General features: G+C 64.3%; 129 protein-coding genes, 5 tRNA genes and 3 pseudogenes (1 of these 137 running past the window's edge). 87 read left to right on the forward strand and 50 right to left on the reverse strand.

The genetic code is table 11. The features are described 5' to 3' along the window. The 28 genes and pseudogenes from tuf to rplQ form a co-directional block, all read left to right on the forward strand. A pseudogene (gene tuf / locus GC146_RS00005) lies at nt 1-140 on the forward strand (elongation factor Tu); the annotation flags it as partial. Nucleotides 141-268: 128 nt separating this feature from the next. Beyond that, entirely contained in the window at nt 269-583 is a 315-nt protein-coding gene (rpsJ, locus tag GC146_RS00010; protein WP_291832499.1) for a 30S ribosomal protein S10, read from the forward strand. Between the two features lie 17 nt (nt 584-600). Further along, nucleotides 601-1455, forward strand: coding sequence for a 50S ribosomal protein L3 (gene rplC / locus GC146_RS00015; RefSeq protein ID WP_291832502.1), 855 nt, complete (start codon nt 601-603; stop codon nt 1453-1455). Then, entirely contained in the window at nt 1445-2062 is a 618-nt protein-coding gene (gene rplD, locus GC146_RS00020) for a 50S ribosomal protein L4 (RefSeq protein ID WP_291832505.1), read from the forward strand. The genes rplC and rplD overlap by 11 nt, the downstream gene beginning before the upstream one ends. After that, on the forward strand, nt 2059-2355 hold the full coding sequence (locus tag GC146_RS00025; RefSeq protein ID WP_291832509.1) for a 50S ribosomal protein L23: 297 nt from the start codon (nt 2059-2061) through the stop codon (nt 2353-2355). The genes rplD and GC146_RS00025 overlap by 4 nt, the downstream gene beginning before the upstream one ends. A 137-nt stretch (nt 2356-2492) precedes the next feature. Further along, nucleotides 2493-3332, forward strand: coding sequence for a 50S ribosomal protein L2 (gene rplB, locus GC146_RS00030; protein WP_291832510.1), 840 nt, complete (start codon nt 2493-2495; stop codon nt 3330-3332). A gap of 3 nt (nt 3333-3335) precedes the next feature. Then, nucleotides 3336-3614 carry a 30S ribosomal protein S19 gene (gene rpsS / locus GC146_RS00035; RefSeq protein ID WP_291832513.1) on the forward strand — a complete coding sequence of 93 codons (279 nt, stop codon included), beginning with the start codon at nt 3336-3338 and terminating at the stop codon, nt 3612-3614. 3 nt (nt 3615-3617) lie between these two features. Beyond that, the gene (gene rplV / locus GC146_RS00040; protein ID WP_291832516.1) at nt 3618-4010 is read left to right on the forward strand and encodes a 50S ribosomal protein L22; all 393 of its coding nucleotides are present in this window, start codon (nt 3618-3620) and stop codon (nt 4008-4010) included. Continuing rightward, nucleotides 4010-4732, forward strand: a complete 723-nt coding sequence (gene rpsC / locus GC146_RS00045) for a 30S ribosomal protein S3 (protein ID WP_291832519.1) — start codon at nt 4010-4012, stop codon at nt 4730-4732. The genes rplV and rpsC overlap by 1 nt, the downstream gene beginning before the upstream one ends. 12 nt (nt 4733-4744) lie before the next feature. After that, nucleotides 4745-5158, forward strand: coding sequence for a 50S ribosomal protein L16 (gene rplP / locus GC146_RS00050; protein WP_291832522.1), 414 nt, complete (start codon nt 4745-4747; stop codon nt 5156-5158). Between the two features lie 266 nt (nt 5159-5424). Next, nucleotides 5425-5643, forward strand: coding sequence for a 50S ribosomal protein L29 (gene rpmC, locus GC146_RS00055; protein ID WP_291832525.1), 219 nt, complete (start codon nt 5425-5427; stop codon nt 5641-5643). Between the two features lie 3 nt (nt 5644-5646). Next, nucleotides 5647-5877 carry a 30S ribosomal protein S17 gene (gene rpsQ, locus GC146_RS00060; RefSeq protein ID WP_291832528.1) on the forward strand — a complete coding sequence of 77 codons (231 nt, stop codon included), beginning with the start codon at nt 5647-5649 and terminating at the stop codon, nt 5875-5877. 63 nt (nt 5878-5940) lie between these two features. After that, complete coding sequence (rplN, locus tag GC146_RS00065) at nt 5941-6309, forward strand: 50S ribosomal protein L14 (RefSeq protein WP_258290915.1); 369 nt, start codon at nt 5941-5943, stop codon at nt 6307-6309. Next, nucleotides 6309-6614 (forward strand): 50S ribosomal protein L24, encoded by a 306-nt coding sequence (gene rplX, locus GC146_RS00070; protein ID WP_291832533.1) that lies wholly within the window; start codon nt 6309-6311, stop codon nt 6612-6614. Before rplN ends, rplX begins: the two co-directional genes overlap by 1 nt. Next, entirely contained in the window at nt 6614-7177 is a 564-nt protein-coding gene (rplE, locus tag GC146_RS00075) for a 50S ribosomal protein L5 (RefSeq protein WP_291832536.1), read from the forward strand. The genes rplX and rplE overlap by 1 nt, the downstream gene beginning before the upstream one ends. 22 nt (nt 7178-7199) lie before the next feature. Further along, a complete protein-coding gene (gene rpsN / locus GC146_RS00080) occupies nt 7200-7505 on the forward strand; it encodes a 30S ribosomal protein S14 (protein ID WP_291832538.1) in 306 nt (101 codons plus the stop codon). Nucleotides 7506-7517: 12 nt separating this feature from the next. Continuing rightward, a complete protein-coding gene (gene rpsH / locus GC146_RS00085) occupies nt 7518-7910 on the forward strand; it encodes a 30S ribosomal protein S8 (protein WP_291832543.1) in 393 nt (130 codons plus the stop codon). 12 nt (nt 7911-7922) lie between these two features. Further along, nucleotides 7923-8456: a 50S ribosomal protein L6 gene (gene rplF / locus GC146_RS00090; protein ID WP_291832546.1), complete on the forward strand. Its 534-nt coding sequence runs from the start codon at nt 7923-7925 to the stop codon at nt 8454-8456. Nucleotides 8457-8467: 11 nt separating this feature from the next. Next, nucleotides 8468-8827 carry a 50S ribosomal protein L18 gene (rplR, locus tag GC146_RS00095; RefSeq protein WP_291832549.1) on the forward strand — a complete coding sequence of 120 codons (360 nt, stop codon included), beginning with the start codon at nt 8468-8470 and terminating at the stop codon, nt 8825-8827. 131 nt (nt 8828-8958) lie between these two features. Beyond that, the gene (rpsE, locus tag GC146_RS00100; RefSeq protein WP_291832552.1) at nt 8959-9540 is read left to right on the forward strand and encodes a 30S ribosomal protein S5; all 582 of its coding nucleotides are present in this window, start codon (nt 8959-8961) and stop codon (nt 9538-9540) included. Between the two features lie 11 nt (nt 9541-9551). Beyond that, on the forward strand, nt 9552-9743 hold the full coding sequence (gene rpmD / locus GC146_RS00105; protein WP_291832555.1) for a 50S ribosomal protein L30: 192 nt from the start codon (nt 9552-9554) through the stop codon (nt 9741-9743). A gap of 103 nt (nt 9744-9846) precedes the next feature. Beyond that, the gene (rplO, locus tag GC146_RS00110) at nt 9847-10323 is read left to right on the forward strand and encodes a 50S ribosomal protein L15 (RefSeq protein WP_291832558.1); all 477 of its coding nucleotides are present in this window, start codon (nt 9847-9849) and stop codon (nt 10321-10323) included. A 106-nt stretch (nt 10324-10429) separates the two neighbouring features. Next, complete coding sequence (gene secY, locus GC146_RS00115) at nt 10430-11797, forward strand: preprotein translocase subunit SecY (RefSeq protein ID WP_291832561.1); 1368 nt, start codon at nt 10430-10432, stop codon at nt 11795-11797. Beyond that, the gene (locus GC146_RS00120) at nt 11794-12444 is read left to right on the forward strand and encodes an adenylate kinase (RefSeq protein WP_291832564.1); all 651 of its coding nucleotides are present in this window, start codon (nt 11794-11796) and stop codon (nt 12442-12444) included. The genes secY and GC146_RS00120 overlap by 4 nt, the downstream gene beginning before the upstream one ends. 205 nt (nt 12445-12649) lie before the next feature. Beyond that, on the forward strand, nt 12650-13018 hold the full coding sequence (gene rpsM, locus GC146_RS00125; protein ID WP_291832567.1) for a 30S ribosomal protein S13: 369 nt from the start codon (nt 12650-12652) through the stop codon (nt 13016-13018). A 15-nt stretch (nt 13019-13033) separates the two neighbouring features. After that, nucleotides 13034-13426: a 30S ribosomal protein S11 gene (gene rpsK / locus GC146_RS00130; RefSeq protein ID WP_291832569.1), complete on the forward strand. Its 393-nt coding sequence runs from the start codon at nt 13034-13036 to the stop codon at nt 13424-13426. Between the two features lie 112 nt (nt 13427-13538). Then, a complete protein-coding gene (locus tag GC146_RS00135) occupies nt 13539-14555 on the forward strand; it encodes a DNA-directed RNA polymerase subunit alpha (RefSeq protein ID WP_291832572.1) in 1017 nt (338 codons plus the stop codon). 113 nt (nt 14556-14668) lie between these two features. Beyond that, nucleotides 14669-15094, forward strand: a complete 426-nt coding sequence (gene rplQ, locus GC146_RS00140) for a 50S ribosomal protein L17 (protein ID WP_291832574.1) — start codon at nt 14669-14671, stop codon at nt 15092-15094. A 95-nt stretch (nt 15095-15189) separates the two neighbouring features. On the opposite strand, the gene GC146_RS00145 is transcribed toward rplQ, so the two are convergent. Further along, entirely contained in the window at nt 15190-15378 is a 189-nt protein-coding gene (locus GC146_RS00145; RefSeq protein WP_291832577.1) for a hypothetical protein, read from the reverse strand. Between the two features lie 78 nt (nt 15379-15456). Here GC146_RS00145 and GC146_RS00150 point away from each other — a divergent pair, with 78 nt between their 5' ends. From GC146_RS00150 to GC146_RS00195, 10 genes are all read left to right on the forward strand, one after another. Next, nucleotides 15457-16068, forward strand: a complete 612-nt coding sequence (locus GC146_RS00150) for an autoinducer binding domain-containing protein (RefSeq protein WP_291832580.1) — start codon at nt 15457-15459, stop codon at nt 16066-16068. Between the two features lie 59 nt (nt 16069-16127). Continuing rightward, on the forward strand, nt 16128-16718 hold the full coding sequence (locus tag GC146_RS00155; protein ID WP_291832582.1) for an acyl-homoserine-lactone synthase: 591 nt from the start codon (nt 16128-16130) through the stop codon (nt 16716-16718). A gap of 43 nt (nt 16719-16761) precedes the next feature. After that, nucleotides 16762-18090 carry a replication-associated recombination protein A gene (locus GC146_RS00160; protein ID WP_291832584.1) on the forward strand — a complete coding sequence of 443 codons (1329 nt, stop codon included), beginning with the start codon at nt 16762-16764 and terminating at the stop codon, nt 18088-18090. Nucleotides 18091-18121: 31 nt separating this feature from the next. Then, complete coding sequence (gene crcB, locus GC146_RS00165) at nt 18122-18502, forward strand: fluoride efflux transporter CrcB (RefSeq protein ID WP_291832586.1); 381 nt, start codon at nt 18122-18124, stop codon at nt 18500-18502. Next, nucleotides 18499-19551 carry an RluA family pseudouridine synthase gene (locus GC146_RS00170; RefSeq protein ID WP_291832589.1) on the forward strand — a complete coding sequence of 351 codons (1053 nt, stop codon included), beginning with the start codon at nt 18499-18501 and terminating at the stop codon, nt 19549-19551. The genes crcB and GC146_RS00170 overlap by 4 nt, the downstream gene beginning before the upstream one ends. A gap of 4 nt (nt 19552-19555) precedes the next feature. Next, nucleotides 19556-20266, forward strand: a complete 711-nt coding sequence (locus tag GC146_RS00175) for an ATP12 family protein (RefSeq protein ID WP_291832591.1) — start codon at nt 19556-19558, stop codon at nt 20264-20266. Between the two features lie 224 nt (nt 20267-20490). After that, nucleotides 20491-21510: an amino acid ABC transporter substrate-binding protein gene (locus GC146_RS00180; protein WP_291832593.1), complete on the forward strand. Its 1020-nt coding sequence runs from the start codon at nt 20491-20493 to the stop codon at nt 21508-21510. Nucleotides 21511-21653: 143 nt separating this feature from the next. Further along, on the forward strand, nt 21654-22868 hold the full coding sequence (locus GC146_RS00185; RefSeq protein ID WP_291832596.1) for an ABC transporter permease subunit: 1215 nt from the start codon (nt 21654-21656) through the stop codon (nt 22866-22868). Nucleotide 22869: 1 nt separating this feature from the next. Further along, nucleotides 22870-24186 carry an amino acid ABC transporter permease gene (locus GC146_RS00190; RefSeq protein ID WP_291832598.1) on the forward strand — a complete coding sequence of 439 codons (1317 nt, stop codon included), beginning with the start codon at nt 22870-22872 and terminating at the stop codon, nt 24184-24186. An 11-nt stretch (nt 24187-24197) separates the two neighbouring features. After that, the gene (locus GC146_RS00195; RefSeq protein ID WP_291832601.1) at nt 24198-24989 is read left to right on the forward strand and encodes an amino acid ABC transporter ATP-binding protein; all 792 of its coding nucleotides are present in this window, start codon (nt 24198-24200) and stop codon (nt 24987-24989) included. A gap of 93 nt (nt 24990-25082) precedes the next feature. Here the strand turns inward: GC146_RS00195 and GC146_RS00200 are convergent, their stop codons facing one another. The 7 genes from GC146_RS00200 to ttcA form a co-directional block, all read right to left on the reverse strand. Continuing rightward, nucleotides 25083-25592 carry a histidine phosphatase family protein gene (locus GC146_RS00200; RefSeq protein WP_291832603.1) on the reverse strand — a complete coding sequence of 170 codons (510 nt, stop codon included), beginning with the start codon at nt 25590-25592 and terminating at the stop codon, nt 25083-25085. After that, complete coding sequence (locus GC146_RS00205; RefSeq protein WP_291833393.1) at nt 25589-26173, reverse strand: ferredoxin; 585 nt, start codon at nt 26171-26173, stop codon at nt 25589-25591. Before GC146_RS00205 ends, GC146_RS00200 begins: the two co-directional genes overlap by 4 nt. 50 nt (nt 26174-26223) lie before the next feature. Further along, complete coding sequence (argB, locus tag GC146_RS00210; protein WP_291832604.1) at nt 26224-27102, reverse strand: acetylglutamate kinase; 879 nt, start codon at nt 27100-27102, stop codon at nt 26224-26226. Nucleotides 27103-27137: 35 nt separating this feature from the next. Next, nucleotides 27138-27788 carry a ribosome biogenesis GTP-binding protein YihA/YsxC gene (yihA, locus tag GC146_RS00215; protein WP_291832607.1) on the reverse strand — a complete coding sequence of 217 codons (651 nt, stop codon included), beginning with the start codon at nt 27786-27788 and terminating at the stop codon, nt 27138-27140. Next, nucleotides 27785-28546 (reverse strand): MOSC domain-containing protein, encoded by a 762-nt coding sequence (locus GC146_RS00220; protein ID WP_291832610.1) that lies wholly within the window; start codon nt 28544-28546, stop codon nt 27785-27787. The genes yihA and GC146_RS00220 overlap by 4 nt, the downstream gene beginning before the upstream one ends. After that, nucleotides 28543-30459: a membrane protein insertase YidC gene (yidC, locus tag GC146_RS00225; RefSeq protein ID WP_291832613.1), complete on the reverse strand. Its 1917-nt coding sequence runs from the start codon at nt 30457-30459 to the stop codon at nt 28543-28545. The genes GC146_RS00220 and yidC overlap by 4 nt, the downstream gene beginning before the upstream one ends. Before the next feature lie 104 nt (nt 30460-30563). After that, nucleotides 30564-31442, reverse strand: a complete 879-nt coding sequence (ttcA, locus tag GC146_RS00230) for a tRNA 2-thiocytidine(32) synthetase TtcA (protein ID WP_291832616.1) — start codon at nt 31440-31442, stop codon at nt 30564-30566. Between the two features lie 239 nt (nt 31443-31681). Between ttcA and GC146_RS00235 the strand changes: the two genes are divergently transcribed. Beyond that, complete coding sequence (locus tag GC146_RS00235; RefSeq protein ID WP_291832618.1) at nt 31682-32221, forward strand: DUF3833 domain-containing protein; 540 nt, start codon at nt 31682-31684, stop codon at nt 32219-32221. A gap of 97 nt (nt 32222-32318) precedes the next feature. After that, nucleotides 32319-33332, forward strand: a complete 1014-nt coding sequence (locus GC146_RS00240; RefSeq protein WP_291832621.1) for an aldo/keto reductase — start codon at nt 32319-32321, stop codon at nt 33330-33332. 17 nt (nt 33333-33349) lie between these two features. Here the strand turns inward: GC146_RS00240 and yidD are convergent, their stop codons facing one another. The 3 genes from yidD to rpmH form a co-directional block, all read right to left on the reverse strand. Continuing rightward, nucleotides 33350-33571 carry a membrane protein insertion efficiency factor YidD gene (yidD, locus tag GC146_RS00245; protein WP_291832624.1) on the reverse strand — a complete coding sequence of 74 codons (222 nt, stop codon included), beginning with the start codon at nt 33569-33571 and terminating at the stop codon, nt 33350-33352. After that, a complete protein-coding gene (rnpA, locus tag GC146_RS00250) occupies nt 33568-33897 on the reverse strand; it encodes a ribonuclease P protein component (RefSeq protein WP_291833396.1) in 330 nt (109 codons plus the stop codon). The genes yidD and rnpA overlap by 4 nt, the downstream gene beginning before the upstream one ends. 76 nt (nt 33898-33973) lie before the next feature. Then, the gene (rpmH, locus tag GC146_RS00255; RefSeq protein ID WP_291832627.1) at nt 33974-34108 is read right to left on the reverse strand and encodes a 50S ribosomal protein L34; all 135 of its coding nucleotides are present in this window, start codon (nt 34106-34108) and stop codon (nt 33974-33976) included. Nucleotides 34109-34380: 272 nt separating this feature from the next. On the opposite strand from rpmH, the gene GC146_RS00260 reads away from it, so the two are divergent. The 4 genes from GC146_RS00260 to GC146_RS00275 all read left to right on the forward strand — a co-directional run bounded on the left by GC146_RS00260 (nt 34381) and on the right by GC146_RS00275 (nt 38899). Then, complete coding sequence (locus GC146_RS00260; protein ID WP_291833399.1) at nt 34381-35103, forward strand: VTT domain-containing protein; 723 nt, start codon at nt 34381-34383, stop codon at nt 35101-35103. Nucleotides 35104-35106: 3 nt separating this feature from the next. After that, a complete protein-coding gene (locus tag GC146_RS00265; RefSeq protein ID WP_291832630.1) occupies nt 35107-36519 on the forward strand; it encodes an FAD-dependent oxidoreductase in 1413 nt (470 codons plus the stop codon). Between the two features lie 23 nt (nt 36520-36542). After that, nucleotides 36543-38003 carry a HAMP domain-containing sensor histidine kinase gene (locus GC146_RS00270; RefSeq protein ID WP_291832632.1) on the forward strand — a complete coding sequence of 487 codons (1461 nt, stop codon included), beginning with the start codon at nt 36543-36545 and terminating at the stop codon, nt 38001-38003. 164 nt (nt 38004-38167) lie between these two features. Then, complete coding sequence (locus tag GC146_RS00275; RefSeq protein ID WP_291832635.1) at nt 38168-38899, forward strand: hypothetical protein; 732 nt, start codon at nt 38168-38170, stop codon at nt 38897-38899. A gap of 77 nt (nt 38900-38976) precedes the next feature. Here the strand turns inward: GC146_RS00275 and GC146_RS00280 are convergent, their stop codons facing one another. Further along, a complete protein-coding gene (locus GC146_RS00280) occupies nt 38977-39360 on the reverse strand; it encodes a cytochrome c (protein ID WP_291832637.1) in 384 nt (127 codons plus the stop codon). A 382-nt stretch (nt 39361-39742) separates the two neighbouring features. Between GC146_RS00280 and GC146_RS00285 the strand changes: the two genes are divergently transcribed. Next, a tRNA-Arg gene (locus GC146_RS00285) sits at nt 39743-39819 on the forward strand. Between the two features lie 187 nt (nt 39820-40006). Here GC146_RS00285 and gcvA read toward each other — a convergent pair. Continuing rightward, the gene (gcvA, locus tag GC146_RS00290; RefSeq protein WP_291832640.1) at nt 40007-40915 is read right to left on the reverse strand and encodes a transcriptional regulator GcvA; all 909 of its coding nucleotides are present in this window, start codon (nt 40913-40915) and stop codon (nt 40007-40009) included. 133 nt (nt 40916-41048) lie between these two features. Between gcvA and GC146_RS00295 the strand changes: the two genes are divergently transcribed. The 12 genes from GC146_RS00295 (at nt 41049) to GC146_RS00350 (ending at nt 55307) form a co-directional block, all read left to right on the forward strand. Continuing rightward, nucleotides 41049-42224, forward strand: coding sequence for a hypothetical protein (locus GC146_RS00295; protein WP_291832643.1), 1176 nt, complete (start codon nt 41049-41051; stop codon nt 42222-42224). 13 nt (nt 42225-42237) lie between these two features. After that, nucleotides 42238-43320, forward strand: coding sequence for a 2-dehydropantoate 2-reductase N-terminal domain-containing protein (locus GC146_RS00300; RefSeq protein ID WP_291832646.1), 1083 nt, complete (start codon nt 42238-42240; stop codon nt 43318-43320). After that, nucleotides 43317-44426 (forward strand): Gfo/Idh/MocA family oxidoreductase, encoded by a 1110-nt coding sequence (locus tag GC146_RS00305; protein WP_291832649.1) that lies wholly within the window; start codon nt 43317-43319, stop codon nt 44424-44426. Before GC146_RS00300 ends, GC146_RS00305 begins: the two co-directional genes overlap by 4 nt. Beyond that, the gene (locus tag GC146_RS00310; protein WP_291832652.1) at nt 44423-46009 is read left to right on the forward strand and encodes a DUF885 family protein; all 1587 of its coding nucleotides are present in this window, start codon (nt 44423-44425) and stop codon (nt 46007-46009) included. The genes GC146_RS00305 and GC146_RS00310 overlap by 4 nt, the downstream gene beginning before the upstream one ends. After that, nucleotides 46006-47010 (forward strand): ABC transporter ATP-binding protein, encoded by a 1005-nt coding sequence (locus GC146_RS00315; RefSeq protein ID WP_291832655.1) that lies wholly within the window; start codon nt 46006-46008, stop codon nt 47008-47010. The genes GC146_RS00310 and GC146_RS00315 overlap by 4 nt, the downstream gene beginning before the upstream one ends. Further along, a complete protein-coding gene (locus GC146_RS00320; RefSeq protein WP_291832657.1) occupies nt 47007-47993 on the forward strand; it encodes an oligopeptide/dipeptide ABC transporter ATP-binding protein in 987 nt (328 codons plus the stop codon). The genes GC146_RS00315 and GC146_RS00320 overlap by 4 nt, the downstream gene beginning before the upstream one ends. Nucleotides 47994-48084: 91 nt before the next feature. Further along, the gene (locus GC146_RS00325; protein ID WP_291832660.1) at nt 48085-49011 is read left to right on the forward strand and encodes a glyoxylate/hydroxypyruvate reductase A; all 927 of its coding nucleotides are present in this window, start codon (nt 48085-48087) and stop codon (nt 49009-49011) included. Nucleotides 49012-49054: 43 nt separating this feature from the next. Beyond that, a complete protein-coding gene (locus tag GC146_RS00330; protein ID WP_291832663.1) occupies nt 49055-50668 on the forward strand; it encodes a peptide ABC transporter substrate-binding protein in 1614 nt (537 codons plus the stop codon). A gap of 87 nt (nt 50669-50755) precedes the next feature. Then, complete coding sequence (locus GC146_RS00335) at nt 50756-51709, forward strand: ABC transporter permease (RefSeq protein ID WP_291832665.1); 954 nt, start codon at nt 50756-50758, stop codon at nt 51707-51709. Next, complete coding sequence (locus GC146_RS00340) at nt 51702-52580, forward strand: ABC transporter permease (RefSeq protein WP_291832668.1); 879 nt, start codon at nt 51702-51704, stop codon at nt 52578-52580. Before GC146_RS00335 ends, GC146_RS00340 begins: the two co-directional genes overlap by 8 nt. A 20-nt stretch (nt 52581-52600) precedes the next feature. Further along, nucleotides 52601-53821 carry an aminotransferase class I/II-fold pyridoxal phosphate-dependent enzyme gene (locus GC146_RS00345; protein WP_291832671.1) on the forward strand — a complete coding sequence of 407 codons (1221 nt, stop codon included), beginning with the start codon at nt 52601-52603 and terminating at the stop codon, nt 53819-53821. A 265-nt stretch (nt 53822-54086) separates the two neighbouring features. Then, nucleotides 54087-55307, forward strand: a complete 1221-nt coding sequence (locus GC146_RS00350; RefSeq protein ID WP_291832674.1) for an NAD(P)/FAD-dependent oxidoreductase — start codon at nt 54087-54089, stop codon at nt 55305-55307. Between the two features lie 155 nt (nt 55308-55462). Here the strand turns inward: GC146_RS00350 and GC146_RS00355 are convergent, their stop codons facing one another. Next, nucleotides 55463-55903, reverse strand: coding sequence for a hypothetical protein (locus tag GC146_RS00355; RefSeq protein WP_291832677.1), 441 nt, complete (start codon nt 55901-55903; stop codon nt 55463-55465). A gap of 316 nt (nt 55904-56219) precedes the next feature. Between GC146_RS00355 and GC146_RS00360 the strand changes: the two genes are divergently transcribed. The 4 genes from GC146_RS00360 to GC146_RS00375 all read left to right on the forward strand — a co-directional run bounded on the left by GC146_RS00360 (nt 56220) and on the right by GC146_RS00375 (nt 61273). Further along, entirely contained in the window at nt 56220-56849 is a 630-nt protein-coding gene (locus tag GC146_RS00360) for a hypothetical protein (protein WP_291832680.1), read from the forward strand. Then, complete coding sequence (locus GC146_RS00365; protein ID WP_291832683.1) at nt 56846-58300, forward strand: O-antigen ligase family protein; 1455 nt, start codon at nt 56846-56848, stop codon at nt 58298-58300. Before GC146_RS00360 ends, GC146_RS00365 begins: the two co-directional genes overlap by 4 nt. Continuing rightward, on the forward strand, nt 58300-59070 hold the full coding sequence (locus tag GC146_RS00370) for a metallophosphoesterase (protein WP_291832686.1): 771 nt from the start codon (nt 58300-58302) through the stop codon (nt 59068-59070). The genes GC146_RS00365 and GC146_RS00370 overlap by 1 nt, the downstream gene beginning before the upstream one ends. Nucleotides 59071-59149: 79 nt before the next feature. Beyond that, nucleotides 59150-61273, forward strand: a complete 2124-nt coding sequence (locus GC146_RS00375; protein ID WP_291832689.1) for a Wzz/FepE/Etk N-terminal domain-containing protein — start codon at nt 59150-59152, stop codon at nt 61271-61273. Between the two features lie 24 nt (nt 61274-61297). Here the strand turns inward: GC146_RS00375 and GC146_RS00380 are convergent, their stop codons facing one another. The 9 genes from GC146_RS00380 to GC146_RS00420 all read right to left on the reverse strand — a co-directional run bounded on the left by GC146_RS00380 (nt 61298) and on the right by GC146_RS00420 (nt 68765). Further along, nucleotides 61298-61987, reverse strand: coding sequence for a sugar transferase (locus tag GC146_RS00380; protein ID WP_291832692.1), 690 nt, complete (start codon nt 61985-61987; stop codon nt 61298-61300). A gap of 367 nt (nt 61988-62354) precedes the next feature. Then, a complete protein-coding gene (gene rfbA / locus GC146_RS00385; RefSeq protein WP_291832695.1) occupies nt 62355-63227 on the reverse strand; it encodes a glucose-1-phosphate thymidylyltransferase RfbA in 873 nt (290 codons plus the stop codon). Next, the gene (gene rfbD / locus GC146_RS00390) at nt 63224-64078 is read right to left on the reverse strand and encodes a dTDP-4-dehydrorhamnose reductase (protein ID WP_291832697.1); all 855 of its coding nucleotides are present in this window, start codon (nt 64076-64078) and stop codon (nt 63224-63226) included. The genes rfbA and rfbD overlap by 4 nt, the downstream gene beginning before the upstream one ends. Then, entirely contained in the window at nt 64075-65115 is a 1041-nt protein-coding gene (rfbB, locus tag GC146_RS00395; protein WP_291832699.1) for a dTDP-glucose 4,6-dehydratase, read from the reverse strand. Before rfbB ends, rfbD begins: the two co-directional genes overlap by 4 nt. Next, nucleotides 65112-65669 carry a dTDP-4-dehydrorhamnose 3,5-epimerase gene (gene rfbC / locus GC146_RS00400; protein WP_291832701.1) on the reverse strand — a complete coding sequence of 186 codons (558 nt, stop codon included), beginning with the start codon at nt 65667-65669 and terminating at the stop codon, nt 65112-65114. Before rfbC ends, rfbB begins: the two co-directional genes overlap by 4 nt. 120 nt (nt 65670-65789) lie before the next feature. Next, complete coding sequence (locus GC146_RS00405) at nt 65790-66200, reverse strand: cytochrome C (protein WP_291832703.1); 411 nt, start codon at nt 66198-66200, stop codon at nt 65790-65792. 110 nt (nt 66201-66310) lie between these two features. Next, nucleotides 66311-67429 (reverse strand): ABC transporter permease, encoded by a 1119-nt coding sequence (locus tag GC146_RS00410; RefSeq protein ID WP_291832705.1) that lies wholly within the window; start codon nt 67427-67429, stop codon nt 66311-66313. Then, on the reverse strand, nt 67426-68133 hold the full coding sequence (locus GC146_RS00415; RefSeq protein ID WP_291832708.1) for an ABC transporter ATP-binding protein: 708 nt from the start codon (nt 68131-68133) through the stop codon (nt 67426-67428). Before GC146_RS00415 ends, GC146_RS00410 begins: the two co-directional genes overlap by 4 nt. Further along, the gene (locus GC146_RS00420; RefSeq protein ID WP_291832711.1) at nt 68130-68765 is read right to left on the reverse strand and encodes an ABC transporter substrate-binding protein; all 636 of its coding nucleotides are present in this window, start codon (nt 68763-68765) and stop codon (nt 68130-68132) included. The genes GC146_RS00415 and GC146_RS00420 overlap by 4 nt, the downstream gene beginning before the upstream one ends. Nucleotides 68766-68886: 121 nt before the next feature. Here GC146_RS00420 and GC146_RS00425 point away from each other — a divergent pair, with 121 nt between their 5' ends. Then, nucleotides 68887-69561, forward strand: a complete 675-nt coding sequence (locus GC146_RS00425) for a ceramidase domain-containing protein (protein WP_291832714.1) — start codon at nt 68887-68889, stop codon at nt 69559-69561. A gap of 173 nt (nt 69562-69734) precedes the next feature. Here the strand turns inward: GC146_RS00425 and GC146_RS00430 are convergent. Beyond that, nucleotides 69735-69809 (reverse strand) — tRNA-Thr (locus tag GC146_RS00430). Nucleotides 69810-69895: 86 nt separating this feature from the next. Between GC146_RS00430 and GC146_RS00435 the strand changes: the two genes are divergently transcribed. The 11 genes from GC146_RS00435 (at nt 69896) to yacG (ending at nt 76901) form a co-directional block, all read left to right on the forward strand. Then, entirely contained in the window at nt 69896-70072 is a 177-nt protein-coding gene (locus GC146_RS00435) for a hypothetical protein (protein WP_291832715.1), read from the forward strand. Nucleotides 70073-70078: 6 nt separating this feature from the next. After that, entirely contained in the window at nt 70079-71347 is a 1269-nt protein-coding gene (murA, locus tag GC146_RS00440; RefSeq protein WP_291832717.1) for a UDP-N-acetylglucosamine 1-carboxyvinyltransferase, read from the forward strand. Continuing rightward, a complete protein-coding gene (locus GC146_RS00445) occupies nt 71344-71829 on the forward strand; it encodes a DUF2948 family protein (protein ID WP_291832719.1) in 486 nt (161 codons plus the stop codon). Before murA ends, GC146_RS00445 begins: the two co-directional genes overlap by 4 nt. Further along, entirely contained in the window at nt 71826-72320 is a 495-nt protein-coding gene (locus GC146_RS00450; protein ID WP_291832721.1) for an N-acetyltransferase, read from the forward strand. Before GC146_RS00445 ends, GC146_RS00450 begins: the two co-directional genes overlap by 4 nt. A 117-nt stretch (nt 72321-72437) precedes the next feature. Further along, nucleotides 72438-73742, forward strand: a complete 1305-nt coding sequence (gene hisD / locus GC146_RS00455) for a histidinol dehydrogenase (protein ID WP_291832724.1) — start codon at nt 72438-72440, stop codon at nt 73740-73742. A 77-nt stretch (nt 73743-73819) separates the two neighbouring features. Continuing rightward, entirely contained in the window at nt 73820-74299 is a 480-nt protein-coding gene (locus tag GC146_RS00460) for a UPF0262 family protein (protein WP_291832726.1), read from the forward strand. 4 nt (nt 74300-74303) lie between these two features. Further along, nucleotides 74304-74792 carry a low molecular weight phosphatase family protein gene (locus GC146_RS00465; protein ID WP_291832727.1) on the forward strand — a complete coding sequence of 163 codons (489 nt, stop codon included), beginning with the start codon at nt 74304-74306 and terminating at the stop codon, nt 74790-74792. A gap of 92 nt (nt 74793-74884) precedes the next feature. Then, nucleotides 74885-75103 carry a translation initiation factor IF-1 gene (gene infA / locus GC146_RS00470; RefSeq protein ID WP_007205486.1) on the forward strand — a complete coding sequence of 73 codons (219 nt, stop codon included), beginning with the start codon at nt 74885-74887 and terminating at the stop codon, nt 75101-75103. 18 nt (nt 75104-75121) lie between these two features. Continuing rightward, entirely contained in the window at nt 75122-75703 is a 582-nt protein-coding gene (locus GC146_RS00475; RefSeq protein ID WP_291832843.1) for a Maf family protein, read from the forward strand. Next, a complete protein-coding gene (locus GC146_RS00480) occupies nt 75700-76725 on the forward strand; it encodes a ribonuclease E/G (protein WP_291832845.1) in 1026 nt (341 codons plus the stop codon). The genes GC146_RS00475 and GC146_RS00480 overlap by 4 nt, the downstream gene beginning before the upstream one ends. Further along, nucleotides 76725-76901 (forward strand): DNA gyrase inhibitor YacG, encoded by a 177-nt coding sequence (yacG, locus tag GC146_RS00485; RefSeq protein WP_291832847.1) that lies wholly within the window; start codon nt 76725-76727, stop codon nt 76899-76901. The genes GC146_RS00480 and yacG overlap by 1 nt, the downstream gene beginning before the upstream one ends. A gap of 93 nt (nt 76902-76994) precedes the next feature. Here yacG and GC146_RS00490 read toward each other — a convergent pair whose 3' ends face one another. Together GC146_RS00490 and GC146_RS00495 are read right to left on the reverse strand one after the other, a co-directional pair. Next, the gene (locus tag GC146_RS00490; RefSeq protein WP_291832850.1) at nt 76995-77648 is read right to left on the reverse strand and encodes a hypothetical protein; all 654 of its coding nucleotides are present in this window, start codon (nt 77646-77648) and stop codon (nt 76995-76997) included. 101 nt (nt 77649-77749) lie between these two features. Beyond that, nucleotides 77750-78670: a CehA/McbA family metallohydrolase gene (locus GC146_RS00495; protein WP_291832853.1), complete on the reverse strand. Its 921-nt coding sequence runs from the start codon at nt 78668-78670 to the stop codon at nt 77750-77752. Between the two features lie 180 nt (nt 78671-78850). Here GC146_RS00495 and GC146_RS00500 point away from each other — a divergent pair. The 4 genes from GC146_RS00500 to GC146_RS00515 all read left to right on the forward strand — a co-directional run bounded on the left by GC146_RS00500 (nt 78851) and on the right by GC146_RS00515 (nt 82539). Then, nucleotides 78851-78925 (forward strand) — tRNA-Phe (locus tag GC146_RS00500). Between the two features lie 303 nt (nt 78926-79228). Further along, nucleotides 79229-80653: a DNA (cytosine-5-)-methyltransferase gene (dcm, locus tag GC146_RS00505; RefSeq protein WP_291832855.1), complete on the forward strand. Its 1425-nt coding sequence runs from the start codon at nt 79229-79231 to the stop codon at nt 80651-80653. A gap of 118 nt (nt 80654-80771) precedes the next feature. Further along, nucleotides 80772-81869 (forward strand): MvaI/BcnI family restriction endonuclease, encoded by a 1098-nt coding sequence (locus tag GC146_RS00510; protein WP_291832858.1) that lies wholly within the window; start codon nt 80772-80774, stop codon nt 81867-81869. Continuing rightward, nucleotides 81862-82539 (forward strand): hypothetical protein, encoded by a 678-nt coding sequence (locus GC146_RS00515; RefSeq protein WP_291832861.1) that lies wholly within the window; start codon nt 81862-81864, stop codon nt 82537-82539. The genes GC146_RS00510 and GC146_RS00515 overlap by 8 nt, the downstream gene beginning before the upstream one ends. Nucleotides 82540-82809: 270 nt before the next feature. Here the strand turns inward: GC146_RS00515 and GC146_RS00520 are convergent. Further along, nucleotides 82810-83062, reverse strand: a pseudogene (locus tag GC146_RS00520) (hypothetical protein); the annotation flags it as partial. Between the two features lie 757 nt (nt 83063-83819). Then, nucleotides 83820-84281: a DUF5681 domain-containing protein gene (locus GC146_RS00525; RefSeq protein ID WP_291832863.1), complete on the reverse strand. Its 462-nt coding sequence runs from the start codon at nt 84279-84281 to the stop codon at nt 83820-83822. Nucleotides 84282-84474: 193 nt separating this feature from the next. Here GC146_RS00525 and GC146_RS00530 point away from each other — a divergent pair. Beyond that, nucleotides 84475-85031, forward strand: a pseudogene (locus tag GC146_RS00530) (transposase); the annotation flags it as partial. 42 nt (nt 85032-85073) lie between these two features. After that, nucleotides 85074-85310, forward strand: a complete 237-nt coding sequence (locus GC146_RS17705; protein WP_363240875.1) for a recombinase family protein — start codon at nt 85074-85076, stop codon at nt 85308-85310. A gap of 37 nt (nt 85311-85347) precedes the next feature. Here GC146_RS17705 and GC146_RS00540 read toward each other — a convergent pair. From GC146_RS00540 to GC146_RS00575, 8 genes are all read right to left on the reverse strand, one after another. Continuing rightward, a tRNA-Ile gene (locus GC146_RS00540) sits at nt 85348-85430 on the reverse strand. A 72-nt stretch (nt 85431-85502) separates the two neighbouring features. Beyond that, a tRNA-OTHER gene (locus GC146_RS00545) sits at nt 85503-85611 on the reverse strand. 6 nt (nt 85612-85617) lie between these two features. After that, nucleotides 85618-85821 carry a hypothetical protein gene (locus GC146_RS00550; RefSeq protein ID WP_291832865.1) on the reverse strand — a complete coding sequence of 68 codons (204 nt, stop codon included), beginning with the start codon at nt 85819-85821 and terminating at the stop codon, nt 85618-85620. A gap of 744 nt (nt 85822-86565) precedes the next feature. Beyond that, the gene (locus tag GC146_RS00555) at nt 86566-86967 is read right to left on the reverse strand and encodes an HTH domain-containing protein (RefSeq protein ID WP_291832866.1); all 402 of its coding nucleotides are present in this window, start codon (nt 86965-86967) and stop codon (nt 86566-86568) included. 93 nt (nt 86968-87060) lie between these two features. After that, on the reverse strand, nt 87061-87519 hold the full coding sequence (locus GC146_RS00560; protein WP_291833427.1) for a hypothetical protein: 459 nt from the start codon (nt 87517-87519) through the stop codon (nt 87061-87063). Beyond that, on the reverse strand, nt 87461-87670 hold the full coding sequence (locus tag GC146_RS00565) for an AlpA family phage regulatory protein (protein WP_291832868.1): 210 nt from the start codon (nt 87668-87670) through the stop codon (nt 87461-87463). The genes GC146_RS00560 and GC146_RS00565 overlap by 59 nt, the downstream gene beginning before the upstream one ends. Nucleotides 87671-87712: 42 nt before the next feature. Beyond that, nucleotides 87713-88363, reverse strand: a complete 651-nt coding sequence (locus GC146_RS00570; RefSeq protein WP_291832870.1) for a hypothetical protein — start codon at nt 88361-88363, stop codon at nt 87713-87715. Beyond that, on the reverse strand, nt 88360-89619 hold the full coding sequence (locus GC146_RS00575; RefSeq protein ID WP_363240819.1) for an integrase arm-type DNA-binding domain-containing protein: 1260 nt from the start codon (nt 89617-89619) through the stop codon (nt 88360-88362). Before GC146_RS00575 ends, GC146_RS00570 begins: the two co-directional genes overlap by 4 nt. Before the next feature lie 606 nt (nt 89620-90225). On the opposite strand from GC146_RS00575, the gene GC146_RS00580 reads away from it, so the two are divergent. Further along, complete coding sequence (locus tag GC146_RS00580; RefSeq protein WP_291832876.1) at nt 90226-91179, forward strand: helix-turn-helix transcriptional regulator; 954 nt, start codon at nt 90226-90228, stop codon at nt 91177-91179. Nucleotides 91180-91226: 47 nt separating this feature from the next. Here the strand turns inward: GC146_RS00580 and GC146_RS00585 are convergent, their stop codons facing one another. The 13 genes from GC146_RS00585 to GC146_RS00645 form a co-directional block, all read right to left on the reverse strand. Further along, entirely contained in the window at nt 91227-91868 is a 642-nt protein-coding gene (locus GC146_RS00585; RefSeq protein WP_291832879.1) for a hypothetical protein, read from the reverse strand. Further along, a complete protein-coding gene (locus tag GC146_RS00590; protein WP_291832881.1) occupies nt 91869-92195 on the reverse strand; it encodes a hypothetical protein in 327 nt (108 codons plus the stop codon). Nucleotides 92196-92350: 155 nt separating this feature from the next. Continuing rightward, nucleotides 92351-93418 carry a 3-carboxy-cis,cis-muconate cycloisomerase gene (locus tag GC146_RS00595; RefSeq protein ID WP_291832884.1) on the reverse strand — a complete coding sequence of 356 codons (1068 nt, stop codon included), beginning with the start codon at nt 93416-93418 and terminating at the stop codon, nt 92351-92353. After that, nucleotides 93415-94194: a 3-oxoadipate enol-lactonase gene (gene pcaD / locus GC146_RS00600; RefSeq protein WP_291832887.1), complete on the reverse strand. Its 780-nt coding sequence runs from the start codon at nt 94192-94194 to the stop codon at nt 93415-93417. Before pcaD ends, GC146_RS00595 begins: the two co-directional genes overlap by 4 nt. Continuing rightward, a complete protein-coding gene (locus GC146_RS00605; RefSeq protein WP_291832890.1) occupies nt 94194-95030 on the reverse strand; it encodes a 3-keto-5-aminohexanoate cleavage protein in 837 nt (278 codons plus the stop codon). The genes pcaD and GC146_RS00605 overlap by 1 nt, the downstream gene beginning before the upstream one ends. A gap of 58 nt (nt 95031-95088) precedes the next feature. Next, on the reverse strand, nt 95089-95709 hold the full coding sequence (gene pcaG, locus GC146_RS00610) for a protocatechuate 3,4-dioxygenase subunit alpha (RefSeq protein WP_291832893.1): 621 nt from the start codon (nt 95707-95709) through the stop codon (nt 95089-95091). 1 nt (nt 95710) lies between these two features. Beyond that, nucleotides 95711-96439 carry a protocatechuate 3,4-dioxygenase subunit beta gene (pcaH, locus tag GC146_RS00615; protein ID WP_291832897.1) on the reverse strand — a complete coding sequence of 243 codons (729 nt, stop codon included), beginning with the start codon at nt 96437-96439 and terminating at the stop codon, nt 95711-95713. Nucleotides 96440-96469: 30 nt separating this feature from the next. Beyond that, entirely contained in the window at nt 96470-96847 is a 378-nt protein-coding gene (gene pcaC / locus GC146_RS00620; RefSeq protein ID WP_291832900.1) for a 4-carboxymuconolactone decarboxylase, read from the reverse strand. A gap of 31 nt (nt 96848-96878) precedes the next feature. Further along, a complete protein-coding gene (locus GC146_RS00625; protein ID WP_291832902.1) occupies nt 96879-97997 on the reverse strand; it encodes a 4-oxalomesaconate tautomerase in 1119 nt (372 codons plus the stop codon). Further along, on the reverse strand, nt 97990-98661 hold the full coding sequence (locus GC146_RS00630) for a 4-carboxy-4-hydroxy-2-oxoadipate aldolase/oxaloacetate decarboxylase (RefSeq protein ID WP_291832905.1): 672 nt from the start codon (nt 98659-98661) through the stop codon (nt 97990-97992). Before GC146_RS00630 ends, GC146_RS00625 begins: the two co-directional genes overlap by 8 nt. A 3-nt stretch (nt 98662-98664) precedes the next feature. Next, entirely contained in the window at nt 98665-99474 is an 810-nt protein-coding gene (locus GC146_RS00635) for an alpha/beta hydrolase (protein WP_291832908.1), read from the reverse strand. 3 nt (nt 99475-99477) lie between these two features. Next, a complete protein-coding gene (locus tag GC146_RS00640) occupies nt 99478-100443 on the reverse strand; it encodes a VOC family protein (protein ID WP_291832910.1) in 966 nt (321 codons plus the stop codon). Nucleotides 100444-100464: 21 nt separating this feature from the next. Further along, nucleotides 100465-101199, reverse strand: coding sequence for a PIG-L deacetylase family protein (locus GC146_RS00645; RefSeq protein ID WP_291832912.1), 735 nt, complete (start codon nt 101197-101199; stop codon nt 100465-100467). 166 nt (nt 101200-101365) lie between these two features. On the opposite strand from GC146_RS00645, the gene GC146_RS00650 reads away from it, so the two are divergent. Then, nucleotides 101366-102244: a DUF1932 domain-containing protein gene (locus tag GC146_RS00650; RefSeq protein ID WP_291832914.1), complete on the forward strand. Its 879-nt coding sequence runs from the start codon at nt 101366-101368 to the stop codon at nt 102242-102244. Further along, nucleotides 102241-103413: a LysR family transcriptional regulator gene (locus tag GC146_RS00655; protein ID WP_291832917.1), complete on the forward strand. Its 1173-nt coding sequence runs from the start codon at nt 102241-102243 to the stop codon at nt 103411-103413. Before GC146_RS00650 ends, GC146_RS00655 begins: the two co-directional genes overlap by 4 nt. On the opposite strand, the gene GC146_RS00660 is transcribed toward GC146_RS00655, so the two are convergent. Further along, nucleotides 103410-104156, reverse strand: coding sequence for a sulfite exporter TauE/SafE family protein (locus GC146_RS00660; RefSeq protein WP_291832919.1), 747 nt, complete (start codon nt 104154-104156; stop codon nt 103410-103412). The genes GC146_RS00655 and GC146_RS00660 overlap by 4 nt on opposite strands. A 226-nt stretch (nt 104157-104382) precedes the next feature. Here GC146_RS00660 and GC146_RS00665 point away from each other — a divergent pair, with 226 nt between their 5' ends. From GC146_RS00665 to GC146_RS00685, 5 genes are all read left to right on the forward strand, one after another. Continuing rightward, nucleotides 104383-105117 carry a GntR family transcriptional regulator gene (locus GC146_RS00665; RefSeq protein ID WP_291832922.1) on the forward strand — a complete coding sequence of 245 codons (735 nt, stop codon included), beginning with the start codon at nt 104383-104385 and terminating at the stop codon, nt 105115-105117. Nucleotides 105118-105147: 30 nt separating this feature from the next. Further along, the gene (locus GC146_RS00670) at nt 105148-106554 is read left to right on the forward strand and encodes an aminomethyl transferase family protein (RefSeq protein WP_291832925.1); all 1407 of its coding nucleotides are present in this window, start codon (nt 105148-105150) and stop codon (nt 106552-106554) included. A 116-nt stretch (nt 106555-106670) separates the two neighbouring features. After that, nucleotides 106671-107648, forward strand: a complete 978-nt coding sequence (locus GC146_RS00675) for a TRAP transporter substrate-binding protein (RefSeq protein WP_291832928.1) — start codon at nt 106671-106673, stop codon at nt 107646-107648. Between the two features lie 66 nt (nt 107649-107714). Continuing rightward, entirely contained in the window at nt 107715-108158 is a 444-nt protein-coding gene (locus GC146_RS00680) for a TRAP transporter small permease (protein WP_291832931.1), read from the forward strand. Continuing rightward, nucleotides 108155-108407: the start of a TRAP transporter large permease gene (locus GC146_RS00685; RefSeq protein WP_291832934.1), read on the forward strand. The gene runs 1052 nt beyond the window's last position; the window shows 253 of its 1305 coding nt (coding positions 1-253); the start codon lies at nt 108155-108157; its stop codon lies beyond the right edge, outside the window. The genes GC146_RS00680 and GC146_RS00685 overlap by 4 nt, the downstream gene beginning before the upstream one ends.

Genomic DNA, 108407 nt, shown 5'->3' on the forward strand with positions numbered 1-108407 from the left:
AGATGGTGATGCCGGGCGACAACCTGAAGTTCAACGTCGAGCTGATCGCCCCGATCGCGATGGAAGACGGCCTGCGCTTCGCCATCCGTGAAGGCGGCCGTACCGTCGGCGCCGGCGTCGTCTCGAAAATCATCGAGTGATCGCGGACTGACTTTTGACCGGGGCGCGCCCAGATGCGTGCCCCGGTCTTTGAATGCGGGTTCGACGTGGGGCGGCAATTCCGCCGTTCCACCTCTCAATCCAGAGCCGACAAGAAGAGGCCAAGACCATGGCAGGCCATAGCCAAAACATTCGCATCCGCCTGAAGGCGTTCGACTATCGCGTGCTGGATGCCAGCACCGCCGAGATCGTGTCCACCGCCAAGCGGACCGGTGCCTCGGTGCGCGGGCCGATCCCGCTGCCCAACAAGATCGAGAAGTTCACCGTTCTGCGGGGACCGCACATCGACAAGAAATCCCGCGACCAGTTCGAGATCCGCACCCACAAGCGGCTGCTCGATATCGTCGACCCGACGCCGCAGACCGTGGACGCGCTGATGAAGCTCGACCTGGCCGCTGGTGTCGACGTCGAGATCAAGGTCTGAGAGGGGGCTTGAGAGACATGCTACGCTCTGGAATCATTGCAAAGAAAGTCGGCATGACCCGGCTTTTCATGGAAGACGGCAAGCAGGTGCCGGTGACCGTTCTGCAGCTGGACAAGCTGCAGGTCGTCGCACAGCGCACCCCGGAAAAGGACGGCTACAGTGCCGTTCAGCTGGGCGCCGGCACCGCCAAGGTCAAGCGGGTGAGCGCGCCGATGCGCGGCCACTTCGCCAAGGCCCAGGTTGAGCCCAAGCGCAAGATCGCCGAATTCCGCGTCGCCCCGGAAAACATGATTGCCGTCGGTGAAGAGATCACCGCCAATCACTACTTCGCCGGGCAATTCGTCGACGTGTCGGGCACCTCAATCGGTAAGGGTTTTGCCGGTGTCATGAAGCGGCACAACTTTGGCGGTCTGCGGGCCAGCCACGGTGTGTCGGTCAGCCACCGCAGCCACGGTTCGGTCGGCCAGTGCCAGGATCCGGGCCGGATCTTCAAGGGCAAGAAGATGGCCGGGCACATGGGCTCGGCCCGCGTGACGACCCAGAACCTGCAAGTCGTGCGCACCGACGCCGAGCGCGGGCTGATCATGGTCAAGGGCGCGGTCCCGGGCTCCAAGGGTGGCTGGGTCACTGTCAAGGATGCGGTGAAAAAGCCGGCCTCCGACAGCGTGATCTACCCGGCCGGTCTGAAGTCGCTCGACGAAGAAGCCAAGCGTCTGGCCGCCGAGGCCGCCGCCGCTGCCGCTGCTGAAGAAGCCGCCGCCGCGAAGGCTGCCGCCGAGGCCGAAGAAGCCGCGATGGCCGCCGCCGAAGCGGCCGCCAGTGAAACCCCGGCCGAAGACGCCGCTGATGGAGGCGAAAACAATGAAGGCTGATGCAATCAAGCTGGACGGCGCAGCCGCCGGCAGTGTCGAGCTGAACGACGAGATCTTCGGTCTGGAGCCGCGTGCGGACATCCTGCACCGCGTCGTGCGTTGGCAGCGTGCGGCCGCCCAGCAGGGCACGCACAAGACCAAAGGCCGCTCCGAGGTCAGCTATTCGACCAAGAAGATCTATCGCCAGAAGGGCACCGGTGGTGCGCGTCACGGCGACAAGGGCGCGCCGATCTTCCGGCACGGCGGCACCTACAAGGGCCCGACGCCGCGCAGCCACGCCCATGACCTGACCAAGAAGTTCCGCAAGCTGGGCCTGCGCCATGCGCTGTCGGCCAAGCGCGCGGCGGGCGAACTGGTGGTTCTGGACGCGGCCACGGTGGCCGAGGCCAAGACCAGCATGCTGGCCAAGCAGGTGGGTGCGCTGGGCTGGAAGCGGGCGCTGATCATCGACGCGGCCGTGAACGATGACTTCGCGCGCGCGGCCCGCAACATCGCCAACCTGGACGTGCTGCCCTCGATGGGCGCCAACGTCTACGACATCCTGCGGTCGGACACGCTTGTCCTGACCAAGGCCGGTGTCGAAGCCCTGGAGGCCCGTTTGAAATGAGCGCGAAACCCGAACATTACGACGTGATCCGCAAGCCGGTCATCACCGAGAAGGCAACCATGGCCTCCGAGGCCAACGCGGTGGTCTTCGAAGTGGCGATGGCCGCCTCCAAGCCGCAGATCAAGGAAGCGGTCGAAGCGCTTTTCGGCGTCAAGGTGAAGGCGGTCAACACCACCATCACCAAGGGCAAGGTCAAGCGGTTCCGCGGATCGCTCGGCACCCGGAACGACGTCAAGAAAGCCTACGTCACCCTCGTCGAGGGGAACACGATTGACGTCTCGACCGGTCTCTAATATCTGACCGCATCCGCACGGCCCCGGATTCGATCCGGGGCCGCGCATTTTCGCCGGGGACCTAGCCGCAAATGGGCGGGGCCCTTTACCAAATAGACGGGGCCAACCCCCCGCAAAGCAAACGGAAGACACAAAGCATGGCACTCAAGTCGTACAAGCCGACGACGCCGGGCCAGCGCGGGCTGGTGCTGATCGACCGTTCGGAGCTTTGGAAAGGTCGCCCCGTCAAGGCCCTCACCGAGGGTCTGACCAAGAACGGCGGCCGGAACAATACCGGGCGGATCACGATGCGACGCAAGGGCGGGGGCGCCAAGCGCCTGTACCGCATCGTCGACTTCAAGCGCACCAAGTTCGACATGCCCGCCGTTGTGGGCCGCATCGAATATGACCCGAACCGGACCGCGTTCATCGCCCTGATCCAGTATGAAGACGGCGAACAGGCCTATATCCTGGCGCCGCAGCGCCTCGCCGTTGGTGACAAGGTTGTCGCCGGTGCGAAGGTCGACATCAAGCCGGGCAACGCGATGCCCTTCTCGGGCATGCCGATCGGCACGATCGTCCACAATGTCGAGCTGAAGCCCGGCAAGGGTGGCCAGATTGCCCGCGCCGCCGGAACCTACGCCCAGTTCGTTGGCCGCGATGGCGGCTACGCGCAGATCCGCCTGTCTTCGGGCGAGCTGCGGATGGTGCGGCAGGAATGCATGGCGACGGTTGGCGCGGTCTCGAACCCCGACAACTCGAACCAGAACATCGGCAAGGCCGGTCGCAACCGCCATTACGGCATCCGCCCCTCCGTCCGCGGTGTGGCCATGAACCCCATCGACCACCCGCATGGTGGTGGTGAAGGCCGGACTTCGGGTGGTCGTCACCCGGTCACGCCTTGGGGCAAGGGCACCAAGGGCAACAAGACCCGCAACCGGAACAAGGCGTCCAGCAAGCTGATCGTCCGCTCGCGCAACGCCAAGAAAGGGCGCTAACACATGGCACGCTCCGTATGGAAAGGCCCCTTTGTCGACGCCTACGTCCTGAAAAAGGCCGAGAAGGCGCGCGAAGGCACCCGCAACGAGGTGATCAAGATCTGGTCGCGTCGTTCTACCATCCTGCCGCAATTTGTCGGACTGACCTTCGGCGTCTACAACGGCAAAAAGCATATCCCCGTCAACGTCACGGAAGACATGATCGGTCAGAAGTTCGGTGAGTACTCGCCGACCCGGACCTATTACGGTCACGCTGCGGACAAGAAAGCGAAGAAGAAGTAAGCCATGAGCAAGGACAAGAATCCCCGCCGCGTGGCTGACAACGAAGCGATGGCCAAGACCCGCATGCTTCGCACCAGCCCGCAGAAACTCAACCTCGTCGCCGCCATGATCCGCGGCAAGAAGGTGGACAAGGCGCTTGCCGATCTCACCTTCTCGAAGAAGCGGATCGCGGGCGACGTCAAGAAATGCCTGCAATCGGCCATTGCCAACGCCGAGAACAACCACAGCCTCGACGTGGATGAACTCATCGTGGCCGAAGCCTATGTGGGCAAGAACCTGGTGCTCAAGCGCGGACGTCCGCGTGCGCGTGGCCGGTTCGGCAAGATCCTGAAGCCGTTTTCGGAACTGACCATCAAGGTGCGCCAGGTCGAAGCGCAAGCTGGGGAGCAAGCGTAATGGGTAACAAAGTCAATCCCGTGGGCATGCGCCTGCAGGTCAACCGGACCTGGGACAGCCGTTGGTTTGCCGATACCAAGGACTACGGCAACCTGCTGCTTGAAGACCTCAAGATGAAGGACTTCATCCGCAAGGAGGCCAAGCAGGCCGGCGTGAGCCACGTCATCATCGAGCGTCCGCACAAGAAGTGCCGCGTCACGATCCATGCGGCCCGCCCCGGTGTCATCATCGGCAAGAAGGGCGCAGACATCGAGACGCTGCGCCGCAAGCTGGCCAACCTGACCAAGTCGGAACTGCACCTCAACATCGTCGAGGTCCGCAAGCCCGAACTGGACGCCGCGCTGGTGGGTGAGAGCATTGCCCAGCAACTGGAGCGCCGGGTCAGCTTCCGCCGCGCAATGAAGCGTGCGGTGCAGAACGCCATGCGGATGGGTGCCCTGGGCATCCGGGTGAACGTGTCGGGCCGCCTCGGCGGCGCCGAGATCGCCCGGACCGAGTGGTACCGCGAAGGCCGTGTGCCGCTGCACACCCTGCGTGCCGACATCGACTATGCGCTGTCCGAAGCGATGACGCCCTATGGGATCATCGGGATCAAGGTCTGGATTTTCCGGGGCGAGATCATGGAGCACGACCCGCAGGCGCGTGATCGCCGGCAGGCCGAACTGCAGGAAGGCGCCATTCCGCGTGGCGCTGGCGGCGGTCGCCGCGACCGCGACCGGTAAGGAGTAGAGAAGATGCTGCAACCAAAGCGCACGAAATTCCGCAAGCTCCACAAGGGCCGGATTCATGGCGAAGCCAAGGGCGGGTCTGACCTGAACTTCGGCACCTTCGGCCTGAAGGCAACCCAGCCCGAGCGGGTTACCGCTCGGCAGATCGAGGCCGCACGGCGCGCGCTGACGCGTCACATGAAGCGTCAGGGCCGCGTCTGGATCCGGATCTTCCCGGATGTGCCGGTCACCTCCAAGCCCACCGAAGTGCGGATGGGTAAGGGTAAGGGTTCGGTCGATTACTGGGCCGCCCGCGTGAAGCCCGGCCGGATCATGTTCGAGATCGACGGCGTGTCCGAGGACATCGCCCGCGAGGCGCTGCGCCTGGCCGCGATGAAGCTGCCGATCAAGACCCGCACCGTGGTCCGCGAAGACTGGTAAGCGGTCCCGCCGCAGAGTGACTTAGGTAAACCCCCGTCCGAAAAGGCGGGGGTTTGCGTTTTTCCGCTGCCATGCCGCCTGAAAACCGGCCGATCCCGGCCGAATTGTGCGATGGTTGGGAAATATGGATAGTTTTCCCGCCGGGGGCTTGCGCCATGACGTCATCCCGTCTATGAGCCAGCCTTCATCTGAACTCCACCGGAATCAGGGTGACCCGAACGCGTTTTCCGCAGGGGCCCTCCGGTGATGTCGAAAGGAAAAAGGCGATGGACGCCGCTGAACTTCGTAACAAGACCCCCGACCAGCTGCGGGAAGATCTTGTGGCGCTGAAGAAAGAGCAGTTCAACCTGCGCTTTCAACAGGCCACGGGCCAGCTTGAGAACTCCGCCCGCATGCGTGTGGTGCGTCGCGACGCAGCCCGCGTGCTGACCGTGCTGAACCAGAAAGCGGCCGCCGCCGCCAAATCGACCGAAGCGGAGGCCTGATCCATGCCGAAACGCATCCTTCAGGGCACCGTGGTGTCCAACCAGAACGCCCAGACCGTGACCGTGTCGGTCGAGCGTCGCTTCAAGCACCCGCTGCTGCACAAGACCGTGCGCAAGACCAAGAAATACCGCGCGCATGACGAAACCAACGCCTTCAACATCGGCGATGTCGTTCGCATTCAGGAATGCGCGCCGAAGTCGAAAACCAAACGCTGGGAGGTTATCGCCTCTTAAGCGGTAACAGTCCGGTTCCATCGAAACCCTGGGGTCGTTACCCCAAAGGTCGGGAGAAACCACATGATCCAGATGCAGACCAATCTGGATGTCGCTGACAACTCCGGCGCACGCCGGGTGCAGTGCATCAAGGTTCTCGGCGGTTCGCACCGCCGTTACGCGTCGGTCGGCGACATCATCGTAGTCTCGGTGAAAGAAGCCATTCCGCGCGGTCGCGTGAAGAAGGGCGATGTCCGCAAGGCCGTCGTCGTGCGCACCGCCAAGGAAGTCCGCCGTGAAGATGGCACCGCGATCCGCTTTGATCGCAACGCTGCCGTCATCATCAACAACAACATGGAGCCGATCGGCACCCGTATCTTCGGGCCGGTGGTGCGCGAACTGCGCGCCAAGAACTTCATGAAGATCATCTCGCTGGCGCCGGAGGTGCTCTGATGGCTGCGAAACTGAAAAAGGGCGACAACGTCGTCGTGCTGGCCGGCAAGGACAAGGGCCTCAAGGGGCAGATCCAGTCGGTTGATCCCAAGGCGAACAAGGCCGTGGTGGAAGGCGTGAACATGGCCGTCCGCCACATGAAGCAGACCCAGACCCAGCAGGGCGGCCGCACGCCGAAGGCGATGCCGATCGACCTGTCGAACCTGGCTCTCGTCGATGCCAACGGCAAGGCCACCCGCGTCGGCTTTCGCATGGACGGCGACACCAAGGTGCGCTTCGCCAAGACCACAGGGGATGCAATCTGATGCTTGATACTGCAACCTATACCCCCCGGCTGAAGGCGCATTACGCCGCTGCCGTTCGCGCCGCTCTGAAAGAAGAGTTCGGCTACAAGAACGACATGCAGATCCCGCGTCTGGACAAGATCGTCCTGAACATCGGCTGCGGAGCCGAGGCCGTGCGTGACAGCAAGAAGGCCAAGTCGGCGCAGGAAGACCTGAGCACGATCGCCGGCCAGAAGGCCGTTGTCACCAAGGCCAAGAAATCGATCGCCGGTTTCCGCGTTCGCGAGGAAATGCCGCTGGGCGCCAAGGTGACGCTGCGCGGCGACCGGATGTATGAATTCCTTGACCGCCTGATCACCGTGGCCCTGCCGCGCGTCCGCGACTTCCGCGGCGTTTCCGGCAAGTCGTTCGACGGTCGTGGCAACTACGCCACCGGCATCAAGGAACACATCGTTTTCCCCGAGATCAACTTCGACAAGGTCGATGAAGTCTGGGGGATGGACATCGTCATCTGCACCACCGCGAAGACCGACGCGGAAGCGAAGGCGCTGTTGAAGCATTTCAACATGCCGTTCAACAGCTGAAGCAGCGGTAGGAGAGAGAATTATGGCTAAGAAATCCATGATCGAACGCGAGAAGAAGCGCGAACGCTTGGTCAATACCTACGCCGCCAAGCGCGCCGCGCTGAAGGCGATCATTGCAGACCAGTCCAAGCCGGTCGAAGAGCGCTTCAAGGCGAGCCTGAAACTGGCTCAACTGCCGCGCAACTCGTCGGCGACGCGGCTTCACAACCGCTGCCAACTCACCGGGCGTCCCCACGCCTATTACCGGAAACTGAAGGTCAGCCGGATCATGCTGCGCGAGCTTGGCTCGAACGGCGAGATCCCCGGCATGGTCAAGTCGAGCTGGTAAGGAGGGCGTACAATGAACGATCCGATCGGTGATATGCTGACCCGTATCCGCAACAGCCAGATGCGCGGCAAGGCCATGGTGGAAACGCCGGCGTCCAAGCTGCGGGCCTGGGTGCTCGATGTGCTGGCCGACGAAGGCTACATCCGCGGCTACCAGAAGATCGATGGCAAGGACGGCCACCCCGCCCTGCGCATCGAGCTGAAATATTTCGAAGGCACCCCTGTCATTCGCGAAATCAAACGGGTCTCCAAACCCGGCCGTCGCGTCTACATGGGCGTCAAGGACATCCCCTCGGTCCGTCAGGGCCTGGGTGTGTCGATTGTCTCCACGCCCAAGGGCGTGATGTCGGATGCACATGCACGCGCGGCCAATGTTGGCGGCGAAGTGCTTTGCACCATCTTCTAAGGAGGCCCGGCAATGTCTCGTATTGGTAAGAAGCCGGTGCCGATGCCGAAAGGTGTCAGCGCCTCCGTGTCCGGTCAGACGGTCGAGGTGAAGGGGCCCAAGGGCACCCGCAGCTTCACCGGCACCGACGACGTGACCATCACGATCGAGGAAGACGCGATCAAGGTGACCCCTCGTGGCACCTCCAAGCGCGCCCGCCAGCAGTGGGGCATGTCCCGCTCGATGATCGAGAATTTAGTGACCGGCGTGACCACCGGCTTCAAGAAAGAGCTGGAGATCAACGGCGTGGGTTACCGCGCGCAGATGCAGGGCAATGTCCTGAAGCTGGCGCTGGGTTACAGCCACGACGTGGACTTCGAAGTGCCTGCCGGCGTGACCGTGACCGCGCCGAAACTGACCGAAATCGTTGTGGAAGGGATCGACCAGCAGCTTGTTGGCCAGGTCGCCGCGAACATCCGCGAATGGCGTGGTCCCGAGCCCTACAAGGGCAAAGGGATCAAGTACAAGGGCGAGTTCATCTTCCGCAAGGAAGGCAAGAAGAAGTAAGGATCGCGAAAATGGCAACCAGCAAAAGAAGCCTGTTTCTGAAGCGCCGCCAGCGCGTTCGGAGCAAATTGCGGGCAGTGAATGCCGGGCGCATGCGCCTGTCGATCCACCGCTCGTCCAAGAACATCAGTGCCCAGCTGATCGACGATGTGAGCGGCGTGACGCTTGCCTCGGCGTCGAGTCTGGAAAAAGACCTCGGCGTTGTCGGCAAGAACAACATCGACGCGGCCCGGATCGTGGGTACGGCGATTGCCGAGCGCGCGAAGAAGGCCGGCGTGGACGCCGCCTATTTCGACCGTGGCGGTTTCCTGTTCCATGGCAAGGTCAAGGCGCTTGCCGACGCCGCGCGTGAAGCGGGCCTGAATATCTGACGGCGAGGGCGGTTCGCCGCCCTTCGCAAGACACCTGCAGGGCGCAATCGCGTCCTCGATGATCGGGGCCCCTGACGGGCACTTCGATTGGACCACATGGCGCAAGCCACCGATAAAGGGATGCCAGCTAGATGGCCGAACAGAGAGATAACAACCGCGGTCGTCGTCCGCGCGAGGATGCCACGCCGGAATTCGCCGACCGCCTGGTCGCGATCAACCGCGTGTCCAAGACCGTCAAGGGCGGCAAGCGCTTCGGCTTTGCCGCGCTCGTCGTCGTGGGCGACCAGAAGGGCCGCGTCGGCTTTGGCAAGGGCAAGGCCAAGGAAGTGCCGGAAGCCATCCGCAAGGCCACCGAGCAGGCGCGCCGCAGCATGATCCGCGTCGCGTTGCGCGAAGGCCGCACGCTGCACCATGACATGGAAGGTCGCCACGGCGCCGGCCGCGTCGTGATGCGCGCCGCCGTCGAGGGTACCGGCATCATCGCCGGTGGTCCGATGCGCGCGGTGTTCGAGATGCTCGGCGTCAAGGACGTTGTGTCCAAGTCGATCGGCTCGTCCAACCCCTACAACATGATCCGCGCCACCATCGACGGCCTGCAGAAGGAATCGAGCCCCCGTTCGGTCGCGCAGCGTCGCGGCAAGAAGGTGGCCGACATCCTGCGCAAGGGCGACGAGGCCCCCGCGACCGAGACCGCCGAAGCGGCTGAAGCCTGAGGAGACCTGACATGGCCAAGAAGACCATCGTCGTAAAGCAGATCGGCTCGCCGATCCGCCGCCCCGCTGTCCAGCGCGCCACCCTGGTGGGCCTGGGCCTGAACAAGATGCACCGCACCCGCGAGCTTGAGGATACGCCCTCGGTCCGCGGCATGGTCAACTCGATTCCGCACCTCGTCGAGATCATCGAAGAGCGCGGCTGAGCCGCAGCGCGGGGCCCGTTGCACGGCCCCGCATTTTCACGTTTGAACGCCGTGTGCCTCGGTCCCGTCGCTGGGCGAGGTCTTCCGGCAAAGGAGAAGCGACATGAAACTGAATGAACTTCACGACAACCCCGGCGCCACCAAACGCGCCAAGCGTGTTGCCCGCGGCCCCGGTTCGGGCAAGGGCAAGACCGCTGGCCGTGGTATCAAGGGCCAAAAATCCCGCTCGGGCGTGGCGCTGAACGCCTATGAGGGCGGCCAGATGCCGCTTTACCAGCGTCTGCCGAAGCGCGGCTTTACCAAGCCGAACCGCAAGGCCTTTGCCGTTGTGAACCTCGGCCTGATCCAGAAGTTCATCGACGAGGGCAAGCTGGACGCCAAGGCCGAGATCACCGAAGACGCGCTGCTGGCCTCGGGCCTGATCCGGCGCAAGCTGGACGGCGTGCGTGTTCTGGCCAAAGGCGAGTTCAAGGCCAAGGCCAAGTTGACCGTTACCGGCGCCTCGAAAGGGGCGATCGCGGCGGTCGAGCAGGCCGGTGGCAGCCTTGCAGTGACCGCCCAATCCGGTGATGCGGCGTAATTGCGGGTTGTGAGCGGCCGCCGCGCCGCTTACATCAGAGCCGAGTTTTCCTGACGCCGCCGACCGGGAAGCCGGGTGGCGGCGTTTTTGATGAAAAGAGATACATATGGCATCTGCAGCTGAACAAATGGCCGCCAACCTGAGCTGGGGCGCGCTGGGCAAGGCTACCGAGCTTCGCCAGCGGATCCTGTTCACGATCGGCCTTCTGATGGTCTACCGTCTGGGGACGTTCATTCCGGTGCCGGGCATCGACACGGCCGCACTGAAGAACTTCATGGACAGCGCGCAGAACGGGATCGGCGGCATTCTGTCGATGTTCACCGGCGGCGCGCTGAAGCGGATGGGCATCTTCGCCCTCGGCATCATGCCCTACATCTCGGCTTCGATCATCGTGCAGCTTCTGGGCTCGATGTACGAGCCGTGGAAAGCGCTGAAGAAGGAAGGCGAGCAGGGCCGCAAGAAGCTGAACCAGTACACCCGCTATGGCACGGTGCTGCTGGCCATGTTCCAAGCCTACGGGCTGGCGGTCAGCCTTCAGGCGGGCAACCTTGTTACCGCGCCGGGGCCGGAATTTATCGTTTCGACGATCATCACCATCGTCGGCGGCACGATGTTCCTGATGTGGCTGGGCGAGCAGATTACCAGCCGCGGCATTGGCAACGGCATTTCGCTGATCATCTTCGTGGGCATCGTGGCCGAGATCCCGGCGGCGATGGCGCAGTTTCTTGAGCAGGGCCGGGTCGGCACCGTCAGCCCGGCGGTTATCCTGCTGGTGATCGCGATGATCGTCGCGGTGCTGGGCTTCGTCGTGTTCATGGAGCGCAGCCTGCGCAAGATCCACATCCAGTATCCGCGCCGTCAGGTGGGGATGAAGGTGTATGACGGCGGCTCCAGCCATCTGCCGATCAAGGTGAACCCGGCGGGCGTGATCCCGGCGATCTTCGCCTCGGCGCTGCTGTTGCTGCCGACCACGATCAGCACGTTCTCGGGCGGCAAGACCGGCCCGATCATGTCGACGATTCTGGCCTATTTCGGGCCGGGCCAGCCGCTGTACCTCGCCTTCTTTACGGCGATGATCGTGTTCTTCACCTTTTACTACACCAAGGAAGTTGCCTTCAAAACCGACGAGGTGGCCGACAACCTGAAGAACCAGAACGGCTTTGTCCCGGGCATCCGCCCCGGCAAGCGCACCGCGGAATACCTCGATTACGTGGTCAACCGCCTGCTGGTGCTGGGGTCGGGCTACCTAGCCATCGTCTGCCTGTTCCCCGAGATGCTGCGGCACGAGTTCGCCATTCCGTTCTACTTCGGCGGCACCTCGATCCTGATCATCGTGTCGGTTGGGATGGATACCATCCAGCAGATCCAGTCGCACATGCTGGCGCACCAGTATGAGGGCCTGATCGAGAAATCGCAGCTGCGCGGCAAACGCAGCGGTACTGCCAAGCCGCGGAAGGGACCGGCGCGTCGATGAATATCATTCTTCTGGGACCTCCGGGCGCCGGCAAGGGCACGCAGGCACAGCGCCTTGTGCGCGAGCGTGACATGATGCAGCTGTCGACCGGCGACATGCTGCGCGAGGCGCGCACCAGCGGCACCGAAATGGGCAAGGTCGTGGCTGATGTCATGGACAAGGGCCATCTTGTCACCGACGAGATCGTGATCGGCCTGATCAAGGAAAAGCTGGAGAGTGGCGGCCATCCCGGCGGCTTCATCTTCGACGGTTTCCCGCGCACGCTGGCGCAGGCCGACGCGCTGGGCCAGCTGCTGCAGGACGAGGGCCAAAGTTTGGACCACGTGATCGAGATGCAGGTCGATGATGACGCGCTGGTGGCGCGGATCACCGGCCGGTCCACCTGTGCCAATTGCGGCGAGGTGTTTCACGACGTGACCAAGCCGGTGCCCGAGGATGGCAAATGCCCCAATTGCGGCGGCACCAGCTTCAAGCGTCGGGCCGACGATACCGAAGAGGCGCTCAAGACCCGGCTTCTGGCCTATTACAAGCAGACCAGCCCGCTGATCGGCTACTATTATGCCAAGGGCAAGCTGAGCGTGGTGGACGGTCTGGCCAGCATGGACGACGTCAGTGCTGCAATTGCGAAGGTGCTTGGCGGAGCCTGATCCGGCCCGCCGGCAAACGGGGCTTGACTGCCATTGGCGTTGGGCATAACCAGCCCCATCCCGCAAGGGAATCAGTGCGTTTGCCGGGTCGCGCCCGGTCTGCGCGGACCACCTGACAGACCGCGGCCCGTGGGTGACCCCCTCGGGCCTCAGTTGTGAAAAAAGGTTCCGGGATGACGGAACCGCAACGAAAGGAAGACCCGACGTGGCACGTATTGCCGGCGTAAACATCCCGACTGCAAAGCGGGTTCCCATCGCCCTGACCTACATCACCGGAATTGGCCCCGCGATCGCCCACCAGATCTGCGAAGCGACCAAAATTGACGAATCGCGCCGGGTCAACGACCTGTCGGACGCCGAAGTGCTCGCCATCCGCGAATACATCGACGCCAACCTGACGGTTGAAGGCGACCTGCGCCGCGAGACGCAAATGAACATCAAGCGGCTGATGGATCTTGGCTGCTACCGTGGCCTGCGCCACCGCCGCAACCTGCCGGTTCGTGGCCAGCGCACCCATACTAACGCCCGCACCCGCAAAGGCCCCGCAAAGGCCATTGCCGGCAAGAAGAAATAAGGGAGGGCATCAGATATGGCTCGTGATACCCGCCGTGGTGGCAAGAAGAAGGTCTCCAAGAACATCGCCGCTGGCGTTGCTCATGTGAACTCGTCCTTCAACAACACCAAGATCCTGATTTCCGACGTTCAGGGCAATGCGATTGCCTGGTCGTCGGCCGGTACGATGGGCTTCAAGGGGTCGCGCAAGTCGACGCCTTACGCCGCCCAGATGGCCGCCGAGGATTGCGCTAAGAAGGCGCAGGAACATGGCGTCAAGACGCTGGAAGTCGAAGTGCAGGGGCCCGGTTCGGGCCGTGAATCGGCGCTGCGTGCGCTTGCCGCTGCCGGCTTCAACGTCACCTCGATCCGCGACGTGACGCCGATGGCCCACAACGGCTGCCGCCCGCCCAAGCGCCGGCGCGTCTGATCCGCTGAAGACATTACCGGGGCCGTGCCAGATCGCGCGGCCCCATTCGTCGTTTTGAAACCTCGGGCGTCTGCCGCTTGATCATGACCGGCAGACAGGAATGGAGGGACACATGATCCACAAGAACTGGGCAGAGCTGATCAAGCCGACGCAGCTTGAAGTGCGGCCGGGCGCCGATCCGGCGCGCGAGGCGACGCTTGTCGCCGAACCGCTGGAGCGCGGCTTTGGTCTGACGCTCGGCAACGCGCTGCGCCGCGTGCTGATGTCGTCGCTGCAGGGCGCCGCGATTACCGCTGTGCAAATCGACAACGTGCTGCACGAATTCTCGTCGGTCGCCGGTGTCCGCGAGGACGTGACCGACATCGTCCTGAACCTCAAGGGCGTCGACATCCGCATGGAAGTCGAAGGGCCGAAGCGTCTGACCGTTCAGGCCAAGGGCCCGGGCGTCGTCACCGCCGCTGACATCTCGGAGAGCGCCGGGATCGAGGTTCTGAACAAAGACCACGTGATCTGCCACCTCGACGAGGGTGCCAGCCTGTACATGGAACTGACGGTGAATACCGGCAAGGGCTATGTCTCGGCCGACAAGAACAAGCCCGAGGATGCGCCGATCGGGATGATCGCGATCGACGCCATCTATTCGCCGATCAAGAAGGTCAGCTACGAAGTGCAGCCCACCCGCGAGGGGCAGGTGCTGGACTATGACAAGCTGACGATGAAGATCATCACCGACGGCTCGCTGACCCCGGACGACGCGGTGGCCTATGCCGCCCGCATCATCCAGGACCAGCTGTCGATCTTCGTCAACTTCGACGAGCCGGAAAGCGCGTCGAGCATGGGCGAGGATGACGGGCTGGAGTTCAACCCGCTGCTTCTCAAGAAGGTGGACGAGCTGGAACTGTCGGTGCGCTCGGCCAACTGCCTGAAGAACGACAACATCGTTTACATCGGCGACCTGATCCAGAAGACCGAAGCCGAGATGCTGCGCACGCCGAACTTTGGCCGCAAGTCGCTTAACGAGATCAAGGAAGTGCTCTCGGGCATGGGCCTGCACCTCGGCATGGATGTCGAGGACTGGCCGCCGGAGAACATCGAGGATCTGGCCAAGAAGTTCGAAGACCAGTTCTGATATTTCGGGCGGGCCGGTGGCCCGCCTGACGACCCCGGGCAATCCCGCCCCAATAACGCGGACGACACGCATCGGACCGCTGCACAAAGCATAAAGACGATAGGAGACTTAAAATGCGTCATGGTCGGGGCTACCGCCTGCTGAACCGCACCCACGAACACCGCAAGGCGCTGTTCGCCAACCTCGCCGGCTCTCTCATCGAGCACGAGCAGATCAAGACCACGCTGCCGAAGGCGAAAGAACTCAAGCGCGTCATCGACAAGCTGATCACGCTGGGCAAGCGCGGCGACCTGCACGCCCGCCGTCAAGCCGATGCCCGGCTGAAGCAGGACATCCACGTTGCCAAGCTGTTCGACGTGCTGGGGCCGCGCTACAAGGACCGCAACGGCGGTTATGTGCGCGTGCTGAAGGCCGGCTTCCGCTATGGCGACATGGCGCCGATGGCGATCGTCGAACTGGTCGACCGTGACCCCTCGGCCAAGGGTGCCGCCGACAAGGCACGCATGGCCGATGAAGAAGCGATGGCCGACGAAGACTGAGACGGCCAACCTTTGCCGCCTTTGGTGGCACCACGCAGATCAAGGCCCCGTCCCGCGGCGGGGCCTTTTTCATGTCCGGGCTCTGCCGGACTTCTCTAGTGACGGAGCTTTGGTCGCAAAGACTCTGTCGTGCCGTCGTCGCGCGCCGCGTCGCGTTTCTTGTCCTGTTGCCGGGCAGTGGGTGCCTCGCGCCGGTCCTGCCCGATGAAGTCGAGCAGCTGGGCACGTGACGTAGCGTCAAGCTCCTCCAGCCGCCGGACGACATCCAAATCATTGTTTTGCATGGAGTAATACCTTGTTAACCAGCTTCATGCTCTACACTCTAAAGTTGACTCGATTCGAATCAACTTGTCCAAAAAGACATGTCCCTGAGGGCTGGTATAGATCTGCACACGACACGGCTGGCGAGGTTGGCGCCGGGAGGGTTTTTCTTTGCCCTGCACATCCGCTTTGCGCTGCCGCTGTTGCACCATCAGACCTACCCCCAGGGATGGACCGATCGCTATACAGAGGAGGCCTATGCGCTGCGCGATCCGATCATTGCCTGGGGGTTCAGTCGGGTCGGTGCAGCAAGGTGGAGCGAAATCGACATACCGGACCCGTTCGATATCCTCGGGCAGGCCCGCGAATTCGGGATGATCTATGGCTTTGCCGTTTCCTGCGGCCCGATGAAATCACGCACCATCGCCTCTGCGGCGAGGGATGATCGTGAGTTCACCGACGAGGAGATTGCCGAGTTCGCCCGGCTGATCGAAACGCTGCACAACATAACAGAACCCCCAAAATCCTTGACTGACGCCCAAATCGAAGCCCTGCGGTGCATAGCCGAGGGGGATCGTCACGCAGCTGCCGCGGCACGATTAAATATTTCGGAAAGCGCCCTCAAGGCCCGTCTTGCCTCGGCCCGGTCCAGCCTGCTCGCCCGGACCACGGCCGAAGCCATTCAGCGGGCGAGGGATTACAGACTGCTCTGACCATCCTCAAGGTCAGCTCCGGCAGGGGTACGTAACCCTCACCTTTGCTGGAGAAGAAAATGCAAAGCACCACTCTGTCCTTCGCGAACATGCACAACCATGGCGAGCTTTTCGCGAACATCCTTCGCGCCCGGCGCGAAAGCTTCATCATCCGCAACCGCTGGGACCTGCCCGAGACGATGGGCATGGAATACGACCAGTATGACACGCCCGCGTCCCGCTGGCTGGCCGTCCATGACGAGACGGGGCGGGTTTTGGCCGGGGTACGGCTGACGCCCACCACCGCGCGCTGCGGGATCTATACCTACATGATCCGCGACGCGCAGCGCGGTCTGCTCGAATCGATCCCGGCCGACCTGCTGACGGGTGAAGCACCGGTGGACGAGGGCACATGGGAGGTGACCCGCGGCTTTGTCAGCCACGACATTCCGGCCCATGTCCGCCATCGGGTGCGGATGCGGCTGGTGATGCAGATGTTGCGCACCTCGCGCGAGGAGGGGATCCGTCGGATGCTTGCGCTTTTGCCGTCGAACTGGAACCGCTGGGCCGCGCGCTGCAGCCTCGACATGGCGGCGGCTGGCCGCAACATGAACATGGGTGGCATCGACTACCAGGCAGTCTGGATCGATTTCTCCACGCAGCTGCACTAGCGGGCCGCTTTCAAACGGTCATGGCCCGGCCTAATGTCGGTCCATGGCCGATCTTTTCGACACGCCCGCCACGCCCGACCAGACCGGCAGCGCCCCGCGCCCGCTGGCCGACAGGCTGCGTCCGCGCGACCTGTCGGAAGTGATAGGGCAGGACGAGGTGCTTGGCCCCGAAGGGCCGCTGGGAGCAATGCTTGCGGCGGGTGCGCTGTCGTCGCTGGTGCTGTGGGGGCCACCGGGGGTCGGCAAGACCACCATCGCGCGCCTGCTGGCCGCGAAGACGGACCTGCATTTCGAGCAGATCAGCGCAATTTTCACCGGGGTGCCGGAACTGCGCAAGGTGTTCGAGGCGGCCCGTCTGCGGCGGCGCAACGGCAAGGGCACGCTGCTGTTCGTGGACGAGGTTCACCGCTTCAACAAGGCGCAGCAGGACGGCTTTCTGCCGCATATGGAGGATGGCACGATCCTGTTGGTCGGCGCCACGACCGAGAACCCGTCGTTCGAACTGAATGCGGCCTTGCTCAGCCGTGCGCAGGTCATCGTGCTGAGGCGGCTCGACCTTGCTCAACTGGAACGTCTGGCCCAGCGGGCCGAAAAGGAGCTGGGCCGCCCCCTGCCGCTGGACGGCCCCGCGCGCGAGGCGCTGCTGGAAATGGCCGATGGCGACGGGCGGGCGCTGTTGAATCTTGTCGAACAGGTCATGGCGTGGACTCCGCCGGGCAAACTGGGGCTTGAGGCTTTGCGGACCCGGCTGATGAAGCGGGCCGCCAATTACGACAAGTCGGGCGACGGGCATTACAACCTGATCTCGGCGCTGCACAAATCCGTTCGTGGGTCGGACCCGGACGCGGCGCTTTACTGGCTGGCGCGGATGTTGGCAGGCGGCGAGGATCCGCGGTTTCTGGCCCGCCGCATCACCCGGATGGCTGTCGAGGATATCGGGCTGGCCGATCCGCAGGCGCAGGCGCTGTGCCTGCAGGCATGGCAGACCTACGAGCGCCTTGGCAGCCCCGAGGGGGAACTGGCGCTGGCGCAGGCGGTGGTTTACCTCGCCCTCGCGCCGAAATCGAACGCGGTGACAGTGGCCTTCGGTGCCGCGTCGGAGGCCGCGCGCAAGACCGGCTCCGAACCGCCGCCAAAACACATCCTGAACGCGCCCACCAAGCTAATGAAAGAGCAGGGCTATGGCGCGGGGTATGCCTATGACCACGATCAGGACGATGCCTTTTCGGGGCAGGACTATTTCCCCGAGGGCATGAAGCGCGGCCTTTACTACGTGCCGGTCGACCGCGGGTTCGAGCGCGAGTTGAAAAAGCGCGTCGAATACTTCGCGGGGCTCCGGGCCAAACGGCAGGGCAACCGGGGCCGCGATTGACAAGCCGGGCGCTTCGCGCGAAGGGACGGGCATGATCAACACACTTCTTTCCGTTGCGCTGGGCGGCGCGTTGGGCGCCTCGGCGCGCTACTTGTCCGGTGTCGCCATCATGCGCGGCCTTGGCAGCCATGTCTTTCCGCTGGGCGTGATCGCGGTGAACATCTTCGGCTCGTTCCTGATGGGCGCGCTGGTGATCTTCATCGGGCAAAAGGGCCTTGGCCATTACAATGCCTTCCTCGCCACCGGCGTGCTGGGCGGGTTCACCACGTTTTCGTCCTTCTCGCTGGAAAGCTGGCGCCTGTTCGAAACCGGCCGTGCTGACCTTGCCGCGCTTTACGTCCTGTTGTCGGTCGGGCTCTCGCTGCTGGGCCTCGTGCTGGGCGTCACCCTGATGCGGGCGCTTCTGACGTGAGTGGCGTTCAGACTCGTATCGTCGGGCCCGACGAGGGCGACCAGCGGATCGACCGCTACCTGCGTCGGCTTTTTCCGCACCTCACGCAGGGGCGCATCGAAAAGATGTGCCGCACCGGTGAATTGCGGTTGGATGGCGGGCGGGTGAAGTCCGCGACCCGCGTCGAAGTGGGCCAGAAGGTGCGCGTACCGCCGTTGCCGACCGAGGCAGAGGCCGCCGCCGCCCGCGCGCTGGCGCAGTCCGAGGTCAGCGCTGCGGATGCCGAGATGATCCGCGCCTGCGTGATCTACAAGGACGACCATATCATTGCCATCAACAAGCCCGCGGGACTGGCGACGCAAGGTGGCACCGGCATGACCAAGCATGTCGACGGGCTGGCCGAGGCGTTGCGTTTCGGCTTCGACGAAAAGCCGCGGCTGGTACACCGGCTGGACAAGGATACCTCGGGTGTTCTTCTGCTGGCCCGCACCCGGACAATGGCGGCCGCGCTGACCGAAAACCTGCGCCACCGCGATGCGCGCAAAATCTACTGGGCGGCCGTTGCCGGCGTGCCCTTTCCGCGCGCCGGCACCATCAAGTACGGCCTGATCAAGGCGCCCGGCCATGGCAAGGGCGGCGAGAACGAGAAGATGCGCTGCATTCATCCGGCCGAGGTCGACAAGACCCCCGGCGCCAAGCGCGCGGTCACGGATTACGCGGTACTGACCAATATTGGCCAGCGCGCAGCCTGGGTTGCGCTGGTGCCGGTGACCGGCCGCACCCACCAGCTGCGCGCCCACATGGCCGAGATTGGCCATCCGATTATCGGCGACGGCAAGTATGGTGGGTCCGAGCAGGAAAACATGGGCGATGGCTGGGGCGCGGGCATGGGCGGCGAGATCAGCCGCAAGATGCATCTGCACGCCCGCCTGATGATCCTTGAACACCCGGTGACGAAAAAGCAGCTGCTGATCACCGCAGATCTGCCGCCGCACATGCAGGCGACGTGGGATTATGTTGGCTGGGACGTGACCCATGCGCCGATCGATCCCTTCAACATGCCGGACTAACGCGATGTCGGGCTGGGCAAGGCGGCGGGTCTGGACGGCGGCAAAGGTACTGCCTGCGCCGGGTGGCTGGACCGTGCATCTGGATGACAAACCGGTCATGACGCCCGCGCGTGCGCCCCTTGTCGTGCCGACCCCGGCGATGGCAGAGGCGATCGCGGCTGAATGGCAGGCGCAGGACAAGGTTGTCGATCCGCGAACGATGCCGGTGACGCGCATGGCCAATTCGGCGCTCGACAAGGTTGCGCCCAGCCATGCGGCGGTGGTCGCTCATCTGGCCGCTTATGGCGAGACGGACCTTTTGTGCTACCGCGCCGAGACGCCGGCGGAACTGGCCGCGCGGCAGGCCGAGGCGTGGGATCCGCTGCTGGATTGGGCGGCAGAGGCGCTGGGCGCGCGTCTGCGGGTTGGCGTGGGCGTGCTGCCGGTGATGCAGGACCGCGCTGCGCTGGACAGGCTTTCCGCCCGTGTGGCTGCGCATGACACTTTCGCCCTGACCGGTTTGCACGATCTGGTGGCGCTTTCAGGCTCGTTGGTTCTGGGGCTTGCCGTGGCCGAGGCGCGACTTGAGGCCGACGCCGCATGGGTGCTTTCGCGTCTGGACGAGGACTGGCAGATTGCCCAATGGGGCGAGGACGACGAGGCCACGGCGTCAGCCCAGGCCCGGCGCGACGGCTTTGTCACCGCCGCCAGATTTCTGCAGTGGGCGCGCAAATAGGCATGTCGGGCCGAAAGCCCGGTGAAGCGCGCGAAAATGCATCAATTCGCCTTATGAAATTGATCAAAAGGTGTGCTGCGGACCTTGACCTCTGAGCCAGAATCCGCCCACCATGACGCCATTGAGAGAAAATCTCTCAAAGCTTCGTGATCGTTCCAAGGGCATGCCTGCAGGGACCAAGCACAATAACGCCCTGCGAGGGCGAAACACAGCAAGAGGTTAATATGAAGAAATCCCTTTTTTTTGGCGCGCTGACCGTAGCGACGCTGATCGGTGCAGCGGCGCATGCCAGCACCCTTGACGACGTCAAGGCCAGGGGCAAGCTGAACTGTGGCGTGACTACGGGCCTTGTAGGCTTTGCCGCCCCGGACGCAAATGGCGTCTGGCAGGGCTTTGACGTTGCCGTCTGCCGTGCCGTTGCCGCCGCGATCTTTGGCGACCCGATGGCCGTGAACTTTGTCCCCACAACCGGTGCCACCCGCTTTACCGCGCTGGCCTCGGGCGAGGTGGACCTGCTTTCGCGCGTCACCACCTGGACCTTTACCCGTGACACCGACCTGAAGTTCGATTTTGCCGCCGTGGCCTACTACGATGGTCAGGGCTTCATGGTGCCGAAATCGCTGGGCGTGACCTCGGCGAAAGATCTGGACGGTGCGACCATCTGTATCCAGACCGGTACCACGACCGAGTTGAACCTGGCCGACTACTTCCGTGCCAACAACATGTCCTACGAGCCGGTTCCGATCGAGACCAATGCCGAAGGTCAGCAGCAATTCCTGGCCGGTGCCTGCGACGTCTACACGACCGACGCCTCGGGCCTTGCCGCGACGCGTGCTGCCTTCGAACATCCGGGCGACTACATCATCCTGCCCGAGATCATCTCGAAAGAGCCGCTGGGGCCGGTGGTTCGCCACGGCGACAACGACTGGGGTGACCTGGTTCGCTGGACCTTCTACGCCCTCGTGGCGGCCGAAGAATACGGCATCACCTCGGCCAATGTCGACGAGATGGCCGCTGCACCGACCCAGAACCCCGAGATCAACCGTATCCTTGGCACCGAGGGCGACCTTGGCGCGATGATCGGCCTCGACAAGGACTGGGCCGTCAAGGCGATCAAGGCCGGCGGCAACTACGGCGAGATCTTCGAGAAGAACATTGGCGAGAATACGCCGGTGGGTCTGGCTCGTGGCCTGAACGCCCAGTGGAAACAGGGCGGTCTGCAGTACGCGATGCCGTTCCGTTGATCTGACACACGACACGGGGCGCATTGGCAAAGGCCGCTGCGCCCCGGCATTTTCTGCCTGCATGACATCATTCCACACCCGACGCGCCGATGCCTTGACGGCAAGCGCGGACGGCAGGGGGATTCACCGGGAGACATGATCGCATGACGTCGACGACCGAGGCGCCGAAGCCGGCCTTTCGCCTGAGCCAACTGATCTACGACTCTCGCTATCGGTCGATCACCATTCAGGTCGTGGCGATGATTCTGTTCTTCGCGGGCTTTGCCTGGTTGATCGAGAATACCGTCAGCAACCTGCGCGCGCTGGGCAAGGATTTCGACTTTGGCTTCCTTTGGAACCGGTCGGGCTATGACATCAACCAGCACCTGATTCCTTACACCAACAACTCCACCCATGCCCGCGCGGCGCTGGTGGGCATCCTCAATACACTGCTTGTGTCCTTCATCGGCTGTCTGACCGCCACGGTGATCGGGGTGCTGGCCGGGGTGTTGCGCCTGTCGAAGAACTGGCTGGTGAGCCGCCTGATGGCTGTCTATGTCGAGGGCTTCCGCAACGTGCCGCTGCTGCTGTGGATCGTTCTGATCTTCGCGATCATGACAGAGGCCACCCCGCAGCCGCGCGATTTCCGCGAGGGCGGCAGCGCCGCGATGCTGCTGTGGCATTCGGTGGCGATCAGCAACCGCGGCGTGTTCATTCCCGCCCCGATCTGGGGCGCCGGATCGGGTATCCTTGTCGGCATCTTCGTCCTGTCGCTGGTGGCCGCATGGTATTACCGCCGTTATGCGCGCAAGCTGCTGTTCGATACCGGGCGGCTCTTGCCGATGGTCTGGCCCGCGATCCTGATCGCGATCGTGCCGACGGTGCTGTTCTACTTCATCCTTGGTCGGCCGGTGACGCTGGACTACCCCACGCTGGGCGGTTTCAACTTCAAGGGTGGCCTGCAGATACGAAACTCGTTGATCGCGCTGTGGGTGGCGTTGTCGGTTTACACCGGGGCCTTCATCGCGGAAATCGTGCGCTCGGGCATTCTGGCGGTTTCGAAAGGGCAAAGCGAGGCCGCGTTCGCGCTTGGCCTGCGGCCGAACCGGACGATGAGCCTTGTGATCCTGCCACAGGCGATGCGCGTCATCATTCCGCCGCTGATCTCGCAATTCCTGAACCTGACGAAAAACTCGTCGCTGGCGATCGCCGTGGGTTACATGGATGTGCGCGCCACGCTGGGCGGCATCACCATCAACCAGACCGGGCGCGAGCTGGAGGGGATGCTGTTGCTGGGCCTGTTCTACCTTGTGCTCAGCCTGCTGATCTCGGGCGTGATGAACATCTACAACAACCGCATCAAGCTGAAGGAGCGCTGAGATGGCCGAAGCAGCCTCGCACACCACCAGCTATGTCCGCGACAAGATGCTGCCGCAGGCCGAACCGCCGACCCTGCAGAAGGGGGCGATCAAATGGATGCGGGACAACCTGTTCTCCGGCTGGCTGAACTCGATCCTTACGATCGTGTCGATCTACGTCATCTGGGCCGTGGTAAGCGATCTTTTCCCATGGTTCGCCAATTCGATCTGGCGTGCCGATTCGTTGACGCAATGCCGCGAGATCCGTAACGCCACGGTCGGGGCTGATGCCCCCGCGGCCTGTTTTGCGGTGATCGTCGACCGCTGGCAGCAGCTTCTGTTCGGTTTTTATCCGCGCGAATTCTACTGGCGCCCGATCTTGTCGCTGGTCGTGATGCTGACGGCGCTGATGCCGGTGCTGTTTCCACGCCTTCCGCGGGCGGCGCTGCTTTGGTCGGTTTCTGCGCCGTTTGTCATCTTCTTCCTGCTCTGGGGCGGTTCGGTCTGGTTTCCGCTGGCCGCCGCGCTGGGCTTTGTCATCGGCGCTGTCGCGTGGCGGTTGGTCAGCGCGGCCTCGGGCGCGTTGCTGGGCGTGCTGGCCGCGATCATCTTGCCGATTATCTACTGGCTCTATTTCGCGGCTCCGTTGGCCGACGGGCTGGCAGGTTCCGTGCCGCTGGGGCTGGAGGCCGTGCCCTCCAAGCAGTTTGGCGGGTTCATGCTGTCGGTCGTGATTGGCATCTCGGGGATCGTGCTGTCGTTGCCGCTGGGCATTCTGCTGGCGCTGGGCCGCCAATCGCCACTTTTCATCATCAACAAGCTGTCGGTTGGCTTCATCGAGATCATCCGCGGTGTGCCGTTGATCGTGTGGCTGTTCACTGCCTCGCTGCTGTTGAACTACTTCCTGCCGCCCGGCACCAACTTTGACCTGATGCTGCGGGTGATCATCATGGTCACGCTCTTTGCCTCGGCCTATATCGCCGAGGTCGTGCGCGGCGGTCTGGCCGCGCTGCCCAAGGGCCAGTACGAGGCCGCCGACGCGCTGGGCCTCGACTACTGGAAATCGATGCGGCTGATCATCCTGCCGCAAGCCCTGAAGATCGCGATCCCGGGCATCGTCAACACCTTCATCGGCCTTTTCAAGGACACCACGCTGGTCGTGTTCATCGGCCTGCTGGACCCGATCGGCCTGACCAACGCGATCCGCGCCTCGACCGACTGGAACGGCATCTACTGGGAACTGTTCCTGTTCATTGCGCTGATGTTCTTTGTCTTCTGCTTCTCCATGGGCCGTTACTCGCTCTACCTCGAAAAGAAGCTCCGCCGTGAGCATCGCTAAGGAGACATGTGATGTCTGATACCGCCACTGACCGTGCCGTCAACCGCAGCCAAATGATGGTGAGCGACGAGGTCGCCATCCAGATCACGAACATGAACAAGTGGTACGGCACGTTTCACGTACTGCGCGACATCAACCTGACCGTCTATCGCGGCGAGCGGATCGTGATCTGCGGGCCGTCGGGTTCGGGCAAATCGACGCTGATCCGCTGCATCAACCGGCTGGAGGAGCATCAGGCGGGCCAGATTATCGTCGATGGGACGGAACTGTCGTCGGACCTCAAGAATATCGACAAGATCCGGTCCGAGGTGGGCATGTGCTTTCAGCACTTCAACCTCTTTCCACACCTGACGATCCTTGAGAACTGCACGCTGGCGCCGATCTGGGTGCGCAAGACGCCCAAGAAGGAAGCCGAGGAAACCGCGATGCATTTCCTCGAAAAGGTGAAGATCCCCGAGCAGGCGAACAAGTATCCGGGCCAGTTGTCGGGCGGCCAGCAGCAGCGGGTGGCGATCGCCCGCAGCCTGTGCATGAAGCCGCGGATCATGCTCTTTGACGAGCCGACCTCGGCGCTCGACCCCGAGATGATCAAAGAAGTTCTCGACACCATGATCGAGCTGGCCGAGGAGGGGATGACGATGCTCTGCGTCACCCACGAAATGGGCTTTGCCCAGGCGGTGGCGAACCGGGTGATCTTCATGGACCAGGGCCAGATCGTCGAGCAGAACGAACCCCGGGAATTCTTCAACAACCCGCAGTCGGACCGCACCAAGCTGTTCCTCAGCCAGATCCTGGGGCACTGACGCCTGCGCGGCCCCGGCGCGGGGCCGCGGCCTCCGGCGGGAGTATTTGTGGCAAGATGAAGCGGGCCGTCCGGGTGGGCGGCCCTTTCCTCTTCAATCCTCGGCCGCATTCAGGTCGTGCGGGGTGACGAAGGCAACGCATGTCCCGGTGGTGATGTCGGCCCATGATGGAACGGCAAAGTCGATCACCGTGGTCGCAGCGGTCGGGTAGTCATCGAACCGCTCGTGTCGAGGTGGCGTTGTGACGAGGCCGGCCGCAAGCAGGCCGATCCCGGGGTTATGACCCACCAGCATCAGGCAGGGTGCCGTTTCGCGACGGATGATCTCGCGCAGCTGGCTGGGGCTGGCGTGGTAAAGCGCGGCACGGGCGCTGATGACAGGCTGGCGCGGCAGGCCGGGCAGGATCAGCGACAGCGTCTGCTGGGTGCGCACGGCGCTGGAGCAGAGGACCAGATCGGGCAGGTAGCGCTGCACGGCCAGCCAGTGGCCAATGGCGGTGGCGGCAGCCCGGCCGCGCGGGGCCAGCGGGCGAGCATGGTCCTCTTGTCCGGGCGTGGCCCAGCTAGATTTCGCGTGGCGGGTCAGGATCAGGCGCAGCGTCATGACGGGTGGAAGGCGCGCATGTGGAAGGCCGATTGCGCGGGGTCACGGCGGCCCGCGCCCACCGGGCAGGCGCGGCGCGCGGCACAGCCTTGGGTCATGCAGGTGTCGCCGGCAGGCGTAGCGAGAAAGCCGTGGCAGGCGGCCACGTCATAGCCCGCATCGAAGGCCCCAACAGGGCAGGCGGTGCGGCAAGGCGCGGCGCAAGTAGGGCAGGGTGAAGGCAGTGGCGGCGGCAAGTCAATGTCCCGCGGCAGCGCGATGGCACCGCGGTATGAAACGAAAAGCCCGGCCTCGACATGCACCAAAAGGCCGATGGGCGAGGCATGCGCCCGGCCCGAGGCCAGCGCCCAGCTGTAAAACGGATGCCAGGGCGGGCCGCCGAAAGGGAAAAGCGCGGTGCCGCCATGGGCCTGAGCCAGCGCGCCGATGACGCGCATCGACCAGCGGTCGAGCGGGTTAGGCGCACCATCGGCCGCCTCGGGGCTGGACTGGAAGCGCGGCCAGAATGCAGGCTCGGCAGGGCCGAGGAGCAGCAGGCTGCGCGTGCCTTCGGGCAGTCCGGGCGCGGCTTCGACGGGCATGCCACCTAGGATGGCCAGCCCTTCGCGGGCGCAGTCCGCGGCGAGGTCGGTCATCCGTGGTGCGGCTTCACGCGCGGCTCTGTCGAGCGGATGATCGAGCCCGCGCCGTGTTCGGTGAAAAGTTCCAGCAGGCAGGCATTGGGCAGCCGCCCATCAAGGATGACCACCGCGCGGACGCCGCCCTCGACCGCGGCGAGCGCGGTTTCGGTCTTGGGAATCATTCCGCCCGCGATGACGCCGCGCGCGGTCATGTCGCGAACCTGATCGGGGCTGAGCTGGGTAACGACCTCGCCCGTCTCGTCCTTGACGCCGGCGACATCGGTCAAAAGCAGCAGCCGGTCGGCCTTCAGCGCGGCGGCGATGGCGCCTGCAGCGGTGTCGCCGTTGACGTTGAAGGTCTCGTTCTCGGCCATGCCGGTGGCAACGGGGGCGATCACCGGGATGATGCCCGCGTTGTAAAGATCGCGGATGACCTGCACGTTCATCTCGACCGGACGGCCGACGAAGCCCAGTTCCGGGTCGTCGGCGACGCAGACCATCATGTCATCGTCCTTGCCGGAAATGCCCACGGCGCGGCCGCCCTCGTCCATGATCGCCTGAACGATGCGCTTGTTCACCAGGCCCGTCAGCACCATCTCGACCACTTCGACCGTGGCCTTGTCGGTGACGCGCTTGCCGCGCACGAAATCGGACTTGATGCCCAGCTTGCCCAGCATTTCGTTGATCATCGGGCCGCCGCCATGGACGACGACGGGGTTCATCCCGACCTGTTTCATCAGGACGATATCGCGGGCGAACTCGGCCATCGCCTCGTCGTCGCCCATCGCGTTGCCGCCGAATTTCACTACGACCACGGCCTTGTTGTAGCGCTGCAGGTAGGGCAGGGCTTCGGAAAGGGTGCGGGCGGTGGCAATCCAGTCGCGGCTCATGTCCTGTTTCCTCACGTCAGTCATCCTCTCGGGCGTCAGTCGATCCCCGCGATGATAGCGCGCAGAGCACCGATTCCGTCACCCTTGTCGGCGCTGGTCAACACGATTTCGGGAAATGCGGCCGGATGGCGGGCCAGTGCGGCGCGGGTGCGCGACAGACTCGCCTCCAGTTCGGCGCGGTTGACCTTGTCAGTCTTGGTCATCACGACCTGGAAGGTCACGGCGGCACGGTCGAGCAGCGCCATGATCTCTTCGTCCACCTGCTTGGCCCCGTGGCGCGCGTCGATCAGCACGAAGGCGCGGCGCAGCGTGGGCCTGCCCGAGAGATACGCGCGCAGGAGTTTCTGCCAGCGTTCGACCACCGCGACAGGCGCGTTGGCGAAACCGTAACCCGGCAGGTCGACCACGTAATGGCTTTGCCCGGCGAGGAAAAAGTTGATCTCCTGCGTGCGGCCCGGCGTGTTGGAGGCGCGCGCCAGCGCCTTGCGCCCGGTCAGCGCGTTGATCAGGCTGGACTTGCCGACGTTGGACCGGCCGGCAAAGCAAACCTCGGGCCGGTCGGCGGGGGGCAGGCCCGCCATGGCGACCACGCCCTTGAGAAAGCTGACCTCTCCCGCGAAAAGCAGCCGCCCGCGCTCCAACGCGTCGGCCTCCGGCTCGGCAACGAGGGGGAAGGGCAGGGTCATTCAAGCACCTCGGCGCTGTCGCCCAGCGCAATGCGGCCGCCGGTCGTTACCTCGGCATAAAGGCCGAAGTGGCGTTCGCCCCGCAGGGCATCGAGCGCGCCCAGCGTGTCGGCGTCGCGCTGGCCGGTGCGGGGATTGGCGGCGGTGTGCAGGCAGCGCACCACCGGTTCGCGGATGGTCAGTTCCGCCGTGCCGATACGCAGGCGCTGGCCGATCCAGCCCTCCTCGGCCCATGGCGCAAGCCCGTCCAGCCAGATGTTGCCGCGCCAACGCTCGGGTTCCAGCGTGGAACCCAGACGATCGGCCACGGCGCGGTGGCTGGCCATGTTCATGACCGAGACGGACGGGTAATCGGTATCCGTCACGCCCCGGTCCGGCAGGCGGATGACGGCGGCGGGCCGGCTGCGATTGGCGGGGCAAAGCGGCGCGACCCAGTCGAGAAGGCGGGCGGCATCGGCGCGATCGTCGGGTGCCACGGTGATCTCGCCCAGCTCGTCATGGGTCAGCGTGACAGTCGCGCTGTCTTCGTCCAGCCGCGCCCAGATGCCCGCCAGACCCGGCGTGCGGGTGCCGATCATGAAGTTCTGGCTGGGCCCCCAGGCCGGTGCGGCGGGGTCGATATGGCTGTCCTCGTGGGTGACGGCCCATGCCCGGTCCCAAGGCAGGGTTTGTCCCGCCTGCAGCGTCACCGCCTCCAGCGCCTCGCGTCCGTGGCTCTTGATCGGGTGGCGCCAGAGGGCGGCAACCGTTGCCGTCACTTCTTCTGACCGGGCTTGGATGGCTTGTTGGCAGCGGCGGTTGCGCCGGCCGTTGCGGGTTTTCGCCGCAGACTGGCACGGATGTTGCCGAAGACATCGGGGCTGTGCCCGTGGCTGCGCATGATCAGATACTGCTGGGTGAAGGTGATCGTGTTGTTGGTGATCCAGTAAAGCACGAGGCCCGAGGCGAAAGAGCCCAGCATGAACATGAACACCCACGGCATCCAGGCAAAGACCATCTTCTGGGTGGCGTCGGTGGGCGCCGGGTTCAGCTTCTGTTGCAGCCACATCGACAGGCCGAGGAAGATCGGCAGCACACCCAGCGAGATGATGTGCAGCGGCGAGTTTGCCGCAGGCGCGGCGAAGGGCAGCAGGCCAAAGAAGTTCAGGATCGAAGACGGATCAGGCGCGGAGAGGTCGCGGATCCAGCCGATCCACGGCGCGTGGCGCAGTTCGATCGTGACGAAGATCACCTTGTAGAGCGAGAAGAAGATCGGGATCTGGATCAGGATTGGCAAACAGCCCGAGGCGGGGTTTACCTTGTTGTCCTTGTAGAGCTTCATCATGCCCATCTGGACCGCCTGCTTGTCGTCGCCGGCGTTCTTGCGCAGCTCTTCCATCTGCGGCTGCAATTCCTTCATCTTCGCCATGGAGACGTAGGACTTGTAGGCCAGTGGCAGCACGATGGCCTTGAGCGTGATCGTCAGCGCGACGATCGACCAGCCCATGTTGCCGATGAAGCCGTTCAGCGTGTGCAGCAGCCAGAAGATCGGCTTGGTCAGGAAGAAGAACCAGCCCCAGTCGATCGAATCGATGAAACCCTTGATGCCAAGATTGTCTTGGTAATGGCGAATGGTTTCCCATTCCTTGGCCCCGGCAAAGAGCATGGATTGCGCCTGCGCGGTGCCGCCGGGCGCCACGGTCTGCGTCGGAAACACAGACTCGGCCTGGTAGATGTCGGTGGCTTTGTTGTAGCGGATGGTAGAGGTGAACGAGTCGCCCGGCTGCGGCACCAGCGTGGTCATCCAGTACTTGTCGGTGAAGCCCAGCCAGCCATCGGATTTCACATCGATCGATTCTGCCACGCCGCCGCCCGCGGTTGCGGCAGGCAGGTCGGGCAGCTTCTTGTAGGTGATCTCTTCAAGCTTGCCGTCCTCCATCCGCACGACACCTTCGTGCAGGATGTAGAAGGATTGCGTTGCCGGCTTGCCGTGGCGGGCGATGATGCCATAGGCGGCAAGGCTGACGGGCGATGCGGTGCGGTTTTCGACCGACTGCTCGACGCTGAACATGTAGTTGTCGTCGACGCTGAAGGTGCGATGAAAGATCAGGCCGGCGCCATTGTCCCACATCAGCTTGATCGGCGTCGTCGGCGTGAGTTCGGTGCCCGCCTCCAGCGTCCAGAGCGTGCTGGGCCCCGGCACCGCGTCGGGCGACAGGCCGGCGCCGGCCGACCAGCCGTAAAGCGCGTAATAGGCCTTGTCCGAGCCCACCGGCGAGAGCTGGCGCACCAGCGGCGAATTGGGGTCGAGCGTCTCATGGTATTTCACCAGCGACAGGTCGTCCACGCGCCCGCCGAGCAGCGAGATGGTGCCGGTCAGGCTGGGCGTCTTGACGGGCACACGCGGCGCGTCTGCCAGCGCGGCCGCGCTGTCGGGCGCAACGGCGGCCGCGCCGCCGGGGGCTGCGGCCGCGGATTGCGGCGCGGTGGGTGTCGAGGGCGCGGCGGGGGCCGCGGCCTGATCTGCCGTGGTGGCGGTGCCGCCCGACTGGTCAGTCGCGGTCGCGCTGGCGGTGGTCTGGTCGGCTGGCGGGACGGTCTTGTCCGTTCCGGGGAACAGCAGCGACCAGGTGAGGATCACCATGAAGCTGAGCACCGCGGCGAGGATAAGGTTCTTGTTCTGGTCGTCCATCGCGTCCGTCCAACCCTGCAAGGAAAGTTGGCCCCGGTTCAACCCCCCACGCCCCGAAAGGTCAAGCGGTTTTCAGGACAGGCGCGGGTTTCGCAGGACCCTGCCTAGCGCAAGCGGGGGATATCTTCGTCCCCAGGCGAGGCAGGGGCGTCGGCAGGGCCCCTTGTCAGCCCGGCAAAATCGAAAAGGCCGGTATCAAGCAGGTGCGAGGGGCGGGCGTTCATCAGCGCCCGGAACATTACCTGCCGGCGGCCGGGGCTATTGCGCTCCCACCCGTCGAGGATCGCCTTGACCTGCTGGCGCTGCAAACCGTCCTGACTGCCGCAAAGATCGCAGGGGATGATCGGGTAGTCCATGGCGCGGGCAAAGGCGGCACAATCGGCCTCGGCCACGAAGGCGAGCGGGCGGTAGAGAAACAAGTCACCCTCTTCGTTGACCAGCTTTGGCGGCATCGTAGCCAGCCGGCCGCCGTGAAAGAGGTTCATGAAGAAGGTTTCAAGAATGTCGTCGCGGTGATGGCCGAGGACGACGGCGCTGCAGCCCTCTTCGCGCGCGATGCGGTAAAGGTTGCCGCGCCGCAGCCGCGAACACAGCGCGCAGTAGGTCCGCCCCTGCGGGACCTTGTCCATGACGATGGAATAAGTGTCCTGGTATTCGATCCGGTGCGGCACACCCATGCGGCTCAGGAACTCGGGCAGGACCGTAGCCGGAAAACCCGGCTGGCCCTGGTCAAGGTTGCAGGCCAGAAGCTCGACCGGCAGAAGGCCGCGCCATTTCAGCTCGTGCAGCACCGCCAGCAGCGTGTAGCTGTCCTTCCCGCCCGACAGGCAGACCAGCCAGCGCGCGTCGCGTTCGATCATGCCGTAGGTCTCGATCGCCTCGCGCACCTCGCGGACGATGCGCTTGCGCAGCTTTCGGAACGCGGTGCTTTTGGGCGCCCCGTGAAACAGCGGATGGATGTCTTCGGCCTCGTCGTCGAGCATCGCGCGCCCCGTTTTGTCCCGGTTTTGTCCGGACTGGCCCCTGCCATACGGCCCCCCGTCTGCATACGTCAAGCAGGGTGGACAATGCGGCATTGCCAATGGGCGGGCCGCGCGCTGGTCGGCCACTTTGCGGTGTTGCCGCGCACCCCTTCTTCAGCCGCCGGTTTCCGGTGGATCGGCCCTTCACGGTGATCCGGGCAGGGCTGCGGGCCGTAACAGGCCCAAAGGAGATTCCCCCCATGCGCAAACTTGCCCTTCTGGCCGTGCTGGCCCTTGCCGCCTGCACCGGAAAGCCCTCTTTCAACGACCCGTCCCTGTCGGACCGGCAACTGCATCTGGAACAGTTCTTCTCTGGCGACCTGGTCGCGCATGGCCAGTTTCAGGACATCTTCGGCACCGTGCGTCGCCAGTTCGAGGTGAAGATCCACGGCCATTGGGACGGCACGACGCTGACCCTGACCGAGAACTTCGTCTACGAGGATGGCTCGACCGAACAGCGGGTCTGGACGCTGCACAAGACCGGCGATCGGACATGGGAAGGCACCGCGCCCGGCGTGATCGGCACTGCGACGGGCGAGGAACGCGGCGACCGGTTCAACTGGCACTATACCATTGACCTGCCGGTGCCCTCGGCCAACGGCGAGGCCAAGACGCTGCGCGTGAGTTTCGACGACTGGATGTGGTTGCAAACGCCAACGCGGCTGTTCAACCGGGCCTACATGCAGCGTTATGGCGTGGACATCGGCGATGTCTCGATCAGCTTCGAGAAGCTGCGCTGAGGCGGCGCGCACGGCTGCGTGAGGCGTGCGCCCGGCGGGGTTGTGCGGGGCGGGCAAAGGTCTAGGGTCGCCCCGACACCTGAAACAGGAGGACGCGATGCGCTACAGACCCCTTGGCCGGTCCGGCCTGAAAGTCTCGGAACTTTGCCTCGGGACGATGACCTTCGACGGCGGCAACGGCATGTGGAAGGCCATCGGCCAGCTGGGGCAGGACGAGGCGACCGCGCTGGTCAAGGCCGCGCTGGACGCCGGGATCAACTTCTTCGACACCGCCAACGTCTATTCCGAGGGCGCATCGGAGCAGATGCTGGGTCACGCGCTGAAGGAACTGGGCGTCAACCGCGCCGAGGTGGTGGTGGCGACCAAGGCGTTTGGCCGGATGCATCCGGGGCCGAACGGGCAGGGCGCCTCGCGCGGGCACCTGATCGACGCCTGCAAGGACAGCCTCAAGCGCCTTGGCCTCGATCACATCGACCTTTACCAGATGCACGGTTTCGACCCTGTCACGCCTCTGGAAGAGACGATGGAGGCGCTCGACTGGCTGGTGAAGGCGGGCATGATCCGGTACGTCGGCGTGTCGAACTGGGCGGCGTGGCAACTGGCCAAGGCGCAGGGCATCGCGGTGCATCGCGGCATGTCGCCGATCCGGTCGATCCAGTCCTACTACACGCTGGCCGGCCGCGACCTTGAACGCGAGGTGATCCCGGCGATCCAGTCCGAGGGCGTGGGACTGATGGTGTGGAGCCCGCTGGCCGGCGGCTATCTGTCGGGCAAGTACACCGGCGCGAACGAGGCCGACGGCCGCCGTGCCGGGTTCGATTTCCCGCCGCTCGACAAGGACAAGGCCGACCGCATCGTCGAGGCGATGCGCCCCATCGCCGCCGCGCATGGCATCTCGGTCGCGCAGGTGGCGCTGGCCTGGCTGCTGGCGCAACCGGCGGTGACCAGCGTGATCATCGGCGCCAAGCGGATGGAGCAGCTGACCGACAACATCGCGGCCACCAACGTCACCTTCACGCCCGAGGATATGGCGACGCTTGATGCCGTCAGCGCGCTGACGCCGGAATATCCGGGCTGGATGATGGAGATGCAGCGCGGTCGTTTCGACTGAGGCGGTCCCGAGGGCGGTCAGTCGGGCACGTTGTCGATGCCCGACCCGCCCCACGGGTGGCAGCGCAGGATGCGCCGCGCGGCAAGGTAGCTGCCCTTGATGCCGCCATGCTTTTCCAGCGCCTCCAGCGCATAGGCCGAGCATGTGGGCGTGTAGCGGCAGCCATGGCCCACCCAAGGGCTGAGAAACAGCCGGTAGGCGCGCACCGGCAGGGCAAGGACATGGGCCAGCGGGCTCATCTGTGCACCTTGTCCAGCGTGCGGGCCAGATCGGCCAGCAATGTCTCGAAGGGCAGTGTGGCCGTCACTTCTCGCTTGCCCACCAGCACGTAGTCCCAGCCGGGCTGGCCATGTGCGGGCAGGGTCAGGCGGGCGGCCTCGCGCAGGCGGCGCTTGGCGCGGTTGCGCGCCACCGCATTGCCGACCTTCTTGGAACAGGTAAAGCCGACGCGGAGCGGCGCGTCGTCGCCGCGGGCGCGGGCCTGCAGGTGAAATCCTGCAGCACCCTGCCGCCGGGCCTGTGCCGCGCGCAGGAAATCGGCCCGCTTGCACAGCACCTCGGGCATACGAAAAGGCACCGCGGGTGCGGCGCCTTGGCCGTCCTGCGGTGCCTTGGGCACTGTCATCGCGGGATAGCGCCTCTTAGGCGCTCAGCACCTTGCGGCCACGAGCGCGGCGGGCGTTGAGGATCTTGCGACCACCCTTGGTGGCCATCCGCGCGCGGAAGCCATGACGGGCCTTGCGAACCCGGTTGGACGGTTGGAACGTGCGCTTCATCGCGGTCTCTCCGTAGCTGGGGGCCGACCCCGGTAAGGAATCAAGGCCCCTTTGTCATTCGAAGCCCGGTCAATAGAGGCGGCCCTGCCTGCTGTCAACGCGCAAGGGCGGGGATTTCTGCAACATTCGGGTCGTGGGGCGGCGCGGAATGTTACAGTGGGCGCCGAACGGCAGGGCGGGCATCAAGGCCGCGTGATCCGGGCTGTGCCCGGGCCGCGCCTTGCGTCATGTAGGGCCCAGAGACAGCAAGGATGTGAAGGCCCGTGACCGATATGACAACACCCCCCGCACACCCGGCCCGGCGCCTCTTGCCCCTTGCGCTGATCGTCGTGGTGGCGCTGGTCGGCGCGTTCACCCTTCGCGACCAGTTGAACTTTGCCGCGCTGCGCGACAACCGTGCCGCATTATTGGCATTTCGCGATGCGCATTACCTCGCGACGCTGGGGGTTTTCGTGCTGGCCTATGTCGCCATCGTCGCGTTTTCGCTGCCCGGCGCCACGGTTGCCACGCTGACGGGCGGGTTTCTTTTCGCGACATTTCCGGGGGTTCTTTACAATGTCAGCGCGGCGACGCTGGGCGCCTGCCTGATCTTCCTCGCCGCGCGCTGGGGCTTGGGCGAGCGGTTGGCCGCGCGGATGGAAGGCGACCGTGGCGTCGCGGGGCGGATCAAGGCCGGGATCGACGCCAACCAGTGGTCGATGTTGTTGCTGATCCGACTGGTGCCGGCGGTGCCGTTTTTCGTCGCCAACCTTGTGCCGGCGCTTGTCGGCGTGCCGTTGTCGCGTTTCGCGATTTCAACCTTCTTCGGCATCATTCCCGGCGCGCTTGTCTATACCTCGGTCGGCGCGGGGCTGGGTGCTGTCTTTGCAGCGGGCGAAACGCCTGATTTGAAGATCATCTTCACCCCACCGATCCTGCTGCCGCTCTTGGGCCTGTGCCTGCTGGCGGCGCTGCCCATTCTCATCAGGGCCCTGCGCGGGCGGAAAGGTATCTGAGCCATGGCACGGATCGAAACGGATATCTGCGTGATCGGTGCCGGTTCGGGCGGGCTGTCGGTGGCCGCGGGGGCGGTGCAGATGGGCGCGCGGGTGGTGCTGATCGAAGGCCACAAGATGGGCGGTGATTGCCTGAATTACGGCTGCGTGCCCTCGAAGGCGCTGATCGCCGCGGGCAAGCGGGCCCACGCGATGCAAGGCGGCCTTGGCGTGGCGCCCGCCGCGGCGAAGGTCGATTTTGCCGCCGCCAAGGACCATGTCGCGCAAGTCATCGCCACCATCGCCCCCACCGACAGCCAGCAGCGGTTCGAGGGGCTGGGCGTCAAGGTGATCCGCACGCAGGCGCGGTTCGTCTCGCGCACCGAAGTACAGGCCGGCGAGAATGTGATCGTCGCACGGCGCTTCGTTGTTGCCACCGGATCGGGGCCGCTGGTGCCGCCGATCCCGGGGTTGGACACGGTGACGGTGCATACCAACGAAACGATTTTCGATCTGCGTCAGCGGCCGGACCACCTGCTGATCATCGGCGGTGGCCCGATCGGGATGGAGATGGCGCAGGCGCACCGGCGGCTGGGCTGCAAGGTGACGGTGATCGAAGGCGCCCGCGCGCTGGGCAAGGACGACCCCGAGGCGGCCGCGCTGGTGCTGGACAGCCTTCGCGCCGAGGGGATCGAGATTGTCGAAGAGGCGCAGGCCGACCGCGTCAGCGGTGCGGATGGCCATATCACTGTGCACACAGGCAAGGGTGATTTCACCGGGACGCACCTTCTGGTCGCGGTCGGGCGCAAGGTGAATGTCGAGGGGCTGGACCTCGACAAGGCGGGTGTGGCCTTTGACAGGCGCGGCGTGAAGGTGGGGCCGGGCCTGCGCTCGGTCACCAACCGGCGGGTCTACGCGGTGGGCGATGCCGCGGGCGGCCTGCAATTCACCCATGTCGCGGGCTACCATGCCGGCGTGGTGATCCGGTCGCTGCTGTTCGGCCTGCCATCGAAGGCGCGTACCGATCACATCCCATGGGCCAGCTATACCGACCCGGAACTGGCGCAGGTCGGCATGACCGAGGCTGAGGCGCGCAAACGACACGGCCGTGCGGTAGAGGTTGCCCGTTTCGATTTCGCCGAGAACGATCGTGCCATCGCTGAAGGGCGGGCGCGCGGGCTGGTCAAGGTGATGGTGCTGCGGGGCCGGCCCGTGGGCGCGACCATCGCCGGTCCGCAGGCGGGCGAACTGATCGGGTTTTGGGCATTGGCCATCGCCAACCGGCTGAAGATGTCGGCCATTGCCGGAACGGTTCTGCCCTACCCGACGCTGGGCGAGGTTAACAAACGCGCGGCGGGTGCTTACTTTAGCCCCAGATTGTTCGAAAACGCGACGGTCAAAAGAGTGGTGCGGCTGGTGCAGCGTTGGCTGCCCTGACCGGGAGGATCCAGAGAGGCACTATGTTCAACTCGCTCTCCGGGCGGCTGGTGATCCTGACGACGGTCTTCGTGATGGTGGCCGAAGTGCTGATCTTCGTGCCCTCGGTCGCGCGGTTCCGGCAGGATTACCTGTCTCTGCGGCTGGAGCGGGCCCAGATCGCCTCTCTTGCCACGCTGGCGGGTGATATGGTGACGCCCGCGCTGGAAAAGGAACTGCTGACAAACGCGGGTGTCTTCAACGTGGTGCTGCGGCGCGACGAGGTGCGCCAGTTGGTGCTGTCCTCGCCCATTCCGGCGCCCATCGAGGCGACTTATGACCTGCGCAAACCCTCGGGGCTGGGGCTGATCCGCGATGCGCTCTGGACCATGTGGGAAGGGGGAAACCCGATAATCCGGGTGATCGGCACGCCGGTGCAGGATGGTGGCTTGCTGATCGAGGTGACGATGGAGCAGGGGCCCCTGCGCACTGCGATGATTGATTATGGCCTGAACATCCTTGGCCTTAGTCTGGTGATTTCGATCGTCACGGCACTGCTCTTGTTCCTGTCGCTCAGGGTGGTGCTGGTCAAGCCGATCAAGGGCGTCGTGGCCCATATGCAAAGCTATGCCGCGGCCCCAGAGGATACCCGGCGCATCATCAAGCCCTCGGCCCATGTGACCGAGTTGCGCGAGGCCGAAGAGGCGTTGCAGGGGCTGCAGACGCAGCTGACCAGTGCGCTGAAACAGCGTGAGCGGCTGGCGCAACTGGGGGCAGGTGTGGCCAAGGTCAGCCATGACCTGCGCAACATCCTGACCTCGGCCCAGCTTTTCACCGACCGGATCGAAGGCTCGGACGACCCGATGGTGGCGCGGATGGCGCCCAAGCTTGTGGGCTCGATCACCCGCGCGGTGAATTTGTGCGAAACCACGCTGGCCTTCGGGCGCGCGGAAGAGCCGCCGCCGGCGCTGACCCGCGTGGCCATCGGCCCGATCGTGGGTGATGTGATCGACAGCGAGCGGTTGGCCGCCGCCGAATACGACCTGTCCTTTGCCGAGGATATCCGCGCGGGCCTGACCGTGCGCTGTGATGGCGAGCAGATCTACCGCGTCATCGCCAACCTTGTGCGCAATGCGCGGCAGGCGATCGTGGCGACCGGCAAGCCCGGCGAGATCCGCGTGGCCGCCGAGGAAGACGACGAGGCATGGTGGATCAGCGTCACCGACACTGGCCCCGGGCTGCCGCCCAAGGCGCGCGAGCACCTGTTTCAGCCCTTCCAGGGGGGCGTGACCAAGGGTGGGTCGGGGCTTGGCCTTGCCATCGCGGCGGAGCTGGTGCGCGGTCATGGCGGGCGGCTTGATCTGCGCCGCAGCGATGCCGACGGCACCGAGTTCGTGATCTGTCTTCCCAAGGCCGAGCTAGACGGCGCGCAGGCCGACAAATCAGAGCCGGCCGACCCCGAGACCACGCCACCCGACAGCGATCGCACACCCCGCGCTTCCTGAGCGGGCGGCGGCTGCGTAGCGGCTGCCACAGTCCGCGCCAATTTTCAGACTTATGTCGTTTTTCCGCACAATGACTGCGTAATGCGGGTGTTAGTGTGCGCCAGGCGGCACAACCGCCGCAACCATGGCCCGCACCCGACTGCGGGCTGCCATGAGGGACGCACATGATGCAGAATGAAGGCCGCTTTTTCATTTCCAAGGACTTCCCGCAAAGCCTGCGCAATCTTTTCTCGGCGGCGCTGATCACGCTGGGTCTGGGGTATGTCTTCGCGATGATACAGGTCTACGAGACCCATGCGGGCCTTGACGGAAATCCGGGGATCAACGCCAACGACATCGCCATCGCCTATAGTGGTAACGTCAACACCAGCCGCCTGACCACCGCATTGCTGGGGCCGATGTCGGGCAATGCGCCGTCGCGCGAACGGCGGGCCATCATGGATTGGGCCACGGACGGTGCCGACAAGGCCCAGTACGAGGCCTCGATCAAGACGATCATCGACAATCGTTGCCTGCGTTGCCACGACGGCAGCGAGGCCGGTGCGCCGCTGATGGTCACCTATGAACAGCTTGCCGAATTCGCCAAGCCGGACACCGGCATGTCGCTGGCCACGCTTGTGCGGGTCTCGCACATTCACCTGTTCGGTATGACCTTCATTTTCTTCATCATGGGGTTCATTTTCAGCCACGCCCGGGTGCGCCCGGCCTGGCTGAAACATGTCGCCATGATCGGGCCATTCGCGATGATGATCACTGATATCGGGTCTTGGTACCTGACCAAGCTGAACCCCGAATTCGCGTGGATCATCATCGGCAGCGGGGCGATCATGGGGATGTGCTTCGCCGTCGAATGGTGCGTGTCGTTCTACCAGATCTGGTTTTCGCGCCGCACCTGAGGTCGGGCGCAAGGGCCGGCCAGACAAGCATTGCGGCCGGACCGACGCGCGGTCCGGCCGCTTCTTTCAGATCCGGATCAGCCTTGGGGCGCGAAGCTCCGGATGTAGGCCTGGATATTCTTGATGTCGTCATCGGTCAGCATCTGGCCCGGCGGTTCATAAAGACCGGTCTTGCCAAACGCCGGCATCACCCGCATCGGCCGACCATGGTCGTCCGTGCCATCGACGACAGCGGCCTTGAACACCGCGAAATCCCAATAGCCCGAGTCACCGGCCAGTTTCTTGATCCGGACAGCGCCGTCGGGAACGACTTCTTTGGGATAGCCCTCGCCCTGGTTGCCGTGGCAGATGGCGCAGTTGTCGTTGTACAGGTCCATTCCGGCCTGCATGTCCTGCGCGAGAAGTGGTGTCGCTGCCACGGTCAGAGCCGTGACAGCCGACACGATCAGTGCCTTGTGCATCGTGTGGTCTCCATATTGGGGCAGGGCAGGAAAACCCTGCGATCTGCCGTGTTTTGCCCCTGAAAAACGGGGCCTTGCGGTGTTGCGAACGCCCGCGTTTCGCCGGAAACGTCGCCATGGGGCCGCTCCCGAAACGCAGGGACACAGGTCATGAATGGCGCCCCGCAGAGAACCACGGTCGCTGCGGGGCCATGCTACGCTGACGGCCGGCGAGACAGATTGACGCAGATCAAGACGGCCGGATATGCCATTCCGCGTGGCCCGGGCGCATCGGAACGCCCCGCCCGGACCGGCCGGCGCGCGCCCAATGACACATCGCGGCAGGATACGTTTTGACCCTTGCAATGCCACGCCCGGGCCGTTACATCGCCACCACTCGCGCGGATTGGTAGCTCAGTTGGATAGAGCACTTGACTACGAATCAAGGGGTCGGGGGTTCGAATCCTCCCCAGTCCGCCACTTTCTCCCATAAGTCATTGTTCCTGATCGATAGATGCGTCCGCGCACACCCGGTTGCAGGTTGGCGCAAAGAGGGGACAGGTTGTATGGGGTGAGGCCGGTTCGAAATGAACTTGCAGGCGCAAAGCCCGGATATTTCCGCCCGAGATAGAACGGGGAAAGCTGACGTTGCTGGATGCCGAAATCTCTAAGCGGCCTCGATTGAACTCGTCACATGCTCGATCAGCCAGCGGCGAAACAGCTTGACCCGCCGAAGGTCCTGCTTGGCGTGGGGTGTCACGAGGTAGTAGCCCCCGGGACTGTCGACGCGGATCGGGAACGGGGCGTGCAGGTTACCTGCACGGATGTCGTTGCGGACGAGGAAGGTCGGCAAAAGGGCGACGCCCAGACCCGAGATTGCTGCCTGCAGAACCATGAAGAAATGCTCCAGCCGCAGGCCCCACTGCATCGCCGAACTGTCGGTTCCGGTGGCAAGAAACCAATGCTCCCATGCCTCGGGACGGGTTGAGTGGATGATCAGCTTGTGGCGGGCCAGATCGGAATAATCGGTCAGGGGGTAGGGGCCGTCCATGATCCGTGGGCTGCAGACCACCACCAGTTCTTCGGACATGATTGGTTCGGCGATTGCATCGGGCCAGTTGCCGTAGCCGAAGCGCACCGCGACATCGACTTTCTCGCGCGCGAAATCGAGCGGCCCGTCGCTAGTGCGCAGGTTCACGGTGATCTCGGGATGCGCCTGCTGAAACGACGACAGGCGGGGGATCAGCCAACAGGTGCCGAAGGTGGGCAACATCCCGATCGACAGCGTGCCGCTGCCGGCGCGGGTTTCCAGAAGTTCCGCCGTGCCCGCCTCAAGCTGGTTGAGCGCGTCGGTGACAAGCTCGGCCAGATAGCGGCCCTCGTCCGTCAGCTCGATCTGCCGGCTCCGGCGATGAAAGAGCGGCATGTCGAAGAATTCCTCGAGACTGCGCACCATCCGGCTTGCCGCGCCTTGGGTCACGTTCAGCTCGGCCGCGGCCTTGGTAAAGCTGTTCATGCGGGCCACCACCTCGAAGGTTCGAAGGGCATTCAGCGAGGGCAGGGTGCGGCGGCGCATGTTCTGACATTCCAAAAACTCATCCTCAGACGATGTTTACGCCGCTTGAGAGGAAGGACAATGGGCCTTGTGATAGCGACGAATGAGGGGCGTTACATGCGGCGCCCCGTCCGAAGTAGAGGCGAGGAAGACGATGGGATTGAGCAAGATCGGCCGCGAACTGACGGCAATCACGATGGGAATCGACCGTTTCGAGCGGCGCGTGAATGACGGGCGCAGCCTGCTGGACGGTGAGGGCCTTGTCCCGATCTACATGGGGGCCGATCTGGTCGCGCCACGCGCTTATGAAAGCTGGGAAGTGGTGCAATCGGACCTGCGCGACCTCGAGAAGGAGGTTGGCGCCTTGCCGCCGGGTGAGCGGCAGGTGTTCCTGACCGGCATGGTCGCCTCGCTGAAGGTGGCGGTGCGGATCTTTTCCGGCGGCAGCCCGACCTTTGCCGAGAAGGTGACAGACCTTGTCGGCGCGCCCGCGGGCCGCGAATCCGAGGCGGTGATCGAGGGCGCGCGCGACGCGCTCGACCAGTTGTTGACGCAGGAGGGCTTCGTCCGTGGCAGCCTGAACGACCGCGTGCAGGCCTGGGAAGCCGACCGCGCCGTCGACGCCGACAAGCTGGTCGGAGTCTTCGGCGAGCTGATGGACGAGGCCCGCCGCCGCACCAACGAGATGATCTTTGATACCGGCGACTACACGATGGTGCTGAACCCGGTCTCGGGCGTGCCCTATTCGGCGCGGTGCAACTTCAACGAAGGGCAGATGGACCTCAACACCGACCTCGCCTATTCGCGTGCGGCGCTCAAGCACCTGGTTTGCCACGAAGTCTTTCCGGGCCACTCCACCCAGCTGCTTTATACCCGCGCCGAGGTGGATGCCGGGCGCTCGACGCTGGACGCGCTGCTGATCACCACCAACGCGATCACCGGCTGCGTGCAGGAGGGCATCGGCGACCAAGGCATTCACCTGATCGACTGGGTCGAGGATGCTGATGATCGCATCTACCAGCAGTTGCGTCGCCTGCGTTCGGCGGCGCAGACCAACGCCGCCTGGGCCTACATGGTCGAGGGTCAGCCCGCCGAGGATACAGCCGCTTATCTGCGCGACGTGGCCATGGGGCAGGAAGCATGGGTGCGTGGCCGGCTGCGGATGGCGGCGCATCCTTTCCGGGGGCCCTTCATCGCCTCCTATTGGGCCGGCAACGAGGCGGTGCGCAAGGTGCGCGAACGGGTGACGCCGGACACCCGCGAGGCGTTCCTTGTGGCGCTGTTCGGGCGCGCGCAAAGCCCCGAAAGCCTTTCGATGTTCGCGGCTTGAGGGAGGACGGACCATGAAGATCACGATCATCGGCGCAGGTGCGATTGGCGGGTTGGCCGGGGCATGGATGACCCGCGCGGGCCATGATGTCACTCTAGTCGACCGCTGGGCCGAACATGTGGAGGCGTTGAACGCCAACGGCATGGTTATCGACGGTGTGCGCGGCGAGCTGACTGTGCCGGTCAAGGCGGCGACGCCCGCGCAACTGACGGCGCCGCTCGGCACCGTGCTGATCGCCACCAAGTCGCAGCACGCGGTCGAGGCGGTGCAGGAGATCATCCCGCTGCTGACGCCAGAAACGCTGGTCGTCTCATTCCAGAACGGCTTCAACGAGCCCGACCTGATCGCCGCGCTGAATGCCGCCGGTCTGCCGGGCGACGCCATGGTCATGGGCTCGATCCCCAACTACGGCGGCGCGCTGGTCGATCCCGGCCATATCGAGTTCGTCCACGAAGGCCCGATCCAGCTGGGCGAGATGGACGGCACCATGTCGCCCCGCCTCAAGGAGCTGGGCGAGGCGCTGTCGGCGCTGACCGAGGTGCAGTATTCCGATCATATCTGGGGCCAGATCTGGGCCAAGGAGGTCTATGCCAGCCAGGTCGTTTTTTCGGCGCTGGTCGACGCCCGCATTCGCGAGACGCTGGGGGTCGAACGCTATGCCCGCATCGCCGGGGCCGTGGTCAAGGAGGCGCTGGAAATTGCCGATGCCAACGGCATCGACGTGCAGGCCTTCGACTTCTTCGATCCGGCCAATTACCGGGTGAAGACCGCCGCCGACACGCGCAAGCTGCTCGACAACATCAATCACGCGATCTGGCTTCTGAAGAAGGACCAGGACACCAAGCCGACCCATAATTTCAAGAAGAAGGGCTCGGGCATCTGGTGGGATATCGTCTATCGCAAGCGCCCGTCCGAGACACGCTCTTCCTCGGGCAAGCTGATCGACTTCGGCAAGGCCGTGGGCGCCGATACCCGGCTGAACGCGAAGCTTTTCGAGATGATTTACGAGATCGAGGAGGGCAAGCGCGCCCTCGGCTTCCACAATTACGATGAACTCGAGGCCTACGTGGCCGAATGCGGAAAGACCCTGCCATGAGCGAAAAGAAACTTGGCGCCGGCGTGATCGGCACGCATGCCTGGGCCGACAAGGCGCATCTGCCCGGCTATGCCGCGCATGTAGGCGTGGACCTTGTCGCGGTCTGCGACATCGACGAGGGGCGCGCGCGGGCGGCGGCGCAGAAATTTGGCGCGCGCAAGGTCTATACCGATGCCGACGCGCTGATCGCCGATCCCGAGGTGCAAATGGTGGATGTCTGCACGCCCACCCACACGCACCTGCCGCTGAGCCTGAAGGCGATTGCGGCGCGCAAGCACGTGCTGTCGGAAAAGCCGCTGCACACGTTGGCCGCACCCGCCTTCGACGCCGCCGCACGGGCCGAGGCCGCGGGCGTGCGCACCAAGCTGGGCTTTACCTTCCGCTATTCCCCCGCGATCCGGCAGATCAAGGCGTGGATCGAGGATGGCACGCTGGGCGAGATCTTTCACATCCACGGCTTCGAGCAGAACTCGCAATGGCTCGACCCCGATTTTCCGTTGCGGCAGGTGGCCCCGGACGCGGTGCGCGACAAGCTGATCCCGTCCTCGATCATCGGCTACGGCTCGCACTTGATCGACCTGATGCGCTGGCTGGGGGGCGAGTTCGGATCGGTCGCGGCCAGCATGAAGAACTTCATCCCCGAACGCGTGGTGCGCGGCGAACCCGGCCGCCAGCACATCCTGATCGAGGATGGCGCGGTGGGCCTGATCGAATACGCCGGCGGCGCGCAGGGCCTGTTGCAGACCAGCTATATCGCGGTGGGCAACTACCCGGGTGTGGAAATCCGCGTTTACGGCTCGAAAGGGGCGGCCGTCGCGCGGCTGATTTCCGAATTCGGCGTGGCCGAGACGCTGCATTTCGCCAAGGCCGAGGCGGTGGAATTCGTCAAGGTCGACCTGCCGCAATCCTCGCTGCCGCCGGGCACGACGCTGAACACCGACTGGCCCGAACTTTACTACCGCAATCTCGTGCGCTTCTTCGTCGATGAAATCCTGCATGACCGGCCGCAGGAATGCACCTTCTTCGACGGGGCCAAGAGCCAGGAAATCGTTGATGCCTTCATCCTTGCCCATGCCGAACGCCGCTGGGTCGACGTGGGGGCATGATGGAGGACGTGGTCGATGCCTACCTCGCGCACCGGTTCCGGTGGCGTCCGGTGGATGCCACCTTCATGGGCGCGCCCGGCCATGATGACCGGCTGCCGCCCGTCGGGCCGGACCTGATCGCCGCCGAGCGGGACGAGAACGCGGCGCTGGCGACGCGGGTGGCGGCGGCCGAGGGGCTGCACCCACATGACCGGTCGGTGCTGCTGTCGGACCTCGAGGTCGAGCGCGCTAACCTTTCCGCCCGCCCGCGCCAGCACAACCCGGCCTGGTATACCGGCGAGGCGGCCTTTGGCCTGATCTCGCTGCTACTGCCACAATCCGAACCCTGGCGGCGCGAAGCGATCGGCGCCCGCATCGCGGCCATCCCGGCCTTCCTGCAGGCGGGGGCGGCGGAACTTGCCGGACGCGCGGTGCCCGCGGGCTGGGTCGCCCGCGCGCGGGCCGAGGCCGCGGCGCTGGCCGATTTCCTGCGCAGCGATATCGCGTTGCACCCGGGCTTTCACGCGGGCTGGCGCTGTGCGGCGGCCGCCACGGCCTTTGACAGTTTCGTCGCCGCGCTGGACGGTCTGCCCGATGCCGACCCGGCCTGCGGGGCCGCGCACCTGGCCTTTCTATTCAAGACCCAGCACATGCTGGACATCACCCCCGACGAGGCGGTCGAGGCGGCGCATGCGGCCTTCGCCCGCAACACCGACGAGCTTGTCGCCATGGCCCGCGCCATCGACCCCGAAACGCCGTGGCAGGACCAGATCGCAGCGTTGTCGCAGATCGGGCCGAAGACTCCCGACGCGGTTCTGGACCATTACCGCGCGCTTGATGCCGCGGCTCGCGACGCGGCCGAGGATGCCGGGCTAGTCACGCCGGAGCGTGCCTATGGCCTTGATTACCGGGTGTTTCCCGATTGGGCCGCGAAACTGGCCGGGGCCACATATTTCCTGTTCTACCGCTCGCCGCCGGGGCTGATCCCGGGGCAGGGCAGCGTCTACTGGGTGGCGCGGCCGGGCGCGGACCTGTCCGCCCATTCCACTGCGATGGTCAAGACGATCCACGCCGTTCACCACGGCAGCATCGGCCACCACACCCAGAACGCCGCCGCGCGCCGCGTGCCCTCGCGTCTGGGCCGCATCGCCGGGACCGATTGCGCGATGGGCATTGCCTTTCAGGGCGCGCTGACGCTGATCGAGGGCTGGGCCTGCCATGTCGAGGACTTGCTGATCGAGGCCGAGGGGTTCTACACCCCCGCCGAGGTGCTGCTGCTGAAATCCTTCGAGCGGCGCAACGCGGCCTCGGTGCTGGTCGACGTGAACCTGCATTCCGGCCGCTGGTCGCAGGCCGAGGCGGCGCGGTTCTATGCCGAGGAGGCAGGCTTTGCCCCGGCCCGCGTGCAGGCCGAGGTGGTGCGCAATTCGATGTTTCCGGCCTCGCGCGCGACCTATTGGCTGGGTGTCGAGGGCATCCGCGCGCTGCGCCGCCGCTGGCAGGGCAGCACGGCGGATTTCCACGACCGGTTGATCAGCTTCGGACATGTGCCGCTGTCCCTCGTCGCCGATGAAATGACCCGCGCAGGGCAATTGCGCGCATGACAGCACTTCTCGACATCGCCGGTCTGGTGACCGAGTTCCGCACCGAGAATGGCCCGTTGACCGCGGTCAAGGGAGTGGACCTGTCCATCGCCAAGGGCGAGACGGTGGCGCTGGTCGGCGAAAGCGGCTCGGGCAAGTCGGTGACATCGCTGTCGGTGATGCGGCTGATCCCCGAACGGGTGGGGCGCATCGCCGCGGGGCAGATCATGTTTACCGGGGCCGATGGCACCCGTCGCGACCTTGCGCAGCTCGACCAGGACGAGATGAGCCGCATCCGTGGACGCGACATCGCGATGATCTTTCAGGAGCCGATGACCTCGCTCAACCCGTCCTACCGGATCGGCGCGCAGGTGGCCGAGGCCGCGCGCTTGCACCGCGCCATCGGCCGTCGCGCGGCCTGGGACCTGGCCGTCGAGGCGCTGGCGCAGGTGGAAATCCCCGATCCGGTGGCACGCGCGCGGGCCTTTCCGCATGAATTGTCGGGAGGGATGCGCCAGCGCGTGATGATCGCGATGGCGTTGGTCTGCGACCCGGTGCTGCTGATCGCGGACGAACCCACGACGGCGCTCGATTCCACCGTGCAACTCCAGATCCTGGCCCTGCTGAAGCGGCTGCAGGCCGAGCGTGGCATGGGTATTCTCTTTATCACCCACAACCTCGGCGTGGTGGCGGAAATCGCCGATACCGTCGCTGTCATGTATGGCGGTCGCATTGTCGAGGCGGCCCCGCGCGACACGATCTTCACCGCGCCCGCCCATCCCTACACGCGCGGCCTGCTGGCCAGCCTGCCGCGGGTGGACCACGCGGCGCGCGCGGCGGGTGTCGTCGACCGGCTGGTCGCGATCCCGGGTTCGATGGTGGACCCGCGCCACCCGCCGCCGGGCTGCGATTTCGGCCCGCGCTGCGCTCATGTGACCGACGCCTGCCGCGCCGCTGTGCCCGGCCTTCAGGAGGTCGGCCCCGGCCACCAGACCCGCTGTCTGAGATGGAGCGAGCTATGAGCGGACCGCTGCTGGAGGTCGAAGGGCTGAAGGTCCACTTCCCCGTGGGCAAGACCCTGTGGAAGCCCGGCGCGACGGTGCGCGCGGTCGAGGACGTGTCCTTCACCCTTGAGAAAGGCGAGGTGCTGGGGCTGGTCGGGGAAAGCGGCTCGGGCAAGACGACGCTGGGCCGGTCCATCCTGCGGCTGGTCGAGCCCACGGGCGGCGTCGTGCGCTATGACGGGCAGGACGTGACGGCGGCCGGGCCGGCCGAGTTGCGGGCGCTGCGCAGCAAGATGCAGATCATCTTCCAGGACCCCTATGCCAGCCTGAACCCGCGGATGAGCGTGCGCGACATCCTGGGCGAGGCGCTGATGCTGCACGGCGTGGGCAGCCGCGCCGACCGCGGCGCGCGCATCACCGCGCTGCTCGAGCGCGTCGGGTTGCCCGGCTGGGCGGCCGACCGTTTCCCGCATGAGTTTTCCGGTGGCCAGCGCCAGCGCATCGGCATTGCCCGCGCGCTGTCGGTCGGTCCCGGCTTCATCGTGGCGGACGAGCCGGTTTCGGCGCTGGATGTCTCGATCCAGGCGCAGATCGTCAACCTGCTGTCGGACCTGCGACGCGACCTCGGCCTGTCGCTGCTGTTCATCGGCCACGACCTTTCGGTGATCGAGTATCTGTGCAACCGCGTGCTGGTTCTCTACCTCGGCCGGGTGATGGAGACCGCGCCGGTCGGCCCGCTTTATACCCGGCCGCGCCACCCCTACACGCGCGCGCTGCTCGATGCCGCGCCGGTGGCCGCACCGGGCGGACAGCGCGAGCGGATCGTGCTGACGGGCGACATTCCCAGCCCGCTTGCGCCGCCGTCGGGCTGCGTTTTTCGCACCCGCTGTCCCTTCGCCATGCCGGCCTGCGCCGAGGCCGTTCCGGCCTTGCGCGAGGTTGCGCCGGGCCACAGCGTCGCCTGCCTGCGCGCGGACGAGATCGACCTGGCCTCAAGATGAGAACCCATGACAATTTCTGTGGGCAATTGGAACTTTTTGGCCCGTTGCTGGCGTTTTGTGCCCGCATAGGCTCATGCGAAGGAGGCCAGACATGAGCCGCATCTTCATCGCATCCAAGGGTGACAGGGCCGGAATGGCCCGCCTTTTCCGGGCCGCCCTGCCAGAGTTCGAGGTGCTGACAGACCTTGCGCCGGGTGATGACCGGCCCGTGCCCTACATCGTCGTCGGACGGCCCGATCCGGGCGTCGTGCGGTCGGTGCCGGGGCTGCAGGTGGTCCTCAGCCTCAATGCCGGGATCGAGCATCTGCTGGCCAGCGGCGAGGTGCCGCAGGACATTCCCATCGTGCGCCTCGTCGACGAAGGGCTGGCCGCGGGAATGGCCGAATGGGTGCTGGCCCATGTGCTGGGCTGGCATCGCAACATCCTTGCCTACCGGGACGAGCAGCCGCAGCGGCGCTGGGCGCCCAAGGCCGAGAAACTGGCGCGCGAACGCGTCGTCACCGTGCTGGGCGCGGGCGCGCTGGGCGGGCCGGTTGCCGACCACCTCCTGCGCTTCGGGTTTCAGACGCGGGTCTGGAGCCGGTCGGGCCGGGCCATCGACGGCGCGGCGGCCTTTGCCCATGACCACCTGGCCGAGGCGGTGACGGGGGCAGACGTGCTGGTCAACCTGCTGCCGCTGACGCCCGACACGCGCGACCTGATCGACGCCGGGCTGCTGGCGCGGTTGGCGCCGGGCGCGTTCCTCGTCAACGGGGCGCGGGGCGGGCACGTCGTGGACGACGACCTGATCGCAGCGCTGGACAGTGGGCACCTGAGCGGTGCGGCGCTGGACGTGTTCCGGACCGAACCGCTGCCGCCAGAGCATCCGTTCTGGACCCACCCGAAAATCCTCGTCTCGCCGCATGTCGCGGCGCCGACCCACATGGATATCGCCGTGGCCGAGATGGTCGCCAACATCCGCCGGCACATGGCCGGAACTCCCATGCTGAATGTCGTCGACAGAACGGCAGGCTACTGAAGACCTCCCCCTCAACCCAGCAAGACCCGACAAGGAGACCCCTATGACCATGAAGATGACCCGACGCACCATGCTGCAAGGCGCCGTGGCCGGTGCGGCCACGCTCGCGACCCTGCGCGCGACAACTGCGGACGCCTCCGGATATGGCGGCACGCTTCGCGTGGGCCTGTCCTACGAGATCGACACGATGAACGTCTATTCGACGGGCTATCTGGGCGATGCGCAGGCCACCATCGTCGAGGGCCTCGTCGCCCCCAACGACAAGGCCGACTACGTGCCGGTCCTCGCGCTGGAAGTGCCGACGCTGGAAAACGGCGGCATCGTGCTGAGCGACGACAAGAAGACGATGACCGTCACCTACAAACTGCGCCCCGGCGTGACATGGCATGACGGCAAGCCTTTCACCTCGGCGGACGTGAAATACACTTGGGAAGCGGTCAAGGATCCGGCGTTCATCGCTGAATCCAAGGACGGCACTGCCGATATCGACAGCATCGAAACGCCCGACGATCTGACAGCAATCTGTCACTACAACAAGGTCTCTCCGGACTTCAAATCGACGCTCTTCACCTTCGGCATCATGCCCAAGCACCTTCTCGAAGGCACCGACCTGAACACCTCGTCCTACAATCAGACCCCCGTCGGCACCGGCCCCTTCATGGCGACCGAGTTCCAGCAGGGCCAGTACGTGGTCTGCAAGCGCAACCCCAACTACTGGGACAAGGCCGCCAACGGCGACCAGCTGCCCTATCTCGACGAGATCATCTTCTACATGCTGCCCGACACCAACACGATGATCACGCAGCTGAAATCGGGCGAGATCGACATGATCGTCCGCACGCCCTACAACCAGGCCGCGCAGATCGCGATGATCCCCGGCATGGAGATCATCAAGGGGCCGCTGCTCAGCTGGCAGCACGTGGATTTCAACTTCCGCAACCCGCTGCTGGCCGACCTTGCCGTGCGGCAGGCCTTCGCCCACACGATCGACCGCTCGGTCCTGATCAAGGCGCAGGGCGGCTTCCCCGAGGCGATCAAGTCGGTCGTGGTGCCGGTCTTCGCGCTTTATGACGACACCACGCCCAGCTATGACCTCGACCCCGCCAAGGCCGCCAAGATCCTTGACGATGCAGGTTATACGATGGGCGGCGACGGCGTGCGCGCCAAGGGCGGCCAGCGCCTGTCGTTCAAGTTCGTGGTCTCGGCGGGCCTGTCGGACGACGAGAACGTGCAGCAGATCATCATGGCCCAGATGAAGGCCGTGGGGATCGAGCTGGTGCCCGACAACCAGGCCGGCGTCGCCTATCGCGAGGCGCGCTACAAGGGCAACTACGACCTGATCTATGGCCGCTGGATCACCTCGGCCGACCCGGTCTATTCGGTGTTTTACGGCACCGACGGCCCCAATAACGGACAGGCCTATTCCAACCCGAAACTCGACGCGGTGTTCGACACGCTGGAACACTCGCTCGATCCGGCCGTGCGCAAACAGTCCTCGTCCGAGATGCAGCACATCATCGCCGAAGACCTGCCGACGATCCCGCTGACCACCAACGTCGCGGTCATCGCCAAGGTCAAGAAGCTGATGAACTTCGTGCCGAACCCCACCAACATGACCAACTTCGTGCACACTGCCGAATGGTATATGGAGGGCTGAGGCCCGACTGCCGGAACCTTTTGCTGCGGGCCGCCTTGGGCCCGCAGCAGCCTTTCTTGACGACACCCCCCATGACAGGGCGCTGACGTGAGCCTGACTTTCCTCATCAAACGGCTGGCAGGGGCAATACCGCTGCTTCTGGGCATCTCGCTGATCCTGTTCGCGATCATTCATCTCGCGCCCGGCGGGCCGACGGATGTCTATGCCGACAACCCCTCGGTCAGCCCCGAGGCGTTGCAACAGATCATCACGCGCTTTGGTCTCGATAAGCCGGTGCCCGAGCAATACCTGCTCTGGCTCAAGGCGATGGTCACCGGCGACTGGGGCCTGTCGATCCGCACTGGGCGGGGTGTTCTGGGCGAGATCCTCGCGCGGTTGGGGCCGACGCTGCAACTGGGCGGCATGGCAATGGGCATCTCGCTGATCGTGGCGCTGCCGCTGGGGACGTATTGCGCGGCCCGGCGCGGCAGCCGGCTGGATACCGCTCTGACGTTTCTCAGCTTTGCCGGCATCTCGCTGCCGGTGTTCTGGTCGGCGCTGCTGCTGCAACTGGTCTTTTCGGTCTGGCTGGGCATCCTGCCCTCTGCGGGAATGAAATCGATCGGCGACGGCTCACTCATCGACCGGCTGCAACACCTTGCCATGCCGGTCACCGTGCTGTCGCTGGCCACCATCGCCAGCTGGAGCCGCTACATCCGTTCCGGCATGGTCGACGTGCTGGCGCAGGACTACATCCGCACCGCCTATGCCAAGGGGCGGCGGGAATGGGGCGTGGTTATCGCCCACGCGCTGCGCAACGCGATGATCCCCGCTGTCACGGTGATCGCCATCGATTTCGTCACCATCATCTCGGGCGCTGTCATCACCGAGACGGTCTTTGCCTGGCCCGGCATCGGGCGGCTTTTCGTCGAAAGCATGAACGGGCGCGATTACCCGATGCTGATGGGGCTGATGATGATGGGCTCTTTCGGAGTGGTCATGGCCAATATCATCGCCGACATCATCTATGCCGCGCTCGACCCCCGGATCCGCCATGGTTGACATCTCTCCCTCGCTTGCGCCGCCGCGCGCGCGCCGTCCGCTGGGGCAGGCCGTGGCCCGCTTCCGCCGCCACCGGATGGCCATGGGCGGGCTGGTCTTCCTTGTGGCGATGGGGCTGATCGTGGTCTTCGCGCCTTTCTTCCTGCCTTACACTTACGACGGTCAGGACTTTAACTTCATCGGCAGCCCCGGCGCGATGTCGGCGCAGCACTGGCTGGGCACCGACGAGCTGGGCCGCGATGCGCTGACCCGGCTGGTCTATGGCGGCCGCGTGTCGCTGGGCGTGGGCCTGCTGGGCGCGGTCATCTCGACCGTGCTGGGCACCGCGATCGGCGCGGTCTCGGGGTTCTATCGCGGCCTTGTCGACATCGTGCTGATGCGGTTTACCGACGTCATGCTGTCGATCCCCACGCTGCCGCTCGTGCTGCTTCTGTCCACCTTCTTCCGGCCCAGCCCGGTGCTGCTGATCGGCATCGTCGGCGGGCTGATCTGGATGGGCACGGCGCGGCTGGTGCGCGCCCAGTTCCTGGCCTTGCGCGAACGGGAATATGTCGAGGCGGCGCGCGCGCTGGGCGCAGGCGGCGCGCGGCTGATGTTCCGCCATATCCTGCCCAATGCCGTGGGGCCGATCAGCGTCGCCGCGACGCTGGCGGTGGGCACCTCGATCATGATGGAATCGGGGCTGTCGTTCCTCGGCTTCGGCATCCTGCCGCCGGTTCCGACATGGGGCAACCTGCTCAACGCCGCCAGCGCATGGCTGGGCATCGCGCCGTGGCTGGCGATCCCGCCTGGCCTGTGCATCTTCTGCACGGTGCTGGCCGTGAACTTCGTGGGCGAGGGGCTGCGTGATGCGCTCGAGCCGCGTCTGTGACCCCTTGAGGAGACCACCCGATGGCCTTTGACGACCCCGACCAGATCACCCGGCTGCGCATTCCCGGCAGCCCCGGCGCCGATCATGCCTCGGCCCGCGCGGCCGACCTCGCGTTGATCGCGCAGGCGCCCGAAGGGTTTCTGGACACCACCCATTTCGACACCGTGCGCTTTCCGCCGCCACCATGGGCCGCCGATGTCTTCGATGCCGCGCAGCGCGACGGGGCAATGGCCTATAGCCCCTATCGCGGCCATCTGCCCGTGCGCGAGGCCGTGGCGCGCAACGTTTCGGGCTTGATGGGCATGGACCTGCACGCCGACGAGAACATCGTGCTGGTGCCCGGCACGCAAGCGGGGCTGTTCGCCACGTTGTCGGCGCTGGTCGGGGCAGAGGACAAGGTGGCGCTGGCCACGCCCGACTACCTCTTCTCCGGGCGTATCCTGTCATTCCTTGGCGCCGACATCACCCATGTGCCTCTGCTGGCGGGCGGCAATGCCGGGCCGGGCCCAGACATGGCGGCGCTGGCCGCGGCCTTTGCCGGGGGCGCGCGGCTGTTCGTCTTTTCGCACCCCAACAACCCCACCGGCGCCGTCTTTTCCGCCGAAACGCTGGCCGAGATCGCGCGGCTGGCCATCGCCGCCGACGCGACCGTGCTTGTGGACGAGCTTTACGCGCGCCTTTTGCATGACGGCACGCCCTACCATCATCTCGCCGCGCTGCCCGGCATGGCGAGGCGCACCGTCACCCTGCTGGGGCCGAGCAAGACGGAGTCGCTGAGTGGCTACCGGCTGGGCGTCGTGGTGGCCCCGCCCGCGCTGTCGCCCGCCATCGAGGACGTGCTGTCGATCACCGCGTTGCGCGCGCCGGCCTATGCCCAGACCCTGCTGGCCCACTGGCTGGCCGAGGACGGGCCTTGGGTTGCCGCGCGCATTCGCGACTTGACGGCGCTGCGCGCGATGACCGAACGGCACTTGCGCCGCCTGCCCTGGCTGAAGCTGAACCTGGGGCAGGGCACCGCCTATGCCTGGCCCGATGTCGGCGCGCTGGGCATGAGCGCCTATGCCGTGGCCGAGCGGCTGCTGGTGGATGCAGGTGTGCTGGTCAGCCCCGGCTACCAGTTTGGCCCCGACTGCAACGCGCATTTCCGCGTCTGCTATGCCCGCGACGAGGGCGAATGGGATGCCGCGCTCGACCGGATGGTGGGCGTGCTGAGCGATCTGGGCACCGCGCGCGGGCTTTGAAAAGGTGCCATCTGGTGTGACGGACCGGACCGCAGTGTCGCGGAACGGGTCCGCCCATTTGGCATCTCTTGGCAGCGATTTCGGGCGACCTGAATCGTGCAGGGCCCGCGAGTTCCCGCTGACCAATCACCGAGCCGTCAAGATTTCCGGGTAAGCTGGAGCGAATTCGGCCTTGCAGGCGGCATTGTCACAGCTGGCGTCTAAGGTTGACCTTTCGTGATGATCCGCCCCGTCGGGCCGTTCTCTAAACTGGGCGACGCGCTGGATGTCGGCGCCGTTCTGGGCCAAGAGCGATCATGGGTGGAACCTTGAGCTTGGCAAGAACTGGCATGAAGATGGTCAGCAGCGTTTCCAATGCTCTGGTCGGCTCTATGTGACGCGCGTGAAGTCGCGAGTTCTGCGAAACGGTCGGGGGTCGATCTTGGACATCGTTATCATCGGCGCCGGCCTGTCGGGCCTGACCGCGGCGGCAACGCTTGCCGAGGCGGGGGCCAGCGTTCAGGTTGTTGAAGCAGACAGCCGGATCGGCGGCCGCATTCAGGCCCTGCGCGACCCGGCCACAAACCGTTCGGTTGCTGATCTTGGTCCGACGTGGGTCTGGCCGAAGTATCAACCCGTGGTGGCTGAATGGCTCGCCAAACTTGGACTGAAAACGTTCGAGCAGTTCAATGACGGCGATGCGGTCATTACTGGCTATGCGCCAAAGCCGCTGCGCCAACCCCTTCCGGGACAGGACGGCATGGCACGCATCGTTGGTGGCCCGGCCGCCCTGATCGATGCGCTCTCACGCCGCATTGGTGCAGGCCATATCCGCGTATCGGCCCCGGTCACCGCGATCCTCGCCGATGGTCCGGACCATATCGCCGTTCACCTCAACTCTGGCGAAACGCTTGTGGCGCGGCATGCGATTGTAGCGGTGCCGCTGCGCGTCGCGGCGGGCGGTCTGCAATTGCCGTGGGCGCCGCAGAGCTTGATCGGCGCCATGCGGAGCACACCGACCTGGATGGCAAGCCATGCCAAGGCGGTCGCGCTTTACGAGCGCCCGTTCTGGCGGGACGCGGGGTTGTCCGGCAGGATTGCCAGCCGCCTTGGTCCGCTGGTGGAAGCGCATGACCATACATGTGCGGAGGGAGCCCCGGCGGCAATCTTTGGTTTTGTGGGCTGGTCGCCGGAAAGGCGCCTTCAAGGTCCCGAAGGTCTTCGGCGCGCGATCCTGTCCCAGCTTGTGGAGTGCTTTGGCGAGGCTGCAGCGGACCCGCTTGACCTTGTGGTGCAGGACTGGGCCACGAACCGCTGGATCGCCACGGATTTCGACCTTGCAGGACCGCCAGAGCACCCCGAGATTGGTCCACCTGTTCTTCGGGCACGCCACCTTGACGGTCGCCTGCGTTTCGCCGTTTCGGAAATGTCGGAGGTCAGTCCCGGCTTGATCGAGGGTGCGCTGTCGGCCGGTCATCGCGCAGCGATGGACCTGCTGACGTCTTGATCGCGTGATCAGGGCGGCGAGGGACGTAACTGCCTGTAACATTGGAGTTCGTCCGTGCAGTGCGGAAGGGAAGGACCGAACATTTCCGGGCGAAAGGATGGACAATTTGCCGGGGTTTGCGCGGCGATTGACCAATCCGGCGGCGCTGGTCTTGGTCAGCCGCTTGGGCTGGCGACCCTGATTGCGGCGGCCACGGTCGCCAGTTGCTGCATTGACCCGGAACTGATCAATGTCGAGGTCGATTGGAGGGCCTGCTTCTGCATCGGATCGGTGCTGGCGGTTGCAAGTGAACTTACTTCGCGGGCAAGCAGGTCGCGGACGTCAGGGTGCGCGGCCGCAACCCGGATTGCCACATTGGCAAGTTGGCCGACCATGTAGTTGACGCCAGCCGGGTCTGCCTGCGGGTTGGCAGCGAGGTAGGTGTTTAGCGCCGCCTGAATCTGGGCCGCGCAACCGGTCGGCTCGATGCCGCATTGGGCATAGGCACTGGCAATGATCGCGTTGATCGCACCCGTGTCATAGTCGGCCCATGCCAGCGTCGGGATGGTGATGACGCCAGAGGCGCTGATGACCGCCGCAACCGCAAGATTCTTCATGGCAAACTGTCCTGTAGAAAGAATTCGAATCTTGTCCCGCGCACCGACGCCAAGATTGGGACCGCTGCACAGCACTTGCGTCAAACTGCATCCGTTTCGTTAAGAAATTGATAACCAATCTGGTGTTTGTCTGAATTATGAGGGCGTTGCACGCTCATTGCTCCGTGGTGTGAACTGCAATCGGCCCGACGCTGAAAAACCGCATCCTCGGGCGGAATGGGCGCTTGTTGACAACGCCTTGGACCGGACCTGCGCAGCGGATGGGATTGGTTTGGGAGGGCCAGTGGCACGGATCGTACTTGCCCTTCTTGCGGTGATGACGCTTGTCGGCGCGGTCACCTTGATACCCGGCGAATACAACGCCTTGCGTGACAAGGGCCGCGGCTTCGGTGGCCTGTCCGTGCCCGGTGCTGACGCTCTGGCAAAGGCGCGATCTATCCCCGCCGCCCTTGCCCAGATGCAAATGTGCGAGGCCGCGCAGGTGACGCTGGAAGCGATGTTGAGCCCACAGGCGAACCGGACCATTGCCGCGACGACCTGTCTGACGCGCGCCAATTTGGTTTTGCGCGACAATCCGACGATGGCAATCGCGCACCTCGCACGCGCCGTTTCATTGATGACATTGGAAGAAAGGAAAGAAGCCGGGGTGTCTCGCCGCATGTCGGCGCAATTCGCCGCAAACGAGAACTGGATTACGGTTCGTCGTCTGGCGGCCAGCTTTTTCTTTTACCGGCCCGGCGGTGACACGCCGGACTCTATTGATGCCGCGGATGTGCGCAAGCTTCTAAAAAGCAATTCCTATCGCCCCGCGTTGGTCGATCTCTATCTGCGTTATCCGGCATGGCAGGCGTGGTTTACCCAGACGATGGAGGAACAGGACGGGCGCGACCAGCGCGCCTTCCTTGCGCTGATGCGCCAGCGCCGCATGTCGGAGGCGGGGTTATGATCGCTTTCGGCACACTTTCGACAGAGGGTCGCGCCGGCCAGTCTGCGCCGCTCAACTTCGAAGAGGTGGCACTGGAAGAAAAGCGCAGCGCATCGTCCTTACGCGCAGCAAGCCGGCTCAATTCCGGCATTGGCTGGTGCCTTGCCGCGCTGGCCATCCTTGCAGCGGTCCCGCGTGGCGGCAACGCGCCATTGGCCTGGCTGGTGCTGAGCTTCCTGTCAGGTCTGTTGCTGTTGGTGCATCTGGGCCTGACATGGCAACTGGCCCCGAAGCGCCGTCATCCACTGCGCCAGCATCCTTGGATCGCGGTTCCGGGCGCACTGGTGCTGGTTGTCATCCTGCTGCAATTGGCCCCGCTTGGCGGATGGAGTTGGGGCAGCCTTCCTGCCGCGGTGCGGCCCCGTGGCTTTACGCTGACCGAAGGGGCGACATGGCTGGGCGCGGTTCGCTGGGCAGGCTATGCGGCTTTTTTCGCCACCTTTCTTGGCGTTACGCGCAATGCGCGTCGGCAATCACGACTATTGATGGTCTTGTTTTTCGGGGTGGGGCTGCATGCGGTCCTCGGGCTGGCCCTTTTTGGTCCACTGGGCGACCAAGCGCTTTTGGGCGACAAGACCGCCTATCTGGGCTTCGCGACCGGGGTCTTCGTGAACCGCAATTCTTACGCGACCTTCCTTGGCATGGGCCTTTGCCTTGGCATTGCGGTGATGCGGCAGGTCACGGCGGCAGCGCAAACGCGCGTTCCGGGTGCTCGCAACAGCCTGACACCGCGCAAGATCGAGTTGTTATTTCTGGGCATCGTGATGACCGTCATCGCGGTCACGCTGATCGCCACGGCCTCTCGCATGGGCATTTTCGCTTCGTTTCTGGGGGCGGCGGTTACCTACTTTTTGCTCGACATCAAGGCGGGCGTGCCGCCGTGCCGAACGCTATTGCATTTGGCGGTGCTGGTCGTTGGGCTGGGCCTGCTGCTCTTCGCGTTCGGCGGGCAGGATGTGGTCTTGCGGGCATTGACGAGCGGCGCCGAAAGCGATGGGCGGGCCGAGCTTTACCGGCAGGTCCTGCCGGTGATCACCCAGCGCTGGCTGTCCGGTTTCGGCTTCGACAGTTTTCCGTTGGCCTTCGAGCTTTACCATCGTGCCACGCTGACGCCTGATCTGGTCTGGGACCGGGCTCATAGCACCTACCTGACCAACTGGGTGGAACTTGGGCTGGTCGGCGGCACATTGCCGTTGCTGGTCGTGGGCGCGATGGGTGCGCAGGCTTTCGGCAACCTGCGCAGGCGTACCCATTCCTTCGCGGCATCGGCCGCCGCCTGCGGAGTTGTTATCACGGTAGCAGTGCATTCAACGGTGGATTTCAGCCTTGAAATGGCCGGCAACGTCTACCTGTTTCTCGCGATAATGGCGTTGGGTGTGGTGCGCTTCGGCCATGGTGAGGGCGAGGCGTGATGGGGTTCTTCGGGGCCCGGTCGGCGGCGGCGGGCAAGCTCGAAAAGCCACGCCGGTTTCTCAGTCTGGAGGCGGCCCCGACGGCGATCTATGCGCTAGGCGATATTCATGGCTGTATCGACCTGCTGCGCGCCGCCGAGGACAAGATCTTTGTTGATGGGGCGGACCTGCCCGGCCAGAAGCTGATCGTGGCACTCGGCGATGTGATTGATCGGGGGCCGGACAGCGCGGCGGTGATCGATCATCTTGCTGGCCCTGCGCCCGCCGGGTTCACCCGCCTGACCATCTGCGGCAACCACGAGGATATGTTCCTTCGCTTTCTGGATGATCCGGCGGTCAACGGTCGTTGGATCGCATTCGGTGGGGCCGAAACGCTCCGCTCCTACGGTGTGGATCCGGGCATGGACGCGCCGTCGCGTGCGCAGCTTCGGGCGATCGCGCGCGATATGAACGCCGTCCTGCCACCGGGACATCGGGCCTTTCTGGAGGGGTTGCCGCTGGGCCTGCTGGTGGGTGACACGTACCTTGCCCATGCCGGTTATGATTTCGCGCTGCCGCCGGCAAGACAATCTGCCGACAGGATCCTGTGGGGGGCGGACCCGGGTGATCGGCCCGGTCCCGGCCAAAGCCGATTGGTCCATGGCCATTTCATCGTCGCGGCGCCCGAATTTCTGCCCGGGCGCATCAACGTCGATACCGGCGCATATCAAAGCGGATGTCTGACTACCTTGAAATTGAGTGGCGCTGACGGGTCCGCAACGATCCTTTGAAAGGCGTCTGGTTAACGAATGCAATGTGAATTTGCGACCCAGTAAAGAGAATGAGAGTCATCAATTGCGGAATGATCGAATGAAAGATAATCAAGTCGAGGCATTTAATGCCCTCGATATTTTCGGTATTTTCCGCAGACAGCTTCGGCTAATGCTTTTGACAATCGGCATCGTTCTTGGCGCGGCGCTGATCTATCTGGCGCAGGCGACGCCGCTCTACACGGCCACTACCCTGCTAATAATCGATCCGGCGGGAAAGAACCTGCTGGCGCCCGACGCGACAATGCCCAACTCAAATTCGGATAGCGCCAAGATCGAGAGCGAGGTCGAGATCCTGAAATCCGACAGCCTCGCTTTGAAGACGATCCGAGACAGCAAGCTTTACCTGACTGATGAATTCGGGCCGTCGCTGGGCACATTTGACAAGATCAAGATGGCCCTTGGCTTTGCGCCGCCGCCAGCGCCCGAGGGCGATGCAGTTCTGCAAGCCGCCCTTCAAAGGTTCGAAAGCGCGTTATCGGTTCGTCGGATGGGCCTGACCTACCTGATCTCGGTTTCTGTGACCTCCGAAAGCCCTGACCGTGCGGCGAGGCTAGCCAACGAACATGCCAAGACATATCTGGCCGATCAGGTATCGTCGAAGGTCGATTCATCGCTCGCGGCAGGTGGCGTGTTGCAGGGGCAACTGCAGCAGGCCCGGCAGAAGCTTGCCGCCTCCGATGGGGCGCTGACAAGCTATATCCAGAATCACCTTGATCAGTTGCAGGCCGAAACCGGCTCGACCAAAATCGCCGAATTGCGCACAGAATTGCAGACTGCCAACAGCCAGATCGCGAAAGATAGCCAGGCCGCAGACTTGGCTCGAACCGCGCTTCAGAGTGGGGACTGGGACAAGCTGGCCAGCCAGGTTCAGGACGAGACGATTGCCAAGCTGGCCCAGCAAAAGCGGACATTCGAGCAGCAATTGGCAGGGGCAGAGCCGGGCAGCGCGGCGGCGATCGATATCGCGGCAGGATTGGCGGACATCAACAGGCAGCTGACGCAGGCCGGTCAGCAGACGATCTCGCAACTGGAAAAGACCGTCCAATCCGAGAAAGATTCGACAGCCGAGATCACCAAGTCGATCCGCGACGAGGTGCTGGGCTCGACCCTGACGCCGGAGACACTCGCCGACATTTATGGACTGCAGCAGGATGCGCAAATCGCCCAGCGGCAATACGACACCCTGTTGACCCGCCTGCGCGATGTGCAGACGCAGGCACTGGTGCAGGTGGCGGATGCGCGCGTTGTGTCGCAGGCGCTGTCGCCGCAGCAGAAATCCTACCCGAATACGGAACTGGCGCTGGCACTGGCCCTGGTGCTGGGCCTTGGCCTTGGCGCGGGGCTGGCGCTGTCGAACGAATACCTTTTCGGTGGCGTCACCTCCGAGGCGCAGTTGAACAATATCGTGCCGGCACGGGTCGCCGCTGTGGTGCCAAAGGTTTCGTCTGCCAGCGGGCAACTGACATTTGCCGACAAGGTGGTAGACGAGCCCATGTCGTTGTTTTCAGAAAGCTTTCGCAAGTTGCGCGCCAGTATTGACAGGCAGTCTCCGGCAACGCCGGGCATTGGCCGGGTGATCCTTTTCACCTCGTCGATTCCCGCGGAAGGAAAATCGACCGACGCGCTGGCGCTGGCGCGAACCTACGCGCTGGCAGGCAAGCGGACACTTCTGGTCGATGCCGACCTGCGCAAGCCCAGCCAGCATACCTTCATCGGGACAGAGCCGGAATCGGGCATTCTGGAATACCTGACCGCTCCGGGCGATAGGTACGCGGATGCCGCCTGCTTTGGCACCGATCCTAAGTCGAACCTGGGGTTGATCATGGGACGGCGGCGCAGCAGCATCCCGACGGATGCACCGCTGCAGACCGAAGGCTTTGCCAATTTGATCATGGATGCGCGCAAGTCCTTTGACGTGGTCATCATGGACTCCGCGCCGCTGGTTCCGGTGGTCGACGCGCGCTACATCTCGCCGTTTGCCGACGTTGTGGTTCTTTGTGTGCGGTTCGGACTTGCCCGGCAGGCCGATGTCCGCACTGCTTTCGAACAGCTGGAAGAGTCGATCAGCGATGGAGCCGTGATCATGACCTCGCTCAACTGTTTGGAAGGCAAGACGGCTGATTACCGCTATTCCGGCTATTACGGCTATGCGACAAGCTAGGCTGGCGACAGCAAGTACGTGCCGCTATTTGCCCGTCATCTTCAGGACAACGCCGACGGTCTCGATCACCAGTCGCAGGTCACTGCGAAGGCTGATCGTTTCACCGTAAAGCTCATCGAAATGCACCCGGTCGACAAACCGCGTTTCGCTTCGCCCGTGGATCTGCCATGGGCCGGTAATGCCCGGACGCATGCGGAAATAGGCCTGGCCGCCAGCCTCGCGGTAAAGGTCTTGTTGCTCGGGCGTGAAAGGGCGGGGGCCCACAAGGCTCATCTGCCCGGCCAACACGTTGAGAACCTGAGGCAGCTCATCAAGGCTGGAACGGCGCAAGAAGCGGCCAATGCGCGTGATCCGGGGATCGTCGTGCAGTTTCTGGTGCCGGTGCCATTCCGCGGCAATCTTGGGGTTTTCGGCGCAGAGATCGGCCAGCACCTTGTCGGCATCGACAACCATCGTGCGTAGTTTCAGACAAGCGAACTGCCTGCCATTTCGCCCGACGCGCTGCTGCATGTAAAAGGCAGGCCCACCGTCACGCCGCACGAGCAGACACAGAATGCCGATGACCGGCAATATGACAGGCGCACCTGCAACGCCCAGGGCAAGATCAAGCAGGCGCTTGCCGAAGGCTGTATAAGCCGTTGAATTACCCCGCAGGCTGATGCCATTGCGCAAGACATTTTCGTGCGAGGTAAAGTCTTCGACAACATCACGCAATTCATTATTCCCGCATTTGCGCTGCCCGCAGCCAATGAAATTGGCTAGCGACCCTGAAATCCTGATTCGACTATTCCCGGTAGATCCGGCCCTTTGACGATATCAACCCGAAGGCCGTGGCTCGTCCATTTGACGCGGCCCGTCGCAGAGTCCTACTCAGAGATTAACAAGTGATTAAACCTTTGGTAATCACGATGATGTTTTGACTTGAACAGGTTGCAGCCGCTGCGTTTCGTCCAAGATTTTCTTGGTCCAGAGCAAGGATGCTTTCCGCAGGCGCCGTTCCAGACCGGTATTTCGGTTTCAACGGGAATTGCGAGACGCAGAGTTTGAAGGCCGCACGTGGGTCAGACGCGGCCTGTCGTGCTCAGGTTTTGGTCAGGTCGTCGAGGTAGCGACCATAGTCGTTCTTGCGGAACAGGGCCGCGCGGGCCAGCAGGGCCCGCCTGTCAATGAACCCAAGCCGATAGGCGATCTCGTCGGGCGAGCCTACCTGCTGGCCCTGCCGTTCCGACAGCGTGCGCACGAAGTTTCCGGCGTCCAGCAGGCTGCCATGTGTGCCGGTGTCCAGCCATGCATAGCCACGCCCCATCGTTTCGACACGTAGGGTTCCTTCGGCAAGGTAAAGTGCCAGAAGATCGGTAATTTCCAGCTCTCCGCGCGGCGATGGCGCCAATGAGGCGGCAAGGTCGGGCGCGCGGCCGTCGAGGAAATAGATCCCGGTCACGGCGTAGTTCGACGGCGGCTCTGACGGTTTCTCGACGATCTCGCTCACCGCGCCGTCGGGCCCGAAGCCCACGACGCCGTAACGCTCAGGATCGGCCACGCGGTAGCCAAAGACCGTGCCGCCCTCCCGCCGGGCATCGGCGGTGGCAAGGATCTCTGGCAAGCCGTGGCCGAAGAAGATGTTGTCGCCCAGCACCAGTGTCGAGGGCGCGCCGTTCAGGAAATCGCGGGCCAGCAAGTAGGCCTGCGCCAGCCCGTCGGGCGAGGGTTGGACGATCCACGTGAATTGCAGGCCCCATTGGCTGCCATCACCCATCAGGCGCTGGAATTGCGCCTGATCCTCGGGCGTCGTGATGATCGCGATCTCCCGAATGCCCGCCAGCATCAGCACGCTGAGCGGGTAATAGATCATCGGCTTGTCGAAGATCGGTAAAAGCTGCTTGGAGACACCCATCGTGATCGGATAAAGCCGCGTGCCCGATCCGCCGGCCAGAATAATGCCTTTGCGTTTCATCGTGTCACTCCAAGCTCCGTCAAGACGTCGTCCAGCCCCGCGCGCCAATCGGGACGTGACAGGCCGAATGCGGCCTCGGTAAGGCTGCAATCCAGCCGTGAATTGGCGGGGCGGCGCGCCGGGGTGGGGTAGTCGGCCGTCGTGATGTCGGCAACGTCCACCTGTCGCCCGGCGCGCACGAAGATCGCGCGGGCGAAATCTGCCCAGCTGACATCGGGCGCGCCCGAGAAATGGTAGGTGCCGGATTTCTGCGGCTCGCGGACCAGATGATCGCCAATGGCCAAACAGGCCGCGGCGATTGCGGCGGCCGGCGTGGGCCCGCCCACCTGGTCGGCGACAATGCTCAGCCGGTCGCGGCTTTCCGACAGTCGCAGCATCGTCTTGACGAAATTCGCGCCATGCGCCGAAAACACCCAGGACGTGCGCAGGATCGCATGGACGCCCCCGGCCGCGCGCACCGCCTTTTCGCCGGCCAGCTTGCTGCGGCCATAGGCGCCAATGGGAGCGGTTGGCGCGTCGGGGGAGAAAGGCGCAGTGCCGGACCCATCAAAGACGTAATCGGTCGATATCTGGATGAAGGCGGCACCAGTTTCTGCGGCGGCACGGGCCATCGCACCCGGGGCTTCGGCATTGATCCGATGCGCCGCGGCCTCGTCGGTTTCGGCCTTGTCGACGGCAGTATAGGCGGCGGCATTGATGACAATTGTCGCGCCGCTTGCGCGCAGCGCCGCCGCGCAGGCCCCCGGGTTTGACAGGTCGGCCTCGTCCCGGTTGAGAAAGCGAGCCTGCGGCGCGCGGCGCGCAAGCTCTTGCGCGACCTGACCGGTCTTGCCGAAGATCAGCAGGCTCATCCGCCGGTCCCCAGCCGCTGACCCACGCCCTGACGCGCCAGAAGCGGCCGCCACCACGCCTCGTTGTCGAAATACCAGCGCACGGTGCGGGCCAGCCCTTCTTCTACCGTGACGGAGGGCCGCCAGCCCAGTTCAGTGCGGATGCGCGCCGGGTCGATGGCGTATCGCCTGTCATGGCCCGGCCGGTCGGCCACGAAGGTGATCAGGCGCGCGTGCGGTGCGCCATCAGGGCGCAGCCGGTCAAGCTCGGCACAGATGGTGCGCACAAGGTCGATGTTTTTCGCCTCGTTCTCGCCGCCGATGTTGTAGCTGCGGCCGGACGCGCCCTTTTCCAGCACAGTCAGCAATGCGTCGGCGTGATCCTCGACATAAAGCCAGTCGCGCACGTTGCCGCCGTCGCCGTAGACCGGAATCGGCTCGCCCGCGAGGGCGCGGATGATGACCACCGGGATCAGCTTCTCGGGAAAGTGGTAGGGCCCGTAATTGTTCGAGCAATTCGACAGGACCACCGGAAGGCCATAGGTTTCGTGCCAGGCCCTTACAAGGTGATCCGAGGCCGCCTTGGACGCCGAATAGGGGCTGCGCGGGTCATAGGGTGTGTCTTCGGTGAACTTGCCGGTCTCGCCAAGCGTGCCGAAAACCTCGTCGGTCGAGACGTGGTGAAAGCGGAAACCGGAAGGCTTGCCGGCTTGGGTCCAGAACGCGCGCGCGGCCTCCAGCAGGTTGAACGTGCCGGTGACGTTGGTCGCGATGAAGTCGCCCGGCCCGTCGATGGAGCGGTCGACATGGCTTTCGGCGGCCAGATGCATCACGGCGTCGGGCGCGTGATGGGCCATGATCCGGTCCAGTGCGGCACGGTCGCGAATGTCGGCCTGTTCAAAGGCGTAAAGCGGGCTGGCCTCCACGTCGGCCACGTTGGCAAGATTGGCGGCATAGGTCAGCGCATCAAGGTTGACCACCGCGTAGCCGCGCGCCACCGCAAGCCGCACCACGGCCGAGCCGATGAACCCCGCACCACCCGTCACAAGGATCTTCACGCCGGGCCCTCCCACGTAAAGGGCGATTGCCAATCGGCAAAGGCGGGCGCGGCGGCATCCTTGGCCGAAAGCACCGGCGCGGCGCAGCCCCAATCGATGCCAAGACTGTCCCAGCGCACCGCGCCGTCGCAGTCGGGCGCGTAAACGTCGGTGACCTTGTACTGCACCTCGGTATCGGGCACGCGGGTGACAAAGCCATGAAGGAACCCGTGCGGCACCAGCAATTGCCGGCCGTTCTCGGCCGACAGTTCCACCGCCACCCAGCGCCCGTAACCGGGTGAGCCGCGCCGCACATCGACGGCCACGTCAAGGATCGCGCCGCGGGTGCAGCGTACCAACTTGTCCTGCGCATGCGGCGGGGCCTGGTAATGCAACCCGCGCAAAGTGCCGGCATCGGCCGAGAAGGAGTGGTTATCCTGCACGAAATCGAGGGCCAGCCCGGCCGCGGCCAGCCTGTCGCGATGCCACGTTTCGCTGAACCAGCCGCGGGCATCGCCGAACCGGCGCGGCGTCAGGATCAGGACGCCGGGCAGCGCGGTTTGCTCAAGCTCCATCGTGCCGGCTCCTTTCAAACTCTGGCCCGGTGTGGCGGACGGCAAGGGGGCGTCTGCCCCCCAAGCTATTTCAGCAATGCCGTCCGCAGGCAACGGGTCCGAAGGATGAGTGGGTCCGGATTATTGCGCGACTGACTGGAGATAGGCCACGACGTCCGCACCGTTGGCCAATTTGAAGGCCATGTTCGAGCGCAGGCTGTTGTCGCCGGTCTTGTCGCGGACGAAGGCAGTGGGATCGGCAAGGTAGGCGACGATCGAGTCCGCGTCCCAGACCAGCCCGGCATCTTTCAGCGCCAAAAGGCCGCTGCCATAGCGAAAGCCCTCTTCGCTGCCAGCGGTGCGGCCGACAACGCCGTAAAGGTTCGGGCCCACACGGCCGCCGCGCACGATGACCGTGCCGTCGGGCGCGGTGATCGAATGACATGCCTTGCAGCGGTTAAAGTCCCGCGCGCCGGCGGCGGCATCGCCCTCGGCAAATGCAGGAACAGCCACGGCAATGGCGGCGAGGGCGGCGATGAAAGTGGTCTTCATAGGATCGGTCCAATGCTGTCGTGAATGAATCATCACGGTGGCGACCATCACATGATCAAAATGTTTTCGCCACCCCTCCGAAACAGGGCGGGACAGCCTGCCGCACCCGCTCAGCGCTGGCCGCGGATCGCCGCAGAAGGGGGGATGCGGGTAACCCGCCAAGCGGGGTAAAGGGCCGAAAGCGGGCCCACAAGCAGCACCCAGCCGACGGCCTGCGCCACGATCGCGGTCGTCAGGTAAGGTTCCAGCAGCCCTGCGAAAATCCGCATCCAAGAGACGACATACATTGCAAAAACGCCCAGGCCGATGCCGATGACGCTGCCCAGCACGCACATCATCACGCCCTCGGCCACCACCAGCATTCGCACGCGGGCGGGGGTCCATCCGATCGCGGCGAGGATGCCGAATTCCTGACCACGTTCCGAAACCGACATCAGCAGCGTATTGGCCACGAGGATGGAGGAGGCGAGGATCATCAGCAGCGACACCACCTTCGCCACCGCATCCATGGTCTTTTCGAACTGCATGTTGCCTGCGAATTCCTCGGAATTGCTGACATCTATCAGGGGCGAAACTGCGGCAAGCCCGGCGCGGATCTCTTCGGCCCGTTCAGGGGTGAAGGGGCGTTCCAGCCTTACCTGATAAAGCGACACGGCGCTGGGCCGGCCCAGCATGTCCTGCAGCACCGCCAGCCGCGTCACGGCGATGTTCTGGTTGAAGACCGAGGTCGAGACGGCCAGCCCCGAGATGCGGAAATCCTCGTATTGCATCGAGATCGTATCGCCCACGCCCTTGCCAAGGGCGCGTGCAACGGACTGGCCCAGAACCACCTCGCGGTCGCCCTGCGGCGGGCGGCCCGATGCCAGCTTGAGCGACTGCCAAAGGAAACTGTCATCGGGCCAGCCGGTGACGAAGATATTGGCCTCGTTGTCGACTTCGGTGACCGACAGGACCACCCCGGAAACCGCCGCGACGCCCGGCACCGCGGCCAGCTTTGGGCCGATATCCTCGGACACCGAACTGCTGGTCAGGCTGTAGGTGTTGCGTTGGCTGACCACGTAATCGGCGCCGATGTCGCCCAGTCCGTGGTCAAACGAATACTGCATGCCGCGGGTCAGACCCGTCAGCGCGATAAAGGCGCCCACGGCCACGGCGATGCCAAGCACCGTCAGCGTCGAGCGCACCTTTTGCGCCGCGATGTTGCGCCATGGCAGGGTCAGAAGGTTCATGTCTGCACACCTTGCCGCCGTTCGTCCGCGACGATGTGACCGTCCACCAGACTCACCTGCCGGTCGCATCGCGCGGCGATGTCGGGGTTGTGGGTGACGATCACGATGGTGATGTCGCTGGTGCGCTTGAGCTCTTCAAGAAGCGCGATGATCTCGACGCTGGTCTGGGTGTCGAGGCTGCCGGTGGGTTCGTCCGCCACGATCATCTCGGGCCGGTTGGCCAGCGCGCGGGCGATGGCCACGCGCTGCCGCTCACCGCCCGAAAGCTGCATCGGGTATTGCCCGCGCCTGTCGCCGATCCCCAACTGATCAAGCAGGTCTGCCACCCGTGCCGCGCGTGCGGCCGGAGCCTTCGTCTGCCACAGCATGGCAAGTTCGACATTCTCGGCCACGGTCAGCGACGGGATCAGGTAGAAGGACTGAAAGACAAAACCGATGCGGGCCGCACGAATGCGGGCCCAGCTTGCCCGGCCGCGCACTCGCCGTCCGTCAAAAAACACTTCACCACCAGTGGGTTCTTCAAGTCCGCACATGATGTCGAGCAGGGTCGATTTGCCGCTGCCCGAGGGGCCGGTGACCGCCACGTATTCGCCGCGCCCGATCGTCAAAGAGGCATCGTTCAGCGCCACGATACGCCCCCGGTCAAAACTGCGAGAGCAATGCCGCAACTCGGCAAGGGCAGGTGTTTCGTTGGGCTCCGTCAAAGCTTTGCGCCAATCTCGGCCCGGATCGAGCGAACCAGCGCGGGGACCGAGCCGTTGAGTGCATCCAGCCGCAGGGCGTAGGCATTGCGCCGCGCCACGCTGAACGAGGCCCCATCGCCGATTAGGTCGAAGATGCACCAGCTGTCGCCGCAAGGGCGCATCTTCCAGTCCAGCCGCGTCACGCGGCCGTCGGCGCGGGTCAGCGTGCTGAGCACGACCACGTCGTCGTCGCGCAACGGCTTGATGGCGGTGATGGCAAAGGTCAGGTCGGGATGCAGGCGGCGGGCCAGTTCCACCGCGATCACGTCGCGCAGCGCGGCCTCGAAATCAGCGCGGTCGACCTGCGAGGCGCCGTCCCAGGCCGGGCCCAGCACCTGTGCCGACAGCCCGTCAAGGTCCACGACCTTGCCCACCATCTCGGCCAGCTTTTCCGGCATGTCGGCGTTGGCGAGGGTCTGGCCGTAGATGCGGTTGACGGCCACTGCCGCGCCCTGCACGTCCGCGGCGAGCGCCGCGACTGGCGCCAATGCCAGAAGCGTGGCGAGGACCAGATGCCCGAAGCCTGCGCGCAAACGATCAAGGCAGCGCGACGCGGTATCATCGCGCGCGGCCATTACTTCTGCGACGCTCACTCTTCCCTTGCTCCCCGGCTCTGCCCTGTCCTGCGGTTGACACCATAGGCGTGCGGGTTTTATGCCGCAATCCATATGCTTGCGATGGTGATCGCTTTGCCTGCGAGGCCCGGTGTCCAAGATGGACCTGAACGCCCCGATCCTCGGCGCTTATTGCGAGCGCACATCGCCGGCCTTCTGGGCCGAACCGCTGAATGCGGCCACCAGCCTGCTTGTGATCGTCGTTGGGGTCACCGGCTATGCCCTGCTTTACCGGCAGGGCCGGGCGACCCTGATGATGACAGTTCTGGTGGCGCTTGGCATCGCCATCGGGCTGGGATCGTTCCTGCTGCACACCTACGGCACGCGCTGGGCGGAACTGGCCGACGTGATCCCGATCTGGGCCTTCGTCGCGGTTTTCGGGCTGGCCGTCCTGCTGCGGCTAAGGCCGGGACGGGCGGCACTGCCATTGCTGCTGGTGGCGGGCGGCGCGGCCTTTGCCGGTGGCACCGCGATGGCGATGGGCGACCAGATGGGGTTGATCGCGAATCTCAGCGGGTCGCTGCAATACATTCCTGCGGCGCTGATGATCGTGGTGGTGGTCTGGCAGCTATGGCGGCGCCATCACCCCGCGCTGCTTCCGATGGGGCTGGCCAGCCTGCTATTCTGCGCGGCGCTGACCTTTCGCAGTCTTGACCTGCCGCTCTGCGAGACATTTCCGTCGGGTACGCATTTTCTGTGGCACATCACCAACAACGTGGTGATCTGCCTGCTGCTCTGGGCCTATGCGGCCGACGTGGTGCGGCGACCGGCATAGCCCGCCCGGACATTGCCGCAATGCAGCGCAAGCGTCTCTTGGTGTTGAGCCTGCCCAGATTCGCACCGAAGAGCGCGCCGCGCAGCAGGAGCGGCGATCAACGCTTGGCACGCAACTTCGCCTCATGCAGCAACCGGGCGGTACTGCGCGATCGCAAGGTCGGGAGGGTGGGATGGTGCTGTGAGAGAGGATTGAACTCTCGACCTCACCCTTACCAAGGGTGTGCTCTACCACTGAGCTACCACAGCGCCGTGGTCGGGGGGATTAGCGGCAATCCCCGGATCGTGCAAGCCCTCACTGGACGGTTTTTGCGGCAGTTGGTAACAGGTCGGCCATGGAGCGCAGACCCGACACCGCACGCCCCGGTCAGGGGACGGCCCGGCCCGGCCGCAAGGCGCCGGAAACCCGCGAAGAACGGCTGAAAGCTGCGTTGAAGGCGAACCTCGCCCGACGCAAGGCGCAGGCCCGCGCGAGAACAGGCGCCGACAACGGCGCGGAAGAGAAAGAGTAGGCAGGCATGGATTCGATCGTTGTGACGGGCGGCGCGCCGCTGGCGGGGCAGATCGCCATTGCCGGGGCCAAGAACGCGGCACTTGCGCTGATGCCGGCGACGCTGCTGTCGGACGAACCGCTGACGCTGACCAATGCGCCGCGGCTGTCGGACATCAAGACGATGACGCAGCTTCTGCAGTCCTTGGGTGCCGAGGTGGCGGTGCTGCAGGAGGGCAAGGTGCTGGCGCTGTCGTCGGACGCGCTGACCTCGACCCGCGCCGATTACGAGATCGTGCGCAAGATGCGCGCCTCCAACCTTGTTCTAGGCCCGCTGCTGGCACGGACGGGGCAGGCGGTGGTTTCGCTGCCCGGTGGCTGCGCGATCGGAGCGCGGCCGATGGATATCCACATTTCTGCGCTCGAGGCGCTGGGCGCCGAGATCGAGCTGAAGGACGGCTACCTGCACGCGGTCGCCCCTGGCGGGCTGAAAGGCGCGCGGGTGCCCTTGCGCTTTGCCAGCGTCGGGGCGACCGAGAACACGCTGATGGCGGCGACGCTTGCCAAGGGCACGACGGTGATCGAGAACGCCGCGCGCGAACCCGAGATCGTCGATCTGGCCGTCTGTCTGCGAAAGATGGGGGCCCGGATCGAGGGCGAGGGCACGGCGACGATCACCATCGAGGGGGTGGACCGGCTGGGCGGGGCAACCCACGCGGTGGTGACCGACCGGATCGAGCTTGGCACCTACATGCTGGCCCCGGTGATCGCCGGGGGCTGGGTCGAATGCCTTGGTGGGCGGATCGATCTGGTATTGGCCTTCGCCGAGAAACTCGACGCGGCCGGAGTTGCCATCGAAGAGACCGACAAGGGTCTGAAAGTATCGCTGAAAGGTGACCGACCGCGTGCGGTGGACGTGGTGACAGAGCCTTTTCCCGGCTTTCCCACCGATTTGCAGGCGCAGATGATGGCGATGCTGGCCACCGCCGAAGGCACCAGCGTGCTGGAAGAGCGCATTTTCGAGAATCGTTTCATGCACGCGCCGGAATTGATGCGGATGGGTGCCCATATCGAGGTGCAGGGTGGCCATGCCACGGTTCACGGTGTGGACCGGCTGAAGGGCGCGCCGGTGATGGCAACCGATCTGCGCGCCAGCGTGTCGCTGATTCTTGCGGGCCTTGCCGCCGAGGGCGACACGATGGTCAACCGGGTCTATCATCTTGATCGCGGTTATGAGCATGTCGAGGACAAGCTGGGCGCGGTGGGCGCGCGGATAGAGCGGGTGAAGGCACAATGAACGAGCACGAGGATGCCCGGTTCGAGGATGCCAGCGAAGCGCCGTTGCGGCTGCTCGCGCTGGATGCCGAGGACCTGTCAGTCATCTCGACGCTGGCGCAGGACGCGGTTCTGCCCGCTAGCGAGTTGCGCTGGGACCGCAAGACGCGCCGCTTTGCCCTGCTGCTGAACCGGTTCCGCTGGGAGGATGCCGAGAACGCCGCAGCCCGCCGTCGCGGCTTTGAGAGGGTGCAATCGGTGCTGGTCATCGAGGACGTTCTGAAAGTGCAATCGCAAGGCGTCATGACCCATGACAAGGACATGGTTCTGTCGCTTTTGTCCATTTCATGGGAACCGGGCGAGGCGCCGGGCGGGCGCATCATGCTGACGCTGGCGGGCGACGGGGCCATCGCGGTGACGGTCGAGGCGCTGGAGGTTGTGCTGCGCGATGTGACGCGGCCCTATCTTGCGCCCTCGGGCAAGGCGCCGGACCACCCGGAATGATCGTCAGGCAGTTGACTCCTGCCGATGCGCTGGCATTCCGCCATGTCCGGCTGGAGGCGCTGCGGCTGCATCCCGACGCCTTCGGCTCCACCCTCGCCGATTGGCAGGGTTTGCCTGAATCGGCTTATGTTCAGCGGATCGAGGGCAGCGTGATTTTCGGCCTGTTCACGGATAAGGGTCTGGAAGGGATCCTTGCCTATGACCGCGAGCGCGGCGGCAACTGCCGCCATCGCGCCGGGCTGCATGCGATCTACGTGCGCAAGGGCCTGCGCGGCAAGGGCGGGGCCGACATGCTGATGCAGGCGGCCATTGCGCGGGCGCGGGCGGATGGCGTTGTGCAGCTGGAACTGTCGGTCAGCGAGACCAACGCGCGCGCCTACGATTTTTACTGGCGTCACGGCTTTGTCCGTTACGCGGTGTCGCCCCGCGCGTTGCTGGTCAAGGACCGCTATCTGGACGAGTTGAACCTTTGCAAGCGATTGGATGATTGAGCCGCCCCGGTGGGGCGGCGTATCCGGCGGCAGTATTTGGGGCAAGATGAAGCGCGGTCCGCGGATTGCCGCGCCCGTGGTGGCCCGCTATGTGCAGGGCCGAAGGAGACCCAGCCGATGCCGATGTTTCTGACCACACGCGATGCCGATTTCGAGGCGCGTTTCACCGCCCTGCTGGCGATGAAGCGCGAGGATAGTCCAGACGTGGACGCTGTGGTGGCCGAGATTATCGCCCGGGTCCGCGCCGAGGGCGACGCCGCGCTGATCGACCTGACACGCCGGTTCGACCGGCTGGACCTTCGCCCAGAAATGCTGCGCTTTTCGCCCGATGAAATTGCTGCCGAATGTGCCAAGGTCGGCGCCGAGGATCGCGCGGCGCTGGAACTGGCCGCCGCGCGCATCCGCGCTTACCACGAACGCCAGATGCCGGAAGATGCGCGCTGGACCGACGCGACGGGGGCAGACCTTGGCTGGCGGTGGACGGCCGTATCGGCGGCGGGGCTTTACGTGCCGGGCGGTATCGCCTCCTACCCGTCTTCGGTTCTGATGAACGCGATCCCGGCGCGGGTGGCAGGCGTCGACCGGCTGGCCATCTGCGTGCCCACGCCTGATGGTGCGGTCAACCCGCTGGTGCTGATGGCCGCGCAGATTGCCGGGGTGGACGAGATTTACCGCATCGGCGGGGCACAGGCGATTGCCGCGCTGGCCTACGGGACCAAGACGATCGCGCCGGTCGACAAGATCACCGGGCCGGGCAATGCCTTTGTCGCGGCAGCCAAGCGGCGGGTCTTCGGCAAGGTCGGGATCGACATGATCGCCGGGCCGTCCGAGATCCTTGTCATCGCTGACGCTGACAACGACCCGGACTGGATCGCGCTGGACCTGCTGAGCCAGGCCGAGCATGACGAAAGCGCGCAGGCGCTGCTGATCACCGATGACGCGGAGTTTGCCCAGGCAGTGGCCGCGGCGGTGGACGCGCGCCTTCAGACGCTGGAGCGCCGCGCGGTGGCCGGGGCCAGCTGGCGCGATTTCGGCGCGATCATCACGGTTTCGGACATGGACGAGGCGGTGCGGCTGGCCGACCGGATTGCGCCCGAGCATCTGGAAATCTGCACCGGCGATGCCGAGGCGCTGGCCGCCCGTATCCGCCATGCGGGCGCGATCTTTATCGGCGGCTGGACGCCCGAGGCCATCGGCGATTACGTAGGCGGACCAAACCACGTTTTGCCCACCGCTCGCTCGGCCCGGTTTTCCAGCGGCCTCAGCGTGATGGATTTTCTCAAGCGCACCACGCTTTCGCGGATGAGCCCCGCGGCGTTGGCGGCCATCGGGCCAGCGGCTGCGCGACTGGCGCGATCGGAAAGCCTTCAGGCGCACGGGCTGAGCGTGCTGGCCCGGCTTGATCGGCTGAACGAGGGTTAGGAGGGTGGGGCTGATCGGGTTCTTGATCCGCGACGGGCGTTGGGGCATCAACCCCTGACACTCTGGACGGACGCGCCATGACCCGCATTTCCCATATCGAGATCGACGACGCGGGCTTGCCCATGCCCACGCCCGAGATCGAGCAGGAGCGCAAGGTCGCCATTTTCGACCTGCTGGAAGACAACAGCTTTGTGATTCCCGGCCGTGAAGGGCGCGCCGCACCTGACGGCCCGTATCGCCTTGGCCTGTCGATCCGCGAGCGGCGGCTGGTCTTCGATATTGCCACCGAGGACGGCACGCCCGCAGCACAGTTTCACCTGTCGCTGGGGCCATTCCGGCAGGTGGTGAAGGATTACTTCCAGATCTGCGCGAGCTATTTCGATGCGGTCAAAACGCTGCCACCCAGCCAGATCGAAACCATCGACATGGCCCGCCGCGGGATTCACAACGAGGGGGCCCGCGTGTTGCAGGAACGCCTGCAGGGTAAGGCCGATGTGGACAACGACACTGCGCGCCGCTTGTTCACGCTGATCTGCGTGCTGCATTTCGGGGGCTAGGGGCTTGGACGATACCCCGCCGCCGAAACTCCCCGAGGCGCTGCCCCAGTCGGTGCTGTTCTGCTGCGATCACAATGCCGTCCGCTCGCCCATGGCTGAAGGCATCATGAAGAAGTTCTACGGCACCGCCTGCTATATCCAGTCGGCCGGCGTGCGATCGGACATGGAGATCGACGGTTTCGCCATTGCCGTCTGTGCCGAGATCGGGGTGGAACTGTCGCGCCACCGCTCGCGCAGTTTCGACGAGATGAAGGAGTGGGGCGACGATCTGTCCTCGTTCGATCTGGTCCTCGCGCTGTCGCCCGCCAGCCAGCGCCGCGCGCTGGACCTGACGCAGTATTTCCATATGGACGTGGAATACTGGCCGATCCTCGACCCAACGGGCCTTGGCGAAGGGCGCGAGGCGAAACTGGCCAGCTATCGCCAAACCCGCGACCAGATCATTGCCCGCCTGATAGCGCGTTGGGGGCCGCCGGTACCGGACGTGACGTGATCGCGGGCGATTAGCCCTTGAAAATTCACGGCCAGAGGCGCAAGAGAACGCCGTCTGCGATTTCTGGCGGACAACGCAATATTGGAGACCCCATGGCCAAGGAAGAACTTCTCGAATTTCCGGGCGTCGTGAAGGAACTCCTGCCGAATGCGACGTTCAGGGTCGAGTTGGAAAACGGCCATGAGATCATCGCGCATACGGCAGGCAAGATGCGCAAGAACCGCATCCGCGTTCTGGCCGGCGACAAGGTGCAGGTCGAGATGACCCCCTACGATCTGACCAAGGGTCGGATCAACTACCGCTTCAAGTAAGCCTTGACCGGCCGTGACGTGCCGCGCCTGATCCTTGGATCGGCCTCGCCCCGGCGGCTGGAATTGCTGGCGCAGATCGGCCTTGTGCCGGATGACGTGCGTCCTCCCGACATCGACGAGACCCCCCAGAAGGGTGAGTTGCCGCGCGACTATGTCCGGCGCATCGCCGCGGCCAAGGTGGCGGCGGTGCAGGCCGAACCCGAGGACGTCGTGCTTTGCGCCGATACCACCGTGGCGCTGGGCCGGCGCATCATGGGCAAGCCCGCTGATGCCGCCGAGGCCGAGGCGTTCCTGCGCGCGCTGTCGGGGCGGCGACACCGGGTGATCACGGCGGTCGCGGTCAAGCGCGGCGACCGGCAGTGGCTGCGCGACGTGGTGACCACGGTCGCCGTCAAGCGGCTGGGCCCGCCCGAGATTGCTGCCTATCTGGCCAGCGGCGACTGGCAGGGCAAGGCAGGCGGCTATGCCATCCAGGGGCCGGCGGGCGCCTTCATCCCGTGGATCAACGGATCGTTCACCGCGGTCGTGGGCCTTCCCCTGGCCGAGGCGGCGGGGCTGCTGGTTGCGGCGGGCTATCCGGTTTACGGGGGTGGGGCATGAAGGGACGGACCATCGCGCTCGACCATGTGGAGGGGCAGGAGGCGGCGGCGCTGCTGGTTGACGGCCGGCTGGACGACCTGCTGATCGGCGACGAGGACAGCCCGCGCCCCGGCGCGATATTCCGCGCGATCTGTGACCGCCCGGTGAAGGGGCAGGGCGGCATGTTCCTGCGCCTGCCCGACGGGATGGGCGGCTTTCTGCGCGCGGCCAAGGGGTTGCGGCCGGGCCAGCCGGTGCTGGTGCAGGTCACCGGCCATGCCGAGCCGGGCAAGGCGGTGCCGCTGACCGACAGGGTGTTGTTCAAGAGCCGCTATGCCATCGTGACCCCCGGCGCGCCGGGCCGCAACATCAGCCGCGCCATCACCGACGAGGAAGAGCGCGTGCGCCTTGCCGCCATTGCCGAGGTAGAGATGACGGGGCCGCACGGTTTGATCCTGCGCTCTGCCGCTGCGGGCGCCCCCGAGGATGACATTGCCGAAGACATCGCCGCGATGCGCGATCTTGCCGATGCGGTTCTGGCCGATGCGACAGGCACCACGCCCGAGGCGCTGACAGAGGGTGACGGGCCGCATGCGCTGGCCTGGCGCGACTGGACCATACCGGCCGAGGTGGTGACCGAGGCTGGCAGTTTCGCGACGCTTGGCGTGCTGGACCAGATCGCGGCGCTGGCCCGGCCCGAGGTGCAACTGGGCGAAGGCTCGATGTTTGTCGAGGCGACGCGTGCGCTAACGGCGATCGATGTCAATACTGGCGGCGATACCTCGCCCGCCGCGGCGCTGAAGGTGAACCTTGCCGCCGCCCGCGCAATACCCCGCGCGTTACGCCTGCGCGGCTGGGGCGGCCAGATCGTGATCGATTTCGCGCCGATGTCCAAGGCGCATCGGCGGCAAGTGGAACAATCGCTGCGCGCCGCGTTCCGCGCGGATCCGATCGAGACCAGCCTTGTCGGATGGACGGCGATGGGCCTTTTCGAACTGAGCCGCAAGCGCGAGCGTCGGCCTCTGTTCTCGGGGCCAGCGTGATGTCCTGTCCGATCTGCGCCCGCCCCACCGATCCGAAGTACAAACCCTTCTGCTCGCGCCGCTGCGCGGATATCGACCTCGCCAAGTGGCTGACGGGCAGCTATGCCATTCCCGTGCCCGAAGAGGATGAGGACGAGCCGCCTCTGCCGCCCGACGACGACGGCCCGGCGCACTAGCCTGACTAGTCTTTTTCTTGCCGCAGATCGGTAAGAGGGCCCGAAGAATTGAACCGCACTGGTCTTTTTCAGACCATCTGCTGGCCGCGACGCTTACTTAACAGCGAACACCGCATGGTAGGCGTCAGCCCGCGCGCGCAGGTCGTCTAGGCTGACGGGCCAGCTGGTGCGGTCGGCAATGTCGAAACCATCATCGACCATCACCGCGTCTTCCAGCATCATGTACTTTGAAGACCCGGCGGCCGAAGTGCCGATCAGCGCGGCAAATCCGCCGCCGCTTGTTGCCGCGCCGCAGACGACGATAAGCATCGGTGTATCTTGCCCGGCCAGCGGCGCGCGCTCCTCGGTATAGGTGTCCTCGCTGCCCCAGCAATAGCGCGGCGCATAATCGGATTCGTCCGTCGCGAAGGGTCCGCCATAGGCGCTGAGCCTGTAGGTCAGGGTGATGACGGGGCGCGAACGGTTCTCGCCCTCCTCTGAAGTGATCGGAGCGTAGATATCCGTGCTTCCTTCATCGACATAGATGTTCTGCCAAGGCTCGGCGTCGGTATAGGGATGCGCATCGTACCCGTCCGGCGCCCAGGCCGGGCGCGGCAGGACAAGATCGACCATCGCGGGCACATGCACGGCAATCGTCTTGTCCTGCGTGGTGATGGTGGGGTCGTCGTCTGCAGCCGCCAACACCGGCACGAGCATCAGGACGACGCCAAAGACAGCAGCGCGGGCCGCACGATGTTGCACGGGCATAGCGTGTTCCCACCCCTTTCGATGCCGGTCATCCACCCGGCATGGCAAGCAATGTTGGAAAGTTTACTGCGCCCGGAGGGAGCGATCAACCAAAGGCCCAGTCAACTGCGCCAGATCGGGTTCGACCAGGCCCGCTTGCCCGAACGGTCGATCAGCGTGACACGGATCCAGTCGGAATTGGCGAACCGGTCGAGCGACATCTCTGCCCCGGTCATCGACTGGCCATGCACCGCCTGCGCCGCCGTACCCTTGCCCTGCACGATCACCGAACTGACCGCCGAACAGTCGACATGGATCTTTTTCGGCCCGACGGTGATGCCGCGCAGCTCCGGTCCCTGGCTGGAATAGAAATCGCCCGCCTTCAGCGCCGCGAGCAGCAGGTCGGGGTCGTTCGCCTCGGCCTTGACCATGACCCAGCCGCCGAAATGGTCCGGCTCGGAGAAATGCGCGTCATCGGTGGCGATCATGCTCAGGCGCCGGCCCTCCGACAGCAACAGGTCGGCGATCTGAAACCCGTCGGGCCGGTCGCAGCCCATCGCGCAGCCGTGGTTGTAGATCTCTACAGCGTGGGCCGCCGCGATCCCCCGCGCATCGGCCAGCGTCAGCCCCGACCATTGCGGATGCGCAATGGCCACGAAGGCGCCCGCGGCCACCGCCCGCGCGGCGATCTCGGGCCCGCTTTCCTGGTTGTCGACCGGCAGGAAATGCGGCGCGTTGGGCGGCGTGAAATCCGCCGGCAGGCCCACGGCCAGGATGTGCCACAACTCGCCATTTGCCATCGCGCCGGAATGCAGTTCCGCCCCGAGGATGGTGGTGAAGCTGTTGTCGCGGTAGGGCAGGGTATCGGCGATGGGATAGCCGTACATGCCGATGAAATGGTCGGTCAGCGCGATGAAATCATAGCCTTCCGCCTTGTAGCGGCGGCAGACTTCGGCCGGCGCCAGAACGCCGTCCGACAGGGTGGAATGGGTGTGCAGGTTGCCGCGCCAAAAACGGCCGGGCTTGGCGAAAAGTTCGGTCATGGGGCTTTCCGGGGAACTCAAGATAGCTCTGCCTAAGCCGGAGATTTGACAGGCAGATGACAGTGGACGCAGGGATCGGGCCCGCCCGCGTGCGCGGACCGCGAAAACCGCTGGACACCCTTCGCGCCCACGTCTAGAACGCGCTCACCCCGCGTGTCAGGTGATCCTGCCGCGCCCCGTGCCTGGGTAGCTCAGGGGTAGAGCAGTGGATTGAAAATCCTCGTGTCGGTGGTTCGATTCCGCCCCCGGGCACCACAAAACATATAAAATTTCATTATATTCCAGATAATTAACGAGAGACCTAGATTTTGTGTCCACCCTAGTGCCCACCTTTGACCCGGCGCTGTCGCCAGTTGGTGCCGTCTAGCAAGGGCTGCAAACGAGTCCTAATTCACGAGCACGGCCACCGACTAGCATCTGGATGTCGGGGAGGGTGTTCCTCAAGCAATCCATTGACACGTAATGGCTTTGCCGGCGGACTATACAAAATATAGATGACGCCTGGACCAGAGCAACAAGGCATGGTATTGAGTTGGAAGGGAATCATGGAATGAAAATATGATGCTTCAACATGCCATCGAGGAAGATCAGCAGCAGGCATCCGCAAAGCGAACTGAGACCGGGAAAGCAGAACTTTACACGATGGTCGATCTCTTCGCGGGCTGCGGCGGCCTTTCACTAGGCTTTGAAGAGGCCAAGTTCACACCTGTTTTCGTGAACGAGCTACACCAAGATGCGATGGAGACGTACCTTCAGAACCGTCACTACGAACTCGGCGGTATGCCGTTCGCGGAGAACGGAGCTCTTCACTGTAACGATGCGCAAGACCTGCAAGGCAAACGCCTCGACGCGCTCGTATCAGACCTAGCGAACATTCCGGAGGCGAATTTCATTCCCTCTGAAACAGGAAACCAAGGTGCAGGGGGCGGCAGCACTCTTGACGTGCTGACCGGTGGCCCGCCCTGCCAAGGTTATTCTGGGATTGGAATCCGGCGCTCCTACTCCGTTGATCGGAAGGACATCCCGTCAAACCATCTTTTCGGGCGCATGGCCCAAGTCATACGCCGCTTGAGACCCCGGATCTTCTTGTTCGAAAACGTGCGCGGCCTGTTGAACGCCAAGTGGACCAAGACTGGCTGCGAGTTCATTTTCCCGGACGTGAAGGCAGAGTTTCGAAAAATCCCAGGCTACGAGGTCAGGTGGTCCTTGATCTACGCTAAGGATTACGGTGTGCCGCAGAACCGCCCGCGCGTCCTTCTCGTGGGCATCCGCAAGGATATCCTGGAGGCGTGCCCTTCGCTCGACCCGAGCGCCGATCCCGAGGACGCCATCGCGTGCGGGTTCCTCCCGAAGGGCAAGATCGGCACCTTCCCGGACCTTGTCGATCTCTTGGGAGATCTGGTGGACCCGGCCGTGGCGGATATCCTGCGGTCCGATGATTTTGTGCCGGGTGCGTTCGAAACGAAGTCCTATCCGAAAGCAGCACGGACGGCGATCCAGAAGCACTTGCGCCGCCCCGCGCCCTGGAATCCCGGCGGGCGGACTAGGCTGACCGAGCAGGAATACAGCAAGCACAAGCGCGAGGTGGTCGAGAAGTTCGACTACATGCTCGCCAACAACGGCGAAATCCCGGAGCACTTCCAGACCCGGAAGTTCTCCCAGAGGGTGCTCAAGGCACGGTGGGGCAACGGCGAGCCCAACATGACGGCAACTTCGCTTCCCGACGACTACGTTCACTATTCGCAGCCCCGCATCTTAACTGTGCGGGAGTGGGCGAGGCTCCAGCTCTTCCCCGACTGGTACCAATTCGCTGGCAAGCGAACCACGGGCGGCCTGCGGCGCGCCGGGAACCCTCACGCAGGGCTCTTTGAACGGGAGGTGCCAAAATACACGCAGATAGGCAACGCGGTTCCCGTGGGATTGGCCGAGAAGGTCGGGGAGCACTTCCGGGGGCTCCTGGACGAGGCCCTAGGGAAGAGGTAGCCCGGTGCCGCTTCGCCAGCTCACGGATATTGAACGGGAGCGCATGAAGCGCCTAACGGGCGAGTCCGTGGACATTACCTTGCTACAGCCAACGCGGACGGGGCTTGGTAAGTCCATCATGGACGCTACCGCCCCATTGCGAAACTACCTCAAGGAAACGGGGCTCCACGACTTTGACGAGCAGGGCAGGGGCGCGCGGGAAAACGGCGTCAAGCTCGATGCCTACCTGTTGAGCGAAACCGGCGCGGTGGAGACCAAGGCTTCGCTCTATAAGCCCGAAGCAAAACCCACGAAGGACGGCGATCCGCGCATTTGGATATATGGGCTTCCCGCCTACGCCGAGGCCGACGACATGCTTGCTCTCACGGAGCACGAGGGGCGCATCGCGGTGATTAACCTCACCCAGGTGGACGTGGCCCATGTTCTCGATGTTCGGCAGAGTGGCCCGCTTTGGGACATCATGAAAGAAATCGGGGCCGAGGCGACATCCATTGCCGACGAGCTCTTGGGAAAACTGCGGCTTATCGCGGCCGGTGGCTACGTGCCGTCGGTCATGGAAACGCGCGCGGACACCGCTATCGGCCGGACACTCGAATCCGCCCTCGGAATCGAGATGAACGCGCGCCGGGAGCCCGATTACAAGGGGATCGAGCTCAAGTCTTACCGCCGGAAAAAGAAATCCCAGGAGAACCGCAAACAGCTCTTCGCAAAGGTGCCCAATTGGGAAATCAGCAAGTTCAACAGCATGACTGACGTGCTCGATGCGTTTGGCTATTACCGCGATGGCCGCGACCGGCTGAATTGCACCGTGAGCGCAGCCAATATCAACTCGCAGGGGCTAACCTTCGAGCTCGACGAAAAGGCAGGAATCCTGAACGAGGTTTCGAAGACGACTAACGACGGGGCCTTTGCGTCCTGGTACTTGTCCGAGCTGCGCGAAGCCTTGAAGGCCAAGCACGCCGAAACATTCTGGGTCGGCGCGAAAGTGCATCCCATCGACGGCCGGGAGCATTTCGAGTTCACGGACGTGATCCATACCCGCAAGCCTATCGGCAGCCAGTTTGACATCTTGGTCGAGCAAGGCGAGATCACTATGGACCACATGATGAAACGCCTTGATTCAGGGCGCGCCTACGAGCGCGGCCCATCCTTCAAGATCGGGGCAGGGTCGCTCGACCTCTTGTTCCCGCCGAGCAAGACTTATGCCCTTGCCTGAGCCTGATCCCCTCACCAGGGGGGAGAAGGCCAAGATCACGCGGTTTCGAAAAGACCTTCTCACCTGGTTCGCAGACAAGGGCCGCAACCTGCCTTGGCGCAGGCCGTGTGCGAGCGACTTTGAGCGGATATGCGTGGAAGTCCTCCTGCAAAGGACGCGGGCCGAGACCGTTGCAAGGGCCTACCCGGTGTTTTTCGGGCGGTTCACGGGTTGGCCTGATCTCGCGGCCGCATCCATCGAGGAGCTGGAAGAACACTTCAAGCCGATTGGCCTATGGAATCGGCGCGCCCGTTCCATGCGGGCGTTAGCAGAGTATGCGGCCGCACGGGGCGGGCAGTTTCCAAGCGATCCCGTGGAGCTCGCAAAGGCTCCTGCCGTTGGGCAATACGTCCAGAACGCGATCCTGTTGTTCCAGCATGGCGAGGCGAGGCCACTTCTCGACGTGAACATGGCGCGCGTGATCGAGCGGTTTGTCCGGCCGCGCCGGTTGGCCGACATCCGCCACGATCCATGGCTTCAAGCTGCGGCGCATTGGCTCGTGAAGGGCGAGCAGGCCAGGGAGGTGAATTGGGCGGCACTGGACTTCGGTAGCGTGGTTTGTTCCGCGAGAGCACCAGCTTGTGCGAGCTGCCCGGTTTCTACCCGTTGTCAGTCGAAATCCCTGAACTAGGGCCAGAACACGCACGATCCGCGCGCCCCAGGCCAGAGCATCGCAGGGTTCTTTTCGTGCACGAAGTTGAAAGGCATGCTGCTCGTGGCCCTGCAAAGGGCGAGCGCTTCATCGGCTGAAGTGGCGAGAGCGTAGCCCCACCGGCAGCCAATTCGGTCTTCGTCTTGGCAGGCTTCGAGTTTCCAAACGCGCATACCGAGGCTATGCGGGGAATCTGGTTAAGGAACCGTAAACGCTCATATTAGACGGCCGGTGCCTGCGGCAATGCCCGCACATCTTCTGGAACCGGCGGTTGTAGGCGCGGTCGCGGCCGACGAAGATCGTGTCGACCGCGGTCTTCATGTTGTCGTAGATGCCCCGCGTGCAGGTGCCCCCGAAGAAGGCGAAGGCCTTGTCATGCGCGTCGAAGACCATCTCCTGCGTCTCGCGGGGATACCCGCAGCTCACGACAGATCTGCTTGATCGACTTCTTGTCCTGAAAATACGCCCGCCGGATCTTCGCTATCGTCTCCACAACCAACATCCCACACTGCGCTCCCCGATGACCTCGGGAGCAACATGACTATCAGTGTAAGGGGGTCATTTTTGGGCGCCGATTACCCCGCTACGGGGTCAATTTTGCATGCCGGTTCACAATTGGACGCTTCCCGCCAGACAACGTACGGGCCGAGCTGGCGGGTTTACCGTTGCTTGATCAACTCGCACCGATGCTGTTGATTGCCTCGGGTGCAAATTGGACAACGCGCGGCGGGGCAAAAAATGACCTTGGGTTCTTGTTAAAGCAGAGTCTTTAGCACTGCGGACCAGAGCTGACGTCGTCATTTCCTGACAGAACCCGACTGCGGATTTCGGCCAGTTTCGGTGCCAACGCGCGAGCAAAATGCTCTCGGTACTTGCGCCCCTCAGGGCTCTCGCGCCAATATTTGAGGAGTTCTTCATGGCTGTGCCCTCGTGCGCTGGGCAGACGATGCTCATCGGGGTTTTCGGCGAGGTACGCTGCGATCAACGCATCGTCCCGCCGGATTTGTTCCACCGTATCGAAAACTGCGGGATCAGGCTCCTCTACTGATCGAGGGTCCGGCAACGGCTCCGGGTCCTTTCCTTCTGATACCAGTATCTGGTTTTTTAGCTTCCTCAGCTTCAGTAAAAGGTCCGCCGATGAGCGCGGATCTGTTCTAAACGCCCACGTCCGATGTTCTTGTCGTTTCACAGCCTCCAAGTATAAATCTCTTTGGACCGCGACCCGTTTCTTCATCTTTGCAAGACGAGCCCTCGGGGTTTCAGGCACCAATCATCTCCATTCTCTTTTGAAGTTCATCGAGTTCTAGGTGAACCTCCTCGGTCTCCATGGCTTTCCTCGCTGCTTCGACAGTCCGCAGAAGCGCATCCGCCTCGTCCGTTGTGATACGACCTGAGGAAACGAAAATCAGGATCGCATTGACCGCCTTGAGGATGTCCTCTGGCCCATTGATCTTTGGGATGGTGACCCTCATCGGACGGGATTTGCGGGGCGGCAAGATACGCTCCATGCAAAGCCGGATTGCGGTCAAGTCGCCGGCTTTCGCGAGTTCGATGGCTTTCTTGGTAATCGCGCCAGCGTCGCCGTCCATAAGCGTCTCGGCCGCCAGTGTCGCCTTACCACGCGCGCCCTTGGGGCGGCCCTTGGGGTTGCCGCTAGAGCCCTTGGCGAACTGACCCTTCTGGGCCTGTTTCTGGCCAGTTTTTTCAGTCGCCTCAACCATATTAGCACCCGACGATAAAAGGTCACGGGAGCTTACCTAGATCTCTCAAAATGTACAGCATGTTTGCCGGAAGGTAGTGTCTCAATTTGAATTTTCCGCCTGACGTTTTTTGTAGGGGCCGCGCTTCTTCTGACCTGCCACGGGATTTTTCCTCCACCGTCGATTAGAGTCCGGCCCAACCTGAGGACGGACAATGAAGCGAACGAGATTCACGGACGAGCAGATCATCGGCATCCTGGCCGAGCACGAGGCGGGCGCAAAGTGTGCGGACCTGTGCCGCAAGCACGGCATGTCGGAAGGCACCTTCTACAACTGGAAGGCCAGGTTCTGCGGCATGACGGTGTCGGAGGCGAAGCGGCTGAAGGCGCTCGAGGATGAGAACGCGAAGCTGAAGAAGCTGCTGGCCGAGCAGATGCTGGATCTCGCCGCGATGAAGGAGCTGGTTTCAAAAAAGTGGTGACGCCTGCCGTGAAGCGCGAGGCGGTCGCGCATCTGAAGGCCCTGTTCGGGCTCTCGGAACGGCGGGCGTGCAGGATTGCCGGGGCGGATCGCAAGATGGTCCGCTACCAGGCGCAGCGTGCGCCGGACACGGTGCTGCGCGGGCGGTTGCGGGAACTGGCCAACGAGCGCCGACGGTTCGGCTATCGGCGGCTCTTCGTGCTGCTGCGCCGCGACGGCGAGGCGAACCGCTTTGTGCTGCACATCATGGCCGCAGTCGCGGAACAAGAGGGCCGCGCAATCTCAGAGCGCACCAAGGCGGCGCTGGCGGCGGCGAAAGCACGTGGAGTTAAGTTGGGCTGGTCTATCCCTGAGCGGGCTTCTGAGCAGCGTCAGGCGGCTCGGAAGGGCGCAGCGGTGAACAGGGCGCGGGCGCTAGCCCATGCAGAGAACGTCTTGCCAGTGATCGAGCAGATCAGGGCAGGGGCCGCATCCCTTCGCCAGATCGCGGCGGAGCTGAACACACGGGGGATCAAAACCGCACGGGGTGGTAAATGGCATGCGACCACCGTTCGGAATGTCCTAGCTTGAATGAAGCCCGCCCAGAGTGGCCACGGGCGGGCTTCTGCATACGGTGTGGGATTCGAACCCACGGAACCCTAAGGTCCTACCGAGTATCAATCGGCTGCATTACCACTCTGCCAACCGTCCAATGTGCCGTTGCCGACACGGGTATTAGTTCAAATGGGGCAAAAGGTTCCACTTTGCAACCTACTGCCAGCTTGGGCACGGCGGCGGGCCTTGAACCCGCGTCCTCCCTGCCGGTATATGCAAGTGTCACCAAGCACACACGTCGAAAGCAGGGCGCTCTATCCATCTGAGCTACGCCGCGAAACTCCTACTTGTTGTCTACCACCAGTTTGGGCTTCTTGCTCTTGATCCGCGCCTTTTCGGCGGCCTGAGTTTCTGCCTTCTTGGTCAGTTTCTCTTCTGCAAATGGAGCCACTGCTTTGATAAGGCCGTTGAAGCTGTAAAGGTTTGTCACACTGCCAAACTTTGTTTGTCGCCGTTCTTCGCGCTCCATAAGCCCCAGTTCCTCCATCGCCTTGATCCGTCTCCGGATCGTGCGAGGGGTCACGCCTCGCCTCGGCAATCGTAGCAACAGAGGGATGAGGCATATTGTCGGCAAACCACCAGTACTGCACGAGGTGGAGGATAATGTTCATGTCGAGGGGATCGAGGCCAATGGCCGCCTGTTTCTCGATTATGATGTTAGGCAAGACGCTCCACCCAGATTCCATGAGCGGTTTCGTCCACTTCTTCTCATTGACGCGAAGCTGCTCCACGTTCTGTTTCTGAGTTGTTAGCTTCGCCATAACCGTTCGTCCTTGCGCGTCTGTGCACTCGATGTGGCAGGGCAAATAAGCGAAAAAAATACTCTCAGGGGTGTCCCAAGAGACGGTAGCCCCTGTCTAGAAATTCAGAGGTCGGGCGAACCAAGGGACTGAGGCCGCACGAACGAAGGTTCACCTACCCTTCTGGCAGCTGATAGGCTCCTTCCTTGGACTGCTCGGCCTTCAGGTAACTATCGGAATTCGGTGGGAGGGGAGAGGGGGGCTGGGGGGAGTGGGGTGGGTCAGGGAGGGGCTTGCCCCTCCCCCTTACTTTTCCTGAAAGACTCGGGCCCAATACCCGCCGCCTCTTCAGGGGCGGACGGGAGTATTTATGTTTCCTTTATTTTTCAGGGATAGACTTTCCTCTATTATGGGGCGTTTTGTCCAGTTTCCGGGGGCAGAATAGGTGCAGACTACGGGCAAGTCGTCCTATAACCGGGGGCAATATGCCCCTAGCTGCTAGTCAACCTCATCACTTCTATTGCAGCGATAATGCTCTTTTCGTCAGGAGTTGGGATCGGCTCCATGCCGTCATGAAGGACCCGTATGGCCTTCTTATGCCGGCCGCCCCGCCTGTAGGGAGCTGATTGCAGGGCGCCGAGCTTCTCCAACCGTTTTACATGCCGTTCGATGGTCTTACGGTCCACACCGAATTCATCAGCCATGCGGCTGATTTGAAGTACCGACCAGCGGTGGCCGTCAATGTAGAGCTTGGAATTGCGCCACCAGCGGTCCAAGTTCATGAATACCATTCCTCCGGCAAGGCCCCCGGCTGCCCGGCAATAATAGTTTGAGGGGTAGGACTTGCCCTCTGGGTCTTTCGGCTTGTTTTGAGTGAGGTATTTAGATACCATTGAGTTCTCCTAGGTATCTTGGTTAGGTGCTGGGAATTCATGAATGATTGACCCTCGAGAACAGCCTCTCGGGGGCCTTTCGTTTCAGTGCGGTCAGATTGACTTGAGCTTTTTGACCTTTTCGACATGTACGTTGATGAATTCCCATGCCGCTATGTAGTCGATGACGCGGTAATACGCTTGAGCTGGGCCGACCAATTGGACCAGGTAGCCCTCGAGGAGGCCCCGGGTCCTAAGCCATGTGAGGTGCTGCTGGACGGTGCCTTCTGCCATGCCCATTGCAAGCGCCATGGCCTTGATCCCGGGGATTTTCCAGTCGTAGTTCCCGATTCCCGCCTTGACTGTATCGGACACATCAGCGGAGGGAAAAGTGAACATGTACTCCACGATCAAGGCCCGACGCCCGAACGGGTTCGGGCTAGGCTCCAGCTTTCGCTTCGTAGCGGGAGCGCTGTACTGGGCTTCTTTTGCTTCTTGGTGGTTTTCTTTTCCATCAGTGCAGACCGCCCTCGCGACTGTCCTTGTTGAGGTCTGCGCAGCGATGGTCTTCAACCGCCGCGCGCACCTCATCATCCCGCCAATAGAGGCGCGAACCGATCTTAATCGGACGCGGAAGCCGACCCTTTTCCCAATCCCGGTAGATCGAACTCCGGCTCCGCCCGCCAAGCATGTTGCGGAGTTGCGTGAAAGACAAAAGACGCATTGTGATGCTCCATGGTTGTTCATGGAACTGCTTCTGCGCTGGTTAGAAGATTCTTAGGAGACTCTCAAAATCAGGCTTTTCTTCTCTTGACAGCCGTTCCTTCAAGAAATCAGCCATTTCTGCGGATAGCCTGCGCAATACGCGCCCTGGGGGATCCAGAAATCCCAGAGCTACCGCGCTGCCCCAATCAGGAATGTGTTCGTCCGCCAAACTCTTGTCCTTGTATGCCTTCTTCATCCTGCTCGGAGACCCTTGGGCTTTGGTCCCGGCCAGACAGAGCTGAGCGATTTCATAGGCGTCCTCGATGGTCGCCCCATACCGGTCGAGCTTTCCCTCTTGCCACAGGGTGAGCCCTTTCTCCGGCATCAAAGTCCATAAGTGGCGGTTCACCTGCCAAGCTCTTATTCCAATGACCGTGTTCCTACGGATGATGTCTTGCGCCCGCTGCTCAGTTGAACCTAGCGGTTTATTTCCTCGTCCACTTTTGCCGCGGATTTCACCATTGATTAGGCTCTTGAAGGCATTGATAGCTGCCTCAGAAAGCCAGTCTGGCAATGGCTTTCGGAACTTTTGGCAGATTGATATGCCCTTGATGACGGCATGCAGGTCACCGTTGAGATACTGAGCCTCACAGTCCTCAATCTGACTTCGCCAGATTGCCTTGCCTGGTTGATCCTCTCCTATCTCAGTCATGATATATCCACTACGTTGGCCGATTTGGAAATTGATCCGCCCTGAACGTGGGCGGCCCACCGTTCCATCACCTCACTGCGTTGGTTCAGGTAGTCAGTGCGCCGGTAAGACCGCTCAATAGAGCTGCCAACGACATGTCCCAAGCATGTCTCGGCAACTTCGTAGGGTACCTGCTGCGTCTCAGCCAACCAGTCGCGGAAAGAGGATCGAAACCCGTGTGGTCTATAGGACAAATGGCGACTTTCCATCAGGCGAGACATTGTTGCATCCGAGATGACGCCCTTCTTAACACTCGGAAAGACGAAGCCATCTCGTTCGAAGGGTTTGGCTTGATCCAAGATGTCCAGAGCAAATCGCGAGAGCGGTACCTTGAAATCCGAAGTTGCATCCCGCCGCCCCTTCATCATTTCAGCTGGGATGGTCCAGACATCGTCGCAAACCTGATCGTACCTCATGAAGCGCAAAGGCCGCGAGCGAACGGCGGTAAGAATTAGCATCCGCAAGGCAAGATGCGTTGTTGTGCCATCATCCAGCGAACCGAAAAATGCTGGGACCTCATCCCATGGCATAGCGGGGACATGCTCAACGGCGTGCTTCTGTTTTCCGAGCAAGGCCTTTGCCTTCTCAACCGCCTGGAGGTCGACGTTCAAACCAAGAGCAGCGGCGTGCTTCATGCAGATGTTCAGGCGGTTCATGGCCTTTCGTGCTGTATCCGCCTTGGCGTGCCAGATCGGAAGCAGTGTGTCGCGGATGTCTAGCTGGTCAATTTCCGCAACCGGAACTCTGCCCAATTTCGGCAACACATGAAGTTCAAGCGGACTGAACCACCGCCCCGCCTTGCCTTCGCCCTTCAATTCGGCCTTGCGGCTCTCGAAGGCGTCGAGGGCAATATCCTGCAAACAATGCAGATTGCGAGCAGCCTCACGATTTTGCCGCTGACGTTCCTTCACCGGGTCCTTCCCTTGGCGAGCTATACCCCGCCAGTGCTCGGCGGTTTGACGGGCCTCCTTCAGAGAGACACTGATCGTCGACCCCAGACCCATCTCTCTGCGCCGCCCGTGCACGGTTACGCGGAGAAACCACTGGCCGCCCCCGTCGTGGCGTTTGTGTAACCAGAGCCCTCCGCCATCCGAATATTTTCCGGGAGACAAGGTCTTGAGCTGTGCAGCGCTTAAGCGATTGAGGCTTCGGGCCATTAACCACCTATCTATCCACCCAATACAAAACTTATAGCATGAAACATGGCGGGCTACCATGACACAACTTTTGCATTTGCGTTCATTGACTTAGTGGATCGTCTGGTTTGCCGTGGAGCATAGCGGAACGATAATACAATGCCGCCCCCGGGCACCATTTTCCCCAGATTGAAACCTGCTGACCGTTGAAATGTACCGTGGTGCGTTCACATGCTGGGCCCATCTTGCAACCCTGTGGCGGTGTTACCGGTCGTGGCGCCGTTAACGGGTCCGGGGCAACGGTGATCGGCCGGGTTTCTTCGGTTTCAATTCTCGCAAGACAACCCGGCCAGGAGCGGGCAGAAGCAATCGGGGTCGCACGCATTTGCTTTCAGCGACATCCGGGCTAATCTACGGATATTAGTATAGTTACATGGTTGGTCTTGGTATTCCGAAAACGGGTTGAGTAGGGCTAGAGGTTTGTAAGTAAAAGTGAATCTGGAAGCCGACGATATTGCCGTTCTGACGACATTGATCTTTGCGGCTGCGATGGATCAAAGCCGCTGGCCAGAGTTTCTTGAACAGCTTCACATTCGATCCGGCGGTGTGCGGACCCATTTGTTTGGTCGCGACAACCTATCCCAGAAACTCTTTGCATTCATGGGCCATGGCTATGATCCGGTCCATATGAAAGACTACAACTCGCATTACCGGCACCTCAATGCCTGGGTGCCGGGGTTCCAGGGATCCGCCAGCGGAACGCTGATGTCCCCGGACGAGATGATGCCCTACGAAAAGCTGAAGAAGACGGAGTTCTACGACGGGTGGGTCTTGCCACAGGGCGACATTTCGGCCGGGGTCGGCGGAATGGTCTTCAATCAGGGCGATCGCTTTATCGCGTTCGGCGGCCATATCCGGCGCAGTGATCAGGACCGACTGGAAAAGCCGTTTCATCAGATGATGCAGCTTCTGCTGCCCCACGTGCAGCAGGCCTTCGAGATTTCGCGCGCGATGGTGGCGCGGGCGGTGGATTTTCACCTGGCGCAAATGGATTCAGGGCCGGGGTCAGCGGCCATTCTGGTGGATCAGGATCGCAAGGTTGTTCACCTCAGCATGACGGCCGCCCTGCTTCTGGAACAGGGCAACACGATCCGGTTGGACAGATCGGGCAGGATCGAATTCGTCGATCGCGGCGCGGCCTTGGAATTCGACAGGGCAATTCACGGCCTCGCCACCGCCGACCCGAACTATTCATCGAGTTTTCCGTTGCGGTCTGCAACACCCGGCCTTGGCTACATTTGCCGGACTGGCCGGATCGTTCCCGGCACTCTGGGTGAATCGCCCTTCGGGGCGCTCTTCACTGGCGATACGCCCGCACTACTGCTGGCGATTCAGCCAAGGGCCTGGCACTCAACGACATTGCATGAACGGTTGCGCGAACATGGCCTGACGCAGCGTGAAACGCAGGTGGCCCTTCGTGTTGCCGACGGCCGGTCCCTGTCGGATATCGCCGACGCCGATCAGTTGAGTATTCACACCATCCGAAATCAGCTGAAATCGGCCATGTCCAAGCTGGGCGTGAACCGGCAGGCGCAACTGGCAAAGCTGCTCGCCTCGTGGCAGCAGTTCAACCGCGGCTGAACGACGGCGATGTGCGGACCCGTCAAATCCTGCCGCGGGACAGCCCCTTACATCCTGTTGATTTCCCGCACCTCGAACCGGCTGGCATAGGCGTCGGCGCGGGCGCGGAGTGTGTCGAGGCTGACGGGCCAGCTGCTGCGGTCGGTCACGTCGAAAGGATCGGCCGGGATCACGTCCTCGACAAGGAAGCGAAGGGAGGACTGGTCGGGCGCGGCGGTGCCGATGATCGCGACGAAGGCGCGGAAATTGTCATCGCCGCAGACCACGATCGACATCTTGCCGGCCTGCCCGGCCATCGGCGGACGGTCTTCCTGGTAAAGCGCGCCCTGGGCGCAGATGTCGGCGGAATAGTCGGCGTCATCGACGGTGTAGCCGGATGGCGGCGTCCCGGGTTCATGCCAGATCTGGATGTAGGGGCGGGCATAGACATCTTCGCCCTTGGCTGTCTGCGGCGTGAAGAGAACCGTGTGTTCACTGTCATGCAGCGTGTTGGTCCAGCTCTCCTGCAGGGTAGAGGGATGCGCGTCATAGCCGTCGGGTGCCCAGTAGGGGCGGGGAAGGATCATTTCCCAGTCTTGCGGGACGAGGACGGTGATGGTTGTCGCGTCCGTCGTGACCTGCGCGTCTGCTGCCAGCGCGGGAAACGGCAGGGCGACAAGGGCCGCCATCAGCAGCATACGGGCGGACATCTATTGCACTCCCAACGTGTAGGTGCCGCCAGCGGGCACGTGGATGTCGGTGAAGGTCGCGTCGGCATAGCCAGTGACATAGCCATAGCCGGCCTTCACATCGTAGCATCCGGCCGCGACCGAAAAGTCATGGCTGTAATTGGGCGGAATATCCGCCCCTTGCGGCATTCGATTGAAGCCATAGCTCATCGCGTCGCAGCGCGAGATCAGGACAGAGGTAATTGTGGCGTTCGAGATGTTGGCGATGCGAATACGAGCATTTGCGGTGCCGCCCGGTGTCAGATCGCCTCCGTCGATTCCGCAGCCCGCCAAAAGGGTCAATCCCATGATGGGTGCAACAATGCGTATCATGTCCGTGCCTTTCAATTCCCCGCTTGGATCAATGGATTTACGCAATTCAGCGCGTTTATGGCCGATCAAGATACCGGCTTGGCGTCCTCGATCAACCCTGGCGGCGTGGATTTGGGCAGGCTCGCGGCGGGTCAGCCTTGCGCGGGCGAGGCGCCCAGGCGCGTGATCTGGCCCGTCAGCCGCAGGGCGGTGTCGGTGGCGCATCCGGCCGTCATGGTCAGTTGCGGCAGCAGCATCCATTCCAGCGTCCATGCGCTGCCCGAGCGGTCCTGTTCGTGCAGCAGGGCCTGCCCGAAGGTGCCGTTCAGCCCGGCGGCGAAGCGGGCAAGCGTGACCAGCAGTTCCGCCTGCACCGGGTTGTGCTTGTGCGGCATGGCCGAGGAGGAGCCGCCGCCGGTCAGCTGCACCTCGTCGATGCCCTGCAGCGCCATCAGCGCCACGTCCTGCCCGATCTTGCCCAGGCTGGCGCAGAGCATGGCCAGCCAGTTCGCCACATGGCCCAGCCCCGTGCGGTCGGTCTGCCAACTGGCCAGGGGCGCGGGCAGCTCCAGCGCGGCGGCGACGAGGGCCGCCATTGCGGGCGCGTCATCGCCAAGGGCGGCATCGTCGCCCACCGCGCCGCCCACCTGCAGGCGCAGGGCGCGGCTGCGCAGTCCCGGCAGGTCGTCGCGCAGGGCGGCCAGCGGGCCGCGCCAGCCCGCGACGCGGTGCGCCACGGTGACGGGCAGCGCCGCCTGCATCCGGGTGCGGCCCATCAGCGGGTTGGTTCCATCGCGCCGCTCCAGCCGTTGCAGGCTGTCGATCAGGGCATCGAGATCATCCGCCAGCACGCCAAGCACGGCGCGCAGCGTCAGGACCAGCGCGGTGTCAACCACGTCCTGCGACGTGGCCCCGCCATGCACCGCCCCCGGCGCGGCAAGCCCCGTCCGCAACTGGCGCACCAGTGCGGGCACGATGACGCCATCGGTCGCGGTGCCGCGCCGTAGCTCGGCTATGTCCGGGGTAAAGGTGGCGATGCGGCTGCGCGCAGCTGCGGCATCCTTGGCCCCGATGCGCCCGGTCGCCTCCAGTGCGTCAGTCCAGGCCGCCTCGTAGGCCAGCAGATGCGCCATCTGCGCCTCGGCTGACCACAGTGGCGCGATCCGGGGTGCGGCAAACAGCGCCGAGAGCCATGGATGGTCGAAGACACTGGCGCTCATCCTGCCTCCAGACTGTCTAAAATGGCGGTGATGACGGCCCCCGGCGCCTCGATGCATGGCAGATGGCCGCAACCGTCGATCAGCCGCAGGGTGGCGAAGGGCAGGGCGCGGGCAAGTGCGCCCACGACTTCGGGCGTGGTCGAGGCGTCTTCGGTTCCGGCAAGGCAAATGGTGGGCTGCGCGATGGTGGCGGCCTGCGCGGTCAGATCGCAATCGCGTATCGCGGCGCAGACGGCGCAATATCCCTCGGCCTCTGTCCGGGCCAGCATCGCGCGGTAGCCGGCGACAAGGGCGGGGCGCGCCGCCATGAAGCCGGGTGAGAACCAGCGTGCGATGATGGTGTCGGCGATCGTGCTCATCCCGCCCGTGGCAATGGCGGCGATGCGGGCGTTCCAACCCGCGGCATCTCCGATCGTCAGCCCGGTATTGGACAGCACCATCCGCGCGGCCAGATCGGGCCGGACGGCGGCAAGCACCTGCGCGACCATCCCGCCGACCGAAACGCCACAGACAACCGCGCCCGAGAGGCCCAGCAAATCCATCAGCCCCGCCATGTCGTCGGCCAGTGTCGCGATGCTGACATCACCGCCTTCGCTGAGGCCGTGACCGCGCTTGTCCAGACGCAACAGCGGCACGGAGTTGGGCAGGCCCGCCACCACGTCGTCCCAAATACGAAAATCGGTGCCCAGAGAATTTGCGAAAACGACGGGCCTGCCGGTGCCGGGCCGATAGGCATAATGCAGGACGCGGCCGCCGATCTGGGCAAACCGCGGCATCAGGCGGCCACCGGGCGCAGACCGAGGATCGCGCGGGCTTGTGCGGGCGTGGCGACGGGGCGGTCGTATTTCGCGCAGAGATCGGCGGCGCGGCGGATCAGCGCCGCGTTCGAGGGCGCAAGGCGGTCGCGATCGAGCCTCACGTTGTCCTCCAGCCCGGTGCGGGTATGCCCGCCCGCCGCAATGGCCCATTCGTTGACGATCAGTTGGTTTGGCCCGATGCCCGCGGCGCACCAGGCCGCCTCCGGCGCGCGCGTCTTCATCGTGTGAACATAGAAATCGAAAACTTCCTTGTCGGCGGGCATCGCGTTTTTCACGCCCATCACGAACTGCACGTAAAGCTTGCCGTAAAGCCGGCCCTCGGCGTGCAGCCGGATGGCCAGCAGGATGTGGGAGAGGTCGAAGGCCTCGACCTCGGGCGTTACTTCGTAGCTCCGCATCTCGCTCGCCAGCCAGTCGACGAGGTCGGGTGGGTTTTCATAGACGCGGGTGGGAAAGTTGTTCGACCCGACCGAGAGCGAGGCCATGTCGGGGCGCAGCGGCAGCATGCCGCCACGCGCCTTGCCCGCGCCCGACCGGCCCCCGGTCGAGAACTGGATGATCATGCCGGGGCAGTGCTTTTCCACGCCCTCCTTCAGCCGCGCGAATTTCTCGGGATCGGACGAGGGGGTCTGGTCGTCGTTGCGGACATGGGCATGCACGATCGCGGCGCCGGCCTCGAAGGCCTCTTGCGTCGATTCCACCTGTTCAGCCACGCTGATCGGCACCGCCGGGTTGTTCGCCTTGGTCGGCAGGCTGCCGGTGATGGCCACGCAAAGGATGCAGGGGTCTGCCATTCACTTGTCCTTTTCTGCGTGCGCGGGCCGCCTCGTCGGTCCCGCACCGCCGCATTTGTCAGATATCGAAGAACACGGTTTCGTCCTCGCCCTGAAGGCGAATGTCGAAACGATAGACCGGCAAGGCGCCGCTGTCATCGCGGCGCGCAATCAGCGTGGCGCGGCGGCGTTCCCATTCGATCAGGTTCAGCACCGGGTCGGCGGCGTTCGCGGCCTCTTCGTCGCTGAAATACATCCGCGTGTTCAGCCCGATGTTGATGCCCCGCGACACGATCCAGAGGTTCAGGTGCGGCGCCATCATCCGCCCGTTGCGGCCCATGACCGCGCCGGGCTTGACCGTGTCGAACCCCCAGGCGCCGGTGGTGAAATCGGTGATCACCCGGCCCCAGCCGCGAAAGCCCGCCTCGACCTCGCCGGGATGTTCGGGATGGGCATAGATGCCCGCCGCATTGGCCTGCCAGACCTCGATCAGCGCGTCCTTGACCGGGCTGAGCATCCCGTCGATGACCATGCCCTCGACGCGGATGCGCTCGCCCCCGGCATTCGGCCCGGCAATGTCCCAGCCCAGTTCCCGGTCGTAGATCTTGAACCCTGCCGCCCCCGGTGCCAGCCCGATATGAACATAGGGCCCGGCCGTCTGCGACGGCGTTTCCTTCAGGTAATCCAGCTTCTGCGCCATTTCAGTTCCCCTCCAGCCGGTTTTCGAACAGGGTGGACCGGCGCCCACGCAGCACGATGTCGAAGCGGTAGGCGATGGTGTCGAGCGGGATCGTGGCGTTCAGGTCGAGCCGCGCGATCAGCTGCTCCACCGCGTCGGGGTCGGGAATGGTCTGCACGATGGGGCAATGCGGGATCAGCGGATCGCCCTCGAAATAGCATTGTGTGACAAGGCGCTGCACGAAGGCGCTGCCGAAGATCGAAAGGTGGATATGCGCCGGGCGCCAGCTGTTAACGTAGTTGCGCCACGGATAGGCGCCGGGTTTGACCGTGCGGAAGTAGTAATACCCGTTCTCGTCGGTCAGCGCCCGGCCGCAGCCGCCGAAATTGGGGTCGATCGGGGCGAAGTAGGTGTCCTTGGGGTGGCGATAGCGGCCGCCCGCATTGGCCTGCCAGATCTCAACCAGCGTATTGGGCACGGGGCGCGCGTTTTCGTCCAGCACCCGGCCGTGCAGGATGATGCGCTCGCCGATCGGGCCCTGCCCCGGCTGGGCATAGTTTGTCAGCAAGTCACGGTCGCCCGGATCGACATCGGCATGGCCGAAGACCGGCCCGGTGATCTCGCTTGCCGAGTTCTGCAGGCTGATCATCGCGAAGCGGGGCGAGCGGGCGACGGTCGTCTTGTAGCCCGGCGTCAGCGCCGGTGGCTGGCGGGTGCGGTCGCGCTGGTAGAATTCTCCCGGTGTCGGCATGGTTGGCCCTCCTCCCTCTTTCCCTGCGCCTCAGGACGCGTCCATCTCGGCGAAGACCTCCTTGGCGATCTTCAGTGCGCGGTTGGCGCGCGGCACACCGGCGTAGATCGCGACGTGCTGGAACGCCTCGATCACGTCGCGGCGGCTGGCGCCGGTGCGGGCCGTGGCGCGGATATGCATCGCGATCTCCTCGAAATTGCCGGTCGCCGCCAGCAGCGCCAGCGTCAGCATCGAGCGGTCGCGCAGCGAGATGCCGTCCGAGGCCCAGACGGTGCCCCAGGCGGCCTCGGTGATCAACTCCTGGAACGGGGCGTCAAGCGGCGTCTTGGCGGCCTCGGCGCGGTCGACATGGGCATCGCCCAGCACCCTGCGCCTGATCGCCATGCCGGTGGTGTAACGGTCAGTCATCCTGTCCTCCCCTTGTGGCCCCTCCATCCCCTTAGTGGGCCATCGTCGCGTCCGCGGCCATCCCCTGCGATGCGGTTGTTGCGCTGCCGGGCCGCGGTCCCGGAAAGACCCGCCCGTCGAAAAGCTTGCGCGCGGTGCGGATGTTGCCTGCGCCGCGCACCGTGCCATCGGGGGCGATGTCCAGGAACACCTCCAGCGCGCCGGTGGGGTGTTCGACGCGGAACCGTCCGTCCGGGGGCAGGGTGGCCAGGGCCGCGGCAGGACTGTCTGGCAGCAGGCAGGCAGTGGCGACGCTGACCGCTGCAAAGACCCCCACCGAGGCATGGACGCGATGCGGGATCCAGCTGCGCGTGGCAATCGCCCCGCCCGCCGCGGGCGGCGCAACAAGGATCATCTTGGGCACGCTGGCCGCGGCGACATCGCCAAGCTGCATCAGCGGCCCGGCCTGCAGGCGGATCGCCTCGATCCGGGCCTTCAGCGCGCCATCGGCCTCCAGCGTTTCGCGGTCCTCGCGGCCGGTGATGCCGAGATTGGCCGCGGCCATGACCACCACGGGCATCCCGTTGTCGATCAGCGTACAGGCGACCCCGTCGATCACGTCCACCGCGCGGCCCGAGGGCAGCGCCCCGCACATCGACCCGGCGATATTCTGGAACATCAGGCGGACGGGGGCGTGGTGGCCCGGCACGCCGTCGATGGCGGCGTCGCCCTCGTAGCTGACCGCGCCGCCGGGCGTCGCGACCTCGGCCAAAGCAACTTCGCCGGTATTGACCATGTGGATGCGCACCGGCGTGATGCCGTCGCGCGCCGGGACCAGCCCGCGCTCGATCGCGGCGGGGCCGACGCCGGCCAGGATATTGCCGCAGCCCTGCGCGTCCGAGACCAGCGGCTGATCGACGAAGACCTGCAGGAACAGGTAATCGACATCCGCATCGGGCCGGGTGGGCGGCCCCAGCACCGCGACCTTCGAGGTCAGCGGATCGGCCCCGCCGATACCGTCGATCTGGCGCGGATCGGGGCTGCCCATGATCCGCAGCAGCAGCGCATCGCGCGCGGCCGGATCGGCGGGCAGGTCGCGGGCCAGGAAATAGGCGCCCTTCGACGTGCCGCCGCGCATCCACAGGCAGGGGATGCCGGCCCCCTCAGACATATTTCAGGCCCTTCTCGGCCAGCCGCCCGCGCATGCCGTAGATATCGAGGCCCAGTTCCCCGGCGGCCAGCCGCGCGCGCTTCGCCTCTTCCGCCGCCAGACGCTTGTTGGCGGCGGCCAGCACCGTGGCGGCCTCGTCCCGCGCGACGACGCAGACGCCGTCATCATCGGCCACGATGATGTCGCCGGGGTTCACCACCTGCCCGGCGCAGACGATGGGCAGGTTCACGTCGCCAAGCGTCTCCTTCACGGTGCCTTGTGCGCTGACGGCCTTCGACCAGACCGGAAAGCCCATCTTCGTCAGGTCCCGGATGTCGCGCACGCCAGCTTCGATCACCAGACCCCGGCAGCCACGCGCCATGGCCGAGGTCGCCAGCAGGTCGCCGAAATAGCCGTTGTTGCAGGGCGAGGTGGGGGCGAGGACAAGGATGTCGCCCGCGCGCAGCTGTTCGATGGCGACATGCAGCATCCAGTTGTCGCCGGGCGGCGCGCTGATCGTGATTGCCGAGCCGGCCACCTGCGCACCCGCCCAGATCGGGCGCATGTGGCTGGCCATGCAGCCCTTGCGCCCCTGCGCCTCGTGCACGGTGGCGACCCCGGCGGCGGCCAGACCTTCGATGACGGCCGGATCGGCACGCGCGATGTTCTGGACGACGACGGGCATGGTTCAGGCTCCGAACGATTGATGGAGGAAGTTCACGACACGGTCGATCGCGGCGGGCTGTTCGAAATCGCCGCCGCCATGGGTGCCGCCGGGCAGGATTTCCAGCGCCAGCCGGGGCGCGTTGCCAAAGGCGGCCAGCCCTGCCAGCAGCCGGTGCGACTGGCGCGGCGCGATCAGCGGATCAAGCGCGCCGTGCATGATGAGGAAGGGCGGCAGCAGTGCGTCCGCGGGCAGCGCATCGAGGTACCGCAGCGGGTTGGCTGCGCGCGCGCCCTCGGGTTCTTCGCCCACGGTCACGCCGGTCAGCTGGCTTTCGGGGCTGTCGGGGCGGCCGTTGGGCCCTGCGGCAGGCGTGACGCCGCTGGCCGCCATGTCGGCATCCATGGTGGGGAAATCGACGGGCGGAAACCACGACACCGCCGCCGCCAGCCGCGTGGCCGGATCGGCGGCATGCGCGATGGCGCAGACCGCCGTCAGGTGCCCCCCGGCCGAAGGCCCGAAGGCGGCGATGCGGGTGCCGTCAAAGCCGTGGCGCGCGGCATTGGCGCGCAGCCAGGCCAGCGCCTCGGTCAGATCCTCCAGCTGCGCGGGCCAGATCGCCTGCGAGGCATAGCGGTAATTCGCGGCGGCCACGGCGAACCCGGCGGCAAGAAAGGCATCCTTGCCCAATGGCGCGTCTTTGCTGCCCATCAGGAAGGCCCCGCCATGGATGAAGAACACCAGGGGTGGGCGTGCGACGCCGTCGGGCAGGTAAAGGTCCAGCCGGTTGCGGTCGGACCTGTCGGCATAGGCGATGTCACGCAGGACGGTCATCGCCTATTCGGTCCGCACGGGCGGGGTGCCGTGGGTGTGGAAGGTCTCGATCGTCTTTAGGCCCCAGGCCTGGCCCTTCTTGCGCTCGGCCTCGGTCCACTTCACCGGTTGCCAGTCGGGCGCAAGGATCAGCCGCGCGCCGGCATTGGCCAGTTCCACGCGGTTGCCCGCAGGCTCCCACACGTAAAGGAAGAACGAGCCCTGGATCGCGTGCTTGTGCGGCCCGGTCTCGATATGCACGCCCGCCTGCAGGAAAAGGTCCGCCGCGCGCAGGATGTCCTCGCGCTGGTCGGTGGCGTAGGTGACATGGTGCAGGCGGCCGTGACCGCGCCCGCGCTCTTCGGTGCACACGGTGTCATAGGTCTTGTTGTTGCAAGAAAACCAGACGCCGCCGATCCGCCCGTTATCAAGCTGGATGTATTCCGTCACCCGGCTGCCAAGGCAGACCTCCATGAACTGCCGGAAGGCGGCCACATCCTCGCCCAAAAGGTTCACATGGTCGATCCGGCGCGGCGCGGCCCCGGTGAAGGCGCTGGCGGTGTTTTTCAGCGCGGCGCGCTCGGCCTCGTCCTGCGGCTCATACCAGCGGGTGTCGTAATAAATCTCGAACACATGGCCGAACGGGTCTTCGAAGCGGAAGGACCGGCCATGGCCCATGTCGCCCTCGGTCCAGCCGAGCACGGTATAGCCCGATGCCTCGATCGCGGCGACGCGACGCGCCAGCGCCTCGGGGCTGGCGCAGCGATAGCCGATATGGCCCACGCCGGTGCTGCCCGCGCGGGTCAGCTTGAGGCTGTTAAACTCGTAGTCGTCCCAGGCGCGCAGGTAGGCCGAGGTTTCGTCCTGCCCCGACAGCTTCAGGCCATAGACGCGGGTGAAGAAATCGAGGCTGTCCTCGAACCGGTCGGTCAGCATCTCGACATGGCCCAGGTGGGCGATGTCGAAGGCCGGGTTGGTGGGCGTGGTCATCGGCGATCCTTTGCCTGCGCGCTACAACTCGTCCACGGTGCGCGGAAAGACCGACTGGAAGCCTTCGGCATACTTGCAGTCACGTCCGCCCGATTGGCCGCCCGAGTTGCGCTTGAAATGGTTGGCGCGGTTCTGCGCCACGCGGGTGTAATAGTCCCACAGATGCTCTTGCCCTTCCATGCATTCGATTGCGGCGCGCTTTTTCGCCCAGACCGGGGTGATGTCGAGGAAGGTGTCGGGCTTCCAGCCCATCTGCTCGGTCTGGTGCGGCTCGAAGAGGTAAAGCTGCGGCGCGCCCAGCACCTTCTCGCCGGGCCGGTGGCCCCAGGCCTGCGCGATCATCCGGCATTCCAGCGCCACCTGCGTGGCATAGCTGTGGTCGGTGTTGTAAGGATCGTAATGCGAATGGCTGAGCATGAAGCGCGGCTGGACCCGCCGGATCACGTCCACCACGGCCTCCTTGTCGGTGCGGGTCAGTTCCAGCGGATAGTCGCCAAGGTCCATCGAAACGAGGTCATGCACACCCAGCGCCTTGGCCGCGCGTTCGGCCTCGGCGCGACGCGCGGCCTTGACGGCGTCAAGCGTCATGCCGGGCTGTTTCCAGAGTTTCGCGCTTTCGCCGCGTTCGCCGAAGGACAGGCAAAGCACCGTTACCTGATAGCCCATCTCGGCATGCAGGGCGATCGCGCCGCCGCAGCGCCAGACAAAATCGGCGGCATGGGCGCTGATGACGAGGGCGGTCTTGGTGGCGGACACGGGGGAGCAGCTCCTGCAACGGGAATTGGTAGCGGTATGTCAGCCGGGCATAGTGCGCGGCAAATCAGAACGCTTCGCGCCGGTATAAGTTCCGGCTATGGTCGCTGGCGAAGCCGGGCCGATGCGGGCCATCATGGTGGCATTGTTTCGGCGGCGGAGGACAGACATGACGGCGAAAAGAACCGCGATGGCGCTTGTGGGTTTCGGCGAGGCGGCGATGGCGTTTCGTGCTGGCTGGGGTGCGGCCGCACCGCCCGGTCTGCGCGCCTTTGACATCAAGACGGAGGTGCCCGCGACCGCAGGCCCGATGCGCGCGCGGTTTGATGCAGCCGGTGTTCAGGGAGCGGCAACACTGGCAGAGGCGCTGGCGGGGGCCGATGTGGTCTTCTGCCTTGTCACCGCCGATCAGGCGCTGGTGGCGGCACAACAGGCGAAAGGCGTTCTGTCGGCCGGCACACTTTGGCTCGACTGCAATTCCTGCGCGCCCGAGACGAAACGCGCCGCAGCGGCTGTCATCGAGGGCGCGGGCGGGCGTTACGTGGACGTGGCAGTGATGGCGCCGGTTCATCCGAAAGGGCACCACGTGCCGCTGCTGGTCTCGGGGCCGCACGCCGACACAGCGGCCGAAGTGCTCCGCGGCCTCGACATGCGGCCGGAGGTGGTGGCCGGCGGGGTTGGAGGGGCCTCGGCGGTCAAGATGTTCCGCTCTGTCATGATCAAGGGGTTGGAGGCGCTGACGGCAGAGTGTTTCCTCGCCGCGCGCAAGGCCGGTGTGGAAGACGCGGTGATCGCCTCGCTACAGGCGTCGGACCCCGGCATCGACTGGCGCCAGCGCGGCGCCTACAACCTTGAGCGGATGATGGTGCATGGTCCCCGCCGCGCGGCTGAGATGGCCGAGGTTGCTGCCTCGGTCGAGGCGCTGGGTCTGCCGGCGATCATGGCGCGCGCGACGATGGCATGGCAGGCGGCGATCGGCGCCCTTGGCCTTTCGGCGGACGACGATGAGCTTGCCGCGCGGGCCGACACGGTGCTGGCGCGCCTATGATCTCGCGCAACCTGCGGCACTTCCGGCTGGTCCTTGCCGTGGCCGACCTTGGTTCGGTGACCGAGGCCTCGGCCGTGGCGCATGTGACCCAGCCTGCCGTGACGCAAGCAATTGCCAAGATCGAGCGCGAGGCGGGAGGGCTGATCTTTGACCGGGGGCGCGGCGGCCTGTTCCTGACGCCGCGGGGCGAGGTGCTGACCGCGCGGCTGCGCCGGGCGTTTGCGCTGCTTGACCCGGCGCTGGAGGATGTCGCGCCGCGTCTGAAGCTGACCGTCACGTCGGCGCAGTTGAAGGCGCTGATCGCAGTGCGCGAGGCCGAGAACTTTACCCTCGCCGCGCAGCGGATGGGCATGTCGCAGCCTACGGTGCATCGCGCGGTAACGCAGATCGAGGCCGAGGCGGGCCGGCGTCTGTTTGAACGGACGGCGCAGGGCGTCGTCGCCACGCGGCCCTGCGCGGCCCTGGCCCAGGCGGGACGGCTGGCCTTCTACGAACTGGACCAGGCCGAGGCCGATCTGGCCGAGTTCGAGGGCCGCGAGGTGGGCCGGATTGTCATCGGGTCGATGCCGCTGTCGCGCTCGGTCCTGCTGCCGAAGGCGCTGGCAGGCTTTCGTGCGGAACGGCCGCGCCTGCCGGTGAGAGTGCTGGACGGGCCATATGACTTGCTGCTGGCCGGGCTCTTGCGGGGCGAGATCGACTTTCTCGTCGGTGCGCTCCGCGATCCCGCGCCGCTGGGCGAGGTGATGCAGCGTCCGCTGTTCGACGACCAACTGGCGCTGATCGCGGGGCTGGATCATCCACTGGCAGGGCGGCACGACCTGACGCTGGACGATCTGGCCCGGTACCCGTGGATCGTGCCGCGCGCGGGCACTCCCACGCGCGTCCAGTTTGACGCACTTTTCGCCGAGGGCGGCATTGTGCCGCCGGCCAGTATCCTTGAATGCGGATCAATCCTGCTGATGCGCGAGATGCTGGGGATGAGCGACCATCTTGGCTGTATCTCGCGCCAGCAGGCCAATGCCGAAATCGGCAAAGGGCTGGTCCGGGCGTTGGACTTTGCCACCCGCCTGCCTGCGCGGCCCATCGGCCTGACGTTGCGCACCAACTGGGAACCGACCGCGGCACAGCGATTGCTGCTGGATCTGTTGCAGGCCGCGGTGCCGGGCTAGGCCCCTGCCAGACCGACCCAGAGAAGCCGCAGCGCAACCACTGCCAATAGTGCCATGATCAGCCGGTCGAAGGTTTCGCGCGAGACGTGGCGCGCCGCCCACGCGCCCAACGGCATGCCGCCGAAGAGCGGCACCATTGCCAGCAGGCTGAAACCAAATGCAGGGCCGTCCAGCAGCCCCGTGGCCCAAAGCGTTGGCACCTGCACCGCAGAGATCGCCATGAAGAAGGCCGAGATCGTGCCGATGAAGGCGCGCCGCTCCAGCCGCAGTGCGTTGAGGAAAGTAACCGACGCCGGGGCCGACAGCCCGGACGCGCCTTGAAGCAGGCCGCCAAGTGCGCCGGCGGCGATGGCCCAACGATCAGCCGTTGCCTGTCCGATATGCCAGCCCGGCCGTGCCACGCGGAAGCCGAGATAGAGGATCAGGACAAGGGCCACGATGATTGTCAGCGGCCTGTCGGGCAGAAAGGCCAGCACGAAAGTGCCCAGGATGGCGCCTGCCGCCCCGCTGAGCGTGAAGGCTAGCACGAAGCGGCGATGCAGCAGGTGTTGGCGGTTCTCCCAGCCTTGCCAGACGTTCGACATCAGGTTCGGCAAGCTCATCACCGCGACGGCGAAGGGCACGTTGAACAGGATCGACAGCACCGGGATGGCCACCACGGGCGCGCCGACGCCCACTGCCCCCTTCATGAACCCGCCAGCCATCAAGGCCGCGACCGCAAGCACAAGTTCCGCTGCCGTCATCACCGCCCCCTTCATGCGCCGCAGGATCGATTCGGCATGCCGTGTCGTAGCCGCGGGTGTTTCCTTTGCCGAGAGGTAACCTGCTTCTTGTAATTTTGGTATACAGAATGTGCAGATATGCTGCATTGACCGGCATAATATCTGGGATTGACAGAAAATTGTATACAGGACAACCTGCCCGCCACTTGCGCCGGAGAGGAGCCGCGCGGGTGGTGGGAGGTCGGCGATGGAACCAAGGGGGCGGTCGTCCCAGTTCGAGAAGGCGTTGCTGGAACTGCGCGCCCTGATCCTTGCTGGCACCTTCGAGATCAACATGCGCTTGCCGGAAACCGCGCTGGCCGAACGCCTTGCCTTGTCACGCACGCCGTTGCGGCAGGCGATGGACCGGCTGGTCGAAGAAGGGCTGCTGGAAAAGATCCCCACCGGTGGCTGCCGCGTCGCCCGGTTGAGCGAGCGCGACATCATTGATGCCATCGAGGTACGCGGCGTGATCGAGGGCACCGCGGCGCGGCTGGCCGCCGAGCGTGGTGCCGACCCGCGGCAGATGGCCTTGGCGGAAACCACGCTGGACGCGATCGACGTCGCGCTGGCCCGGCCCGGCGGTATCGATTTTGCGGCCTATGTCCATCACAATGCCGCCTTTCACCAAATCCTTGCGCGGCTTGCCGGCAGTGCCGTGATCGAGCGTGAGGTCGACCGGGTGACGCGGCTGCCGCTGGCCTCTCCCTCGGCCTTCCTGCATGGGCAGGAATTGATCCCCGATTTCCAGCAATCGCTGACCCGTGCGCAACGTCAGCATCGCGAGATCCTGTCAGCCATCTCTGCGCGCGAAGGTGCCCGCGCGGAGGCGCTTGCGCGCGAACATGCCCGGCTTGCGCGCGAGAACCTTGCCCACGTCCTGCGGGGCGGTCCGCGCCTTGCCGAACGCGTTCCGGGCCTTGCGCTTGTCACCCCGTCCTGATCCCACAACGACCCTCAACAGGAGAAAGAAATGCCCAGTCTGTCCGACAAGATGGCCACCTTCGCCAACCCGGTAGAGATGCTACGCAACTCGCAAATCGGAATGTATGTCTATCCCGTCGTCGCGCCCGAATACACGAACTGGCGGGACGAACAGCGCGCCTGGCGCGACACTGCGGTGCTGTTCGACCAGTCGCACCACATGGACGAGTTGATCGTCGAGGGCCCCGATGCCGAGGCGTTCCTTTCGCATGTCGGGATCAACAGTTTTGCCAATTTCGATCTCAACCGCGCCAAGCATTTCGTGCCGGTCACGCCAGCGGGCCACGTCATCGGCGACATGATCATTTTCCGCGAACGGACCGACAAGTTCGTGCTTGTGGGCCGCGCGCCGACTGCCAACTGGGTGAAGTTCCAGGCCGCCGTGGGGACATGGAAAGTGCGGCTGCACCACGACCCACGCTCGGATTCGCGGCCTGATGGCAAGGCGATCTACCGCACCCATTATCGCTTCCAGATCCAGGGGCCCGACGCCGACAAGATCTTTACCGCGATCAATGGCGGTCCGGTGCCGGATATCAAGTTCTTCCATGTCGACTGGATCAATGTCGGCTCGCGCAAGGTGCAGGCGCTGCGTCACGGCATGGCCGGCGCGCCGGGGCTGGAAATCTGGGGGCCCTATGCCGACAAGGATTACATCCAGTCCACCATCCTGCAGGCCGCACGCGATATCGGCGTCGATCTGCGGCAGGTCGGCAGCCGCGCCTATTCCACCAACACGCTGGAGTCGGGCTGGATTCCCTCGCCGCTGCCGGGGATCTACACTGGCGAAGGCATGCTGCAGGACTACCGCGACTGGCTGGGGGCCGATGCCTACGAGGCGATGGGCGCGATCGGTGGCAGCATGGTCAGCGACAATATCGAGGACTACTACGTCAACCCGTTCGAGTTGGGCTATGATTTCTACGTTGGTTGGAAGAAGCCCGATTTCATCGGCAAGGCCGCGCTGGAGAAGCTGCGCGGCGCGAACAACCGCAAGAAGGTGACGTTCGAGTGGAATGCCGATGACGTGGTCAACGTGATCGCCTCGGGTTTCCGCCCCGGCGAGGTTCCTTACAAGTGGATCGACTTCCCGCAGCCCAACTACGCCTCGTCCAGCGCCGATCTGATCCTGCGCGACGGCAAACAGGTGGGGATGTCGATGTTCAACGGTTATTCGTTCAACGAACGCTGCATGCTGTCGTTGGGTGTCGTCTCGTCCGACGTCAAGGAGGGCGACGTGCTGACGCTGGTCTGGGGCGAGCCGACGCCGACGCGCAAGACCTCGACCGAGGCGCATCGGCAGGCCGAGATCCGGGTGCGCGTATCGCCTACGCCTTATGCCCGAGAAGCGCGCGAAAACTATGCCGAAAGCTGGCGTACGAAGTCGAAGGTATAGCTCGTGCTTATGCCCAAGACGAAATAAATGATTAGGGTGCGGGACGGTGGCTGGCTATCGTCCCGCAAGATTGGCCCCGCTTCGGGAGGGCGGGGCCTGCCACAGGGAGGATTGTCATGACGATGCGTTTCACATTTGCCGCAGCGGCGCTTGTCGCCGCGCTTGGCACCGCGGGTGCCGCGGAGGAGTTGAAGTTCGCCAACTTCACGCCGCCCTTTCACACGATTAACGCCTCTGTGATCGAGGTGTTGGGCGACAAGGTTTCTGCCGAGACCGATGGCGGGCTGACGGTACGCGGCTATCACGGCGGTGAGCTGGGCGCGGGCCCGGTCGAGCAATACGTCCGCGTCGTGCAGGGGGTGGCCGATATCGCCTGGGGCCTGCCGGGCTATACCTCGTCGCAATTCGGCAAGACGATGATCGCCGAGCTGCCCGGTGCGATCCCGGTCGACAAGCCGGGATACGAGGCGCTCTGGGCTGCCTTCGACGAGATCAAGGGCGAGTTCCCGGCGACCAAGGTGCTGGCGCTGTGGACCTCGGAACCCAACATCATGATCATGCGCAACAAGGTGATCCGCACCCCCGATGACCTGAAGGGTCTGAAGATCCGCGTCGCGGGCGCGACTGCCGCGCAGGTGGCGGTGGCGCTGGGTGCGACCCCGGTGCAGATGCCCATCAACGAGGTCTACAACGCGATGCAGACCGGCCTGATCGACGGCGTCTTTACCGGGGCCTCGACGCTGTCGGACTTCAAGCTGTCAGAGGTGGCCAGCTCTTACACGCTGGGCGCGCCGTTGGGCCGGCTGACCTTCTACACCGTGATGAACGAGGCCAAGTACGAAAGCCTGTCACCGGCTTTCCGCAAGGCCATCGACGACGCGAGCGGCATGGCCCTGTCCAAGAGCGCCGAGGATGCGTGGCTCAAGACCGCGAACGCGGCGATGGATGCAGCGCGGGCCGATGCCAAGAACACCGTGGTCGACCTGACACCTGAAGAGGTCGATGCCTTCTCCAAGGCCGTGGCCGGCGTCGTGGACGACTACGTCAAAAGCGTGAACGGCGAGGCCACCATCGCCGCGATGCGGGGCAACTAGGCCTTGCTTCACCACGTTCGGACATGGGCGGACAGGCTGATTAGCCTGTCCGCCACGTTCGGGGCCTTGGGCCTTCTGGTTGAGGTGGGGACGATCCTTTACGACGTCACGGGACGGGCGCTGGGCCATCCCCTCTACGGCTCGCAGGACGTGGTGACGATGACGATGGTGATCCTCGTCTTCGGCGGTATGGCGATCTGTGACAGGCGCGGTGGCCATATTGCCGTCGACCTTCTGGAACGGCATTTCCCCGCATGGTGGAACCGTATGGTCGATATCGCGGCGGCGTTGCTGGGCATGGTCATCTTCGTCGCCATTGCATGGGCCGTGAACGAAAGCGCGAAACTGTCGGTCATGCTTAATCTGTCGACCAACCTGCTGCTGCTGCCCAAGGCGTGGTTCCAGTACCTGCTTTCGACACTGGCGCTGGTGACGGCGGCGGGCATGGCGCTGCGTGCGGTGGAACTGGCCCTGACGGGCCGCGACATCCGGAAAGAAACCGAAATATGACCGCATCGACGGTGGGGTTCGTTGGAATCCTCGCGCTTTTCGTGCTGCTTTTGCTGCGCATCCCGGTGGCGTTCGCCATGTTCCTTGTGGGGTTCATCGGGTATTCGGTTCTTGACAGTCCCAATGCCGCCTTCAGCCAGCTGGCCTCGCAGACCTTCACGCTGGCCTCCTCGCCCGAACTGGTCGTCGTCCCGCTTTTCATCCTGATGGGCAACGTCGCCTCGATCACGGGGATGAGCCGTCGACTTT

The organism is Limimaricola sp., from assembly GCF_016125575.1.
GTDB lineage: Bacteria > Pseudomonadota > Alphaproteobacteria > Rhodobacterales > Rhodobacteraceae > WGLM01.

Coding starts and splice junctions, on each gene's coding strand:
- GC146_RS00460 (WP_291832726.1), top strand. CDS start 73,820: ATGACCCGCATTTCCCATATCGAGATCGACGACGCGGGCTTGCCCATG.
- pcaC (WP_291832900.1), bottom strand. CDS start 96,847: ATGACTGACCGTTACACCACCGGCATGGCGATCAGGCGCAGGGTGCTG.
- yihA (WP_291832607.1), bottom strand. CDS start 27,788: ATGACCCTGCCCTTCCCCCTCGTTGCCGAGCCGGAGGCCGACGCGTTG.
- crcB (WP_291832586.1), top strand. CDS start 18,122: ATGATCAACACACTTCTTTCCGTTGCGCTGGGCGGCGCGTTGGGCGCC.
- GC146_RS00635 (WP_291832908.1), bottom strand. CDS start 99,474: ATGACCGTCCTGCGTGACATCGCCTATGCCGACAGGTCCGACCGCAAC.
- GC146_RS00450 (WP_291832721.1), top strand. CDS start 71,826: ATGATCGTCAGGCAGTTGACTCCTGCCGATGCGCTGGCATTCCGCCAT.
- GC146_RS00025 (WP_291832509.1), top strand. CDS start 2,059: ATGAGCGCGAAACCCGAACATTACGACGTGATCCGCAAGCCGGTCATC.
- rplE (WP_291832536.1), top strand. CDS start 6,614: ATGCTTGATACTGCAACCTATACCCCCCGGCTGAAGGCGCATTACGCC.
- yidD (WP_291832624.1), bottom strand. CDS start 33,571: ATGAGCCCGCTGGCCCATGTCCTTGCCCTGCCGGTGCGCGCCTACCGG.
- rplF (WP_291832546.1), top strand. CDS start 7,923: ATGTCTCGTATTGGTAAGAAGCCGGTGCCGATGCCGAAAGGTGTCAGC.
- GC146_RS00510 (WP_291832858.1), top strand. CDS start 80,772: ATGGACGCTACCGCCCCATTGCGAAACTACCTCAAGGAAACGGGGCTC.
- GC146_RS00330 (WP_291832663.1), top strand. CDS start 49,055: ATGACCATGAAGATGACCCGACGCACCATGCTGCAAGGCGCCGTGGCC.
- GC146_RS00315 (WP_291832655.1), top strand. CDS start 46,006: ATGACAGCACTTCTCGACATCGCCGGTCTGGTGACCGAGTTCCGCACC.
- rplD (WP_291832505.1), top strand. CDS start 1,445: ATGAAGGCTGATGCAATCAAGCTGGACGGCGCAGCCGCCGGCAGTGTC.
- GC146_RS00405 (WP_291832703.1), bottom strand. CDS start 66,200: ATGAAGACCACTTTCATCGCCGCCCTCGCCGCCATTGCCGTGGCTGTT.
- GC146_RS00575 (WP_363240819.1), bottom strand. CDS start 89,619: ATGGTAGCCCGCCATGTTTCATGCTATAAGTTTTGTATTGGGTGGATA.
- GC146_RS00270 (WP_291832632.1), top strand. CDS start 36,543: ATGTTCAACTCGCTCTCCGGGCGGCTGGTGATCCTGACGACGGTCTTC.
- GC146_RS00480 (WP_291832845.1), top strand. CDS start 75,700: ATGAAGGGACGGACCATCGCGCTCGACCATGTGGAGGGGCAGGAGGCG.
- GC146_RS00665 (WP_291832922.1), top strand. CDS start 104,383: ATGGAACCAAGGGGGCGGTCGTCCCAGTTCGAGAAGGCGTTGCTGGAA.
- GC146_RS00205 (WP_291833393.1), bottom strand. CDS start 26,173: ATGCCCGTCGAAGCCGCGCCCGGACTGCCCGAAGGCACGCGCAGCCTG.
- GC146_RS00375 (WP_291832689.1), top strand. CDS start 59,150: ATGAAAGATAATCAAGTCGAGGCATTTAATGCCCTCGATATTTTCGGT.
- rpsH (WP_291832543.1), top strand. CDS start 7,518: ATGAACGATCCGATCGGTGATATGCTGACCCGTATCCGCAACAGCCAG.
- GC146_RS00490 (WP_291832850.1), bottom strand. CDS start 77,648: ATGCCCGTGCAACATCGTGCGGCCCGCGCTGCTGTCTTTGGCGTCGTC.
- GC146_RS00260 (WP_291833399.1), top strand. CDS start 34,381: ATGACAACACCCCCCGCACACCCGGCCCGGCGCCTCTTGCCCCTTGCG.
- rfbC (WP_291832701.1), bottom strand. CDS start 65,669: ATGGAGCTTGAGCAAACCGCGCTGCCCGGCGTCCTGATCCTGACGCCG.
- GC146_RS00120 (WP_291832564.1), top strand. CDS start 11,794: ATGAATATCATTCTTCTGGGACCTCCGGGCGCCGGCAAGGGCACGCAG.
- yacG (WP_291832847.1), top strand. CDS start 76,725: ATGTCCTGTCCGATCTGCGCCCGCCCCACCGATCCGAAGTACAAACCC.
- GC146_RS00630 (WP_291832905.1), bottom strand. CDS start 98,661: ATGCCCGTCGTCGTCCAGAACATCGCGCGTGCCGATCCGGCCGTCATC.
- pcaG (WP_291832893.1), bottom strand. CDS start 95,709: ATGGCGCAGAAGCTGGATTACCTGAAGGAAACGCCGTCGCAGACGGCC.
- GC146_RS00355 (WP_291832677.1), bottom strand. CDS start 55,903: ATGAAGAATCTTGCGGTTGCGGCGGTCATCAGCGCCTCTGGCGTCATC.
- rpsJ (WP_291832499.1), top strand. CDS start 269: ATGGCAGGCCATAGCCAAAACATTCGCATCCGCCTGAAGGCGTTCGAC.
- rpsK (WP_291832569.1), top strand. CDS start 13,034: ATGGCTCGTGATACCCGCCGTGGTGGCAAGAAGAAGGTCTCCAAGAAC.
- rnpA (WP_291833396.1), bottom strand. CDS start 33,897: ATGCCCGAGGTGCTGTGCAAGCGGGCCGATTTCCTGCGCGCGGCACAG.
- GC146_RS00655 (WP_291832917.1), top strand. CDS start 102,241: ATGATCTCGCGCAACCTGCGGCACTTCCGGCTGGTCCTTGCCGTGGCC.
- dcm (WP_291832855.1), top strand. CDS start 79,229: ATGATGCTTCAACATGCCATCGAGGAAGATCAGCAGCAGGCATCCGCA.
- GC146_RS00325 (WP_291832660.1), top strand. CDS start 48,085: ATGAGCCGCATCTTCATCGCATCCAAGGGTGACAGGGCCGGAATGGCC.
- GC146_RS00640 (WP_291832910.1), bottom strand. CDS start 100,443: ATGACCACGCCCACCAACCCGGCCTTCGACATCGCCCACCTGGGCCAT.
- GC146_RS00580 (WP_291832876.1), top strand. CDS start 90,226: ATGAAAGACTACAACTCGCATTACCGGCACCTCAATGCCTGGGTGCCG.
- GC146_RS00370 (WP_291832686.1), top strand. CDS start 58,300: ATGGGGTTCTTCGGGGCCCGGTCGGCGGCGGCGGGCAAGCTCGAAAAG.
- secY (WP_291832561.1), top strand. CDS start 10,430: ATGGCATCTGCAGCTGAACAAATGGCCGCCAACCTGAGCTGGGGCGCG.
- GC146_RS00345 (WP_291832671.1), top strand. CDS start 52,601: ATGGCCTTTGACGACCCCGACCAGATCACCCGGCTGCGCATTCCCGGC.
- rfbD (WP_291832697.1), bottom strand. CDS start 64,078: ATGAGCCTGCTGATCTTCGGCAAGACCGGTCAGGTCGCGCAAGAGCTT.
- GC146_RS00410 (WP_291832705.1), bottom strand. CDS start 67,429: ATGAACCTTCTGACCCTGCCATGGCGCAACATCGCGGCGCAAAAGGTG.
- GC146_RS00275 (WP_291832635.1), top strand. CDS start 38,168: ATGATGCAGAATGAAGGCCGCTTTTTCATTTCCAAGGACTTCCCGCAA.
- GC146_RS00565 (WP_291832868.1), bottom strand. CDS start 87,670: ATGCGTCTTTTGTCTTTCACGCAACTCCGCAACATGCTTGGCGGGCGG.
- GC146_RS00525 (WP_291832863.1), bottom strand. CDS start 84,281: ATGGTTGAGGCGACTGAAAAAACTGGCCAGAAACAGGCCCAGAAGGGT.
- GC146_RS00435 (WP_291832715.1), top strand. CDS start 69,896: ATGGAGCGCAGACCCGACACCGCACGCCCCGGTCAGGGGACGGCCCGG.
- pcaH (WP_291832897.1), bottom strand. CDS start 96,439: ATGCCGACACCGGGAGAATTCTACCAGCGCGACCGCACCCGCCAGCCA.
- gcvA (WP_291832640.1), bottom strand. CDS start 40,915: ATGCGCCGCCGCACCCTGCCCTCGCTGAATGCCCTTCGAACCTTCGAG.
- rpmD (WP_291832555.1), top strand. CDS start 9,552: ATGGCCAAGAAGACCATCGTCGTAAAGCAGATCGGCTCGCCGATCCGC.
- pcaD (WP_291832887.1), bottom strand. CDS start 94,194: ATGCCGCGGTTTGCCCAGATCGGCGGCCGCGTCCTGCATTATGCCTAT.
- GC146_RS00585 (WP_291832879.1), bottom strand. CDS start 91,868: ATGTCCGCCCGTATGCTGCTGATGGCGGCCCTTGTCGCCCTGCCGTTT.
- rplP (WP_291832522.1), top strand. CDS start 4,745: ATGCTGCAACCAAAGCGCACGAAATTCCGCAAGCTCCACAAGGGCCGG.
- rplX (WP_291832533.1), top strand. CDS start 6,309: ATGGCTGCGAAACTGAAAAAGGGCGACAACGTCGTCGTGCTGGCCGGC.
- rpsE (WP_291832552.1), top strand. CDS start 8,959: ATGGCCGAACAGAGAGATAACAACCGCGGTCGTCGTCCGCGCGAGGAT.
- GC146_RS00155 (WP_291832582.1), top strand. CDS start 16,128: ATGCAAAGCACCACTCTGTCCTTCGCGAACATGCACAACCATGGCGAG.
- GC146_RS00495 (WP_291832853.1), bottom strand. CDS start 78,670: ATGACCGAACTTTTCGCCAAGCCCGGCCGTTTTTGGCGCGGCAACCTG.
- GC146_RS00675 (WP_291832928.1), top strand. CDS start 106,671: ATGACGATGCGTTTCACATTTGCCGCAGCGGCGCTTGTCGCCGCGCTT.
- rplO (WP_291832558.1), top strand. CDS start 9,847: ATGAAACTGAATGAACTTCACGACAACCCCGGCGCCACCAAACGCGCC.
- rplB (WP_291832510.1), top strand. CDS start 2,493: ATGGCACTCAAGTCGTACAAGCCGACGACGCCGGGCCAGCGCGGGCTG.
- GC146_RS00235 (WP_291832618.1), top strand. CDS start 31,682: ATGCGCAAACTTGCCCTTCTGGCCGTGCTGGCCCTTGCCGCCTGCACC.
- rplQ (WP_291832574.1), top strand. CDS start 14,669: ATGCGTCATGGTCGGGGCTACCGCCTGCTGAACCGCACCCACGAACAC.
- rfbA (WP_291832695.1), bottom strand. CDS start 63,227: ATGAAACGCAAAGGCATTATTCTGGCCGGCGGATCGGGCACGCGGCTT.
- GC146_RS00590 (WP_291832881.1), bottom strand. CDS start 92,195: ATGGGATTGACCCTTTTGGCGGGCTGCGGAATCGACGGAGGCGATCTG.
- rpsS (WP_291832513.1), top strand. CDS start 3,336: ATGGCACGCTCCGTATGGAAAGGCCCCTTTGTCGACGCCTACGTCCTG.
- GC146_RS00605 (WP_291832890.1), bottom strand. CDS start 95,030: ATGGCAGACCCCTGCATCCTTTGCGTGGCCATCACCGGCAGCCTGCCG.
- GC146_RS00360 (WP_291832680.1), top strand. CDS start 56,220: ATGACGCTTGTCGGCGCGGTCACCTTGATACCCGGCGAATACAACGCC.
- rpsN (WP_291832538.1), top strand. CDS start 7,200: ATGGCTAAGAAATCCATGATCGAACGCGAGAAGAAGCGCGAACGCTTG.
- GC146_RS00625 (WP_291832902.1), bottom strand. CDS start 97,997: ATGTCTGAGGGGGCCGGCATCCCCTGCCTGTGGATGCGCGGCGGCACG.
- GC146_RS00240 (WP_291832621.1), top strand. CDS start 32,319: ATGCGCTACAGACCCCTTGGCCGGTCCGGCCTGAAAGTCTCGGAACTT.
- GC146_RS00595 (WP_291832884.1), bottom strand. CDS start 93,418: ATGAGCGCCAGTGTCTTCGACCATCCATGGCTCTCGGCGCTGTTTGCC.
- GC146_RS00555 (WP_291832866.1), bottom strand. CDS start 86,967: ATGGTATCTAAATACCTCACTCAAAACAAGCCGAAAGACCCAGAGGGC.
- GC146_RS00425 (WP_291832714.1), top strand. CDS start 68,887: ATGGACCTGAACGCCCCGATCCTCGGCGCTTATTGCGAGCGCACATCG.
- argB (WP_291832604.1), bottom strand. CDS start 27,102: ATGAGCCGCGACTGGATTGCCACCGCCCGCACCCTTTCCGAAGCCCTG.
- GC146_RS00280 (WP_291832637.1), bottom strand. CDS start 39,360: ATGCACAAGGCACTGATCGTGTCGGCTGTCACGGCTCTGACCGTGGCA.
- GC146_RS00195 (WP_291832601.1), top strand. CDS start 24,198: ATGTCTGATACCGCCACTGACCGTGCCGTCAACCGCAGCCAAATGATG.
- GC146_RS00305 (WP_291832649.1), top strand. CDS start 43,317: ATGAGCGAAAAGAAACTTGGCGCCGGCGTGATCGGCACGCATGCCTGG.
- GC146_RS00310 (WP_291832652.1), top strand. CDS start 44,423: ATGATGGAGGACGTGGTCGATGCCTACCTCGCGCACCGGTTCCGGTGG.
- rpsC (WP_291832519.1), top strand. CDS start 4,010: ATGGGTAACAAAGTCAATCCCGTGGGCATGCGCCTGCAGGTCAACCGG.
- rplN (WP_258290915.1), top strand. CDS start 5,941: ATGATCCAGATGCAGACCAATCTGGATGTCGCTGACAACTCCGGCGCA.
- GC146_RS00175 (WP_291832591.1), top strand. CDS start 19,556: ATGTCGGGCTGGGCAAGGCGGCGGGTCTGGACGGCGGCAAAGGTACTG.
- GC146_RS00265 (WP_291832630.1), top strand. CDS start 35,107: ATGGCACGGATCGAAACGGATATCTGCGTGATCGGTGCCGGTTCGGGC.
- GC146_RS00160 (WP_291832584.1), top strand. CDS start 16,762: ATGGCCGATCTTTTCGACACGCCCGCCACGCCCGACCAGACCGGCAGC.
- GC146_RS00300 (WP_291832646.1), top strand. CDS start 42,238: ATGAAGATCACGATCATCGGCGCAGGTGCGATTGGCGGGTTGGCCGGG.
- GC146_RS00340 (WP_291832668.1), top strand. CDS start 51,702: ATGGTTGACATCTCTCCCTCGCTTGCGCCGCCGCGCGCGCGCCGTCCG.
- GC146_RS00670 (WP_291832925.1), top strand. CDS start 105,148: ATGCCCAGTCTGTCCGACAAGATGGCCACCTTCGCCAACCCGGTAGAG.
- GC146_RS00660 (WP_291832919.1), bottom strand. CDS start 104,156: ATGACGGCAGCGGAACTTGTGCTTGCGGTCGCGGCCTTGATGGCTGGC.
- GC146_RS00350 (WP_291832674.1), top strand. CDS start 54,087: ATGTCGGCGCCGTTCTGGGCCAAGAGCGATCATGGGTGGAACCTTGAG.
- murA (WP_291832717.1), top strand. CDS start 70,079: ATGGATTCGATCGTTGTGACGGGCGGCGCGCCGCTGGCGGGGCAGATC.
- yidC (WP_291832613.1), bottom strand. CDS start 30,459: ATGGACGACCAGAACAAGAACCTTATCCTCGCCGCGGTGCTCAGCTTC.
- GC146_RS00200 (WP_291832603.1), bottom strand. CDS start 25,592: ATGACGCTGCGCCTGATCCTGACCCGCCACGCGAAATCTAGCTGGGCC.
- rplV (WP_291832516.1), top strand. CDS start 3,618: ATGAGCAAGGACAAGAATCCCCGCCGCGTGGCTGACAACGAAGCGATG.
- GC146_RS00365 (WP_291832683.1), top strand. CDS start 56,846: ATGATCGCTTTCGGCACACTTTCGACAGAGGGTCGCGCCGGCCAGTCT.
- GC146_RS00650 (WP_291832914.1), top strand. CDS start 101,366: ATGACGGCGAAAAGAACCGCGATGGCGCTTGTGGGTTTCGGCGAGGCG.
- GC146_RS00570 (WP_291832870.1), bottom strand. CDS start 88,363: ATGACTGAGATAGGAGAGGATCAACCAGGCAAGGCAATCTGGCGAAGT.
- rplR (WP_291832549.1), top strand. CDS start 8,468: ATGGCAACCAGCAAAAGAAGCCTGTTTCTGAAGCGCCGCCAGCGCGTT.
- GC146_RS00135 (WP_291832572.1), top strand. CDS start 13,539: ATGATCCACAAGAACTGGGCAGAGCTGATCAAGCCGACGCAGCTTGAA.
- rpmC (WP_291832525.1), top strand. CDS start 5,425: ATGGACGCCGCTGAACTTCGTAACAAGACCCCCGACCAGCTGCGGGAA.
- GC146_RS00320 (WP_291832657.1), top strand. CDS start 47,007: ATGAGCGGACCGCTGCTGGAGGTCGAAGGGCTGAAGGTCCACTTCCCC.
- rpmH (WP_291832627.1), bottom strand. CDS start 34,108: ATGAAGCGCACGTTCCAACCGTCCAACCGGGTTCGCAAGGCCCGTCAT.
- GC146_RS00190 (WP_291832598.1), top strand. CDS start 22,870: ATGGCCGAAGCAGCCTCGCACACCACCAGCTATGTCCGCGACAAGATG.
- GC146_RS00150 (WP_291832580.1), top strand. CDS start 15,457: ATGTCCCTGAGGGCTGGTATAGATCTGCACACGACACGGCTGGCGAGG.
- GC146_RS00445 (WP_291832719.1), top strand. CDS start 71,344: ATGAACGAGCACGAGGATGCCCGGTTCGAGGATGCCAGCGAAGCGCCG.
- hisD (WP_291832724.1), top strand. CDS start 72,438: ATGCCGATGTTTCTGACCACACGCGATGCCGATTTCGAGGCGCGTTTC.
- rplC (WP_291832502.1), top strand. CDS start 601: ATGCTACGCTCTGGAATCATTGCAAAGAAAGTCGGCATGACCCGGCTT.
- rpsQ (WP_291832528.1), top strand. CDS start 5,647: ATGCCGAAACGCATCCTTCAGGGCACCGTGGTGTCCAACCAGAACGCC.
- ttcA (WP_291832616.1), bottom strand. CDS start 31,442: ATGCTCGACGACGAGGCCGAAGACATCCATCCGCTGTTTCACGGGGCG.
- infA (WP_007205486.1), top strand. CDS start 74,885: ATGGCCAAGGAAGAACTTCTCGAATTTCCGGGCGTCGTGAAGGAACTC.
- GC146_RS00550 (WP_291832865.1), bottom strand. CDS start 85,821: ATGGAGGAACTGGGGCTTATGGAGCGCGAAGAACGGCGACAAACAAAG.
- GC146_RS00185 (WP_291832596.1), top strand. CDS start 21,654: ATGACGTCGACGACCGAGGCGCCGAAGCCGGCCTTTCGCCTGAGCCAA.
- GC146_RS00180 (WP_291832593.1), top strand. CDS start 20,491: ATGAAGAAATCCCTTTTTTTTGGCGCGCTGACCGTAGCGACGCTGATC.
- GC146_RS00295 (WP_291832643.1), top strand. CDS start 41,049: ATGGGATTGAGCAAGATCGGCCGCGAACTGACGGCAATCACGATGGGA.
- GC146_RS00145 (WP_291832577.1), bottom strand. CDS start 15,378: ATGCAAAACAATGATTTGGATGTCGTCCGGCGGCTGGAGGAGCTTGAC.